The following is a 115,343-nucleotide window of genomic DNA, read 5'->3' as shown; positions in this document are numbered from 1 at the left end:
TTTCCTGAAGGATGTAACGTCCTCCTCCTTAAGTGCTGCGCGGTAGCTTTTATTCATCATCTTCATGGCATGTTCAACACCGTCAGAACCAGCCATTACACAGGGGGATAAAAGAAGAGTGGCTCCTATCACAACAGTACGCATAATTTTTCTCATAATAGCCTCCATATTGTTTACTCTCGTTTTCACAGTCAGAAGGGGTAATATTGCGCAAAAAAATAATCCCTTCCCAATCTTCTCAAAAAACAGCAGCATTCATATTATTTTTCAGGATTATTTGCCCCCGCAACCAGGACTATTATCACCTTTAAAATAAGGGTCAACATGTGTCATAACATTTAAAACATGATGATTATCTAAAACTGATTTCCTGGCCAAAACAGCAATGTCATGTCCTACTTTCACTGATAAATCACCATCAATTTCCAGATGAACATCAACAACAACAAGGTCCCCCATTTTTCTGGTCTTGAGGTCATGGATGCCTTCGACCCCAGGCGTGGACAATAATGTTGTTTTTATACTATTTTCAGTTTCAATATCCACGGCCCTGTCCATCAAGTCATGAAGCGAATCTGACATAAATGAATATCCCATTCTGGTCACAATCAGTCCCACAACCAGTGCAGCTACCGGATCAAGCAATTTAAACCCTGATAAACTACCAATAATACCAATAGCCACCACCAAAGATGAGGCGGCATCAGAGCGGGCATGCCAGGCATTGGCAACCAGCATAGTGGATTTTACTCGGGTTGCTACTGCCAGCATATAGCGAAAAAGAAGCTCTTTGATAACCAGTGCGGCTAAGGCCACCCACAGAGCAACAATATGTACCTGAGGAATATCATCTGGTTGTTGCATTTTATTTGCTGCTGACCATAACATCCCGATGCCAACAATGAATAAAATTGTCCCCAGAATTAATGATGCACCATTTTCATAACGATGATGCCCGTAGTGATGGTCATCATCGGGATTTTTTTTACTTTTATGATTAGCAATAAGCACCACAAAGTCTGAAACTAAATCAGACAGAGAATGGATACCATCCGCAATAAGCCCCTGAGATCCGGAAAATACGCCAGTAATCACTTGCCCGGATGTCAGAAAACAATTAACAAGCACACTAACCCATGTGCTTTTACGGGCCGCGAGGAAACGCTCATGAGAACTAATATCAATATCATCCGTAAGTTTGTTTACCTGCACCTGAAACTCCTAATAACAGCATCTACAGTTAATACTAAGCAGCCAATACTACCCGGCCAAGTTCAGTTTTGGTATATGAAATTTTGAGGTACTGTGGTGAAAATATAAAAATGGTGAGATTTATTCCTGTAAAGACCGCGCCATGGTGGCGATAACATTTATTTATCATAACGCCTGAACATTAATTTATTCTGAACAGAAGAGAGAAGAAAAGTTGACAGTTATCACAACTATACACTTACGCCCAGTGTGGATGGGTTCAACAAACTAAAATTGCAAACCCGATTAACTGAGGAATTGAGCGCTCTCGAAGAGGAGTTGCTTTCGGGTAGCTGTCAACCATTGCAAAATGGTAAACAACATCCTTTGGGTCCCCAACTGTGTGGCCACTGTAGTGACTGTGGTGGGTGATAGAACTGGTCACATTGATGCCAGACTTTTTCGTGCCGCATGTATGGCACACTGAATTTGATTAAGACCTGCTGAAATGAAACCGGAGTGCTTCAGCTACAGAAACTGACCAAATCGTATACCCCAAGCAAGATCTGAATACCATCCGAACAATATCTCTTTTAGGTATACCTGATAAAGACCATGACACACAGTATCAATAGGGTTAAATTTGACTCTATTGACAATAAAAACACGCACTGTATCATATGGGTATCAATTTAATACTCAAAAGAGAATGCATAATGAATGTCCGTATCTATTGCCGTGCATCTACCGAAGGCCAACATGCTGATCGTGCATTAGTTAGCCTGCGCGAATTTGCGCAAAGCAAAAACTGGCAAGTAGCCGGAGAATACATTGAGAATGCCAGCGGTGCGAAGCTGGAACGTGTGGAACTGATGCACCTACTTGCCGAAGCACGGCCTGGCGATTTGCTTCTAATTGAAGCGATTGACCGTCTCAGTCGTCTTCAACATGAAGAATGGGCTGAACTCAAAGCTACGCTGAACAGTAAAGGACTGGTTATTGTTTCGATGGATTTGCCAACAAGCTGGCAGATGGTTGAAATGTCTGGTAACGACCTTACTAGCGGCATTCTTCGGGCAGTCAATGCTATGCTGATCGATATCCTTGCGACAATGGCACGACAAGATTATGAAACCCGCCGTAAACGCCAGGCACAGGGGATCGAGAGAGCAAAACTGGCAGGTTTGTATACGGGGAAAGAAAAAGATATGGAAGCCCGTGAAACTGTTCGCGAAATGCTGGCGCAGAATGTTAAACCAGCCCACATCATGAAAGCGGCAGGTATCAGCCGCGCCACCTTTTACCGAATCAAGAAAGAGCTTTTGTGTTAAAAACGGACTTGATAACAGTATTTGCTGCCCATATGTCCTGACTTTGAAACGCTCATATTATAATTAAGGATATCCCATGGTAGGTAACTCATTCTTCAAAGGTGTTGATGAAAAAATAGGCAGACAAAAACAAGAGCAGATTGAAGAAAAAGAAACGTTAGCCCAGGAACGAGAACGCTTATCGGAAATTATTGAATCTCTCGTACCAGAAGTTGAAACGTACAAAAATGGTTTACTTGAAAGAGGAATCCACGCTGAAATTTCTACATCTGCACGGCATATAAGCTTCAATATGAAGTATAAAGACGGCGGGAAGCATGAACTTTTATTATCAGAAACTGAGCGATTTGATGGCCGCTATTCGATAACGACATTTTCTACAAACGATAATGGTCGTACTTTTAGTTCTACAAACGGTGCATCTTATAGTTCAACTACTTGGTCGAATGATGATTTCTTTAAAGCTTTAGAACGGCATATCAATGATTTCTTGTTCTATGCGAATCGTCATGGTGGTCTTTAAACAACGACCGTTGTATAACAAGCCTCGCTGAAGTGCGAGGCTTTATTTTATCCATACCGATGCTCGATTTCGATAACACCAACACATTCATCAAACCAGCAACAGTCAAATACTTTCATATATTCAGTCTAAACTGTTGTAAAATTTATCAATAGTCTGACTTTGACAAATTCATTTAATCTAATTCGTAATTTTACTTTTCAAATTAGGTTATGAATGCATCAAATCCAATTCAACCTGTGGCAGATCAAAAAAACAACCATACCTAAAATTATAATCAAAAATATTTTTAATGTATTTGGAAATTTATCTTTCCAAAAAGTTAAGGATAACTGTTCCTCAATCCATCGCTTCTCCAATTCACTGTAAAATTTATAGTGAGCATACCAATTACTACCACAAATTTGTTTAGTAATTGTGCTATTATCAAAATCTTGCATCAGAACTTCAAGTTCCTGAATATACTTAGCTGAATCTGGCTGGCTCTCTGATTTTGCATCGTAATACAGTCGTTCAATCTTTCTGAAGATGTCAGTTTGCCTTTTCCCCGCCTCTTCATATTTACTTTTATCACCATCATAGAAATTAATGTATAGGCTACCAATGCTCAGAATAATAAAAATTGCAGAAATATTCTTAGAACTCATTTCATCCATATAAAGACCAAGAACAGATACTGCGAGTGATATTATGCCAATCCAGCCAGGAAGCTTACTTACAATGTCAAATGTTGCAAAGGTTTTCTTTGCTCCGAACCCAACGTTGTATCCAGCAGAAGCAATATGATTCAGCAAGTCATTTTTTAGCATGTTTTTCACTCAATTGGAATGTCGATAGTAGCCTGGGCAATTACTATATGATTCTTAACGATATAACACCACACCTTATGACTACCTCTGAACTTTGTATGTTCAGTATGGGTAGTTTGACCTAAAATTATTTGACCTCGAATTTCATCACGTTCTTCAGCCTCTTTACCTCTATTCAATACTTTCCAGTATATGTCATAAGGTTCAGGAATCAGATCTAAACTTGCTTGATTGATCGAGAATGATAAAGTCTTATTAGGAGGTAACCAAGGTCGAGCTATATCCGAAAGGTAAGCTCTAATCGAGCGTTCCCTATACCCACTTTCTTTGACAATACAGTTGACTTCAAGTGGATATCTAATATCGACATCATCAAATTTTTCATCCGTAAATTCTTCCGTATTACGCCATGTGCGGGCAAAATATGATTCATTAACGAAATTATCTGACCCCAGCCCCAGAGAGTCTTGCATTTCCGTTGCTGCTTTAGGAAAAGTAAGTCCGAAAACTTCCCGCCAAAGTTCATGACATTTCTTTGTATAGCCATTCTCGTACGCGTCAATCGCTTGCGTGCATAGTTTGAAGGCACGTTTTGATTGTCGCTGGAAATTTTTGTAGACCTTAACCCTTTGTCCACTGCCTATTGCAGCATAGTGTTCATGAACGTCTTCTTTTTGCAAAAAATCAAAAAAGTCACGGCACATGAAACCATAACTAACCATTCCAGTTTCATCATAATCATCGGTTTGTTTAAGGAACCTCCATGCTAACGTGTCAATAAGAAGTCCTCCCATGTCTACTGTATTTCTGTTTTTCCAAGCTCGCAACATGCGACAAAGTGAATCGCCACGGGTTTAACAGACACCTCAGAGTCATTTAAGATGACTTAAAGAGAGGTGCCCATGAGCGGTAAACGTTATCCCGAAGAGTTTAAAATTGAAGCAGTCAAACAGGTTATTGATCGCGGTCATTCTGTTTCCAGCGTTGCAACACGTCTCGATATCACCACCCACAGCCTTTACGCCTGGATAAAGAAGTACGGTCCGGACTCATCCACTAACAAAGAACAGTCAGATGCTCAGGCCGAGATCCGCCGACTCCAGAAGGAGTTGAAGCGGGTTACTGACGAACGGGACATATTAAAAAAAGCCGCGGCGTACTTCGCAAAGCTGTCCGACTGAGGTACGCCTTTATTCGTGACAACTCCCTTTGCTGGCCTGTTCGTCTGCTCTGCAGGGTGCTGGATGTTCATCCCAGTGGGTTTTACGCCTGGTTTAAGCAACCGTATTCTCAGCGCCACCAGATAGATCTGAGACTGACGGGACAGATCAAACAGTTCTGGCTGGAGTCCGGTTGCGTTTATGGTTATCGCAAGATCCATCTGGACTTGCGGGATAGCGGGCAACAGTGCGGAGTGAACAGAGTCTGGCGACTGATGAATCGTGCCGGGATAAAGGCTCAGGTCGGGTACCGGAGCCCGCGGGCACACAAAGGCGAGGTCAGTATCGTATCGCCCAACAGGCTTCAGCGACAGTTCAATCCGGATGCTCCGGATGAGCGTTGGGTAACGGACATAACTTACATCAGGACCCACGAAGGCTGGCTGTATCTTGCCGTGGTTGTTGATCTGTTCTCACGCAAAATTATCGGCTGGTCAATGCAATCCCGGATGACAAAGGACATTGTCCTGAATGCGCTTCTGATGGCCATATGGCGACGTAATCCTCTAAAACAGGTGATGGTTCATTCAGATCAGGGCAGTCAGTACACAAGCCATGAGTGGCAGTCGTTCCTGAAATCACATGGTCTGGAGGGCAGCATGAGCCGTCGCGGTAACTGTCACGATAATGCGGTTGCAGAAAGCTTTTTCCAGTTGCTGAAACGCGAACGGATAAAGAAAAAGATCTACGGAACACGGGAAGAAGCCCGCAGCGATATTTTTGATTACATCGAAATGTTTTATAACAGTAAGCGTCGGCATGGTTCGAGCAATCAGATGTCACCGACAGAATATGAAAACCAGTATTATCAACGGCTCAGAAGTGTCCAGATTATCCGTGGCGATTCAAAGATTATGGAGATTACGACTTTTGTTATTTCGGAAATTCCTCATTTCGGTAATTTCCATACGAGGTTTAGTTACCCGCCACCCACCATTACCATTGTCAGCTTTCGTATCAGGGTATTTAAAATGATCTCCGTCAGCAAAGACTGGTTGCACCTCTATATGGAAAGAGTCAAAAACAATCTGCACTACTAATCGATCAACCTTGACTTCTTGCTGCGAAAAGGTTTGTTTTAAAGCATCTTTTACATCACGAAGTAAACGTCGTTGAGGATTCAAACCTACTTGATAAGCCTCCCACAACCCTGAAGGCATAATGTACAGCATATCTAAATCTGACGTTTTGCTGACCGCCGTACGACGACCTGCTGAACCAACCTTCAGTCGATTATTGAAACCGTTTTCAGTTTCCCGAAACCTTATGTTAAGCCTTCTTGTGGCATTTTTATAATGTGTTGCAATTGCCGTCATTCGTTCATTAGGTATTTTCAAATTGTCCAGGAAAATACGAAACATCTCTGCTGTTTGCATCTAATTATCCTTAACTGTCCAGAGGTTACACAATGTGCTGGTACTAACGCTAGTAATCACACCTTTTCATTACTTTCGTAAAATCAAGCACTTTTGAAGCCTGCATTTTAGAAAGCTTTAGAAGGCATACGGAGGCTAATGCTAATACAAAAAGTGTGTTTTTCATCCTTTTTCACACAATTACATAATCTCGAATAAAATACTAATTATATCAATAGACTACACATTGCATAGAGAACTAAAGAAGGTCTTGACCGAGCAAGGAAGGTAGGTAAAAGTTAGGCGGTTGCAACAGATATTCGTAAGCGACTTCTGGAAGCCAATATGAAGAGGTCTCAGCCAAGCAAAAAGTGGGATTAAGTCTTCCTACGATCAAAGGGAACTGGAACATGCATCAAGAATGACGGGCACGTTCCAACAACCCAAAAACAAGACCGCGAGCGAAGCGAGTTCCGTCAAGCGAAGCGAAGACGGATAGTTAGCGTTGATTAAAAAACATACGGAAATGTACTGTTTTTTCTATATATAAAATATAAATATTATAAACAGTACATAGTACACAGACACTCACTACGTTCGTGTCCCTCGCTTCGCTCGGAATTTTGAAGGAATGTATTATTCTATAAGCAAAGCAACTATAGTTGAACTATCATGCATCTGACCGAAGCATAAAGTTAACCAGCTACAAATTATGCCTTAAAACGCTATGAGCGAGGCTGTAAGCGATTTTCATGATATGGGTAATGCGATTGCATACCTTGGAAAGAAAAACGCGCTACGGGCTTCCTGTGCGATATTTACGAATTTAGTGCTTTACAACTCAATTTTGATGTTGAGTACATGCGTGTTCCCTTCCCTGTTTGCGCTTTACCACGTTCTTTTGCCAGGTAAGAAAGCCAGAATACCGGACCTTCGAGTGATGAAGGATGTTCACGATGAATGACGTAGTGATCGGGATAGTCTTTAGTGGCTTTAGACAAGTTTACCAGCGTTGCTTTACCACCTGTCAGTTTCATCCAGATTTCCGTAATAATACCAGCGATCCCTCTTTCTGGCGTTCCAAACCATCTTACCGAACGATGTGGAAGTGCAATCCAGCAATGGTAATGGGGTTGTGAAGCCTTTTCCTGTTCGCAAACCCAACCGTAAGCAAAATCGATGATAGGTTCTGATAAACCGTTGTTTCCAGACTCCAGGCGGTCACGTAATCGTTTGAACAGGTTGCGTATGTATTTGTTACCTGCTTCAACAGAAGTGAACTCAGGGAGGTGGAGATCAAAACGGGTCAGGAACACTCGACTGTAGAGCTTCAGGATTGCGTTCAGTTCGTTGATTGTTGAAATAAGTATGTCATGACGAACACCAGAGCCGATTCTTGTGTTAATCCGGTATGCATGACCATCATGAACAAAGGAGTTGCCATTAATTGTTTTGTAACGTCCGTGTTCATGGTAGACGGTACGAAAACTTGTTGCCGATAAAACCGACGATTCGAATAGGGTTTGTGATTGTTGCATCATTGTTAAATTAACCTTTTTGTACTCAGAAAGAGATCACACCTCCTACATAGTTACTACCTAAAACCACGGTAAAACGATGGCATTTGCGATAGCGCAAAGCCGCCTTGCATCTGACGTTGGGGATGTTTTCGAGGAGAGAAATACTACGGAACAAAGTTTACGGAAATATTTATAATAACTCATTATCATATCAGAAGGAGTGAAAGGGGGCAACGGAAATCATGCCTTGATAAAAGAGGGATGATGATTGTGTGGGGTGTTGGTAACAACGGAGAAATTCAAAGGGATTTACAATCTTGTCTTTGGCTTCCTTCCGGCATACACAGTTGAGTGGGAGCTGTAATTTTCAACATTGCAGTAACCTGATTGTTCACAGTGTACATCGGCAAATATCAATTATACCTATTACACTTCAGTGAACACCGACGGTAACCTGATTGACTTCGTGGTGTTCGGCATCCTGCATGGACTCTCTACCAAGTGGTATCTGGTCCCTGTTGTGGCGGCGATCTGGTTCGCGGTGTACTACGTCATCTTCCGTTTCGCCATCACACGCTTCAATTTGAAGACACCAGGTCGAGACGTCGAAATTGCCAGCAATATCGAAAAAGTAATGGCTGGAGCGCCGGGTAAATCCGGTTACAACGTCCCTGCCATTCTGTCGGCGCTTGGCGGTGCGGAAAACATCGTTAGCCTGGATAACTGTATTACCCGTCTGCGTTTGTCAGTGAAGGATATGTCTCTTGTGAATGTACAGGCACTGAAGGACAATCGCGCCATTGGCGTAGTGCAACTCAATCAGCATAATCTTCAGGTCGTTATTGGCCCACAGGTCCAGTCAGTGAAAGACGAGATCGCAGTTCTGATGAACACCGTACAAGCTTAAGGACAATGATATGTTTGATTTTTCAAAGGTTGTGGACAGGCATGGTACCTGGTGCACTCAGTGGGATTACGTTGCCGACCGTTTTGGTTCAGCCGACCTGCTGCCGTTCACTATCTCCGATATGGATTTTGCCACCGCACCCTGTATTCTGGAGGCGCTGACTCAGCGCCTGTCACATGGCGTGTTGGGTTACAGTCGCTGGAAAAATGATGAATTTCTTGCGGCGATTAGTCACTGGTTTCTATCGCGTCATAATACCCAAATCGATCCTCAGTCGCTGGCTTATGGCCCCTCGGTCATCTATATGGTATCGGAGCTGATCCGCCAGTGGTCTTCTGCGGGTGATGCGGTGGTGATTCATACGCCGGCGTACGACGCGTTTTACAAAGCAATTGAAGGTAATCAGCGCGTGGTGCGCGCTGTCGAACTGGAAAAACGCACTGACGGTTGGTACTGCGACATGGCCGCGCTGGAGAATGCCCTGTCTCGTCCAGAGAGCAAAATTCTTCTGCTCTGTAGCCCACAAAATCCGACGGGCAAAGTGTGGACGCGTGATGAGCTGGAAACCATGGCAGAACTGTGTCAGCGCCATGGTGTAAAAGTTATTTCCGATGAGATCCATATGGATATGGTATGGGGGGATCACCCACATATCCCCTGGAGTAATGTCGCGCGCGACAGCTGGGCGCTGCTCACTTCCGGTTCAAAAAGTTTTAATATTCCGGCACTGACCGGGGCTTACGGAATTATTGAAGACGCTCAAAGCCGTAACGATTATCTCTGCGCATTAAAAGGTCGCGATGGTCTTTCCTCACCAGCAGTGCTCGCGCTGAGCGCACATATTGCCGCCTATCATCAGGGAGCAAGCTGGCTTGATGCGCTGCGGGATTACCTTACCAGCAATTTGCATTACGTCGCCCGCGAGCTTAATGCCGCATTCCCCGAACTGAACTGGCAGGTTCCGCAATCCACCTATCTGGCATGGATTGACCTGCGTCCGCTCAACATTGATGACCACGCATTGCAGGAAGCGCTCATCCACCAGCAGAAAGTCGCCATCATGCCCGGATACACATACGGCGAAGAAGGACGCGGTTTTGTGCGCCTGAATGCCGGATGTCCACGATCCAAACTTGAAAAAGGCGTTCAGGGGTTGATTAACGGCATACGTTCTGTACGCTAATAAAGTTTGCGCAATGAAATTATTCATTGCGCAACATAGATTTTTATCCCGATTTTTTCTTATAATACGACGCACTTTACCTAAATACACGAGTGCGACCATGATTGATACTTCCCTCCCCTTGACCGACGTCCATCGCCACCTTGATGGTAACATCCGTGCCCAAACGACTCTGGATCTGGGTCGTCAGTTCAATTTAACGCTCCCGGCACAAACGTTGGAAACGCTGATCCCTCATGTGCAAGTGACATCCACTGAGCCAGATTTAGTGAGTTTTTTATCCAAGCTCGACTGGGGCGTGAAGGTACTGGCCTCGCTGGATGCCTGTCACCGCGTGGCATTTGAAAATATTGAGGATGCAGCACGTAACGGTCTGCACTATGTAGAATTACGTTTTTCACCAGGCTATATGGCGATGGCGCATCAACTCCCGGTGGCAGGTGTGGTTGAAGCCGTCATCGCAGGCGTGCGCGATGGCTGCAAGACCTTTGGCGTCGAAGCACGCTTAATTGGCATTATGAGCCGTACTTTTGGCGAAGCCGCCTGTCTGCAGGAACTGGATGCGCTGTTAGCCCACCGAGATCATATTACGGCACTGGATCTAGCCGGTGACGAACTGGGATTCCCTGGCAGTCTGTTCCTGTCCCATTTCAACCAGGCACGCGACGCCGGCTGGCATATTACCGTGCATGCGGGCGAAGCCGCGGGACCAGAAAGCATCTGGCAGGCCATTAAAGAGCTGGGCGCTGAGCGTATTGGTCACGGCGTTAAAGCCGTTGAAGATCGTGCGTTGATGGATTACCTCGCCGAGCATCGTATCGGCATCGAATCCTGCCTGACATCAAACATTCAGACCAGCACCGTTGCCTCACTAGCGAACCATCCGCTGAAAACGTTCCTTGAGCATGGCGTTATTGCCAGTTTGAATACGGACGACCCGGCTGTTCAGGGTGTGGATATTATTCACGAGTACACCATTGCCGCACCAGCTGCAGGCCTAACGCGCGAACAGATCCGCCAGGCGCAAATCAACGGTCTGGAAATGGCATTCCTGAGTAACGAAGAAAAACGAGCCTTGCGCGAGAAAGTCGCCGCAGCGTAACGGGTAAAGTGCTGAATGGCGCTAACGCTTATCCGGCCTACGTTGGTTTTCATTGTAGGCCGGATAAAATGCCTGAGCATCTCCATCCGGCATTAGTCCAATTAAGCAAGGCACAGTGTCGAACGATGTTTCGCAGATTCAATACCCAGCTCAATCAGCTCCATAATTTGGATAGCCTGTCTCGCCGGTACCGGGTTTTCACCGTTACCGTTTAGCGCATCACGAATGCCAGCATAGTACGCCGGATAGTTGCCTGGTACAGTAAGCCAGGTTTCTTCAACCTGCTCTTCGCCTTCTACTCGCGTCAAAACGCCATCGCGCATATCATAACCCCAGTCTTCCTGTGGTAGTCGCTCGCCATTTTTCAGACGCTCTTCCTGCGGGTCAAGACCATACTTCACATAGCTGCCACGCGATCCGTGCACAATATAACGGGCCGATTCTGCGGCAGCGAGCATGGTGCCATGCAGGATCACACGACGCTGCGGATACGTCAGGATGGCATGGAAGTAATCCGTCGCCTGCGCGCCTGGACGCAACTGGGCCAGGTCTACCGTCAGGCTGACGGGCAAACCAAACAGATTAATCGCCTGATCCAAAAGATGCGGTGCTAAATCGTACCAGATACCGCTTCCCGGACCGCCCTGTTCACGCCAACGGTCACGAACCTGCGGGCGGAAACGATCGAAATGGGATTCGAAATACGCCACCTCTCCCAAAACACCATCCGCCAGCAGAGCTTTCAGCGTCAGAAAATCACTGTCCCAGCGACGGTTATGGAACACAGACAGCACGCGCCCGAGGCTGCGCGCCAGCGTATCCAGCTCACGAGCTTGTGACAGTGTCACAGTAAAAGGCTTATCAACAACCACATGTTTGCCCGCTTCCAGCGCAGCTTTCGCTAATGGAAAGTGTGTGTCATTAGGCGTGGGGATCACAATCAGGTCGATATTTGGATCGTTAAAAAGATGCTTAGGCTCAGCAACAACCGCCACCGTAGGCCAGTCTGCCTTCACTTTTGCTTCATCACTACTGGAAACTGCAGCCAGTTCCAGGCCCGGCGTGCCCACAATCAGGGGGGCATGGAAGGTTTTACTGGCATAACCATAGCCAATTAGCCCAACGCGGATGTTGTCACTCATGTTATTGCCTCTCAATTCAGGACTGACCTATTTCACACCATACCTTGCAACGTCTCAATAGTTTAATAACCTTTGCGCTACAAAGGTTGTTTTTAACTTAAGTCAAACATATGCCACTTATGCTTAACTTGCAGCGAAAAAGAGGGAGAAATCGTTCCCAACCATCTTGCTGTATTAATGAGAGATTAGTAACATTTGCAGCCTGTGTTTATGGATAAATCAAAGCAAATGTCATCAGTAATGAATCGTCTTATTGAATTAACAGGTTGGATTGTTCTCGCCGTCTCCGTGATCCTGCTGGGTGTTGCCAATCATATTGACAATTACCAGCCGCCAGAGCCCGTTGCGGCAGTGCAGAAGAAATAAGCATCCGCAACCTTTTATTGCCCGGCAATTAACATTGGTAGTTGCAGGGTTTGCCGGTAAAAGATCGCTTTCTGTCAAAAAAAGCGAATTATGCCGCATCCCGCTCCGCTGCATATTGCCAGCGATCGCTAAGCGCGTTACCCTTGCCGAAGACGCGCATAGCGCCTGCTTTTTCACAGGTATGAACACTCTTCTTACATTTGCACGTAAATCCGCTTTTACCTGTGCACGTTGTTTATTTTTATATTTTCTACTCCGTTGGTATTATTTTATTAATATGGATCTGCATTTATGACTGTTCAGGATTACTTATTAAAATTCCGCAAAATCAGTTCACTCGAAAGTCTGGAAAAACTTTTCGACCATTTAAACTACACGCTCACCGACGATAGCGACATGATCAATATGTACCGTGCCGCAGACCATCGCCGTGCGGAGCTTATATCCGGAGGCCGTCTGTTTGATGTTGGTCAGGTACCTAAATCAGTCTGGCATTACGTGCAATAGAGAAGAAAGTAGCGCTCAACGTTAAAAGCTTTATAATAATCGCCCCAAAATGAATGGCATGATTGATTGCGCGCGTAAAACTGGAGAAGAGATGACTACCACACCGGCACAACGTATCGGAGGCTGGCTACTTGGGCCACTGGCCTGGCTGTTAGTCGCGTTGTTGAGCGCTTCGCTGGCGTTATTACTTTATGTCACTGCGCTGGCAACACCGCAAACCTTCAAAACGCTGGGTGAGCAAAGTACAGCAAATTTGCTGTTATGGGGCGTCTCCTTTGTTACCGCGATCGCCATGTGGTATTACACACTGTGGCTGACAATTGCGTTTTTCAAACGCAGAGCCTGTGTGCCCAAGCATTACATTCTGTGGCTGCTGATCTCCGTGTTGCTGGCGATTAAAGCGTTTGCGTTTTCACCTGTCCCAGACGCTTTTGCGGTGCGCCAACTGCTGTTCCCATTACTGGCCGCAGCACTGTTGGTGCCCTACTTCAAGCGATCGCAGCGCGTTAAATCGACGTTTGTGAACCCGTAATAACCCTACAGTTAACCTGTTGTCGCCTGTTGTAGATTGTCAGATAATAGGCGGCTTTTTTATTTCAGGCCGAAAAATGACTGATTACCTGCTGCTGTTTGTCGGAACTGTACTGGTCAATAACTTTGTACTGGTCAAGTTTCTGGGCCTCTGCCCGTTTATGGGCGTTTCCAAAAAACTGGAAACCGCAATGGGTATGGGCCTTGCCACGACGTTTGTCATGACACTGGCATCCATCTGCGCATGGCTGATTGATACCTGGATCCTAATCCCGCTCAATCTCATCTATCTGCGCACACTGGCTTTTATTCTGGTTATCGCCGTCGTCGTGCAGTTTACCGAAATGGTTGTGCGCAAAACCAGCCCTGCGCTGTACCGCCTGCTGGGGATCTTCCTACCGCTGATCACGACTAACTGCGCAGTGTTAGGTGTGGCGCTGCTGAACATCAACCTCGGCCATAACTTTTTACAGTCGGCGCTATACGGTTTTTCCGCCGCCGTCGGCTTCTCGCTGGTGATGGTACTGTTCGCCGCGATCCGCGAACGCCTCGCCGTGGCGGACGTCCCGGCGCCGTTTCGCGGGAATGCGATTGCGCTGATTACCGCTGGTTTAATGTCATTGGCCTTTATGGGCTTTAGTGGTTTGGTGAAGTTGTAATGAATGCTATCTGGATTGCCGTTGCCGCAGTGAGTGTACTGGGTCTGGCGTTCGGCGCTATTTTGGGGTACGCCTCACGACGTTTTGCCGTTGAAGATGATCCGGTCGTGGAGAAAATTGATGAAATTCTCCCGCAAAGCCAGTGTGGGCAGTGCGGCTATCCGGGCTGTCATCCTTACGCTGAAGCGATCGGCTCTCAGGGTGAAAAAATTAACCGTTGCGCCCCCGGTGGCGAAGCGGTGATGTTAAAAATTGCCGCCCTGCTGAACGTCGATCCGCAGCCTATTGATGGTGATGAACAAGACGTTACGCCGGTGCGTATGCTGGCGGTCATTGATGAAAATAACTGTATCGGGTGCACTAAGTGTATTCAGGCCTGCCCGGTCGATGCGATCGTGGGCGCGACTCGCGCCATGCACACGGTAATGAGCGATCTCTGCACTGGGTGCAACCTGTGTGTTGACCCGTGCCCGACGCAATGCATTGAATTACGCCCGGTAGCCGAGACACCCGATAGCTGGAAATGGGATTTAAACACCATCCCTGTGCGCATCATTCCCGTGGAACAACATGTTTAAGTTATTCTCTGCATTCAGAAAAAATAAAATCTGGGACTTTGATGGTGGCATTCATCCACCAGAAATGAAAACCCAGTCAAACGGAACACCGTTGCGACAGGTTCCGCTGGCACCGCGTTTCGTTATTCCGCTGAAACAACATATTGGTGCGGAGGGTGAACTGTGCGTAAACGTGGGTGACACCGTGCTGCGTGGTCAGGCATTAACCCGCGGGCGTGGCAAAATGCTTCCAGTCCATGCGCCAACATCAGGTACCGTGGTTGCCATTGCCCCGCACTCCACCGCACATCCTTCGGCACTGGCTGAGTTGAGCGTTATCATAGACGCCGATGGAGAAGACCGCTGGATTGAGCGAGACGGCTGGACCGATTACCGCTCCCGCAACCGGGAAGAGCTGATTGCACGTATTCATCAGTTCGGCGTCGCCGGGCTGGGTGGCGCAGGTTTTCCCACCGGCGTTAAACTGCAGGGCGGCGGAGATAAAATTGAAACGCTGATCATTAACGCCGCCGAATGCGAGCCGTACATTACGGCAGATGACCGCCTGATGCAGGACTGTGCGGCTCAGGTCGTCGAAGGGATCCGCATCCTGGCGCACATTCTTCAGCCACGCGAGATCCTCCTCGGCATAGAAGATAACAAGCCGCAGGCAATATCTATGCTGCGCGCAGTTCTGGCTGATTCACACGACATCAGTTTGCGCGTGATCCCCACCAAGTACCCTTCCGGCGGGGCTAAACAGTTAACACAAATCCTGACTGGCAAGCAGGTTCCCCACGGTGGACGCTCCTCAGATATCGGCGTATTGATGCAAAACGTCGGAACCGCCTATGCAATTAAACGTGCAGTAATTGACGGTGAGCCAATCACCGAGCGTGTCGTGACGCTTACCGGTGAAGCCGTCAGCCGTCCGGGCAACGTCTGGGCTCGTTTGGGCACGCCGGTTCGCCATCTGCTCAACGACGCGGGCTTCTGCCCTTCCGCCGACCAGATGGTGATTATGGGCGGACCGCTGATGGGGTTTACGCTGCCATGGCTGGATGTCCCGGTGGTGAAGATTACCAACTGTCTTCTGGCCCCCTCTGCCAGTGAAATGGGTGAAACGCCGGAAGAGAAAGGCTGCATTCGCTGTAGCGCATGCGCCGATGCCTGTCCGGCGGATCTCCTGCCACAACAGCTTTATTGGTTCAGTAAAGGGCAACAGCACGACAAAGCAACGGCCCACAATATCGCCGACTGCATTGAATGCGGTGCCTGCGCCTGGGTATGCCCAAGCAATATTCCGCTGGTGCAGTATTTCCGCCAGGAAAAAGCTGAGATTTACGCCATTAGCCAGGAAGAAAAACGAGCCGCTGAAGCGAAAGCACGGTTTGAAGCCCGACAGGCGCGCCTTGAACGTGAAAAAGCAGCGCGTCTTGAACGTCATAAGAGCGCCGCTGCTCAACCGGCGGCCAAAGACCATGATGCTATTGCCGCCGCGCTGGCTCGCGTAAAAGAAAAACAGGCTCAGGCGCTGCAGCCGGTAGTAATTCAGGCAGGTGAAAAACCTGACAATAGCGCAGTGATTGCCGCACGCGAGGCGCGTAAGGCGCAAGCTCGTGCTTCCCGTAAGGAAAATTCGCCGCAAAGTGAAGGCAGCAGCACGGGTACAGATCCGCGTAAAGCTGCCGTCGAAGCGGCAATTGCTCGCGCCAAAGCCCGCAAGCTCGAGCAGCAGGCGGTACCGGAAACAGCCGAACCGGTTGATCCACGTAAAGCCGCCGTGGAAGCGGCCATCGCCCGCGCTAAGGCCCGCAAGCTCGAGCAGCAGGTGGTACCGGAAACAGCCGAATCGGTTGATCCGCGTAAAGCCGCCGTGGAAGCGGCCATCGCCCGCGCCAAGGCCCGCAAGCTCGAGCAGCAGGAGGTACCGGAAACAGCCGAATCGGTTGATCCGCGTAAAGCCGCCGTGGAAGCGGCCATCGCCCGCGCCAAGGCCCGCAAGCTCGAACAGCAGGCGGTACCGGAAACAGCCGAGCCGGTTGATCCACGCAAAGCCGCCGTCGCGGCCGCTATCGCACGCGCTCAGGCAAAGAAAGCCGCACAGCAGCAGGTTGTTAACGAGGAATAAATGGTATTCAGAATAGCAAGCTCCCCTTATACCCATAACCAGCGCCAGACATCACGTATCATGATGTTGGTGTTACTTGCGGCATTGCCGGGAATCGCCGCACAGCTGTGGTTCTTCGGCTGGGGTACGTTGTTCCAGATAATTCTGGCCGCCATCAGCGCTATCGCAGCCGAAGCGGGCGTGCTTAAACTGCGTAAACAACCCATTGTGCCGATTTTAAAAGACAACTCTGCGTTACTCACCGGGTTGCTGCTGGCCGTGAGTATTCCCCCGCTCGCCCCCTGGTGGATGGTGGTATTGGGCACGGTATTCGCGGTTATCATTGCGAAACAGCTGTATGGCGGTCTCGGTCAGAACCCGTTTAACCCTGCCATGATTGGTTACGTCGTGCTGCTAATCTCATTTCCAGTACAGATGACCAGTTGGCTGCCGCCGCACGAAATTGCGGCTACAGTGCCTGGGTTCTTTGACGCGCTGAACGTTATCCTTAGCGGCCATACCGTCAGCGGTGGGGATATGAATACACTGCGTATGGGCATTGATGGTATCAGCCAGGCAACGCCTCTCGATACCTTTAAGACATCACTGCATGCCGGGCATACCGTTGAACAGGTGATGCAATACTCGATTTACAGCGGTGTGCTGGCAGGCGCGGGCTGGCAGTGGGTTAATCTTGCCTGGCTGGCGGGTGGTATCGTTCTGTTATGGCAGGGGGCGATTCGCTGGCATATCCCGGTTAGCTTCCTGCTGTCGCTCGCCGTTTGCGCCACTCTGGGATGGTTGTTCTCACCTGAGTCACTCGCGTCTCCTCAGTTACACCTGCTTTCCGGCGCAACCATGCTGGGTGCATTTTTTATTCTTACCGACCCCGTTACGGCCTCGACAACTAACCGCGGCCGCCTGATTTTTGGCGCACTTGCGGGGTTGTTAGTATGGTTGATTCGCAGTTTTGGCGGTTATCCTGACGGTGTAGCCTTTGCTGTATTACTGGCAAATATCACGGTTCCCCTGATTGATTATTATACCCGCCCTCGCGTGTACGGACATCGCTAAGGACTCCCAATGCTGAAAACGATTCGTAAACACGGTATTACGCTGGCACTGTTTGCTGCTGGTTCAACGGGATTAACCGCGGCAATCAATCAATTAACCAAGTCCACCATTGATGAACAGGCCGCGCTGCAGCAAAAAGCACTGTTCGATCAGGTGCTACCTGGCGATCGCTACAATAATAACTTGTCTGAGAGCTGTTATCTGGTCAATGCGCAGGCATTGGGCAAAGGTACTCACCGCGTGTATATTGCCCGCCAGGACGACCGTCCCGTTGCAGCAATTCTTGAAGCTACGGCGCCAGATGGGTATTCCGGGGCGATTCAACTGCTTGTCGGTGTCGATTTTACGGGTACCGTGTTGGGTACGCGGGTAACTGAGCATCATGAAACCCCGGGACTGGGCGATAAAATCGAACTGCGACTGTCCGACTGGATCACCCACTTTAGCGGCAAAACGATCGCTACGGGTAACGATGCCCACTGGGCTGTGAAAAAAGACGGCGGCGACTTTGACCAGTTTACTGGCGCAACCATTACGCCGCGGGCGGTAGTGAACGCAGTAAAACGCGCCGGTTTGTATGCGCAGACGCTACCCGCGCAGCTTCCTCAACTTAGCGCCTGTGGAGAATAAATCATGAGCGAAATTAAAGACGTTATTGTCCAGGGGTTATGGAAAAATAACTCCGCGCTTGTGCAGCTACTCGGGATGTGTCCGCTGTTGGCCGTTACCTCTACCGCCACTAACGCGCTGGGGCTGGGGCTCGCGACGACGCTCGTTCTGACGCTGACCAACCTGACGATTTCGGCCCTTCGTCGCTGGACTCCGCCTGAAATCCGTATTCCAATTTATGTCATGATCATCGCCTCCGTGGTGAGTGCGGTGCAGATGCTGATCAATGCCTATGCCTTTGGCCTGTATCAGTCTCTGGGCATCTTTATCCCGCTGATTGTGACCAACTGTATTGTTGTTGGCCGCGCAGAAGCCTTCGCCGCCAAAAAAGGCCCTGCATTATCCGCACTCGATGGTTTTTCCATCGGTATGGGGGCGACCGGCGCCATGTTTGTTCTGGGCTCGCTGCGTGAAATAATTGGTAACGGTACACTGTTTGATGGCGCAGACGGTTTGTTGGGTAACTGGGCCAAAGTATTGCGCGTTGAGATCTTCCATACTGATACGCCGTTTCTGCTGGCCATGCTGCCACCAGGCGCGTTTATTGGTCTGGGCTTGATGCTGGCAGTTAAGTACCTGATTGATGAGAGAATGAAGAAACGTCGTGCCGAAGCGGCTGTTGCGGACAGTCCAGCTGGTGAAACAGGGAATGTCTCATGAACAAAGCAAAACGTCTGGAAATACTGACTCGCCTTCGGGATAACAACCCGCATCCGACAACCGAGCTTAATTTTACATCGCCGTTTGAACTGCTGATTTCGGTCTTGCTATCCGCTCAAGCCACCGATGTCAGCGTCAATAAAGCGACGGCTAAACTATACCCCGTCGCCAATACGCCTGCTGCGATGCTGGAGCTCGGAGTTGAAGGTGTTAAGTCCTACATCAAGACAATCGGCTTGTTTAACAGCAAAGCGGAAAACGTAATTAAAACCTGCCGCATTCTGCTGGAACAACATAATGGTGAAGTGCCTGAAGACCGTGCTGCGTTAGAAGCTCTCCCCGGCGTTGGGCGCAAGACGGCTAATGTGGTGTTAAATACCGCCTTTGGCTGGCCCACTATTGCCGTAGATACCCACATTTTCCGGGTATGTAACCGGACACAATTCGCCCCAGGTAAAAACGTCGAGCAGGTAGAAGAAAAGCTACTGAAAGTTGTACCCAGTGAATTTAAAGTCGATTGCCACCACTGGTTAATTCTTCATGGCCGCTACACCTGTATAGCCAGAAAGCCACGTTGTGGTTCCTGTATCATCGAAGATCTCTGCGAATTCAAAGAGAAAGTCGATATCTAATGCTGCCGGGGCATCCTCTTTGCCCCATACATAACGTTTAGTTATGCACTCCCCAAAGTTTCTTTTCCCGACAATGATGCCATTCAGTGGCTCAAATCTAATGCAATATTCTTGTTAATTAACACCTGAGCAGGTTAATCGTTTTTTTAGCAAAAGAAATTTCTATCTATACGTGATCCAGATCATCCAGCTAACACAATGTTAATAAGTTTTTATTTTTTAGTTAAGGCGACAATTAGATGACCTAACTGCACAGTTTATAAACAAAACATTACACTGCCTATTTTTCAGATAATGGCCTATATCACTGGATTCAACCTTAAATAGCAGAACATATCGCCACATTGCGGTTTTAGCGGTGATTAAACAGTGTAAAAATCTGCCATTTTACAAATGAAGAAATTTAACGCTAGATAACATTTCGCAGCCCCGACGATTTCACCAGTCATGATATATGTAACAGATTATTACAAACCACTTGTCTGAATGGTCAAGATAGTGAACATTACTTGCCGTTTCCCCTCCCACTATAACAATCGGACGGATGAACTTGACTCATCACGTACCTGAACACCCCCGTTGATATGGGATGTAAAAAAAGAGGTAAAAGTGTCTACTGCAAACAATAAACCAACAGAAAGCGTAAGTTTAAACGCCTTCAAACAACCAAAAGCGTTCTATCTCATTTTCTCTATTGAGCTGTGGGAACGTTTTGGTTATTACGGCCTGCAAGGGATCATGGCCGTCTACCTGGTTAAACAACTGGGCATGTCAGAAGCGGATTCCATCACCCTTTTCTCCTCCTTTAGCGCCCTGGTATATGGCCTGGTTGCGATTGGCGGCTGGTTAGGTGATAAAGTTCTGGGTACAAAACGCGTCATTATGCTGGGTGCCGTTGTCCTGGCCATTGGTTATGCGCTGGTAGCATGGTCCGGTCACGATGCGGGTATCGTTTATATGGGCATGGCGGCTATCGCGGTCGGTAACGGCCTGTTTAAAGCAAACCCATCCTCCCTGCTCTCTACCTGCTATGCCAAAGATGACCCGCGTCTTGATGGTGCATTTACCATGTACTACATGTCCGTCAACATCGGTTCATTCTTCTCTATGCTGGCAACGCCATGGTTAGCTGCGCGTTACGGCTGGAGCACCGCGTTTGCGCTGAGCGTCGTGGGTATGCTGATTACCGTTGTTAACTTCGCATTCTGTCAGCGCTGGGTTAAACAATACGGTTCTAAACCTGACTTTGAACCAATCAACTTCCGTAACCTGCTGCTGACTATCGTTGGCGTTGTGGTTCTGATCGCGATTGCGACCTGGCTGCTGCACAACCAGCAGATCGCACGTATGGTTCTGGGTGTAATTGCCATTGGTATCGTGTTTATCTTCGGTAAAGAAGCCTTCACCATGAAAGGCGCTGCACGTCGTAAAATGATCGTCGCCTTCATTCTGATGCTGGAAGCGATTATCTTCTTCGTGCTGTACAGCCAGATGCCGACCTCACTGAACTTCTTTGCGATTCGTAACGTTGAGCACTCTATTCTTGGCATTGCTTTCGAACCTGAACAGTACCAGGCGCTGAACCCGTTCTGGATCATCATTGGTAGCCCAATCCTCGCCGCTATCTATAACAAGATGGGCGATACCCTGCCGATGCCGACCAAGTTTGCGATTGGTATGGTGCTGTGTTCCGGTGCATTCCTGATCCTGCCGCTGGGCGCGAAATTCGCTACCGATGCGGGCATCGTTTCCGTTAACTGGCTGATTATCTGCTATGGCCTGCAAAGTATCGGTGAGCTGATGATCTCCGGTCTGGGTCTGGCAATGGTGGCACAGCTGGTTCCGCAACGCCTGATGGGCTTCATCATGGGTAGCTGGTTCCTGACCACTGCCGGTGCAAACATCATCGGTGGCTACGTCGCTAACATGATGGCTGTACCAGAGAACGTGACTGACCCGCTGATGTCCCTTGAAGTCTACGGTCGTGTGTTCCTGCAGATTGGTGTTGCGACGGCTGTTATCGCTGTTCTGATGCTGCTGACGGCTCCGAAACTGAACCGTATGACTCAGGATGACGAAGCCGATGAGAAAGCCGCTAAGGCCGCGACAGCGTAATTCTCAGGGAAACTCATTTTCAGGCCGCTAACTGTTGTTAGCGGCTTTTTTTTTGCATGAGGTAGCACTACCATACGATATACCTCAGCCAAAAGGAGTTACCGATGAAACTGTTCTACAAACCGGGCGCTTGTTCTCTCGCTTCCCACATCACACTTCGTGAGAGCGGTAAAGATTTCACGCTGGATGGTGTTGATCTGATGAAGAAACGTCTGGAAAATGGCGATGATTTTTTCGCGGTAAACCCAAAAGGGCAAGTTCCAGCACTGCTGCTGGATGATGGTACGCTACTTACCGAAGGTGTCGCCATCATGCAATACCTGGCGGACAGCGTGCCAGACCGTCAGCTCCTTGCCCCTACCAGCAGCCTCTCCCGTTACAAAACCATCGAATGGCTTAACTACATTGCGACAGAACTGCATAAAGGCTTTACGCCACTGTTCCGTCCCGATACGCCGGAAGACTTCAAGCCAACCGTTCGCGCGCTGCTGGAGAAAAAAATGCAGTATGTGAACGACTCGCTAAAAGATAACCAATGGATCTGCGGCCCGCGCTTCAGCATCGCCGATGCCTACCTGTTTACCGTACTGCGTTGGGCCTATGCGGTTAAGCTGAATATGGCAGGATTAAGCCATATTGACGCGTATATGGCGCGTATGGCTGAACGCCCGGCGGTTGCCGCGGCGCTTAAAGCAGAAGGGTTAAATTAATTGTTGCTGCCGGGTGGTGCTTGCGCTTGCCCGGCCTACAGCTAAAAATATGCCCGATAAGCGTGAACGCCATCGGGCATTGATTACAACTGCGTTGCGCTGAAGTAGTGTTCAGGCTTGGCAATGCGATCCTGCGCGGCCACCACCTGCAACTCATACTCGTGCATCTCTTTAGTGGCGATCATCACTTCGTACACTGCCGCAGTCACATGCTCAAGCGCCTGCTGTAAAGACGCGCCCTGCAACAATTTCACCAGCAACAAGCCACTGGTAACATCACCCACACCAACCGGTTGACGTGCGCCAAAATCGACCAGCGGGCGACTGATATGCCACGCCTGTTCAGCGGTGACCAGCAGCATTTCGAAACGGTCGGTGCTAATACCTGCGCGTGCCAGATGCTTCACCAGTACAATTTCAGGTCCCTGAGCGATCAGTTCACGCGCCGCCACAACGGCCTCATCGACATTGTTCACCGCATGCTCGCACAGAATTTCGAGCTCAACCAAATTCGGGGCAATAATGTCACTAGCCGGAAGCGCATGACGTACATGAAATTCCGCCACACCCGGAGCTACGATACATCCCTTTTCAGGGTGTCCCATCACCGGATCGCAAAAGTATTTTGCCTGCGGGTTGGCCGCTTTTACTTTACGTACAATACCCAGAATATGCTCGCCCTGTTCAGCTGAGCCAAGATAGCCGCTCAGTACTGCGTCACAGGTCTGGAGTTTATCAATATCAGCAATGCCCTGGACAATTTCAGTCAAGTGGCTCGGCGGCATAACGCAACCGGTCCATTTGCCATACTGCGTGTGGTTTGAAAACTGGACGGTATTCAACGGCCAGACGTTTGCGCCAAGACGACGCATCGGAAATTCTGCTGCACTGTTGCCCGCATGGCCAAAAACAACGTGGGACTGGATGGCGAGGATATTCTTCATTTTACTTACCACAACCCTGAAAAAATAAAGGGGCGTAGTTTCCCACGCCCCTGCTAACACAATCTTACTTCCAGCAAATCAGACAATAGTTCTTCTTGCCACGGCGCAGTAAGGTATAGCGCCCGAACAGGATATCACTCTCCTGGAAGAAATATTCCGGATCGGACTGCTTCTCACCGTTGATGGTCACCGCGTTAGACGCAATGGTCTTACGGGCCTGACCGCGAGAAGGTTGCAGCTCGGAGTCTACCAGCGCCTGCATCAAATCGGCACCTTTGTCCATCTCGATCATCGGCACGCCATCCTGCGCCAGCTGTTCGAAATCTGCTTCACTCAAATCGCTGAGATTGCCATTGAACAAGCTTTCGGTAATGCGTTTTGCCGCGACCAGACCTTCTTCACCGTGAACCAGACGCGTAACCTGTTCGGCCAGAACATACTGGGCACGCGGCGCTTTACCGCTGTTTTTATCTTCTTCTTCCAGCGCATTGATCTCTTCAATATCCATGAAAGTGAAGAATTTCAGGAAGCGATAAACGTCCGCATCGGCGGTGTTGATCCAGAACTGGTAGAATTTGTACGGACTGGTTTTCTTCGGATCCAGCCACACTGCGCCGCCTTCCGTCTTACCGAATTTGGTGCCATCAGCTTTAGTAATCAGTGGTACGGTCAGACCAAACACCTGATTCTGGTGCAGACGACGGGTCAAATCGATACCCGAAGTAATGTTACCCCACTGGTCAGAACCACCAATCTGCAGTGCCACGCCGTGCAGCTTATTCAGGCAGGCAAAGTCATAACCCTGCAGCAGGTTGTAAGAAAACTCAGTAAAAGAGATCCCCTGATCGTCACGGTTCAGACGCTGCTTAACCGCTTCTTTGTTGATCATCTGGTTAACGGAGAAGTGTTTGCCGATATCACGCAGGAAAGTCAGTACGTTCATACCGCCAAACCAGTCGTAGTTGTTCGCAGCAATCGCCGAGTTGTCGCCACAGTCGAAATCGAGGAACGGTGCAACCTGTTTGCGGATTTTATCCACCCACTCCTGCACAGTGTCTTCGGTATTCAGTTTACGCTCGGCGGCTTTAAAGCTCGGGTCACCAATCAGACCGGTTGCGCCACCTACCAGTGCGACAGGCTTATGGCCTGCCTGCTGGAAGCGTTTCAGGCATAACAATGGAACCAGATGCCCCAAATGCAAGCTGTCAGCGGTAGGATCGAAGCCGCAATAGAGCGCGATCGGGCCTTGCGCCAGTCGCTCTGCTAACGCTTCCTCGTCCGTCACCTGGGCCACCAGCCCCCGCTCTTGCAATTGTTTAATCAAGTTACTGCTTGCCATCAAAATCTCCATGTATAAAACGACTGCACCTTTGCCGGTACACGACTTTTCGCCTGATGCGAAAGAAACATAGAATAAAGCGCCGGATTGATCAGCACCAGCGCTTAAAACAAGAAATTTGCATCTTTAGGGGGCCAAGCGATCAATTTTCCACGCGTTATCTTCGCGTTGGTATAAAAAACGATCGTGTAAGCGGTTTTCACCACCTTGCCAGAACTCCATTTGCTCAATACTCACGCGAAAGCCGCCCCAGAAACTGGGCAGCGGAACTTCTCCTTGCTGAAACTTCTGCTTCAACTCGAGAAATTTACTTTCAAGAATACCACGAGCTGAGATCCGGCTGGATTGCTTAGAGACCCAGGCGCCAATCTGGCTGTCGCGTGGGCGACTGTAGAAGTATTTCACTACTTCTAACGTGGAGAGACGCTCAGCCTTGCCGATCACCATCACCTGCCGTTCCAGCGTATGCCAGGGAAATAAAAGGCTGATGCGTGGATTTTTCTCGATCTGATGCGCCTTACGGCTGCCAAGGTTGGTATAGAACACCAGCCCTTTGTCATCATAATGTTTGAGTAACACGATACGCTGATACGGCTGGCCATTTTCATCGACGGTCGCAACGACCATCGCGGTGGGATCGGCCAGTTTGGCGTCACAGGCTTGCCCCAGCCAGCGCTCAAACAGCGCAAGGGGTTCGGCGGGAAGATCGCGGCGGCGAAGACCACCTTTCGTGTATTCACGGCGCAGATGCGCGATTTGCTGCAATTCGTCGTTATCAGACATGATGTTGGGCTACGGATTGTCAGTGGGTGACGCTATTGTGCGCCGCCCAGGTGAAAATCTCAACGCTTCGGGTTCTGTAACTGACAGTTATTTAGCACAATTCTGTCTCGTTTATAGACCGTTGCCTCGTCGCCTTTAGACCAGAAAACGTAGATCCCATCGGTATAGCGCGCACCTGATGCCGACACGCCCTGTTTGAGGTTCAATAGCTGATTATCATAAACAAAGCTTGCCGTCTGGCGGGTATTGTTCAGCTTGACGGTAAGCGGTTTTTCGTCGCAGCGGTATTCGAGCGTATCCGTTTGCATACGCTCAACAAATTGGTTGTATACGCTACACCCGCTAAGCAGTACCGGCAGACACACTAACAATAGTTTTTTCATAGCCATATCCTGAAGACTTTCCTGGTCCCGGAGGGTAATGGAACCCTCCCTAATATCCCTAGTTTACCGGCATACGGTGCTGAATAATTTCAGTTAACTCTGAGTTCGTGGGTTAGCAGGATAAATCGCCCCTAAAACGCTCGGCTCTGATGCACCAGTCACAGAAGGCAGATTTCCAGGTAATCCGGCCAGTGTCCGCCACGCCAGCCAGGCAAAGGCTAACGCTTCCATATCATCGCCGCTGATCCCGGCTTCATCAGTTAAGGTGACCTCTGTTCCCGGCAATAGTGCCGCCAGACGCATCATCAGCAGCGGATTACGGCTTCCTCCACCGCAGACCATGAGCCGTTCACAACCGCCGCTTAGCAAGACCTGCTCTGAAATGGTCACCGCGGTCAGTTCGGCAAGCGTCGCCTGCACATCCCGCGGACTAATCCCCGGGAACTGCACCAGATGACGTTCTATCCAGCCATAATTAAAATACTCACGACCAGTGCTTTTCGGCGCAGGCGCGGAGAAATAAGGGTCGTTAAGCATATTTTGCAGTAACGGTAGGATAACCATTCCCGAAATGGCCCACTGCGCATCTTTGTCGTAAGGTTGACCGCATTGCCGCCAGATCCAGGCATCCATCAGCATATTGCCCGGCCCGGTGTCGTATCCGCGAACGGGTTGTTGCGGAATAAGCAGAGACAGATTGGCAATCCCGCCGATGTTTAACACCATCCGCCGTTCCGTTGGATGCGCCAGCAGTGCCTGATGAAACGCGGGAACGAGCGGTGCACCCTGCCCGCCAAGGGCGATATCACGTCGACGAAAATCGCCGACTACGGTTATCCCTGTACGCGCAACAATCTGGTTGTTATCGCCAATTTGCAGCGTGTGTGGCGCAGCACCGTTCGGTTCATGCCACACGGTTTGCCCGTGGCAACCAATCGCAACGATATCCTGCGGTTTCAATTTTTCTTGCGCCAATAACGCATTCACTGCCTCAGCAAATAAATAACCGAGCTGTGCGTCCAACTGACCAAACTGAGAAAGTGTAAGCTGCTGCCCCTGGCAGATATCCAGAATCGCTTGTTTAACATGAATGGGGATGGGCCAGGTCAGACTCGCCTGCTGCGCAACCATCGTTTCATCTATTGTCGCCAGCACAACATCGACGCCATCAAGGCTGGTTCCAGACATTACACCGATAAAACGGCCCGATTTCATAGGTCATCCTTTTAAGCAAATTAGCCTTGACACTCAACCATAAAGTGTCGACTAATGCCATGCTTCCTTAATGATTTTTGGTGGCTAATCATTACAATGATCGTTTAATTACATCAATTACATGAATGATTCGTTTATACTCGGTTGATCCGATTTCGGTTAAGATTTTCATATTGTTCCAGTAGAACATGTGATCTTAGGCTCACAAATGCCATATAATTTAACCATGAAGGGTGCTTTATTAGCGTTTCGTGGTGACAAAGGAGATTTGTAAATGATTAAACGTGTGCTGATTGTTTCATTAATGGGCGTATCTTTAGCGGGTTGCGTTAACAATGATAGCCTTTCAGGTGACGTGTATACCGCATCCGAAGCGAAACAAGTTCAGAACGTTACCTACGGTACGATTGTTCATGTTCGTCCGGTGCAAATCCAGGGTGGCGATGACGCAAACGTGATTGGTGCTATTGGTGGTGCGGTACTCGGCGGGTTCCTCGGTAACACCGTCGGTGGCGGTACGGGTCGTTCATTAGCGACGGCTGCAGGCGCAGTTGCCGGTGGCGTAGCGGGTCAAGGCGTACAAGGTGCGATGAATAAAACCCAGGGTGTGGAACTGGAAATCCGTAAGGATGATGGTAATACCATCATGGTGGTTCAGAAACAGGGTGCGACCAAGTTTTCAGCCGGCCAGCGCGTTGTTATGGCTAACAACGGCAGCCAGGTTACCGTGTCTCCACGCTAATCTAATTCACGTGTGGTCAGACTCTGGCCACACGTCATTTTTTTGCTTCAGCCCTGTGACTGCAGCTCAATAATATTGTGTTCCAGCCTGGCGACCAGTTTAATCAGCAGATCAATTTCCTCAGCTGAAATCCCTTCCAAAATTTCTCCACGCGTCTTGTTGATAACCGCTTCCATATCAGCGATCAGCGGCTCTGCTTTTTCTGTCAGTTTAATTCTCTTTGCCCGGCGATCGCTGGCGCAAGTCTGTCGTGAAATGAGTCCCTTTTCCTCTAACTGGTCAAGCGTACGTACCAACGAAGGCTGCTCGATGCCAATCGCTTTAGCCAACTGAATCTGCGATTGATCCGGCGGCAACTGATGAATGTTGTGCAGCGTAACCCAATGCGTCTGCGTCAACTCCAGAGGTTTCAGGCGATGGTCAATCAGAGCACGCCAAATGCGCACCAACCGTGCCAGATCAGAACCTAATGGCGATTCCAATTTCATCTCCTTATAATTAGCTTGCTAAGTTATTGTGCTGATTTTAGAATAGTGTGCAGCATTTGTATTCCCAAAACAAATGTATTGCCAAATTTGCTTACCGGCTGACATTTTTTCAGACATTATGCGTTACGGAGACTCATTGTCTCTTTTTTGCTAAACCTATAGCAATGCTCTCTTCCGCCAAGGATTTTGCCCGTGAAGTTTATGTTTAATGCAACAGGATTGCCCCTACAAGATTTAATGATCGGCGCATCTGTCTACTTCCCTCCTGTTTTCAAGGCGATTGTAGCAGGATTTATTCTCTGGCTGGTTGTTCATCGCCTACTGCGCGACTGGATTTACTCTGGCGAAATCTGGCATCCCTTGTTAATGGATCTATCACTCTTTACGCTTTGCGTATGTCTGGCCTTTGTTATGCCGATAGCGTGGTGATTATGTCGCTTAAAACCGTTAAATACTTCTCCACTATTATAGTCGCTGCAATCGCAGTTTTCGCCGGATGGTGGATGTGGAATTACTATATGCAATCGCCCTGGACACGTGATGGCAAAGTGCGAGCTGAGCAGGTCAGCATTACGCCACAGGTGTCAGGTAGCATTAGCGAACTCTATATAAAAGATAACCAGTTTGTGAATAAAGGCGATGTCCTTTTTATTATCGACAAGACACCATTTCACATTGCTGAACTGAATGCGCAAGCGCAACTTGCAAAAGCGCAGTCTGACCTGGCGAAAGCCAATAACGAAGCCAACCGCCGCCGTCATTTATCGCAAAATTACATCTCAGCCGAGGATCTGGATACCGCAAATCTCAACGTGAAAGCCATGCAGGCGAGTGTTGAAGCAGCAGAGGCCAGTCTGCGTCAGGCACAGTGGCAATTGACGCAAACGGTGGTCAAAGCCCCCGTAGCGGGCTGGGTCACCAATCTTTCAACCCGTCCCGGAGACTACGCTTCAACCGGGAAACCTCTGTTTGCTCTCGTCGACAGTCACTCTTTTTATGTAATGGGGTATTTTGAAGAAACTAAGTTGCGCCACATTCGCGAAGGTGCACCTGCCCTCATCACGCTCTACAGCGGTGATATAAAGTTACAGGGTCACGTTTCCAGTATTGGTCGTGCTATCTACGATCAAAGTGTGGAAAGTGATTCCGGCCTGATTCCAGATATCAAGCCCAACGTGCCGTGGGTGCGTCTGGCGCAGCGTATCCCGGTACGCATCGAATTCGACGCCCTGCCGCGGGATGTAACGCTGGTATCAGGTACAACCTGCAGCGTATCCATCGGCCAGCGTAAATGAAACTACCCCGCCTGACACCTGGCAATTTGCCGTGGTTTAAAGCCACGGCGGCACAGTGGCGTTATGCGCTGCGTAACACCATTGCGATGTGTCTGGCGTTAACTTTTGCTTATTATCTGAATCTGGACGAACCCTATTGGGCGATGACCTCAGCGGCGGTGGTCAGTTTTCCCACCGTTGGCGGGGTTATCAGCAAAAGTCTGGGTCGCGTGGCAGGTAGCTTACTGGGTGCCACCGCCGCATTGATTATTGCCGGTCATACCCTTAATGAGCCGTGGTTATTCTTGCTGAGCATGTCGGTGTGGATCGGTTTTTGTACCTGGGCCTGTGCGCATTTCACCAATAACGTTGCCTACGCCTTTCAACTGGCGGGTTATACGGCGGCGATCATTGCGTTTCCCATGGTCAATACCGTGGAAATTACGCAGTTATGGGATATCGCGCAGGCACGCGTGTGTGAAGTCATCGTCGGTATCTTGTGTGGCGGTGTGATGATGATGATCCTGCCCAGCACCTCCGATGGCATCACGTTACTGACTGCATTGAAAAACATGCATTCACGTTTACTGGAACATGCCAGCCTACTCTGGCAACCAGAAACCACTGACGCCATTCGCACAGCCCATGAAGGTGTTATCGGTCAGATTCTTACCATGAACCTGCTGCGTATTCAGGCGTTCTGGAGCCACTACCGTTTTCGCCGACAAAATGCTTTGCTCAATTCGCTGTTGCATCAACAGTTAAGGATGACCAGCGTGATTTCCAGTCTGCGCAGGATGCTGCTGAACTGGCCTAATCCCCCGTCCAATACCCGGGAAATTATCGAGCAGTTGCTCAGCGAACTGATAAAATCCAATGCTAATAGCTACACCGTCGCACGTATTATTGCCCCACTGCGACCTGTCGATGCACGCGACTATCGACACGTCGCCTTCTGGCAACGACTGCGTTATTTTTGTCGGCTCTACCTGCGCAGCAGTCATTATCTGCATTTACTGGAAAATGGCGTTACCGCCGAGCGTATTAATATCGTCCGCACGCCGGGGCTTGCCCGTCATACCGATAATGCGGAAGCTATCTGGAGCGGGTTACGTACGTTCTGCACTTTGATGCTTATCGGCGCATGGAGCATTGGCGCACAATGGGAATCAGGCTCTGGCGCACTCACGCTCGCCGCCATCAGCAGTGTGCTGTATTCCGCCGTTGCCACGCCGTTCAAGTCGCTTTCTTTGCTGATGCGCACGCTGGTTTTGCTGTCGCTGTTTAGCTTTGTGGTTAAGTTTGGCCTGATGGTGCAAATTTCCGACCTCTGGCAATTCATTCTCTTTCTCTTCCCGCTACTCGCCACCATGCAACTGTTAAAGCTGCAAATGCCAGCGCTGGCAGGTCTTTGGGGGCAACTGATTGTATTTATGGGTTCGTTTATCGCGGTAACCAATCCGCCGGTATATGATTTTGCTGATTTCCTGAATGACAATATGGCGAAAATCACTGGTGTTGCGCTGTCATGGCTGGCCTTCGCCATTCTGCGGCCTGGATCGGATGCACGGAAAAGTCGCCGCCATATTCGCGCCCTGCGCCGGGATTTTGTCGATCAGCTCAGCCGACACCCATCACTCAGTGAAAACGAATTTGAATCGCTGACCTATCATCACGTCAGCCAGCTCAGCAGCAGTCAGGATGCGCTGGCTCGACGCTGGTTATTACGTTGGGGGGTCGTATTGCTGAACTGCTCGCACGTGGTGTGGCAACTGCGCACCTGGGAGGCGCGTTCGGATCCGCTGGCTCGCGTCAGGGACGTGTGTATCTCTCTGCTGCGCGATGTAATGAGCGAACGTGGCGTCCAGCAACGACCACTGAATGCCACGCTGAGTGAGCTACAACGCATCTGCGATACGCTTGCCCACCATCATCAACCTGCTGCACAGGAGTTATCGGCATTGATCTGGCGGCTACACTGCTCGCTTTCACAACTCGAACAGGCGCCACCGCCGGGCACTCTCAGTAGTTGATTATTTGATAACACCACAGGCGTAGCGCGCTCCGCCACCGCCAAGCGGTTTCGGTTGATCGGACATATTATCGCCGCCCACATGGATCATCAGCGCTTTGCCTTTAACCTCATCGAGCGTTTTGAGGCGCGGCGCAATGACCGGTGTTGTGGCGTTTCCGTCGTTATTCACCACCAGCAGCGGTAGGTCACCCATATGACCTGCGCCTTCCGGGCCTTCGTGTTTGCCGGTTTGCTGCGGATCATAATGGCCTCCAGCCGATTCCGCGGCTGAGGCTTTCCCTTCTTTAATCGCCGGTTGGCAGCTGCCGTTCATATGCACATGGAAGCCATGTTCTCCCGGCGGCAACGCTTTCAGATCGGGCGAAAACTCCAGCCCCTTTGCAGTTTCAGCAATAGTGACCGTACCAATCGCCTGGCCAACGCCTTGCGACGTGACCAGATTCATCGTCACTTTTTCTTCAATGGCAGCCTGCGCACCTGCACAGGCGAGTAGAGTGATGATGGCCAAACTCAAACGCTTCATAAGACCTCCGTCCAAAAGGTGTCTGATTGTTAAGTGTAAACCAGTGACACAATTTTGAACGGAGATGCACCAAAAACGCGATTAAGGTACGTCGTAACCCAGTGCCGCTTTACGAATGCGGAACCATTGCTGGCGAGACATGTTCAGCGTCTCAGACTCAATGGCGGCGCGTACGCGCTCTATTTTTCCTGAGCCAATAATCGGCAGCGGCTGAGACGGCAAACGTAAAATCCAGGCGTACACCACCTGCTCAATAGACTGCGCGTTTAACTCTTCTGCGATCGCGGCAAGTTCATTTCGTAATGGCTGGAACGCATCGTCATTAAACAAGCGACCGCCGCCGAGGCAGGACCAGGCCATTGGACGAATACGCAACTGCTGCAGTTGATCTAAAGTGCCATCCAGCAGGAGCGGCTGATGTACCGGAGAGATTTCAACCTGGTTGGTCGCCAGCGTAAACGGCAGACGCGATTGCAACAATGAGAACTGTGCCGGGGTGAAATTAGAGACACCAAAGTGACGCACTTTGCCACTGTGGTGCAATTTTTTGAAAGCGTCGGCGACGTCGTCAGCATCCATAAGCGGATCGGGGCGGTGGATCAGCAACAGATCAATATGATCGGTCGCCAGCAACTTCAGCGATTCTTCCGCACTGGCAATAATATGCGCGCTGTCGGTGATGTAATGGCCCAGCGCATTTTCCGCGCGCGCCGTCGTCGCGATCCCGCATTTGGTCACAATCTGCATTTTTTCACGCAAATGCGGAGCCAGTTTCATTGCCTCACCAAACGACGCTTCACACTGGTATCCACCGTAGATATCGGCGTGATCGACGGTGGTCACGCCCAGATCCAGATGCTCTTCAATAAAGCTGACTAGCTGGCGCGCGGACATATTCCAGTCCATCAGGCGCCAGTACCCCATCACAAAGCGAGAAAATTCCGGGCCTTGCGGCGCAATAGTAATACGCTGAACCATAGCAGCTTCCTTTTAAGTGAATGTGCCTCGAGTATACGCAATTACGCTTTTAAAAGAGTGAAGGTTGTTGCGGTTCTTCCGAAGGGTTGGCTTTGTTCGCACGTAATTTACGCATCAGGCGCTGACGACAAAGCCGTAGCACTTCCTGCTTTTGGGCATCGCTCATCTTTTGCCAGTTAAAACGCTCATCCCGACTGCGAAAACAGCCACGGCAAAATCCGCGTTCGTCAGACTGACATATTCCACGGCATGGGCTCTGGACGGGGAAAAACTCCAGCTGTTCGGCCACATCCCCTCCTTTAGTAAGATTGATATACTTATTGAAGACGTTAACTGAATTTCTCGCAAGCGCTATTGCATTAGACCGACTGGTCTATTACACTCCTTTTCATGAACAAAATCACTGAACACGATACACGCGAACATCTGCTGGCGACTGGCGAACTGCTGTGTATGCAGCGCGGCTTCACCGGCATGGGTTTAAGCGAACTACTGAAAACCGCTGAAGTACCCAAAGGTTCGTTTTATCATTACTTTCGCTCTAAAGAAGCGTTCGGTGTCGCGATGCTGGAACGCCACTATGCGGCCTATCATCGGCGACTGGCTACGCACTTTGATACGGGAGCGGGAAACTACCGCGACCGCATTCTGGCCTACTATCAGGAAACCCTGAACCAGTTTAGCCAGCACGGCATTATTAGCGGCTGTTTAACTGTAAAACTGTCTGCCGAAGTGTGCGATCTGTCAGAAGATATGCGCACAGCGATGGATAAAGGCGCGCGGCACATTATTGTGCTGTTAGCGCAGGCACTGGAGAAAGGTCAGGCCAGCCATTGTCTGTCCTTTGTTGGCGAGCCGTTACAGCAGGCGCAAGTACTGTATGCGCTGTGGCTTGGCGCCAACCTGCAGGCCAAGATTTCTCGTAGCGCTACTCCGCTGGAAAATGCGCTGGCGCACGTTAAAAACATCATCACAACGCCTGCCGTTTAACAGGCGTTTTTATTTCCTTTATTACTAGACGACCGGTCTATTCAGGAGTGCCACATGTCATCTGAAAAACTGTTTTCCCCACTGAAAGTGGGTGCCATTACGGCAGCAAACCGCGTATTCATGGCGCCACTGACGCGTCTGCGCAGTATTGAGCCTGGCGACATCCCTACTCCGCTGATGGCCGAGTATTACCGTCAACGCGCCAGCGCGGGTCTTATTATCAGCGAAGCGACGCAGATTTCCGCACAGGCGAAAGGTTATGCCGGAGCACCCGGCTTACACAGCGAAGCGCAAATTGCCGCATGGAAGAAAATCACCGCTGCCGTACACGCTGAGCAAGGTCATATTGCTGTCCAGTTGTGGCACACCGGACGCATCTCTCACGCCAGTCTGCAGCCAAATGATCAAGCTCCAGTTGCACCTTCCGCGATTAGTGCTGGAACTCGCACCTCGCTGCGCGATGAAAACGGCCTGGCAACGCGTGCCGATACCTCAATGCCACGTGCGCTGGAAACCGAAGAGATTCCGGGCATCGTTAATGACTTCCGTCAGGCGATAGCCAACGCGCGCGAAGCGGGTTTCGACATGGTTGAACTGCACTCTGCCCACGGCTACCTGCTGCACCAGTTCCTGTCGCCAACCTCTAATCAGCGTACCGATCAGTACGGCGGTAGCGTCGAAAATCGTGCGCGTCTTGTGCTGGAAGTGGTTGATGCCGGTATTAAAGAATGGGGTGCCGATCGTATTGGTATTCGCGTCTCCCCGATTGGCTCATTCCAGAACGTTGACAACGGTCCGAACGAAGAAGCCGATGCGCTGTATCTGATTGAACAATTGGGCAAGCGTGGAATCGCTTACCTGCACATGTCTGAGCCGGATTGGGCCGGTGGTGAGCCGTATTCCGATGCGTTCCGCGAAAAAGTTCGCGCGCGCTTCCACGGTCCTATCATTGGTGCTGGTGCCTACACCCCTGAAAAGGCAGAAGCGCTGATCGAGAAAGGTCTGATCGACGCCGTTGCTTTTGGTCGCGCCTATATTGCTAACCCGGATCTGGTGGCGCGTCTGCAACGCAAAGCGGAACTGAATCCGCAACGTGCCGAGAGCTTCTACGGCGGCGGCGCGGAAGGTTACACCGACTATCCTACCCTCTAACGTCACAATCTCCGTTCTGCCATTGATAGCGGCGTAACAACGCCGCTATACTAAAACAACATTTTGAATGTATTAGCCATTTTCGAAGGGGAAAAAGATGCGTTTACTCCATACCATGCTGCGCGTGGGTGACCTGCAGCGTTCCATCGAGTTTTATACCAACGTGCTGGGCATGAAGCTGCTGCGTACCAGCGAAAACCCTGAATACAAGTACTCTCTGGCTTTTGTTGGCTACGGTCCTGAAACCAGTGAAGCCGTAATCGAACTGACCTATAACTGGGGTGTCGACAAGTATGAGCTGGGTACTGCCTATGGCCATATCGCCCTGAGCGTAGACAACGCGGCTGAAGCCTGTGAACGTATTCGCCAGAATGGCGGTAACGTAACGCGTGAAGCGGGTCCGGTAAAAGGCGGCACCACAGTGATTGCGTTCGTTGAAGATCCGGACGGCTATAAAATTGAGCTGATCGAAGAGAAAGACGCCGGGCGCGGCCTGGGCGACTAACTTCCCCCTCGGGCGCAGATCGTCTGTGCCCGTAGTTTTATACTCATCATTTTGCCATAATACGCGCTGCAATTTTCCCGTATTAAGAGACCCAGATGTCCGATAACGCTCAACTTTCCGGTCTGTGTGACCGTTTTCGTGGTTTTTATCCTGTCGTCATTGATGTCGAAACCGCAGGGTTCAATGCCAAAACCGATGCGCTGCTTGAGATTGCAGCCATCACACTGAAAATGGATGAACAAGGCTGGCTGATGCCGGACACGACGTTGCATTTCCACGTAGAGCCGTTTGAAGGCGCGAATCTGCAGCCGGAGGCGCTCGCCTTTAACGGTATTGATCCGAACAATCCGCTACGCGGCGCGGTCAGCGAATATGACGCCCTGCATGCCATCTTCAAAATGGTGCGTAAAGGCATTAAAGACAGCGGCTGCAATCGGGCAATCATGGTGGCGCATAACGCTACGTTCGACCACAGTTTCATGATGGCAGCAGCAGAACGCGCCTCGCTGAAACGGAATCCGTTTCATCCATTTGTCACCTTTGATACAGCGGCATTAAGCGGTCTGTCATTGGGGCAAACGGTGTTGTCAAAAGCGTGCCTGGCGGCGGGAATGGAGTTTGACGGGAATCAGGCACACTCGGCACTGTATGACACCGAACGTACGGCCGTGCTGTTTTGCGAAATCGTTAACCGCTGGAAACGTCTCGGTGGTTGGCCTCTTCCCGTGCCTGAAGAAGCGTAACGGCGACATAAAAAAAGCGACCATTTCAGGTCGCTTTTTTACTTCTGCTGATATTACTCAGCGTCCGGCTCTTCGGTTTTGTATTTCGCAGCTGTTTCTTTAATCAGCTGCTGCAACTCACCGCGCTGGTACATTTCGATCAAAATGTCACAACCGCCAACCAACTCACCATCAACCCACAGTTGTGGGAAAGTTGGCCAGTTTGCGTATTTCGGCAGTTCGGCGCGAATATCCGGGTTCTGCAGAATATCAACGTAAGCAAAGCGTTCACCACAGGCTGACAGCGCCTGCACAGCCTGAGCGGAGAAACCGCAGCTTGGCAGTTTAGGAGAACCTTTCATGTACAGGAGAATCGGGTTTTCAGCGATCTGGCGCTGGATTTTTTCGATAGTGGTGCTCATTATCTTGCTTCCTTAAACTTCTTTTACGGCAGTAGTCTGACATTGTAACGGGTCAGACAGGCAACGGAAAATAACATTTTCATTACGCGTTATTATTTTATCCCCTGACGCTAAAAGTTGCATTCATAATCTCACTTATCCCCTTCAAACATGTGGTTTTGATTATCTGTTCACCAACTCCAACGTTAATTGATGTTTTTTTTGCGGTCGGTTACGAAACATAGTTTTAAACAAAAAAAGCTATTAACTTTCCCTCTTTCTATAGATTAGAATCGTCAAGTTTTGAAAATCACACGCAGGCACGATAGACCTGCCTTACCAGAGGACTGCTCAGTGGCGCGGATAAACCGAATCTCGATCACGCTCTGTGCTTTACTTTTTACTACACTGCCCTTTACGCCTATGGCTCATGCTTCCAAGCAAGCCAGGGCGACACCTACCAATTCTCACACCATCAAAACGGTAGATAAAAAGAAAAGCGCAACAACCAGCCAAAAAACAACAAAGACCAGCAAGAAAACGGCGACAAAAACCACCAGTAAAACCAGCACCAAAACCGCTTCCTCTTCTAAAAAACGCACTGCCACTCCGGCAAAGTCGACTAAAACTGCAAATCGTCGTGGTAAAACTGCCGTAGCACAAACCGCAGCTGTTACCTGGACTGAAAAATGCACACCGCGCAAAGGTCATAAACCACGCTGCGTGAAGGTGAAAACCACTGCACCAACTACGCTTGCTGACGCCCATAAAGTGAAAGTGCAGAAAGCGACTAAAACCGCTATGTCCACTTTGATGAACCAAATCGGTAAACCTTATCGTTGGGGCGGTTCCTCGCCAAGAACCGGGTTTGACTGCAGCGGTCTGGTTTATTACGCCTATAAAGATCTTGTGAAGTTCCGCATTCCGCGTACCGCGAACGAAATGTATCATCTGCGTGATGCCGCACCGATTGAACGTGGCGAACTGAAAAATGGCGATCTGGTCTTCTTTCGTACCCAGGGTCGCGGAACGGCCGATCACGTCGGCGTCTACGTCGGAAACGGTAAGTTTATTCAGTCACCGCGTAGCGGGCAGGAAATTCAAATCACCTCTCTGAGCGAAGATTACTGGCAGCGCCACTATGTGGGCGCTCGTCGGGTAATGACGCCAAAAACAATTCGCTAAAAACTTACCCTACAGAACACACTGTAGGGTAAGTTCTTCTTTTGCATAACCTTTCAATTTGCTACCCTATCCTTACTCACAATGAGGCTATTGTGTGTACTCAATATAAATAATAAGGAGAGAAGCAATGTCGTTTGAATTACCTGCATTACCGTATGCCAAAGATGCTCTGGCACCGCACATTTCTGCCGAAACGCTGGAATATCACTATGGCAAACACCATCAAACCTACGTGACCAATCTGAACAATCTGATTAAAGGCACGGCGTTTGAAGGCAAATCACTGGAAGAGATCGTTCGTAGCTCTGAAGGCGGTGTATTCAATAACGCAGCACAAGTATGGAACCACACGTTCTACTGGAACTGCCTGGCACCAAACGCAGGTGGCGAACCAACCGGTAAACTGGCCGATGCAATTGCCGCCTCCTTTGGCAGCTTTGCAGATTTCAAAGCGCAGTTCACCGATGCCGCTATCAAAAACTTCGGTTCTGGCTGGACCTGGCTGGTTAAAGGAACTGATGGCAAACTGGCTATCGTCTCCACCTCCAACGCAGGTACTCCGCTGACCACCGACGCGACGCCGCTGATGACCGTTGATGTATGGGAACACGCCTACTACATCGACTATCGCAATGCCCGTCCTGGCTACCTGGAACATTTCTGGGCGCTGGTGAACTGGGAATTTGTTGCGAAGAACTTCGCAGCATAAAAAAGATAACGCAGAAGGGCTTCCTTCTGCGTTTTTGCATTAATTCGCGGTCGTGAAAGCCTCTTCTGGCTGTCTTCTTGCGGAAATAAACACCAGCAGCAGCGCAAGTCCCGCCACAATCGCCCCCATCACTGGCACAAAACTGTAGCCCAGGCCGCCTGATATCACCGCCCCACCGGCCGCTGCACCCAGAGCGTTCCCCAGATTAAACGCGCCAATATTGACTGACGATGATAATCCAGGCGCTTCACTGGCAACGCGCATCACACGCATCTGCAACGGTGGAACGACCGCGAACGTCGCCGCGCCCCAGACCACCATACTGATCGCCGCCCCCAGCTCATTACGCGCAAGGAAAGGAATGGCCAGCATAATAACCATCAGCAGCAGTAAAAAGCCTTTCAACGTACCGTTGACTGAACGGTCAGCAAACTTGCCACCAAAGTAGTTACCGATCGAGAAACCAATGCCTATCAACACCAGCATCCCGGTAACAAATGCCGGAGTGGCATGAGTGATAGTATGCAGAACTGGCGAGATGTAGGTATAAAGCGTGAACATCGCCCCAGCACCCAGTACGGTAGTCAGTAATGCCGACAACACCTGTGGGCGCATAAGTACCGCCAGTTCGCTGCGAACATCCGGGCGCTCTCCGGCTCCACCCTTGGGTAAGGAGAAGAACAGGCTGACCATAGCAATGACGCCCAGACCCGCAGTGGCCATAAATGACATGCGCCAGCCGATGGTTTCACCAAGCCATGTCGCCGCCGGAACGCCGCCAATATTGGCGATGGTTAACCCCATAAACATCGTTGCTACGGCGCTGGCCTGCTTATGTTTGGGTACAACACTGGCAGCAACCACTGAACCGAGACCAAAAAAGGCGCCATGGTTAAGACTGGTCAAAATACGCGATAGCATTAGCGTGGTGTAATCCGGCGAGATAGCCGAAAGCACATTACCCAGCGTGAAAATTGCCATCAGGAATATCAAAGCATTACGTCGCGCGCGATGAGACAGCAGCAATGTCATCAGCGGTGCACCTATCATCACACCTACCGCATAGGCGCTGATCAGCATGCCGGCCGCCGGAATCGAGACATCCACACCTTTGGCTATGACGGGCAATAATCCCATTGGCGAAAATTCGGTGGTGCCTATGCCAAACGCTCCGATCGCCAGCGCCAGTAAAGGATAATTGAGTTTCATATTGCGACTCCGTAACGTCGAGCCGTGGCGCGACATAAAATAAGAGTCAAAAGCATGACATTGATCGCAAAATTAATAAAGTTAACAAAATTGCAAAAGACTTTTGCTTATTCGCAAACAATAGAAGAGATAGACGAGCGGAAAGAGTGAGGGAGAGCTAACTCCCTCGGGGAAATCAATGCAGCGCTGCGGTCAGGCCACCCGCGACGATCAAACCCAGAACAATAATGGTAGTCACTAACGAAAATTTCAGATCGGTGCTCATCAAGTTTTCTCCTTTTTATTCCCACACAAAAAGTGATATTGCGCATTTTTACACACTTGAAAGCAAAAATCTCTCACGATTTATATTGATAACTGCTTTTAACTCTTCCCCTTTTCGTTAAGATCAGACAAAATTCCACGCTTACTTGATTAGCGTACCGGCCATTGACCCCTTCCTGACGTTCCGTGTCGTTTTCCCGGCGTGCCGCAACCCTTACGTTGCGCTAAGGGTGTGTAAAGGCAAACGTTTACCTGGAGTATTCTCAGGAGCTTAGGATATGGTCTGGAGTGAGATGTAATGGCAACAATTAAAGATGTAGCGAAGCGAGCAAACGTTTCCACTACAACCGTATCACACGTAATTAACAAGACGCGCTTTGTCGCGGAAGAAACGCGTAATGCTGTCTGGGCAGCGATCAAAGAACTGCACTATTCTCCGAGCGCAGTTGCCCGCAGCCTGAAGGTGAATCACACCAAGTCTATTGGCTTGCTGGCGACCAGCAGCGAAGCGGCCTATTTCGCAGAAATTATCGAAGCCGTGGAGAAAAACTGTTTCCAGAAAGGCTATACGCTGATTCTGGGTAACGCATGGAACAGTCTCGAAAAGCAGCAGGCCTATTTGTCGATGATGGCGCAAAAGCGCGTTGATGGTCTGCTGGTGATGTGTTCTGAGTATCCGGAGTCGCTGCTTTCGATGCTCGAAGAGTATCGCCATATTCCGATGGTCGTCATGGACTGGGGCGAAGCTAAAGCCGACTTTACCGATACGGTCATTGATAACGCCTTCGAAGGCGGTTACATGGCGGGTCGGTATCTGGTAGAACGCGGTCATCGTGAAATTGGCGTGATCCCAGGTCCAATGGAACGTAACACCGGGGCCGGGCGTCTGGCGGGCTTTATGAAAGCGATGGAAGAAGCGCTGATTAAAGTGCCTGATAACTGGATTGTCCAGGGCGATTTCGAGCCTGAGTCCGGCTATCGCGCCATGCAGCAAATTCTGTCGCAGTCGCATCGTCCGACCGCTGTCTTCTGCGGTGGCGATATTATGGCGATGGGTGCGCTGTGCGCCGCTGACGAAATGGGTCTGCGCGTGCCACAGGATGTCTCACTCATCGGCTACGACAACGTGCGCAACGCCCGCTTCTTCACGCCGGCCTTAACGACTATTCACCAGCCGAAGGATTCACTAGGTGAAACGGCCTTCAACATGCTGTTAGACCGTATCGTGAATAAACGTGAAGAGTCACAGTCTATCGAGGTGCATCCACGTCTGGTTGAGCGTCGCTCCGTTGCCGACGGTCCGTTCCGCGATTACCGCCGTTAAGCCTGTTGTGCGGGAGTCTCATCTGGCTCCCGCAGCCATTCCTTGTTCAACGTTTCACTATCCCCTAAATAGTCCAGCAGCCAACTCAATGCCGGTGACGTATCGTTCTGCTGCCATGTCAGACAGCATGCAGCATCAGGAAAGGGGTTCTCCAGTTGCAGCGCAACCCACTTGCCGCTATCGATCCACGGCTTGGCAAAATGCGTCGGTACCATGCCAACACACAGCCCTGCTGATAAGCAGGTAGCGGATGATTCCCAGTCGGGCACGACGACGCGTTTTTGGTTATCCAGCAGCCAGGTAATACGCTTTGGCAGCGTACGGGAGGTATCTTCGCGTACCAGTGACGGCCAGTTGCGCAACGTATCATCACTTAGCGGTCCGGGCATTGACGCCAGTGGATGATGGCTGGCTACCACGCAGCTCCAGCTCAGCATTCCCATATCGCGGAAGGTATAGCGCCCCCCTACCGGAATCGCCTGTGTGGCGCCGATGGCCAGCTCCACGCGTCCATCGGACAGCGCGTCCCATACGCCGTTAAACACTTCCTGAAAAACTAACAACTCCACATCATCAAAGTGACGGTAAAAATCCACGATCATCTGTCGGGTACGATCCGGGCGGACAATGTTATCGACTGCGATCGCCAGCTGTCCGCGCCAGCCGTTGGCAATTTGCTGACATTGCTGGCGCGTGATCTGCATTTTTTTGATAACAGAGCGACCTTCTTTTAAAAACCATGCCCCGGCAGGCGTTAATTCCACATCCCGATGACGTCGCTCAAAAAGTGGTACCGCCAGCCACTCTTCCAGTTGGCGCACAGTGTAGCTTACCGCCGAAGGTACACGGTGTAGCTCCTGTGCGGCCGAACTAAAGCTACCGTTACGCGCAACCGCATCAACCACTTCAAGTGAATATTCCGACCACATATTCTGCCTGCAAAAATTTTGAAATCAGTAAGCAAATATTAGCGTTTCACAGCGAGAATTACACTCACTACACTCAGCGGCATTGTTCTATTGCTAAAAAAAGAGAAATAATGATGCAACCTGGGAAAGGGTTTTTAGTCTGGCTAGCGGGCCTTAGCGTGCTCGGCTTTCTGGCAACAGATATGTATCTGCCCGCCTTCGCCGCAATTCAGTCCGATCTGCAAACGCCTGCATCTGCCGTCAGCGCTAGCCTGAGCTTGTTCTTAGCCGGTTTTGCCGTCGCACAACTGCTGTGGGGACCGCTCTCTGACCACTATGGTCGCAAGCCTATTTTGCTGCTGGGTTTATCTATTTTCGCACTGGGCAGTCTGGGCATGCTGTGGGTTGAAAACGCCACAGGCCTGCTGGTACTGCGATTTGTTCAGGCCGTTGGCGTCTGTGCAGCATCGGTTATCTGGCAAGCGCTGGTTACCGACTATTATCCTTCACAAAAAGTAAACCGCATCTTTGCCACCATTATGCCGCTGGTCGGGTTATCACCTGCCCTCGCCCCGTTATTAGGTAGTTGGATCCTGGTACATTTTTCCTGGCAGGCCATTTTTGCCACCCTGTTCGCCATTACTCTGATTCTGATGCTTCCGGCGCTGCGTTTAAAGCCTACAGCTAAAGCACGCGATGACAGCCAGGATAAACTGACTTTCACCACCTTGCTGCGCTCGAAAACTTACCGTGGAAACGTGCTGATTTATGCCGCCTGTTCCGCGAGCTTTTTTGCATGGCTGACGGGTTCCCCGTTCATCCTTAGCGAAATGGGTTATAGCCCAGCGGTAATTGGTCTGAGCTATGTTCCGCAAACTATCGCCTTTTTAATCGGTGGTTACGGCTGTCGTGCTGCGCTGCAAAAATGGCAGGGTCGTCAGCTGCTGCCCTGGTTACTCATTCTGTATGCCTTCAGCGTTGTAGGCACCTGGGCGACCGGCTTTATTCATCATGTCGCATTGGCTGAAATCCTGATCCCATTCTGCGTTATGGCGATTGCGAACGGCGCAATCTACCCTATCGTTGTCGCGCAGGCATTACGCCCTTTCCCACAGGCCACTGGACGCGCTGCCGCATTGCAGAATACGCTGCAACTGGGTTTATGCTTCCTGGCAAGCCTTGTCGTTTCCTGGTTGATTGCTACCCCGCTGCTCACCACTACCAGCGTTATGCTGACCACGGTATTGCTGGCTGCTGTGGGTTACAAAATGCAATCGCAGAAAACTGACGCCCCGCAAACAGATGACCGCGCGCAAATTGCCCATGGAGAGTCTCACTAATAATTGTCGCGGGCAATTAATTAGCCCGCTAAGAATTATCGGTTGAATCGTCAAAAGTTCAGGCCTATACTGATTTCCGGATGTTAAAAAAACGATAATTTTTATGTGTTAGCGGGAACAAGAATGTTCCCGTATTCCCACGGATGGTCTTTTCGGCAAGGGTTCCTCCCTTCCTCTGTTCTACGTCGGATTATAGATTCACGGATTAATTCCGTGAGATTTCTCACAAAGCCCAAAAAAGCGTCTACGCTGTTTTAAGGTTCTGATCACCGACCAGTGATGGAGAAGCTATGAGTTCATCGTGTATAGAAGACGTCAGAGTACCGGATGATGACTGGTACCGCATCACCAATGAATTATTGAGCCGTGCAGGCATTACCATTAATGGCCCGGCACCGGCGGATATTCGCGTAAAGAACCCCGATTTTTTCAAACGTGTATTGCAGGAAGGATCGTTAGGGTTGGGTGAAAGTTATATGGATGGCTGGTGGGAATGCGACCGGCTGGACATGTTTTTTAGTAAAGTCCTACGCGCCGGTCTTGAAAACCAACTCCCCCGCCACTTCAAAGATACGTTACGAATTGCCGCTGCTCGCTTGTTCAATTTGCAGACCAAAAAGCGTGCATGGGTTGTCGGCAAAGAACATTACGATTTAGGCAACGATCTCTTTACTCGCATGCTGGACCCCTATATGCAGTATTCCTGCGCCTACTGGAAAGATGCCGACACCCTGGAATCTGCCCAGCAGGCGAAGCTAAAAATGATTGCTGAAAAGCTGCAGTTGAAGCCAGGGATGCGGGTGCTCGATATAGGCTGCGGCTGGGGCGGCTTATCCCAGTTTATGGCATCGCAATATGGCGTAAGCGTGGTGGGTGTAACCATTTCGGCAGAACAGCAGAAAATGGCGCAGTCACGGTGTGCGGGGCTTGATGTCACAATTTTGCTGCAGGATTATCGTGACCTGAATGACAAATTCGATCGTATTGTTTCCGTCGGCATGTTTGAGCATGTAGGGCCGAAAAACTACGCCACCTATTTTGACGTGGTCGATCGCAATTTAAAACCGGATGGTCTCTTTTTATTGCATAGCATCGGCTCCAAAAAGACCGACAATAACGTTGATCCGTGGATCAATAAATATATCTTCCCGAACGGCTGTTTACCATCAGTTCGCCAGATTGCCAACGCCAGCGAGCCACATTTTGTAATGGAAGACTGGCATAATTTTGGCGCGGATTACGACACGACGCTGATGGCCTGGCACGAACGTTTCATTAACTCCTGGCCTGAAATCGCCGATAACTATACCGAACGTTTCAAGCGGATGTTCAGCTATTATCTGAACGCTTGTGCCGGAGCGTTTCGAGCTCGCGATATTCAGTTATGGCAGGTGGTATTTTCTCGCGGCGTTGAACACGGCCTGCGCGTTCCCCGTTAATCGTTATCGCCCCCGTATCAACGAGGGCTTAACTCTCAGGCTTAGGCTCCCGCTTCGCCCGTTATGTTGCTGATGGCGCTTTCACGCGCCGCCAGTACACGCTCAACAGTATCAACCACCGCCTGCGTTTGGGGATCGATTTCGATATTGACCCTTGCGCCCAGCTTTTTCTTGCCAAGCGTCGTACGCTCCAGCGTTTCCGGGATCAAGTGCACACAGAAACGCGTCGGCGTCACTTCACCGACCGTCAGACTGATACCGTCAATACCAATAAATCCTTTGTACAGGATATATTTCATCAGCGACGGGTCCTGGACTTTAAACCACACCTGACGGTTATTCTCCGAGGTCAGAATTTTCGACACTTCGGCAGTGGTCATAATATGGCCCGACATTAAATGTCCGCCAATCTCATCACTGAATTTTGCCGCACGCTCAACGTTAACCAAATCACCGACCTTCAGATCGCCCAGATTGGTGATACGCAGCGTTTCTTTCATCAGGTCAAAGCTTATCTGGTTACCGTTAATTTCGGTGACCGTCAGGCAGCACCCATTGTGGGCAACCGATGCGCCGGTCTCCAGCGCATCCAGCATATATTCAGGCAACTCCACAACATGCGTACGAAAATTTGGTTTTTCATCAATGGACACCAATTTTGCGGTGCCCTGCACAATACCCGTAAACATACTTCCTACTCCTGAACTCAATTAAGACATCTCTGCACAGCACAATAGCAGGTGGAAATTCAGGTTGCCAGCAATGCGCCACCAGCGCCTGTTTTTTCACTGGAGAATTACGTATTCCTCGCTACAATAGACTGAAATTTCCCCTGCTTTTTCTCCTTGCTGCCATATAAGGCGGCTTTTTTAGTCTCTCAAATAACAACAATATAGTGGTGTACACGTGCAAAAGTATGTAAGTGAAGCGCGTCAGTTATTAGCTCTGGCAATACCGGTGATTCTTGCGCAAATCGCTCAAACCGCAATGGGATTCGTTGATACCGTCATGGCGGGCGGATACAGCGCTACTGATATGGCGGCAGTCGCCATTGGTACCTCTATCTGGTTACCTGCCATTCTGTTTGGTCATGGACTACTGCTGGCTTTGACGCCGGTCATTGCGCAACTCAATGGTTCCGGACGCCGCGACCGTATCGCCCATCAAATACGTCAGGGATTCTGGCTGGCGGGCAGCGTCTCCGTGCTGATTATGGTTGTGCTATGGAACGCAGGGTACATTATTCGCTCCATGCATAACATTGACCCGGCGCTGGCGGATAAAGCCGTTGGCTACCTGCGTGCCTTGCTGTGGGGTGCACCGGGGTATTTGTTCTTCCAGGTAGCCCGTAACCAGTGCGAAGGATTAGCCAAAACTAAACCAGCGATGGTGATGGGCTTTCTCGGCCTGCTGGTGAACATTCCGGTTAACTACGTTTTCATTTATGGACATTTAGGCATGCCGGAACTGGGTGGCGTAGGCTGCGGCGTGGCTACGGCGGCTGTTTACTGGGTGATGTTTATCGCCATGCTCTCTTACATCAAACGAGCGCGCTCAATGCGCGATATCCGTAATGAGCGTGGTTTCCAGAAACCTGACACCGCAGTAATGAAGCGTCTGGTGCAACTGGGTTTACCTATCGCGCTGGCGTTATTTTTCGAGGTAACGCTGTTTGCGGTGGTCGCTCTGCTGGTATCCCCGCTGGGGATTATCGACGTGGCCGGACACCAGATAGCACTGAACTTCAGTTCGTTAATGTTCGTCCTGCCGATGTCTCTGGCTGCTGCCGTCACCATTCGTGTCGGTTATCGTCTGGGCCAGGGCTCCACGCTGGATGCACAAACTGCAGCCAGAACGGGCCTGGGTGTCGGTGTCTGCATGGCGGTCGTAACGGCGCTTTTCACCGTGACATTCCGCGAGCATATTGCCCTGCTCTACAACAATAATCCGGAAGTCGTCACCCTGGCCGCGCAGCTCATGTTACTGGCCGCGGTGTATCAAATATCGGACTCTATCCAGGTTATTGGCAGCGGGATCCTGCGTGGTTATAAAGATACGCGTTCCATTTTCTTTATAACCTTTACAGCCTACTGGGTGCTGGGTCTGCCGAGCGGCTATATTCTGGCGCTGACCGATCTGGTGGTTGACCGAATGGGGCCAGCAGGATTCTGGATGGGCTTTATTATCGGCCTGACCTCTGCGGCGGTGCTGATGATGCTGCGGATGCGCTTTCTGCAACGCCAGCCGTCAGCGGTTATATTGCAACGAGCTGCACGATAATGCCCAAATAGCCGCCGTCTGGCGGCTTTTTTTACATCCTCAGAACGGGCTGGTGTTTTGGGCGTTCATCCACGCTTCACTAATGGGATGCCTGAAATGCAGTTCACTGGCATGCAGCATCAGTCGCGGCGCCCTTTCAGTGCCAGGCAGCAGACGCCCGCCATACAAATCACAGCCTAAAATCGGATTTCCCAACAGCTGACAGTGGATCCGCAGTTGGTGGGTTCGCCCGGTTTCAGGCATTAGTTGTACCCGCGTCAAGGGGAGCAACGCCCCCTTTTCCTGACGATGATAAAAGCGCTCGACAACCTGATAGCGCGAGCGTGCGGGTTTGCCGTTGAGAGCACAAATTGACATTAATGGAAACAGCGCCGGGTCTTTGGCAATCGCTGCATCGATAACTCCTTCGTCGTTTTCCAGATGCCCGCATAACAGCGCGCTGTACACCTTAGTGACCGTACGCTGGCTGAACTGCTGGCAAAGTGCAGCGTTGATAGCCTTGTTACGGGCGACCACCATCAGTCCAGAAGTGCCGAAATCAAGCCGATGTACCAGCGTGCAGCCAGGGTAAATCTGTACCAGCCGATGATGTACCGAATCGAGATTCTGCGGATTTTTGCCCGACAAGCTAAGTAACCCGCTGGGTTTATTGATTAGCACCAGATGCTCGTCCCGATAGAGGGTCTCTATCTCGTCATGACAAGGCGGGGCAATAAAGGTATCGAGGATCGTAGACATCAGGCGGCCAGAATGAGGTGTGGGGACGGATGATAACGAATTTTCACCGCAGTGGCGAATCGGAGCGCTGACCCAATGGCTGGCATGGTAGAGTGTGATTTATCCTGAGTGCGATGAGAGGGTTATTCTGTGCAACAAATCGATTTTTACATGGTGGATGCTTTTACCACCACGACGTTTGGCGGTAATGCCGCAGCAGTCTGTCCGCTCACGGACTGGTTGCCCGATGAAACATTATTAAAGATGGCGCAGCAGCATAACCAGTCAGAAACCGCTTTTTTTGTCGCCAATGAGAATGGTTTTGAGCTGCGTTGGTTTACCACTCAGGGTGAAATCAATCTGTGTGGGCATGCCACGCTTGCCGCCGCGCATGTCATCTTTGAACATCTGGATTACCCGGATACAAAAATCCATTTTGCTACCCGCTTTGTGGGACCGCTGACGGTCACGCGCAGCGGTGAATGGCTGACGCTCGATTTTCCAGCCTGGCAAAGCGAATCTGCCATGCCGCCCACTTTACTGCTGGAAACATTAGGCATCACCGAATACAAGGAGATGCGCGTGGCACGCGATTACATGGTGGTGTTGGAAAATCAACAGCAGGTTGAGGCTGTTCGCCCAAACATCCACGCCATGCATCCGCTGGGGAAAATGGTGTGCATCACCGCGCCGGGTGACGGGGAATACGATTTTGTCAGCCGTTTCTTCTGCCCGGGTGAAGCCGTCGCTGAAGACCCGGTCACAGGCTCGGCACATAGCATGCTGATCCCTTACTGGGCTGCAAAACTGAATAAAACACAGATGCTGGCGCGCCAGGTCTCTGAGCGCGGCGGGGATTTACGCTGTCAGTTAGCAGGAACGCGTGTTTATATCAGTGGACAGGCAATAACTTATCTGACCGGTAAAGTGCTGCTGCGCTAGCAGCCTTACCCGAAATAACCAATCCATGGAGGATTTATGTCGAACAAACTCGTGCAGATACACTTTGATTTTCATGGTCCGTTTGGGGCTGAGATGTCGAGTCAGCTCGTTGAACTGGCCGAATCAATCAACCAGGAGCCGGGGTTCATCTGGAAAATCTGGACCGAGAACGAAGCAAATCACGAAGCGGGTGGCATCTACCTGTTCCGGGACGAAGACACCGCTCAGGCCTATATCAAAAAGCATACCGCCCGTCTGAAGCATCTGGGTGTGGAAGACGTGACGTTCAAAATCTTCGATATCAATGAACCGTTAACTAAAATTAACCACGGTCACATCGGCTAGTATTTTGCCTTAGACGCCCCGCCCGGGGCGTTTCTTCACTCTCCTGCCTTCCCCTCTTCGTTCCTACCCAGGTTAGCGATTTACGTTAGCCACATTTGCAATAGTTCACAAAATCATCACCCGCGAAAATTATCTCTAGCCGAAAGTGGCATATAGGCGTATAAAATAATACAAATTGTATTATTTTATACAAAGTGAATCATTAGCTACAGGAGGTTTATTATGTCCGCGGACATTACACTGAACTCATCTGCTGGAAGCTTCCCGCCAGCAGGTCATTACTCGCACAGTACAACGGCTGGCGGTTTCGTCTTCATTTCTGGGCAATTGCCGGTAACTTTCGACGGCGAGAAAAAAGCGGATGCCTCTTTTGAAGATCAAACCCGGCTGGTGCTACAGAATATTGATGCTTGTCTGGCGGGTGCTGGAGTTTCCCGCCAGCATCTGGTGTCAGTTCGCGTCTATGTGACGGATATGAATCAGTGGCCGACGTTTAACAAAATCTATGGGGAGTGGATCGGTGATTTCCGTCCATCCCGTGCTGTAGCCGGTGTTGCGGAACTTCATTATGGTTTTGCGCTGGAAGTTGAAGCTATGGCGTTGGCCCCGCAAGCGTGACATTTAACAACATACAGGTAAACAACAATGACTGAAATGACACTGCCTGATTATAACGATGTTGCCGCTGCGGCAGCGCGCATCGCAGATTATGCTAACAAAACGCCGGTGATGACATCCCGAACGGTTAATGAAGAATTTGGCGCGGAAGTCTTCTTTAAGTGCGAAAACTTCCAGAGAATGGGCGCCTTCAAATTTCGCGGCGCTATGAATGCGCTACGCCAGTTCACACCACAACAACGTGCTGCGGGCGTCGTGACGTTTTCTTCCGGTAACCATGCGCAGGCCATTGCACTGTCGGCAAAATTATTGGGGATTCCAGCAACAATTATCATGCCGCATGATGCTCCGGTAGCTAAAGTTGCAGCAACAAAAGGCTATGGCGGAAAGGTGGTAACTTACGATCGATATACTGAAGATCGTGAAAAAATTGGTCGGGGCCTGGCAGAGAAACAGGGGTTAACGCTGATCCCCCCTTACGACCATCCGCACGTGATTGCAGGCCAGGGCACCGCCACAAAAGAGCTGATTGAAGAAGTGGGTCAGTTAGACGCCCTTTTCGTTTGTCTGGGCGGTGGCGGCCTGCTCTCAGGATCCGCTCTGGCTGCCAGACATCTGTCTCCTGACTGCATCGTCTATGGTGTAGAACCTGAGGCGGGGAACGATGGTCAACAGTCGTTTCGTAGCGGAAAAATTGTTCATATCGATACGCCCAAAACCATTGCTGACGGTGCTCAGACCCAACATCTCGGGAACTATACGTTTCAGATTATCCAGCAAAACGTGAACGATATTCTGACGGTTTCAGACGCTGAGTTAATCACCTCAATGAAATTTATCGCTGAACGCATGAAAATCGTCGTTGAGCCGACCGGGTGTCTGGGTTTTGCTGCCGCCAGAGCGCGCAAAGCTGAACTTCTCGGCAAGAAAGTCGGCATTATCATCAGCGGCGGAAACGTGGATATCAGCCGCTACAGTGAATTTCTGGCCGGATGATAAACAGGGTATCTGTCATGCAGATACCCTAATGTTACTGTCTGTACATTGCCGTCTGGAAAAACGATCCCAGGTCACTGTAAACTGCTCGCAATCATGGCAACAGGCATCACCGCAGGAGACTGGCATGCCAAAAACCGACAATAACTCGCTTCTCAGCCAAATTGATACTATCGCCAGGGGATTGAGTGAGACCTTCTCTCCGTTTTGCGAAGTGGTGGTTCATGACCTCAAAAATCCTGAACATGCCATTTTATCCATCCATAATAATCTGTCCGGACGTCAACCCGGCCAGCCAGCAACCGAGCTTGGCCTGGCGAGAATCGCATCGCCTGACTTTCCCAGCATCATTGCGAACTACAGTAATCAGTTTGCCGATGGTCGCCCGGTGAAAAGTACCTCAATTGGCATCAAGGACGAAGAAGGCAGATACGCAGCAGCTCTCTGTCTGAATGTAGATATGACGCTGTTTCGTGGTATGCAGAGTGCTCTTGCGCGTTTTACTGAAACCGAAAACTCCCCCATTAAGGAACATATCGATCCCGGCAGTAACGAAGTCATCCGCCAGCGTATTGATGACTTTGCCGCTAAACGCGCTACGACGGCCCGAGCCCTTAAACCTCAAGACCGTAAGCTGCTGATTCAACAATTACGCCAGGACGGTTTGCTTAACGTACGCAAATCTATGGATACGGTGGCACAGCATCTGGGCGTATCAAGGGCCACCGCCTACCTGTATGCCCGCCAGTCAGTTCAGGCGGGTGAATAAACGGGTTCAGTTGAACTGCACCAGCCGCAGCATAAAAAGTCTGATTTTGATTACCGACACGAAGCGCTCCCGCTATACTTTGGCCCGCTTCGTATCCGATATAGCCACCACCAGTAAACAACGCCCCGCCGCTGGGAAAAATAAACCTTTATTTTCGTAGGCATTTATTGGCACTGAGTCAATAAATGATTTATTTTTGTACATACATAGTGAGATTACGTTTTCCTCAAATAACACCATCAGCATTGATTAAACATCATAATAAAACAGACAAAATCTAACCCATTGATTTAGAGGAATAAAAATAAAGCTGAATTTATTGCATCAATAATACCTATGCAATATATATAAATAGAGTGATATCTAAATTATAATTCTTTTACATCCGGCTGATTGGTGAGGTAAGAATGCGGTTAATCGTAATGTTAGTAAGCTTTGTGCTCACCACCCAGCTCTGGGCAGGTGAACTTCCCCAGCCTTCCGGTACAGTTCTTTTAACGCTGTCCGGTAATATTGAAAATACAAATGCAGACGGGAAAGCCGTTTTTGATACCGCCAGCCTTGAGAAGCTGGGCATGGTCAGTTTCCAGACCACCTCCCCCTGGTATAATGGACGCACTACTTTTACGGGTATTCCACTACAAAAGCTCATGGATTACGTCGGCGCGAGCGGCTCGGTTGTAAAGGTCACTGCGCTCAATGACTACACCACCGTAATCCCTCTCAGTGATTTCAAAAAATACAATGCCATCCTTGCGTTAAAAATCAACGGAAAATATATGCGCATCCGTGATAAAGGTCCTTTATTCATTGTGTACCCCTATGACAGCATGCCGGAACTGAATAATCAGATTTATTATTCAAGGTCTGCATGGCAGGTCAGTAGTATGGATATTGAGTAAGCGTTCAGAGGAACATCATGAACAGAATACTGGCTGGCATCATCTTTTTTCTTTTTATATCTACCGGATATATCTCTTTCCTCGTGCATGAACGGCAACAAGAGTTACAGAAACTGACTCATTACACCGATTCCTGGTCTGCTGCTCAGCTGGTATCACAATATTACCGATTCGAGTCATTGCTGGGTCTTTACACTATCGATGATACGATGAATCTCGATGATGTACGCATGCGCCTCGACATTATGCTCAGCCAGAGTGATTTAATAAAAGAAGGTGACCTGGGGCGCTACATAGAAAGCAATATAGCCCACCGTGAGCTGGCGGTAAAACTTGAAAACACCCTTAGTTTTCTGGATGTTAATCTAGAGAAAATGAACCGTTCAGCACTCCAGGCTTATCTGAAAAAAATGCATACTCTGGATGCGCCACTGGGTCGTCTTTCATCTGGTGCGTTAAACAAAGATGTTAACTCGATCAATAACGCCAACCAAAAAATTCAAACGCTGTACTATATTTACTCAGCAACCTCGGTGCTGCTGATAATACTGAGTGCGATTCTGGGAGTGCTCATTTTCTATCAAAACAGAAATATTCTGCGGGCGCACCTGCAGGTCAAGAGTCTTGCCGAAGAACTGCAGAAATCTAAAGAAAAGCTGCAAATCCAGAATGCTAAACTGGAATATGACGTCTACCATGACTCTCTTACCGAGATGAATAATCGTCAACTATTCTGGAGCGATTTAAATAAAACAATTGAGATAGCAGAAAAAAATCACGATTCTGTGACTGTGATGTTGTTTGATTTAGATCGATTCAAAGAGGTAAATGATACGTATGGTCATGATGCCGGTGATATGTTGCTACGCCAGATATCAGACCGACTGGTTTCAATGAGCCTTACTTCGGATACGCTGTATCGCCTGGGTGGAGATGAATTTGCGTTTCTCTCAAGTGGCCTGACAGAAAGCCACGCCGTTTCGCGGGCCCAGAAAATATGTGAATTTATCAGCCAGCCCTACACTATTTATAACACGATTATCAACATAACCACCTGTGTTGGCATTGTTATCTCAGACACTGAACGTCGTTCCGACTATCTTTATAAATTTGCCGATCTGGCCCTTTATGAAGCCAAAGGTGAAGGCTCAGGTAAGATAAAAGTCTTCCGACAACGAATGTTAGAAAAGCTACAAGAAAGCAGAACGCTTGAGCATGATATGGCATTGGCAATAGTGAACAAAGAATTCGTGGTTTATTACCAGCCCATTGTTGACTCCTTCAGCCAGGAAATTTATAGCTATGAAGCCCTAATTCGTTGGCTCCATCCTCTGAAGGGCCTCCTGTCGCCGGATAGCTTTATTCCTGTTGCTGAAAAAACCGGAATGATTAATGAGATGGGGAAAGCAGTGCTTGAAATTGCCTGCAGGGAAGCGGCTTGTTGGGCGGTTCCTGCTAAAATTTCAGTAAATGTCTCTCCTGTCCAGCTAAGCAGCAAAGCCTTTGTCGGTATCGTACTGTCTATTCTGAAAGAAACTGGACTCCCAGCCGATCGTCTTGAACTGGAAGTAACAGAGTCCTCTCTCTTCACTGAGAGTACGACACCGATGAATACGCTTAATAAGCTCAGAGCCCTGGGCGTAAAAATCTCCATCGATGATTTTGGTACCGGATATTCTTCTCTTTCGCGCCTGAGCAAGCTTGCCTTCGATTAAATTAAAATAGACAAGTCTTTTGTGCATTCAATATCCACACATGAAGATGCGCTTAATATCATCAAACTGATCACGGGCATGGCGAAATCCCTCAATATGAAGGCTGTTGCTGAAGGTGTTGAAACGCAGGAACAACTAAAAAGCCTTCAGGCGCTGGGCTGCGATTTCGCCCAAGGATATCTGTTTGGTAAACCTCAACCTTGTGTCAATGAGGAAATCAGAAATGGTCAAGTTGTGCCAATAAACAACAGAAAAACGATGCCATGAAGATTTTCTATCAGGCTTCAACTGCCCGTAACGCGCTGAGTGGCAATGTCGACGCTAAACTCACCCTGACCTGAGGTTTAAAAAATGAGCACTTTTCATCAACTTACCGCCACAAGCCTGAATGGTCAGCTTATTTCAATGGCCGACTATGCAGGCAAACTGGTACTGGTGGTTAATACCGCCAGCCATTGTGGCTTTACGCCACAATATGCGGGCCTTGAAGCACTGTATAAGAAATACGACACACAGGGCCTGGTGGTGCTTGGTTTCCCCTGCAACCAGTTTGGTAAGCAGGAACCCGGTGGGGCCGACGAAATCGCGCAGACCTGCTACGTCAACTACGGCGTGAGTTTTCCAATGTTTGAGAAAGTGGAGGTTAACGGTGCCGCTACACACCCGGTATTTCGTTACCTGAAAGATGAATTACCCGGCATACTGGGTGGGAGGATCAAGTGGAACTTCACTAAATTTCTGGTCGGACGCGACGGAAAACCGCTTAAGCGTTTTGCCCCCTTCACCACTCCAGAAAAAATAGATACCGTCATCTTTGATGCACTAAAAATCTAATGGTTGCTGTCATTCAAATATCACATTAACACTGTGGATATTCATTGGTTTTTATCTTCAGTAAGTCACCGTATTAGCCAAAATAAGCGGCAATCTTCAGCTAAAGTTGGTAAATCCCCTGAACGGTTCTATAGTCTGGACTGCTTTTCATTACAAGGTTCACTAATGCGATTTAACGGACTGACTAAAGGTTTCTTCATTTTCATACTTGCCCTCGTGACCTGGGCGTTCTTCGATGTGCTGTCCCCCTACTTTTCCGCCATTTTGTGGGCCGCGATATTAACGACTATCTTTAACCCGGTAAAAAACAGACTGCGCAGCGCGCTTGGCGAACGCAACGGACTGGCATCGTTGATTACCATCGTCATTATCTGTCTGATTGTCTTTATCCCGCTGATGGTAATCCTGTCATCGCTGGCCATTGAACTGAACGTGGTGTACACCAAACTGCAACAGAATGACACGCAGTTCCCGGAGGTCGTCGCTTCTGTTCTTTCGTATCTTCCTGACTGGGCCAGAGGTTTTCTGGCAGAACACAATCTGGATGATGTCGCGCAGATCCAGAAAAAACTGTCCGATGTCGTGCTGCAGGGTGGACAGTACCTCGCCGGCAGCGCGTTCCTGATTGGTAAAGGAACATTCGGCTTTGCTATTAGCTTCGGCATCATGCTGTATCTACTGTTCTTCTTACTGAAGGACGGACCGTACCTGGTGCGCCAGATTCTGGACTCATTACCGCTTTCTGATTTTGCCAAACAGCACCTGTTTGCAAAATTCGTCGGCGTGACGCGGGCAACAGTCAAGGGCACGGCGGTCGTCGCTTTGGTTCAGGGTATTCTTGGCGGCATCGCGTTTGCGATTGTAGATATCGACGGTAGCGTTCTGTGGGGCGCGTTGATGGCGTTTCTCTCCCTCGTGCCCGCCGTCGGTTCAGCGATCGTCTGGGTACCAGCAGCAATATTTCTGTTCGCCACCCATCAGCTATGGCAAGGGCTGTTTATCGTTGGCTTCTTTGTGATTATCGTTGGGCTTGTGGACAATATCCTGCGCCCGCTGCTGGTAGGTAAAGACACCAAAATGCCTGATTACCTGATCCTGATAAGCACCCTCGGTGGAATGGAGATCTACGGTATCAACGGCTTTGTGATTGGCCCACTGATTGCCGCGCTATTCATTACCTGCTGGAACCTGTTTTCCGGGCGTGACCATGAAGGTAACGTGGAAGGAATTGACGAAGCCTTTATGGAAGAAGGAAAAAATCCTCCAGATCTGTGATGGCCGGACGATAACAAAAGGCGGTCTTCGGACCGCCTTTTTTATTTTCACGCAAAATCATACGTTTTCTATAATTTCAATCATGCGTATTCATTAATCGTCGCAGAAGGAACTAATCAGTGCGAATTGCCACAATCACCAACTGGGCCTATAGCGCGACGGTATGTCTGACCATCGCCTCCGGTATTGTCATGCTGATGGCATCCAGCGCCGATAACACCGAACGCCAGGTGGTAGAGCAGCGTTATCAATTCGATCAGTTGACCGAAGAAGTGGAGCTTGACGCCTGGTCTCTGTCCGACCTGGCGCGCGACTATGTTATTGCAAAAGATCCTGAGGTGCTCAACGCCTACCGTCAGAAAGAAGCGTCGCTGAAAGCCGTTGAGCATCGTCTGTCGAAGCTCAAAGACCTTGGTGCAACGGATGAAGAGCTGGCGCTATTGCACGAAGGGCTGCAGATTGTGGATGCTCTGCAGGATGAGCAGGCCGAGGCGCTTGCCAGCGTCGCGCGTGGAGAAGAGTCGCAGGCCATCACCCTGCTGTACGGGAAAGCCTATGAACAGGAACTGGAGCGAGCCCAGGACCGTATAGATCATTTCCGCCAGTTACTCGATAGCCGCGTACGCAACACGATTGAAGATGCAACCCAGTCATCCCGCATGCTGCGGACGGCCTCTGAAGTGATGGTCGGTCTGACGGCGCTGCTGTTTTTATTCGTTCTCGGTTTCATTTTAAAGCGTCGTGTCCTGCGCCCCGTCGTGCGTTTGAGCGATGTCGTAAACCGTCTCGCATCGCAGGATTATGCCGTTGAGACGCCCAGCTTTAACCAGATAGACGAAATAGGCGACATGGCACAGGCGATCCGGATATTCCGCGAGAACGGTCTGGCTCGTCAGAGACTGGAGAGGGAGCGAGATGTCGACTGGGCAATCCGCGATCTGCTGGCACGTATGACGCAGCGTCTGCAGGGCTGCGAGAATTTTGCCGATGTCATCAATGTGGCGGAACTGTTTGCACCGAATATTGCCCCAGGTATTGCCGGGCGGCTTTACATACTGGACCGGGAACCCTGGCAAATGCGCTGCGTTGCACAATGGCTCTCACCGCAGGGTAAAGCGGATGCGTTCCACCCGGACGAATGCTGGGCTGTGCGCCGCGGCCAGAGCCACCCTCCGGTACAAGGTGAACCAGATATCGCCTGCTACCATCTGCCGGATTCATGCCAGCAACATACCCTGTGCGTTCCGCTGATTGCCCAAGGAGAAGCCATCGGTCTGCTCTCATTCCAGAACCTTAGCGATGATTCCACCCCTTCTCGTGCGTATCTGGAGCTAATGGCAGAAGCACTCGGCCTCGCATTAGCCAACCAGCGTCTGCGTGACGCCCTGCTGGAGAAAGCGCTCTACGATCCGCTAACTGGTCTGCGTAACCGTCATCATCTGGAAGATACCTTACGTACTCAGATGAGCCAGGCCGTACGCAACAAGGAGCCGATCAGTTGCCTGATGATCGATATCGACCATTTTAAAAATATTAACGATCGCTTTGGTCACGAGGCGGGAGACAGCGTGATAAAAAGTATCGCCGCCACCATTCAGCGCGTGGTTCACGACAGCGGCATGGCCTTCCGCTATGGCGGTGAGGAGTTTCTGGTGCTGCTGGCCAATACGGATGAACAGGCCGCCAACCGCCTTGCGACGGATATTTATAACGGCGTACGCGAACTGTCGCTGCACTTTGGCGTCTCTGAAATTGGTCACGTCGATGTCTCTATTGGCGTAGCCAGCTATCCGCAGCACGCCCAGAGCGACAACCTGCTGCGTGCTGCAGACGTGGCGCTGTATCGCGCTAAAGAGCTGGGACGTTCGCGCATCGTGAGCTTTGGCATGCTGGAGGCCAGTTGAACATGGCTTTACCTCAACGCCAGGCGGTGATATGTTAATTCAATGAACACAAAACACGATATCACCGCTTTTAATTACAACCTGTGGTGGCTGCCTTCTTAAAGGCGGTCAGAATGTGTTTTTCCCATTTTTAGATAACCGCCGAAAGGCGGTTATTTGCATTTAGAGACCCCTTTCGGTTTTATGACTAAGGAGTCTTACATGAACAATAAAACCATCATCCTCACTGGCGATCGTCCCACCGGCCCGCTGCATCTTGGCCATTATGTGGGGTCATTGCGCCAGCGCGCCGCGCTGCAACATGATTATCGGCAGTTTATATTGGTGGCTGACCTGCAAGGACTAACCGATAACGGCAGCACACCGCAAAAGATCCGCGACAATATTCCCGAGGTACTTGCCGACTATCTTGCCGCAGGAATAGATCCTTCACTGACCACTATTTGTTTGCAATCGGCCCTGCCTGCCCTTGCGGAATTGACCGCGCTTTATATGAATATCGTCACCGTGGCTCGCGTAGAGCGTAATCCTACGGTTAAAAACGAAATTGCGCAGAAAGGGTTTGCCCGCTCGTTACCGGTTGGTTTTCTGGTTTATCCCATCAGTCAGGCGGCAGATATTACGGCCTTCAAAGCCGAAGTGGTTCCCGTCGGCGACGATCAGTTGCCAATGATTGAACAGACTAATGAAATCGTGCACAAGATGAATAGCCTGTTATCGGCCCCCGTCTTATCGCACTGCAAAGCGCTGCTGAGTGAAACCAGCCGCCTACCAGGGATCGACGGGAATGCCAAAATGTCAAAATCGCTTGGTAACACATTGCTCCTGTCAGCCAGCGAAGAAACCATTCATCACGCGGTCAGTGCAATGTACACCGACCCCAATCATCTGAAAGTATCCGACCCGGGGCAAATCGACGGCAATATGGTATTCACTTACCTCGACGCTTTTCATCCGGATAAAGCAAAAGTGGCGGAGATGAAAGCGCATTACCAACGGGGTGGACTGGGTGACCGGACATGCAAAAACGAGCTGGAGGTGTGCTTGCAGGAACTCATCGCCCCAATGCGCGAGCTGCGGGCAACCTATATTCAGGATAAAGGCATGCTGATGGCGATGCTCAAAAAAGGAAGCGAACAGGCGCACGAGATCACGCAGCAGACATTAAGAGAAGTGAAGCAAGGGCTGGGTTTACCGGTGTTCTGATCTCGAGTTGCAACAGGAGCGATAAATAAGGATGACTCCCGTCTGAATGCCACCGCCGGGAGTTATCAGAAACTGGCTCACGTTTTTCGACCAAACCCAGGGTAAAAATCAATCTCCCTTAACCCGCTGAAAAATCTTGTCCCGATACGCATCAAGATGATGTTTTTGCAGATAACGCTCCACCTCCGTAGCCCATTGGGTTCCCTCGCCGAGAGTAGCGCGGCTATGTGTTGACGCGTAAAGATATCGTCTGTCATAGAGGCTAATCAGCGTCTGATTTACCGCATTGACACTGTAGTTGGGATTGTTAGCCAGCTGCTTTTCCAGCGACTGAACGATGCGCAGCTGATTGACGGCATCGGCTGGATATTCCTTTTCAGTAAGCCCGCTCAGCACCAGAAACAAAGGGGGGATCTGCTTTTCAATCGCCGCCTGTAATCGATAATGCCCATCGAGGATTACATAAGATCCTAATCCGGCGATATACCAGACCAGTATCGGTGGCAACGTCCCCTCTCGGCATTTTTTACGCCACCATTTTAACCGCCCCGTATTGGGTTGAATGGCATAACGTCCAAGCAGTAAATAACCTCCCCACCACCAGTCAACCAATCTGACGTTTTCCGGCTGCGTCAGAACAGGGAAATCTTCACCGTACAGCGTCCACTGGCAGTTAATATTTTCAGTGCTTTCTGGCGCTGCGAAACGCCAGTTTTCTAACGCAACGGATTGGGGACTGGAATAGCGTGATGAACGTTGAATCGGTAACATCGGTCTTATCAACCAACGCTGCGGTGGAAGTAACGGTGCTGGCGCATTCATTAACTGACGAACAAAATACCGGCACCATTCGCCGATCCACATCAGCTCGCCTTTGGCTTTTATCCGTTCAATGTCTTCAGAGGTCACCGCAGGTAGCATCACCTGACTCCGTGGATGATCTGCATTAAAAACCAGCCAGACGCCGGAATGATCTTCAAGCATTGAAGCCCAGAATAACGGCTCTCCGGCAAGCCGCAATGCCATACGTCCAAAATGGCCACTGAGCATTTCCATCGCGGGCTCAGTTCTTTGATTTTCTTTGAAGGTCAGTTCCAACCCTTGCCACTGGTTATTACGATCAACCAGGTCTTTCCACCAATAATCTGTCATTGCCGCCTTCCCTGAGTAACGGGTTAATATCCCATGACCTTCACCATCGGTCAGCAAGTGTATGCTGCGTTCAGAATAAGATGTATTGTGCCAGAATCCAACCAATCTATTGATAAGTCGCGTCAATCCCCCCTCCAGGAAGAGGGATGATTAACGTCAGTATGAGGTACGTCTGTATTGACGATACTGCGGATGCCAACACTAAAGGCAATAGTTTTTGTTACTTCCTGAATATTGTTTAAGTTGCTGTGTAATGATTTAAGTGATTTGATGTAGCCCCCTGAAACACCGGACAGTAGCTGTATCTCCAGATAAGAGATAGGCTTGAATATATGTCTAACACTAACGCCAATTTTGAGATGACCGGGATCCTGTTAGGGCAAGAAGTCCGTAAACGTAAAACTCCTCAGGAGAAGATCGCCATTATCCAGCAGACGATGGAGCCGGGTATGAATGTCTCCCATGTCGCCCGCCTGCATGGTATCCAGCCCAGCCTGCTGTTTAAGTGGAAGAAGCAATATCAGGAAGGCAGCCTCACCGCCGTTGCGGCTGGAGAGGAAGTCGTTCCTGCTTCTGAGCTTACTGCTGCTCTGAAGCAGGTCCGGGAGCTTCAGCGCCTTCTGGGCAAGAAAACGATGGAAGTTGAGATCCTGAAAGAAGCCGTGGAGTACGGTCAGTCGCGAAAATGGATAGCGCACGCGCCCTTGTTGCCAAAGGACGGGGAATAGCCATGGTCAGCCGGACCATGGGCGTGTCGCGTGCGCAACTGTCACTGCGGATTAACCGTTCTGCCGACTGGCAGGACAGGCGCTGTAACCGGCGTAATGAAGAAGCAGACGCAGAAATACTGTCGGCTATCCTCAACATTATCAGCGATATGCCGAGTTATGGTTATCGACGCGTGTGGGGCATCCTGCGCAAGCAACGTCGCACAGAGGGACAGCCACCTGTGAATGCCAAACGGCTTTACAGGATAATGAGCGAGCATAACCTGTTGTTGTTGCATCACAAACCAGAGCGACCGAAGCGTGAACATAAGGGCAAGATAGCGGTGGCAGAAAGCGATATGCGCTGGTGTTCAGATGGCTTCGAGTTCGGCTGCGACAACGGCGAAAAACTGCGGGTAACGTTCGCGCTGGACTGCTGCGACCGTGAGGCCATAGACTGGGCAGCAAGCACGGGAGGCTATGACAGTTCGACCGTGCAGGATGTGATGCTGAGGTCGGTGGAAAAGCGCTTCGGCGACAGGTTGCCCGACACAGCGGTGCAGTGGCTGACGGATAACGGTTCAGCGTATACCGCGTATGAAACGCGGAGGTTCGCGAGAGAGCTGAATCTGGAGCCCTGCACAACAGCGGTGAGCAGCCCGCAGAGTAATGGCATGGCCGAACGGTTCGTGAAAACGATGAAAGAAGACTATATCGCGTTCATGCCAAAACCGGATGTGAGAACAGCACTGCGAAACCTTGCAGTAGCGTTCACGCATTACAATGAAAACCACCCGCACAGCGCGCTGGGATATCACTCCCCGAGGGAATACCGGCGGCAGCGGACATCGTTAACTTAAGATACAAAAGCTGTTCGGAGATGGAGGGTCAAGATCAATGATTTAAGTGATTCCAGCACGCAGGAATGCAAAACATCACGCAGTTTAACAATCAGGTGTGATTCGCCCAGTGCACAGCCTGAATAAAAAACACGCCGCAAAATCAACAAAATATAATCAACTTTCTTAATTACTCTGCAATTACACAGAAAAAAAACAATCAGTCGTAAACTCAAATACATACATATATATCAGTAAGATAAGAAATTGCAGGGACAGTTAATAGCGGGGTATAGCAGCTATTAATGTGTCCCTTTTCATGTCCCTGCCCCAAAAATGCCCCCAAATCTGCCCCCAAAATCACGCCCTCAAGTGTGGTAAAACCACTCCAAAACCATATAGGTCATTCATTCCTCACATTTACATATTCCCAAAGCTCATTTCGAGCCATCGCACATATTTCAGTCTTCAAGCTGTTGTATGCCTGTCTTTTGCACATCACATTCTCATCACCGATTTAATCATCCGTACTTATGGCCTTCAACTAATCAAATCTCACGTGAAAAACAGTGCCCCTCTTACGACTGTTTAATGCCAACAGAGGACGTTATGCTAATCAATAACAACGTAGTCGGGCTGGTGAATACGTTTAGCCAATTTCTTTTGCAATACCATGACCATCAGGGGAAACCCGGTCGCAGCTAATGCGCATACTGCCAGCAATCGGTCTAAGTTCTGTGTTGTTATGCCGTGGTCGGGTAGTAATAAGGACGACAAAAAGAATGCAAAAGTTGTTATCAGGGACATTATCGCAGTCTGTAATGAAGAAAAACTGGCACGTTGTTCATCCGCTGGATACTGGATCGTAACCGAAGATGATGAAACCAGCCGACTATACGAAGCACCAAGAAATAAAGTAATAAAGAGAACTGCGTTATGATAACCGGCTGCAGGGATCAGTAAACTTAGGACAAAAAGTAGCGTTGAGATTGTTGACAGCATTAGAGCGGAAAAACGCGATGTCAGAACACCTGTTATTTTTGTAGACAGATAACCTGCAATCCCTCCGCTTAAGAACAGCAAAGGCAGTTGGTTTTGTTGTGCTCCCAAATAATGGGTCATCAATGGGGTCAAAATGGGAATGATCAACATTGAGCTAAACTGTACCAGTGCATTACAAGATGCGAAAAGCAGGGTTTGAGCATCAATTGATAGCTTGTTCTTAGCACGTGATTGAGCTGAATCCTTGGGAATAAAATAGGCTATAAGTGGTAAAGAGAGTAGACACAGAAAGCTGATTGACCACAGAGAAATATGCCAACCATAGTGTGTACAAAAATATATTATCGCTGGCATACCAACGATACTTACCATTGAAAATGATGCAATTACTGTTGCTAACATTTTCCCGCGCATGTTAACAGGAGAATAGTTTATCAAGATACTCGTCCCCACTCCCATCGTTGTACCACCAACTAATCCTGCACAAAATCGCAGAGCCAATAGCGCGTCAAAATTTGTTGTAAATGTAGACACAAACGTTAGCGTTCCCAGCAGCAGCATGTTCTGGATTAAGAATCGCTTTTTATCAAATCGATCTACCCAATAAAAAGCAGCAACACCGGAAAGAACCGAGCCTAATGTGTACATGCCGGAGACATATCCAGAAAATGAAACCGGAACCGAAAACGCCTCTGCCATAAAGGAAAAAATAGGTGTGAACGCCATGTACTCCAATGCATTAGTAAACTGGATAAAGGCGATGATGATGGCTATCCGAATTAGGGTTTTATGATTAAAAATCTGAGTAACCTGTGGCATAACAAGCAACCAATAAGAGAAGGATGCCAAAAGGTTATCTGCTATCAATAATCAGCATAAGATGGTAAAAGTGGTATGTATTATTATCAAATATGGGATTTACTATGCGTCCGGCTCTCGACTTTATTACCCTGAAAGTGTTCATTGCCGTGGTTGAAAGGGAAAGTTTCGTTGGCGCAGCCAAAGCCCTTGAAATGCCGACATCAAACGTAAGTCGTTGTATTTCTCAGTTAGAAGAAAAGTTGAACCTACAGCTTATCGAGCGCAGCACACGCCACATGAAGCTCACCCAGGCGGGGCAGCTGCTCTACACGCGAGCAAGACCACTGCTTGAAGCCCTTGAACAAACGGAGTCTGAATTAACGCAAGGACAGGTCCAACTCAAAGGTCCATTACGTATCTGTATTCCCAATGAAATAGGCCCAGCATTGCTGGGTTCTGTTATTGCCGATTTCGCCTGTCAGCATCCAGATGTGGAGATCAGCTGTGTCACAAATTTGTCAGGCCTCGAATCTCTACGAGAGGATCTTGATTTAGCAATCATTGTGAGCCGTGGTCAGCTAGATGACAGTGACTATATCGCCCGTCACCTGGTTACGATCCCTTGCACCATTGTTGCAGCTCCCTCCGTCATTCGGCGTTATGGTGCCCCTTCTCATATCCGACAATTTGAAACATTACCCTGCATTACAACAGTAAGCGCACTGAAAGGGGCTCCCTGGCAATTCGTCAGTGCAAAAGGTAGGTTTGAGACAATTGCAGTTAAAGGACATTATCGGGTAAACAGCGGAGAAATGGCAGGGCGAGCGGCGGTAGCGGGTGTCGGTTTTGCTATTCTCTCGAAACAAGCCTGCCAACCCTATATCAACGATGGGCGACTCATCGAGATTGTGCTTAACCAGTCGGCAGCCCCATTGCACTTGTTTGCGCTTTATTCCAATCGACGCTACTTGCCCGCGAAAACAAGAGTACTTATTGATTTTATACATCAGAAGCTGAGCCATCTCCCCCTGGTAACGTAAGACCGTGAGCAGCCCCCACAAATTAACTTCCGCAGTTCGCTCGCTGCGGACCTTCAACTCAGTTAGCTTGTCCGCAGTGTGCCAGGAGCGGACGTTACACGTTGTTTCACACTAATCATAGTACTCAATTGAGATAATACATTTTTTATCTTATCCCCTGACTACGTATTATTTAGTCAGGGGAAGAGTCAAATCCATAAGATGAAATCTTCCATTTCATCATAGTTCTTAATAATGGCACGGACCTCTTTTTCATCATCGCTTAAGCAATCTAATAAATTATCCCATTCGCTTTGTTTTTTTCCAAATCCGTATACTTGCTCAATATCCCCTGACTTCCAAATATATATTCCATCACTCTTTAATTTATCATGAATTTTTTTGATTGAGGCTTTTACTTCATGATGATTGCAGATTTTTATAAAGTCTTTGCTTGAACTGCTTTTTAGTGAGTCTATAGAAATAATGGGGTTAGTAAGTTGCAAGCTTTGTGGATCAGACAAATTGGTTAAAGATGAGAGTAATTCATCGCATTCACTACTTAATACTTCATTATGAGAGGTTGTCAGTAGTATTGATAGAAAATCGCAATCGGCAAGGATTCGCGTTCTTATACCTATTGAATTGATAACATTGGCCATTTTCAAAAGACTGCCTTTGCCATCTACAGCTACAATACTTGTCTTGGTAGGGTTGAGTTCATTGTTTCTAATTTTTTTATAAAGTGCGCATAAAACATTCGTTTCTGTTTTGCCCTCGACTAATAAAACTTCTTCTGAAAATAAGAAAAATGATGAATTAGATAAGGTAAATGCAGAGTGAAGTTGTGGTGAGGATGCCTCATATAATTCTTGTATTTTTTCCGAAATGGTTTTCCGGGCTATAGTACCTTCGGAACTTTTAAAGACCTGTATAGCATTGCAGGCATGTTTTGCTGAGAGCATGCTGGCCGAGTGAGTTGAGATGATGACTTGGAATCCAAGATCGCTTAAAGCAACCAGAGATTCTCTCACAGAGTTTATGGCAGATGGATGTAAGTATAACTCTGGTTCATCAATGAAAATAAGAGTGTTTGATTTTTTTGTATCATCGCTTCTTTTCTTAATATCAGCTAAATATTGAATCAAAGCCATCTGTATTGAACGCTGTGTACCATGGCCGAATCGGCTGATGTCTTGCATTATTGAGGAACCAGCTCGTTCTTCAAATACTTTCAAGGTTCCTGATTTGAATATTTCATCCAGAGTGGGGGTAGGAAAGTGTAGTTTCACACTCACATCGGGGAAAAACTGATTTACTTTCTGACTAACGCCACTGTCTATTTTGTTCAAACCATCCAACCTAGTAGAACCATCATGAGCAAGATATTTACCGATTTCCGAGATGTTTTCAGAGAATTTTACTTCATATTCTTTTTTTATTTCGCTAACAATTGCAGCTAATATTTTCGCGATTGTTGTACCGGCTTTATTTTTGGTTGCATCTTCTACAGCATCAGACATCGCAGGAATATGAATTGGTTCAGGGAAAAGATTCGAGATAGCGCCATCGATTCCACCAGGATTTTTTTTCCATGTGGTACCATCAAAAACCTCAAGTGTTTTTTTGACTTTTAACTTATCACCATCAACAACTTCTCTGTCCTGCTTTCTTGCAAACCTCAAAGTTTTATCTATGATGAATGGTGCAATTTTTTGCTGATTTTCTTCGCTAAGTAACGTCAGCGTATCATCAGTAATCCCTTCAATGACTCCCTCTACTCGCACTGGATTTTGTGGGTCGTACATATCAGCATCGCTTAGTAGGGAGCCATCTAAGAGCCATTTTATAGCCAATATAATATTTGATTTACCTGCGTTATTATAGCCGACCAATGCTGTATATGGCCTTAGAAAAGCTTCGGTGTATTTGCAAGACCTGAAGTTAGTTATTGATACTTTATTCAATCGAACTGTCATTATATTATCCTTGTTCTAATCTCATTTGGGTCTAACCAACAGTTGTTTCATCATAGTTTCTGCTTGAACTTTATCGATAATCTAACTTCGCGACCAAGGATACAATGAGCTGAATCACAGCCCGGTTAAAACGTCTGTTTTTCGCTCATGAGGGACAGCCATACTCAGATCACCCACATTTCAGGAGATTTGAGTATGAACACATCACCGTGGAACAAAGACCGTATCATCGGCCAAAAAAGACCACTTCAGATATCTCATATCTGGGGGTTCCGAATCAGGCTTGAACTGGAAGGTAAAACGCGCGATTTGGCTCTGTTCAATATGGCCCTAGATAGTAAGCTTCGAGGCTGTGATCTGGTAAAACTCAAAGTATCTGATGTTGCATATGGTAGCTCTGTTTCAAGCAGAGCTACGGTGCTACAACAGAAAACCGGCAGCCCTGTCCAATTTGAGATAACCAAAGGGACAAGAGAGGCTGTTTCTGCATTGATAAAGCTTGGCAATTTACACAGTAAAGACTACCTGTTCCGATCTCGGGTCGGTACTAACCAACACATATCACCCCGGCAATACAACCGAATTTTTCATGGGTGGCTAGCAAAAATTGGTCTCGAAGATTCGCTTTACAGTACACATTCCATGAGAAGAACAAAACCTTACCTGATCTACAAGAAAACTAAGAATCTTCGTGTGATTCAACTCCTGTTAGGTCATAAGAAACTGGAAAGCACGGTCCGTTATCTGGGCATTGAAGTCGATGATGCGTTAGAGATTTCTGAATCGATTGAAGTCTAAGGTTGTCAGGGCTGCAACAGCAGCCCTGTGCCAAGAGCGGAATTTTCGCGCCTATCAAGAGATGGCCAACTTCAGTTTGTCAATAGAGAGGATATACTGCAAAGTATATGATGTCACCTATGGTTCGGTAGCCAAATTCACTATGCCACAACAATCGGCTCTGAACTTGCCAATGAAATCCAAGGTATCCACAACATAAGGATTACTGGGGTGACGGTGCTTTGTGCTGTTCTGTACCTAGCTCGCGAGGCTGAACCGGGAAACTGATGTAAATAATAATTAAGTTCAATGTTAAGGATTAAAATGTTTAGAATAAATTCAATCATGAACGACAGTCGAGACAAGGTAAGAGTCCATGACTTTAGTGAAGACTCACATAACAATTATTACACAATTCTCACTGGCGATAATGCAAGCGGCAAATCTAGTTTATTAAGTAAGGCTATAAATTTCTTTCTGTTTAGCAATGTAAATAACAACGATCGCAACCCCGCTGTTGAACTTGAATGTTTATCAGAGAGGAATCCTAGCAAAATCATTGCCATATGCAACTCAAAGTTTGATAGATTCACATCCAATAAAATCCTCAATGATAAATTAAATAATAAAGAAGCAACTCAAATTACAATGAGTTACATTCACCCAGAGGTAAATGACAATACCAGGAGAGGGATATCGGGTATTGTTGACCAATGCATTAAAAATTCATTGCGTCATAAAAACATAAGAGGTTTGCAAGACGCTAATAGAGTGAAAGAAGCATTTATGATGTTTGGGTTGCAATCTGATTTGCACCTTAAGTGTACTTTGAATACACAAAACATAAAGTATGTCTTGTCTATATTAAGCAGTCTGGTTAATGGTGGGGTGATACTGTCTGACGAAGGTATTACGCATACCAAGAAAATTGATTATTCAAAAAACGAAGAGTTGAAAAATAAAAACTTCAAGTTGGACAAGTCTATTGAAATTATTTTAAGAGAAAGTGAATATAAAAACCATTTGGATGGATTATACGACACGTTGCTAATGTTAGATGCAGGGAAGTTTACACAGGGAAATTTTAGTAGTATATATTTTTCTGTTGCAGAAGGAACAATTAGCACGGAATCTAAATATCTATTTGATGATCTAAATGAAGCTGAAATAATTAATATTTTATTTGTATTGGATGTGATTAATGTTTCTGATATTCAGGTTATGCATCTTAACTCAAAAAAAGAAGTCAACATAGTTTCACTGAGTTCTGGGCAGAGAACATTATTCGGCAATGCAATTGTATTAAGTGGATATGTAGAAAAAAACTGCATGATATGTATTGACGAACCAGAGAATAGTTTACATCCTGAATGGCAACTTAATTTTATGCGTTTCATCTCTCTTTTATGCCCCGACACTCTTGAAGCTCATATACTTATTGCGACGCATTCACCTCAAATTATTTCTGGTATGCAGTTTGATAATGGTTGTGTGCTGTCCCTAGAAAATAGAGATAATTTTGATTCAATAATAAGAAAAGAAAACAAATATGAAGAAGATGGGTTTTATGAACTACAGCCTTTGAAAGCCTATAGAGAGCAGTCTGCTGGAAAACAACTTACAGGTGTTTTTAAAAGCCCTGGGTATAAAAATGACTTTATCATAAAAAAATTACTCTTAATACTGTCTAAGATATCAAAAAAAATCGCTCTTACAAAAGATGATAATGAATTTATGGACGAAATCAGCATACTCATTGATAAAAAGAGAATACCGGAAGGAGACCCTGTACAACTGATATTCAAGCAGATCCTTAGCTTTGAGTATGCAAGGAACTCTGATGATTAATAGACCTATTGTATACAGCGCAACAGCTCAGGAATTTGTAGATACATTCAATGGAGACGCCTCGCATTGGGATGGTACGTGCGCAGTGCGTAAAGCCTTCCGAAAAGAAGTTAGAGATTATCATCGCGATGAACAAGAGTTCACATGTCCCTATTGTGGGAGATTAAGAGAAGAATTTCATGGTGGGCAATGGGATATTGATCATATTATCCCCAAATCTTCTTACCCACAATATCTCTACACCCCAAGAAATCTTGCTGTTACGTGCAAAGACTGTAATACGCATAAATCCAAAAAAAATCCACTACTAATTACACTCGACAGCGGAGCACCCTACCCTGAGAATACTGTGTCTTACAAAATAATACATCCGCATTTTGACTCTTACAATGAACATATTACGCTAAGAAAAGATAAAAAAGGTCGATCATATCATGAAGTAATTACAGATAAAGGCCGCGAAACTTTCCTTATGTGCAATTTGATTCGGTTCAGCGAAGTGATTTGTGGCACCTCTGAGTTTATTCCTGAGTTGGGAACTGAAATTGGTATCACTAATAGCTTTAGTGAGTCAGTTCAAGTATGGTTGGCGGATTATGACGATCTAAATCCTGTCGATGCGGAAATCGCCTTACAGGCTCTGATGCAAAAAATAAGCCTGCGTTGACACCTAGTCAATTGGAAAGATAACAGACAGTGTAGTGAAAAGTAGTAATGGGCGTGTTAAGCTAATTTTATTTAGCTATTTAGGGAGCGAAATGCTCCCGCTTATTAATATACAGTAAAGTTAGTGACGTTTTCATCTGGCAGTAAGAAAGCCGCAAACTTCCGCTCCTCGCTCACAGCGGACCTTCAACTCAGTTAGCTTGTCCGCTGTGAGCCATAAGCGGTGACTTGCTCCCCGTTGATTAATACACCGCGATATTAGTAATGTCTTCATAAGCCACATGAGGACATCCCCATGAAGAAGCGTTTTTCCGACGAACAGATCATCAGTATCCTCCGCGAGGCTGAAGCCGGGGTTTTGGCCCGGGAACTCTGCCGCAAGCATGCCATTTCAGACGCCACCTTTTACACCTGGCGCAAGAAGTTCGGCGGCATGGAAGTTCCCGAAGTGAAGCGGCTCAAGTCGCTTGAAGAGGAGAACGCCCGCCTCAAGAAACTACTTGCCGAAGCCATGCTGGATAAGGAGGCACTTCAGGTGGCTCTGGGGCGAAAGTACTGACGACAGGCCAGAAGCGGGAAGCCGTTGAGTTTATGTGTGATGCGACCGGTCTGTCGCAACGTCGTGCCTGCAGGCTTAAGATTTGTCCCTGTCGACCTGCCGCTATGAGGCTCAGCGTCCGGCAGCTGATGCGCATTTATCAGGGTGCATCACTGAACTGGCACTGGAGCGCAGGCGTTTTGGCTACCGCCGCATCTGGCAGCTGCTGCGTCGGGAGGGCCTTCACGTCAATCACAAGCGGGTATACCGTATTTACCACCTTAATGGACTGAGCGTAAAACGCAGACGACGCCGTAAAGGGCTGGCACCGAACGGTTTCCGCTTCTGCACCCGGATGCGCCGAACCTGACATGGTCGATGGATTTCGTTATGGACGCACTGGCCAACGGTCGGAGGATCAAGTGCCTGACCTGTGTGGATGATTTCACGAAGGAGTGTCTGAATGAACACTGGTTCAGCGATATTCTTCATTGCCGGAAAACGATTAATGACTGGCGGCAGGATTATAACGAGTGCCGTCCCCATTCATCGCTGGATTACCAGACACCAGCTGAATTCGCAACGGGCTGGAGAAACAGTAAATATGAAGAAAAACCAACCGACGTTACTAACTGAAGGTTGTATCTAATCCTGGGGGCAGGTCAGCGGATGTTGACAGTTATAGCTTATTTCCACAAACGGGGAGCGGATTAAAGCCGGGCATTAGCGTATGGCAGGATGGAAAAAGTTAGTAGTATCATTTCATTCAGTATGGGATTTCAACATTGCAGATACCGTCAGTCCGTCATAATCCCAAACTAGTTGCAGTTGTCAGGCAATTCCAATGTTTGAGGACAAGATATCAATCAGGGCACATGTATTAGCTGTGAGCCCTCCCTTACGCCATATCAGTTCCGTTGTTATTTGGCTGTTTTCACTTTCAAAGGGATGGATTGTGATGAGTTCCCGTGTCGGAAACGTATCGAGGATTGGTGTTGGTATCACGCCCGCCCCCATTCCTGCACTGACGCCGCCCAGAATGGCATGGTAGGAAGACATTTCTGCAAGCCTGTAAGGTCTGATCCCTGCCTCTCTGAACCAGGTTGTTAGCCGGTCGCGATAGGAGCAGCCGTCACTGAATACCAGCAACGTTGTGTGAGTCAAATCGGCAGCAGCATGTATCGGCGGGAAATTTGCTGCGGCGATAATAACCAGTTCTTCTTTGTAAACAGCCATGCGTTCCAGTCTGTCATCAGCCGGTGCGTCAGCAATGAAGGCTGCATCAAGTTCGTGACTAAGCACTGCATCGAGCAATGTGCGGCTTATCCCGGTAACCAGCTCCACCGACACTGATTGATGTTGCTGGTAGAGGCGCGCCAGCGGCTCTGGCAACCTTGTTGCAGCCATACTGTCGAGAGCGCCCAATCTGAACCGACCACCAGGGACCGGCTTCACCATCTGCTGTTCTGCTAAAGTAACCAGCTCGATAATCTTCAGTGCATTGTCATAAAGCATCTGGCCTTCATTTGTCGGAAGAAACCGACGACCAGATTTTACAAACAGTGTGGTACCAAGCTGGCTCTCCAGGTTCTGAACTCGAGTGGTGATTGCTGAGGGGACTCGGCAAAGCACATTTGCTGCTGCAGTAATGGTACCTGTTTCTACCAGTGCTATGATGGTTCGGAAGTCGGTTATATCCATAAATTCACCATAATTGAAAATTAGATTCTATTTTATTCAATTGAAATGAATCTACATGTTTTTTAATTTATTTACTCCATTTAAATAGCTACCAGCCCCAGTTAGCCTCAACCACTTGTTGTTCCTGGCAAGATTGTCACGGTTGATTAATACGGGAGCTTTTGAGGGTAAAATGAAGAAACTTGGATTAATCGGCGGTACCGGACCTGAATCAACATTGCTCTACTATCGCAAATTTGTTTATGAAGCTAACAAAAGAATTGGCGATACATTCTTTCCGTCTCTAACTATTGAAAGTATCAACGTATATGACGTCCTGTCTATGTGTGGAAGGGAAGATTATGAAGCGCTGACGAAGTACCTGGCAAAGGCTGTCGGGAATCTGGTGGCCGCAGGGGCTGAAGTCGTCGCCTTGACTGGTAACACACCACATATCGTCTTCAATGAACTCCAGTCGTGTACCACAGTTCCGCTCGTCAGCATTATAGAGTCCACTTGTGCAGAAGTTCAGACTCAGGGCCTGAAGAAAGTCGGGCTGGTAGGGACAAGATTTACAATGGAGGCTGACTTCTTCAAACGGCCTTTCACTGAAGCTGGCATTCAGGTGGTCATCCCGCATGGTGATGAGATTGATTACATCGCAGATAAAATCCACGATGAACTCGAAAGAGGCATTATAAAGCCACAGACGCGAGACAAGTTTACCGCTGTAATTGAACGGATGTGTCAGGATGAAGGCATTGAGGCCATCATCCTGGGATGCACAGAGCTTCCCCTTTTGTTCGTGGGTACAGAGTTACCTGTTAAAGCACTGGATACGGTTGATATTCACATTGAGACGTTGTTTAAAGCTCTTCAGTAGCATTTAACATGAGTGTTTCGGAAACAACAGGGAGCGACCTGCTCTCTGTTGTTTAACACACCACGATTCGAAGTGGATCAGCGAAATGAATGCGGATCAGGTAAGCATGCTGAACAGCAGGATGCCGACCCAAATGCCCCCATTATGCCCCCAGCGCACAGCCTGAATAAAAAACACGCTGCAAAATCAACAAAATATAGTCAACTTGCTTAATTACTCTGCAATCGCGTGAGATCAGGAAGAAAAATGCCATTTCCCTCTTGCCTCATTCGGTCTGTGCCGCTAATATTCGTCCCCGTTGTCACCTACAACGTTGCGTTCATAGCTCAGTTGGTTAGAGCACCACCTTGACATGGTGGGGGTCGTTGGTTCGAGTCCAATTGAACGCACCATCTTGCGTCCGTAGCTCAGTTGGTTAGAGCACCACCTTGACATGGTGGGGGTCGGTGGTTCGAGTCCACTCGGACGCACCAAATCATCTCTTCGATTTGGTGCTATTTCCCCTCAAAACTATCGTTTATCTTCAGTTTTATCATTTCCTACGTTGCTACAATAGCAATGCGTTAAATCATTCTAAATTCCATGCTCAACGCGTATCATTCATCTTCTTCGTATAATGTCTTTCGTCAGAGCCCGGATACCATGCCCTCTTCCATTCTCCTGTTCGCCGCGGGCAGTTTACGCCCAGCATTTACCCCGCTGATAAGCCAGTTCACGCGCATGAGTGGAATAGACGTCAAGATTGAATATGGTCCGGCCGGTTTACTGCGCGAGCGTATTGAAACGGGTGAACCGTGTGAGCTCTTTGCCTCCGCCAACCGGGAACATCCGCAAAACCTGCTGGTACGTAATAAAGCCGTCTCAACGCACACCTTTTGCTGGAACAAACTGAGCCTTGTCAGCAACCGAATCGGAACCTGGCTGGATTTACTCCGCGACCCAACGCTGCGACCAGGGACATCAACGCCCGGCTGCGACCCTTCCGGAGACTATACCTGGGCATTTTTCGACAATATGGATGTACTGGAACCAGGACTCGGGCGGCAACTTCGGGTGCGCGCTATCCCACTGGTTGGTGGCCGTGATACGGTAAAAATCCCGCAAGGAGAACTGGCGAGCGCCTGGATCCTGCGCCAGGGGCTGGCCGATCTGTTTATCGGTTACGCGCATTACGCACACGCGCTGCACGCGATGACCGACGTACATTACGTGGCTATTCCGGACGAGCACAATATTTGCTGCGAATACCAACTGGCGGTGCTTGATGCATCCAAAGAAGTCATGGCGCTGGTTGAATTCATACTTTCCCGCAGCGGTCAGGCGTTCCTTACCGCCGCAGGATTCTTACCGCTTAACGCCGAATAGAAAACAACGGTGCGATAAACGGCGTAGGGTGATTCTCCACGCTAAGTTTTCGCAGCGGTAAGCCATAGGCCAGAAACAGATTCTCTTCGGTCACAATGCTGTCCGTTGGCCCTGCCCGCCATTTACCTTCAGGGAGTAGCAGCAAAGTATGGGAAGCAACCTGCAACGCATGAAGCGGATCGTGGGTCGAAAAGAGAATGCTGCATCCCTGTTGATGGGCCAAATCGCTGATGAGCTGGAGCACCACCTGCTGATTGGCGAGATCCAGCGCGGAACACGGTTCATCAAGTAACAACGTTTGACACTCAGTCACCAGAGCCCGGGCAATCATCACTAACTGTTGCTGCCCGCCAGAAAGTGAGCCAAATGAGCTGGAGGCAAGATGCGCAATACTCAACTGCTCTAATGCCTGCATTGCTCTTTGTTGATCCTGCTGGCTGGGTTGCGCAAAAAGCTTCACGTGCTGTGCTCGCCCCATCAGCACCACATCGCTGACCGTATAAGGAAACGGTAGATGGCTATGCTGTGCCACAATTCCTATCCCACCGTTATTTTCAATACTCCCGCCTAAAGCAGGCAGCGTGCCGGTTAGCGTATCAAGCAGCGTACTTTTACCCAGACCGTTACGTCCAAGCACGGCCCAGATATCACCTTTCTGGCAACAGAACGTTAGCGGCTCAAATAGCGGCGCGCGATACCCATAAGAAAGCTGATTTACGCGCAGTGCGGCAGGTATCATGATTTCTCCCGACGGCTGGTACGAATGAGCAAGAAAGCAAACAACGGCGCACCGAACAATGCGGTGATGATCCCCAGCGGTATCTCCGCGTGCATCAGGGTGCGGGCAATATCATCCACGACAATCATAAAACCGCCCCCCAACCAGAAGGCACACGGCAGTAGACGACGATGATCAACGCCCACCAGCAAACGCGCCAGATGCGGAATAACCAACCCAACCCAGGCAATACTGCCGCTGACCGCCACCTGAGCGGCGACCAAAAATGCGCAGCACACCAAAACGCTGCGTCGCAGAGGAACCACCGTCACCCCCAGTGCTCTGGCATCTTTGTCATTGAGCGATAACAGGTTTATCCGCCAGCGTAGCTGGAACAAAACCGTCGCGGCGATACCGACTGGAACCGCCAATAGCAGTACTTTATGCCAGTTGGCCGTCGCGAAGCTGCCCAGCAGCCAGAACACAATATTAGGTAACGTCTCTTCGGTATCAGCCTGATATTGGATCAGGCTCACCAGCGCGGCAAAAAAGCCGCTCAAAATGATACCTGACAGGATCAACACCAGCGTATTCTCCAACCCCTGTAACGCAGCAACGGCATACACCAGGATCAATGCCGTCAGACCGAAGAAAAACGTTGACCCCATCATCAGCAAGGGCGAAAGACCGAGCAGGATGGCCAGCGTTCCGCCAAAGGCCGCCCCCGACGTCACACCGATAATATGCGGGTCGACCAGCGGATTATGAAATACTCCTTGCAACGTCGCCCCGCATAACCCCAGCGCGCCCCCCGCCAGCAGCGCCATCAGAATACGCGGTAATCTGACCGTCCAGATCACCTGGCTGGCTATTCCCTCAGCGTCGCTATAGTGCGTCAGGTGGTAAAACACCTCGCCTAACGACAGCGGATATTGTCCGAGGCATAGCGAACTGACGCCCAGCAACAGGACCACAACGATTAAGAGCGGTTGCTGGGGCAAAAAACGGTTACTTAGCTGCATCAGACTGCCAGTTCACACGATAAAAACGCTGATAGTAATCTTGCGCCTGCGCATCAACATCCACATCTTTATAGGCATCCGGATACAGTTTTTTGGCCATCCACAGTTCACCGATCGCCAACGCCTCCGGCATCGGATAGCCCCAGGCTTTGGCGTATTCAGGCATCAACCAGACACGATGATTTTTCACCGCATCAATCCCCTGCCAGTTCGAATCGTTTTGGATCTGAGTTACCACCTGCGGATAGCGATCCTGGACAAAAATCACCTGCGGGTTCCACGCTAATACCTGCTCCAGCGCAACCTGACGGGCCCCTTTCACACTGGCAGCCGCCACGTTTAATCCCCCCGCGTGCTGCATCATCAGTCCGGTGTACTTACCGGAACCGTAAGTCATCAGGTCGGGGTTAGCCATATAAATACGGACTTTTTGCGCATCCGGGATGTTTGCAACCGGCGCATTGAATTTTGCTCGTGCCGCAAAAACGTAGTCGATTAACGTTTCAGCCTGCGGTTTGCGCCCCACGACATCCGCAATCAGGCGAATACCCTGCTTTAACCCTTCGTTGTAGACCTGCTCTTCATCGGCCATAGTCGGGTTCATTTTATTCTGTTGCCCGTCGGCATCTTTGCGCAATGAGATAGCAACGACCGGAATACCGGCGTTCTGAATCTGCTGGATCATCTCCGCGGGCGCATAGTTGGCGACAAACACCACCTGTGGATGAATTGCCAGCAGGCTTTCAATGTTCACGCTGGTGAGATCGCCCGGCGTCGGCAATGTAGTAATCGTCGGCATAAAGCGCGCAAATTCAGGCCCGAGCTGTTTTTTCCAGCTCGACATCACGCCAACAATGTCCTGCTGCGCATTGAGCTGGACCAGAATATTCAACGTCTGGTGTTGCAGCACGACCACTTTGTCCACATGGTCAGGAATCGTGACCTGACGACCAAGCTGATCGGTGATCGTACGGTCGGCCTGAGCAGAAAACGCAAACAACATGCTGGCGCATACCAGCACAAAAGAGCGGAAAGTTAACATGGGATACCATCTGAATAGAGGAGTAAAAACGATATGCATTAAATTATATAACGTGATGACTGGCAACCCATTATCATCATGCAACGCACCAAACCCCACATTTAAGAGGGGTAAAAATGGCGTGCGATCCTTATCTCGCCTGTCTTTACACGCAAGTGTTACTCCTGTGGAGGTAACGCGTTTAAAATTCGCATCGCCTGCGCTGGAGTGAGCGAATAATCGAAGAACTGGCGATAAAAATCGCGCGTCACGCTGACCATATCCAGGCCGCTAAACAGCGTAGGATGCAGTTTTGATGCAGCCCATTGCAGCTGTAGCGCGCTTTCAGTGCCGTAACGATCCCAGGGGAACACGCCCGCCGGATTGCGCCAGACATTACCCTGCTTAACCGCGTCAAGTTCTTTGAACAATGCCGCATATGGCGAACTGGCGATATCACCGCAACCCGCACCGAGAATAATGACCTGCGGTTGCCAGTAGAGCACCCTTTCGGGCGACACCTCCTTCATGTTGCCGTCCACTTCATCTGCCGCATTCCGTCCCCCCGTCAGCGTAATCCAGGTATCGATCAACGTGTTCCTGCCATCGACTTTAAGCGGATTCAGCGACTGAATATGAAGTACCCGAGGGCGCTGATCTGCCGACAACTTCGCCGTTTTAGCCTGCACATCCGCGAGTACACGGTTGAGATACTGATTGTAAGCCGTCGCCCGGGCGCGAGCCTGCCCCGTCCCCAGAACCTCTGCGGTTGTAGTGACCGATTTTTCCATCGAAGCATAGTCAGTAAATGCCATTTCAAGGGCCGGGATGCCCGCCTGACTGTAACTTTGAGCATCCCCTTTTCCTTTTGCCACGAACACCACATCGACGTGCCGAGCCAACAAATCCTCAGTATTAAATGATGTTCCTCGTATCTGTAAGGCTTGCCTCAGGGAAGGGTTGATTTTGAACATCCATGGCTGGTTATCCTCATGGTTGACCGTCACAACAATGTTACGACCTGCGCCCAGCGTCATCAGCACCGAATGATGGGCAAACCAGCCATCCGCAATACGTTCAACATGTGTGGGAACGGTAACTGTGTGACCAGCATCATCCACAACCTGGCGCGTTGCCAGGGCAGGAAACGCCAGCCACACACAAAGCAGCCATGTGTGGCACGTTTTCATGAGCAACCCCTAAAAATCAACCTGAACAGAAACCTGAGCCTGACGCGGTGCACCAAGTTGAGCGCTGGCAGCCCCTGCGCCCGTGTAGCCGGTCAATGCGCCCGGAACAATATTGGTCCAATAGTGACGGTCGGTGAGATTGGTGATATCAAACCGTAAAGTGGTTGGCGTGTTCCACAGTCTGGTGGCATAACGCGTGCCGATGTCCACCGTGGTGTAACTCCCGACCCAACTGTCATTGGCATTATCGGTAGCCCGACGTCCGACGTAATGCACGTTCGTGTCGACATCCAGTCCCGGAACCCGTTCGATGGTGTAGATCGCGAGAATATTCGAGGCGAAACGCGGCAAACCAACAACTTGCTTACCATCCGCATTGCTGGCCGCGGTATTATGGAGCGTTGGATCTAGCCAGGCTCCGCCGCCTAACACGCGTAAATTATGAGTAATATGCCCATCAGCCATCAGCTCCAGCCCACGGTTTTTTTGCGTACCGTCCTGAGCAAAATCGCCGTTGTCGTTGGTATAGGCAAAGGGGCGTTTGGCTTCAAACAGCGCAGCGGTAAGCAGCAGGTCTTTTACAGGCGCATATTTTGCGCCCACTTCGATCTGACGGCTGCGGTAGGGATCTAACACCTGCCCGGCATTGCGCGCCCCGGCGGGTGCGGTATCGCCCTGCTGCAAACTGTCCGCCCAGGTGGTATACAGCGTGACGTTCTCCACCGGTTTATACATCAGGCTGGTGGAACCGCTCATGCCATTGTCTTTCTGACGGCTGCTTTCATGCCCAGCTTTGTTGTAGTTACTGACGGTAAACAGGTTCTCGCTGCCGGAAAGCAGCAAGCTCCACTGCGGGGAAAAATGCAGCGTATCGCTTAGCAAAAATGCATGCTGAGTGGTGGTCGCCGAATGATAGCGATCGTTAAAATCTGGATACGGTGGTCGTGGATAGTCGGGATGTTGATTGAGAGAAGAATGCCCCAGAGTGAAAGTGCCACCGTTTCTTGGATTATAGTTTTTCCACACAAATCCACGCATTCCGGTAGCAATGTCCTGCGTCAGCCAGCCAGTATCAACGCTACCAGTCAGGTTCGCTAAATAGCTGTTGATGATAAAGCGACTGGCCGCCGAATTGGCGGTTGTGGTGGTGTAATCTCCCTGGTTATTCGTCAGAGTATTGGTCACTGCCGTCGATTCTCGGTCTGCAACCTGGTGCAGCGCCCCCAGATCCAGCATCCAGTTGCCGTCAAAATCATGCTTAATATGCATATCGACGGTGGTTGTTTCGTCATCATGACCCGCATAAGACTGACCATACTTACTGTCTGTAGGATCAAATGCCGCGGGGAAGTGAACGCCTTTCGCCAGAGCAAAACTCCCCGGCATACCTTTTTCGTAATAATGGTAATAGCTGAAATTACTCTCCAGCACCGTTTGATCTGTCAGTTGAAAGTCCAGCCCCAAGCCAGCGTACTGACGACGGACATGGCTATCGGTGGTGTAGCTATGGCCCTCATCATTTAGCAAGTTGAGACGATATTTCACCCGGTCTCCCGCATCGATTGGGCCACTGAAATCCATCGACGTCAGCGTACCCGACCCTGTACCTTGCCCCACGGTGACGCGGTGTAACGGCGTATCGACGGGTCGTTTGGACACCAGATTAAACATCCCTGCTGGATTGGCGGGGCCATACAGCGACCCGGCGATGCCGCTCAACACTTCAATGTTCTGGGACTGTTCGGTCGAATATTCAGTCGTGGAGACGGCGTTCAGGCCATCAATCATATGGTTTTGTACCACACTCCCCTGCATGCCCCGGGTTTGCGGGCGGACGCCGTCACCCTGAACGGACGGTAGGTAGCGATAGGCGTCTTTCACATCTTTGATTTGTTGCTGATCCAGCACTTTTTTCGACAGCGTCTGCACCGACCAGGGAACGTCTATCAGCTCTCGCTCGCCGAGGCTACCTAACGTTGCTTTTTTTTCGCTCGCAGGAGGTTCATGTTCCGATAACGAGGATTGTGACGTGGCGGGCGCCGAAACGATGACGGTATCTTCAGCATGAGCCGTTACGGCGGTGGAAAGACAGGCAAAGGTCAACAACCCAGAGGCCACTGGGGTAATTTTGTTATTTAACATTCGTTAATTCAATTCGTTAGATAGAAAGACTGGAGGCTGCTAACGCAAGCACCTTCTCTTGAAGAGTACAGTTATTATATTTGTATGATGAATAGGATAGATCTAATCGATATATATGTAAATATATAACGAGATGTGATTGGTAAATTTACTGCAACAAAAAAGCCGACGGTAATGACGACCGTCGGCTTTAGGTAAAGGACAACTAACGAATTATTTGGTCGCCGCTTTGATGATCTGAAGCGCTTTGGCGAACTGATCCTGCGGAATCGTCAGCGGGTAAAGGAAACGAATAACGTTGCCATACTGACCGCAGGTCAGCAGCAGCAGTCCTTGCTCAAGGGCTTTCTTCTGCACGCGTTGTGCGGCGGAAGCGTTGGGTTCCCCTGTCGCTGGATCACAGAATTCAGCAGCAATCATAGAACCTAAACCACGCACTTCGGCCAGTTCCGGACACCCTGCTTGCGCATCTGTCAGAGCGGCGCGCAGCTGTTCGCCGAGGGCCGCCGCACGCTGGCACAGCTGTTCATCATGAATAATGTCCAGTACTGCATGGGCCGCCGCGATCGACAGCGGGTTCCCGGCGTAAGTTCCACCCAGACCACCCGGCGCAGGTGCATCCATGATTTCGGCTTTGCCCACGACGCCAGACAGTGGCATGCCGCCCGCGAGGCTTTTCGCCATGGTCATCAGGTCCGCTTTATCGGCGTAATGATCCATCGCAAACAGCTGGCCCGTACGGGCAAACCCGCTTTGTACTTCATCGGCGATCATCACGATGCCATGCTCGTCGCAAATACGGCGGATGGCGGCCACAAATTCCGGCGGTGCCACCACGAAGCCCCCTTCGCCCTGGACGGGTTCGAAGATAATCGCCGCAACCTGGGTTGGATCGATATCGGCTTTAAACAGACGCTCAATCGCTTTTAGGGAGTCCGCCGTGGAAATACCCTGCAATTCAGAAGGATACGGAGCATGGTAAACAGAGCCAGGGAACGGACCGAAACCTTTTTTATAGGGTGCCACCTTGCCGGTTAACGCCATCGTCATGTAAGTACGACCATGAAAACCACCGCCAAATGCGATAACGCCAGGACGCCCGGTATGTGCGCGTGCAATTTTCACCGCGTTTTCTACCGCTTCAGCCCCGGTGGTGAAGAATGTGGTTTTACGCTTGCCATCGATTGGCGCGACGGCGTTGATTTTCTCAGCCAAAGACACATAGCTTTCGTACGGGACAATCTGATAAGCCGTATGGGTAAAAGCCTGAAGTTGCGCTTCGACTGCCTGCACCAGGCGAGGATGGCGGTGTCCGGTGTTCAGCACGGCAATCCCGGCGGCAAAATCAATGTACTGATTGCCTTCGATATCGGTAATCGTGCTGTTTTCTGCCGACTGGGCATAAAAATCACACATCACACCCACGCCACGAGGGGTGGCATCCAGACGACGTTGTTGCAGGTTTTTATTGTTCATTCTCTACACCTTGTCCATTAATACATTTCGGTTGAATTACCCTTTAAATTTAGACGCCGTCTGGTACTTTAATCGAGAGCCAAATCGTTTTATTTTAAGGATCCAAATGCGTTCACTTGCCGGAGATGTGATCAAGCATGCATTTAGTCAGCAGACTGACGAAAAACTTCATCGCCGCCTGTATGCCGCCATTTGTAGTTGCATCCTCGAAGGTAGCCTGAAACCGGCTACCCGAATGCCTCCGTCGCGTGACCTGGCAGGAGAGCTGATGCTATCGCGCAATACCGTCCTGCGGGTTTACGAGCAGTTGCAGGCCGAAGGTTATATTTCTGCGCGTACCAGTAGCGGCACATTTGTCACTGACAGCGTGCTGGACAATCTCAACCTGCGTCCCAATAAAGAACCTGTTGCTGCGGCTCTGGAGGATCACACCCGCTTATCTGCCCGCTGCCTTGAGCTGTTAGGTAATGCCAGTGCCAGTCCCCGTCAGTGGGGCGCGTTTATTCCAGGCGTACCTGATGTAGAGCATTTCCCACACCGGGTGCTCAAAAAAATTCAGGACAGGCTGGCAAGACGATTGCGCCCGGAGTTTCTCACTTACGATGCCGCAGGCGGTGTGAATGAGCTGAAAGAAGCGCTGGCGGACTATCTGCGCACCGCTCGCGGCGTGCGGTGTTCGCCGGAGCAAATTCTGATTACCGAAGGTATTCACCAGGCGCTGGATCTGGTGACCCGAACGTTATGCAACCCGGGCGATCACGCCTGGATTGAGGAGCCGGGCTACTGGGGAATCAAAAATATTCTGCGTATCAATGCGGTAAATTTTTCGGCTATTCCTGTTGATGAACAAGGTATGGTCCCGCCGGATGCAGGCGAAACACCGCCAAAACTTATTTTTGTGACACCGTCACATCAATACCCTCTCGGTTCGGTGATGAGCCTCAGTCGCCGCCGGCAACTTATCTTTCGCGCACGTGAAACGCGAAGTTGGATAGTGGAAGATGATTACGACAGTGAGTTCCGCTTTTCCGGCCAGCCGATCCCCTCTTTGCAGGGGCTGGAAGAAGAGACACCGGTCATCTACATCGGGACATTCAGTAAAACACTCTATCCCGCACTGCGACTCGGGTATGTCGTGCTACCTAAATCGTTAGCCGCTCCGCTGAAAAAGGTTCATAACGACCTCTATCGTGGTGGACATCTGTTGATTCAGGCCGCGCTGGCGGAGTTTATTCGCGAGGGTTATTACGCAGCGCACATTCGGAAAATGCGCCAACTATACAGTCGTCGTCGCCAGATGCTGGTAGAGCTTATCAGCCGCCAGCTTGGTGAACATTATCTTGGTTCCTTCAGCAGCAACGCCGGGCTGCATATGATCTTACAGTTACCCGCAGGGAGCGATGACGCGGTCATTGCCCAACAAGCGAATGCGCAAGGGTTGTTGGTGCGCCCGTTATCACGCTATTACGTGAATGAAGAGAAACGCAGCGGCCTGTTGCTGGGGTTTGCAAGTATTGAAGAGCATGAAATGTCGGCGGCGTTTACCCGACTCGCGGATATTATCAGGGTAAACACCGTGTAAGCACTGCCGGATGGTGGTGCAAGCACCTTATCCGGCATACTGTTTAATGTGATGCTTTTTTAATCCCAGCCAGATCTTCATGGCTTACTTCGCCATTCCCTTCACCCCAGGTCTTACGCACGTAATTAATCACGTCGCGCATTTCGTTGTCACTTAACATGCCTCCGTAAGCGGGCATCTTGAAGGAGACGCTGCCACGCGTTGTCGGTGTTTCTGCGCCGTGGGCAATCACTCTGAACAGCGGCGTCGGGTCATCAACCATGACCAGCGGATTGTTGACCAAAGAAGGTGCGTTATCATCCGTACCTTTCCCTTCCAGACCGTGACAAGTTGAACAGTAACGGTTATAGGTCACTTTGCCCGCCTCTGGTGAATTCGACCAGGATGCTGTAGTCGCAGCAGCACGCACCGTTTCAGGCTTCGCGCTTTTCAGACTCAGCAGATATTGGGCGATCGCCGTGGCATCTTCGTCGGTCAGATACTGTGTACTCTGCGTGACGACTTCAGCCATCGAACCTGAAACCGCAGCATGCTTGCTCTTACCGGTCAGCAACAGCGATTTTAACGCCTGCTCAGACATTCCGCTGCCCCGCAGCGAAGGTGCATACCAGCCGTCAATCATCGCTCCGCTCAGGTACTCGGCATCTGCATGAGTATAGGCTTTTTCATTCATCGCCATGCCTCTCGGTGTATGGCAAGAACCGCAGTGCCCGGGACCTTCCACCAGATAAGCGCCCCGTTTTATCAGAGCTGTGTTGTCATCTGGTTTCGCGCTATCTACTGTCGTCGCTGGCGCGTCGGTAAACAGCCAGTTCCAGATATGCAGTGGCCAGCGGGCGGAGAGTAGCCACGGAATGGCATTCTCTTTATTGGGTTGCGCAGACGGTGTGACATCATGCATAAAATAGCGATACAGCGCCTGAACATCCTCGTCAGAAAGTTTTGCATAAGAGGGATAAGGCATGGCCGGATAGAGCGGATGACCGTCTTTGGCAATTCCCTGGCGTACCGCCTTTTCAAAATCCTCGTATGAGTAATTACCAATACCCTGTGCCTTGTCTGGGGTTATGTTGGTCGAATAAATATCCCCCACCGGAGTAGGAAACTTTTTGCCCCCCGCCATCGCCGCACCACCTTCAGCGGTATGACAGGCGACGCAGTCTGAAATTCGCGCGATGTATTCACCGTTAGATTCAGCAGCGCTTACCGAAGCGGTAAATAAACAGGCGGCGAGAATGGTTACGTTACGCATAGATCACCCCATATCCTTGAGTTCATTAACCGCACGCCATGCCTGATCGATTGCTGTGTGGGCATAAGCACTCCAGTCAGAATCTGAGTTAGCGATGGCAATGCGACCGACTGGCTGACGCGCCCGCTCGATAATTTCTGGCATTTTATCCATATCATCGAACAGTGAATTGGCGTAGTACGCATAGCCATGCGCCCAGCGGTTAACGGTAATGGCGGAGATATCGCGTTGATTATCAAAGCCTGTTGAGCCAAACATCTCCTGCAACTGGGAGCGAATCATCTCCTCATGCGCCGCAAAAGTGGTCCCCAGCAAATAGGCTCGTCCCAGGCGGAACTGCTCTCTGGCCGATAGGTTACTGCCCGGGTAGGTCGGCACATAGACCATGTGAATGACCATCGGATCGTCCGGGGAGGCCGGATGCTGATACCCACCAATACTGACCGGATAGTCGAGCTTAACCCGGCTGTAAGGTGCCGCTGGAGAATAAAATTCATGTACGCCAAGCTGTTTGAACGCCTGCCAGTTTTTTACCACCACGTTGGTGTACACCAGCGGAGCCTTGACGTTCAGTTTGAGATCCGCCTGCTGCTGTTCCGGCATCTCAGGCACCAGATACGGGATCATCATGTTATAGCCTGCCATGATGGTGTTCTTACCGCGCACACGGTGCATTTTACCGTCACGCAGGTAGGTCACCACAACGCCATCCTGCACGTTGGCCGCATTAATCACTGTGCTGTTCAGGCGCAGGCGCGTGGTGTTTTCTGGTAGATCCAGCTTTTCATAATGTAATCTGGCGAGAACAGAGTCTTCCATCGTGTTACCCGGTAGCGCATCCGGCAGCATATACCTGACTAACAGTCGGGCCAGACCGGCGTTACCGTCCGGGAAATGGTAAACATACGGCTCTTCGAGGTCGGCCAGCGACTCTCCGTCCAACGGCGGTAACCCCATCCCTTCCATGCCGGGTAAGGCGCACGCCCTGGCATCGCTGCAGGAGATGCCTTCAATGCCGATGGCAAAGAAGTCATTGGAACGCTGCTGAAAATAAAGCAGCGCCATTTTGCTCAAACCCACTTTTGTTGCTAAAAATTCACTGTAGCTGTGGGTATCCAGCCATTCCATTTTCTCATCAACCGTCATCCCCGGAAGGTAATCGCCAGGGCGCACATGCAGGTCGATCAGCGCTTTTCTGTCGTTCTCACCTAGCGGAAAATCATTGATAAAGTCTTCAATTTTACGGCCATTGAGCCTGTCCGGCGGAATATCATCAGATACCGCGCGGCCCGGATCGCCGCTGACGATTTTTGTTACGCCAAAATTCTTCTTGTCGAAAAAAACCCCGCGACTGAGCTGCCAGTCGGGGTAGAAGTTTACGTCAAAACTCTCTTTTAACCGCGTGACGCTGACGCCCACGGTTTCCATCAGTTTTTGTACTTCAGGGCTGAAATTATGCGCGGGTGACTGGAATGCTTCGCTGCCGCCATAACCGAGTAATTTCTTGCCCGAGCTGGTAAATTCATTACGTTTGGCGTGTCCGCCAAAATCGTCATGGTTATCGAGGATCAGGACCCGGCTATTTTGCCCGGCAACTTGACGCCAAAAACAACCGGCAGCTAACCCGCTAATCCCGCCCCCAACAATCACTAGATCGTATTCTTCCTCAACGGGCAGAGCGTTTAAATCAAAATGCTTCTGCTCGCGGCCTAGCGCATGCGCCATTTCAAATGATCCAGGATGATTACCCCGCAGCCCTGTCAGCGCAGGAGGATAATAATTTCCATCTATAAATGCGTTTCCCTTTCCTGTCGCCCTGACCCACTCCAGCGGGGTAAGTCCCGCCGCAATAGTCACCGCGACGCCGTTGAGAAAATCACGTCTGGTAATTGCCATTAACTTTTTTCCTTATTGCTACACACTGCCTTTAATACGACACAAATAAGAGAAATACCCCCTTCTTATTTATAAAGGGGTACAACCGACTACTTCACTGGCTTTAACTCTTCATCCAGTTTTTTAGAATCATAATAATCACCCTGCCAGGTGATTTTTCCTGCTTTAACATGAATATAGCTTACGCCTTCAAATTTGATCGGATTATTTGTCGGCGGACTCCCTGCCCATTCACCACTATTTTTGCCTGAAAATTCCCAACGAAAGGCCACGGTGTCTTCGTCGTAGACGGGTTTGCCAACCATTTTCCAGTTCAGATCTGGCACCGCCTTAATAAAAGCGCCGATAACCTCTTTTTCCGCTTTTTCTCTGCCGTTTATCGGTTCGCCCGCGGCGGCATCATAATAAACAGCATCATCCGCAAGATATTGAGCGGCTCTTGAAGCATCATGCGCATTCCACGCCGCCATATATTCTTTTACGGTATTCAGCGATGTACTTTCTGCAAGGCTATAGCCAGAGAGCATCACTAATGAAAGAACCGCAATTTTTACTGTTTTCATCGTAATCCTCTCTATTCAGAAATGTCACACATGATATGTTTCACCCGAGTGTATTCTTCGAGCGAATAGGATGAGAGATCTTTGCCATAACCCGATTTTTTGAACCCGCCGTGCGGCATTTCGGCGCACAGAGGAATGTGATTGTTAATCCACACCGTGCCAAAATCGAGGTAAATGCTGAAGCGCTGCGCGCGACCATGGTTACGGGTCCAGACGCTGGCGGCAAGACCATACTCCACATCATTCGCTTTGTGTAATACCTCTTCGTCAGTAGAAAACGACTGAATGGTCATTACCGGACCAAATACTTCATGCTGAATAGCTTCATCATTTTGATGCAATCCGGAGACAATCGTCGGCTCAAAATAGAAGCCCGGACCTGGCCCGGCACGCCCACCGGTTTCAATTTTTGCATGTGCCGGTAAACGCTCAATAAAACCTTTCACCTGCTCCAGTTGATTCCGGCTATTCAATGCGCCGTACAGCGCATTCTGATCTTCTGGCGGCCCAAATTTGATACTTTTTGTTTTCTGGATCAGTTTTTCCAGAAACTCAGCATAGATGGATTGCTCTACCAGGATCCGCGTAGCCGCTGTGCAATCCTGCCCGGCATTGAAAAAGCCTGCCGTAGTGATTGTCGCAATCGCCTTATCCATATCCGCATCGGCGAACACGACTGCAGGCGCTTTTCCACCCAATTCCAGGTGTGCTCTGGTCAGGTTTGCCGCCGCCGAAGCCGCAACCTGCAAACCCGCGCGGACCGAACCGGTAATCGAAACCAGTGAAGCCTTCGGGTTTGAAACCACCAGCGAACCAGTGCTGGCTTTGCCCAACACGACGTTAAACGCCCCTCTCGGGAACAATGGTGCTGCCAGTTCAGCTAACAGCAGCGTACTGACTGGTGTGGTGTCGCTTGGCTTTAACACGACCGTGTTGCCTGCCGCCAGCGCTGGTGCAATCTTCCACACCGCCATCATGAACGGGTAGTTCCACGGCGTAACTTGCCCAACGATACCCAGCGGTTCACGACGGATGGTCGATGTAAACCCGGCGGAATATTCTCCGGCCGCCTTCCCTTCAAGACAGCGCGCCGCGCCAGCAAAAAAACGGATGGCATCGCAGGATGCCGCAATCTCCTCTTTCTCAATAAAATGGCGAAGCTGACCGGTTTCCTGACTCTGCGCGGTTACCAGTCGCTCAACGTTGCGTTCAATCTCATCAGCTAGTAGCAATAACGCCTTTTGCCGCTGTGCTGGCGTCGATTTTCTCCAGATGCTAAACGCCGCCTCCGCTGCTGAGTAGGCTTGCTCTACCTCCGCCTCGTTAGCGTTGGGAGAAATTGCGTATGTTTCACCATCAACCGGACTCACCAGTTCGAAGCTATCTTCGCTACTGCCTGCTACATAGTGCCCATTAATAAAATGCTTCAGGGTTTTCATGTTTGTCTCCTGCCAATTAATACATAAAGAATCTTATGTAATATATATATTGTAAATTTTTTTCAAATGCGCAACATTGACACTATGATAAGCCTCGCATTTTTAACTTAATTTTCACATTTGCAAGGTGAGGCTTTTCATTGCCAGCTGACGCGTTATGCTCAGCTCATCATGAGGTTATCGGGACACACATCCGCTTGTGCAGTGACGTTGCGCCCAGGCATGTAAAATAACTCGGCCATTCTTACCTTCCTTGCCCGACGGGCATGTGTTAAAAATGGTCGTTGTTTCAGGGAATTGAGTACAGAAAAGATTATGATTACTCACGCGGTCATATTTGCGCCTATCGGGCAGGTCAGTCGTTCAGACCAGATAGTCCAGCGCCTTTCAAATGCCATTATCACGGGGTTGCTGGAGCCAAAAGAACAGCTTCCCAACGAAACTGATTTGGCAAAAATGATGGGTGTCTCACATATCACTATCAGAGAAGCGCTAAACACGCTTCGGGCTAATAATCTTATCCATACGGTTCGCGGTCGTAATGGCGGGAGCTTCGTTTGCGAAAATATCGATGGCAAAAATAGCGCCCTGCACCCGTTCAAAGCGATCAGTACGGATTATCTGTCTGATCTGGGTGAAATGCATTGCGCCATTATTAGCCATAGCGCGAGGCTGGCTTCCCGACGGATGACCGGTGCGGATATCGCCAAATTTCGCGAGTTTGTCGAGGTTCTCAGAAAGGCAAACTCACCTGAGCTGATGACCCAGGCCGATATGCGTTGCCTGCTGGCGATTGCCGCCAGTTCGCATTCAGCGCGACTGGCCAATCAGGAGCTGCAAGTTCAGGCTGAATGGGCATCACTTGTGGCGATACTTTATCGCACAGACAGTATTCATGCGGAAATTATCGCGCTTTATTCAGCGCTGGCCGATGCACTGGCTGCTCACAACGAGGCAGAGTCAGTACAGTTTGCCACACGGATCATCGACACGTTTACCTACTACCTTATTGAAAAAAAGCTGAAATATAACTCGAACTGACAATCAGTGAAGGCAGGACAGACAATGAGCTCTTCGACATCCCTAAGCGCATTAATCCGTAAAATTGATGACATAACTGTTTCTACCGTAGATTCTACCGTTGCGCTAGCGAGGAGCATCCATGAAGCGATTTCAGGGGTACAAAAGGCCTCAGCCGAGGTCGTTCTCGACCCATCAGTAAGATCCACCGTTCAACAGCACATCAAGCGCACGCTCAGTGACAACCATTACTGTTCAGGGGCGGGATTCGCCAGCCATATTGAGAGCACCGCAAACACAAAAGAGTACTGGTTGCTGGAGTGGTGGTATAAGAAAGATAATGGTTTGAGCCAGGCGCATCTGGATTTGGATCAGGCCACGCAACAACGACTGGATTTCAGAACCTTTGAGTGGTTTAAGCATTCTCCTCCGGCTGGCAAAGCCTATATCCACGGTCCCTACGTCGACTATATTTGCAATATCTCCTATACCCTAACGTCAGCCGTCCCGGTCTACTACAACGACCAGTTTCTCGGTGTTGCCGCGGTCGATTTGCTGGTCAGTCAGATAGAAGCCGAACTGCTCTCCTGCGCTCATCCTGATTATGTGATTCTGACCAATCTGGAAAACAGGATCATTTTCTCCAGTTGGCCACGTTTTCGCGTGGGTGAATTGCTGTCACCTGCAAATAGTACCGTAGTGTATCAGAGCGACTACTTTATCCTTTATCACTATCAAAACTAAGGGCCCGAAGGCCCTTAGTATTTAGTTATCCTGCCCCATATTGAGCTTACTGGCGTACGCAATGGCGTCGTTTTCCGGCGCCGCTGAACGACCAAACGGACGGGTCAGGAACATATAAATAAGTCCCGAGCCAACGACAATCGCCAGGCCGAACAGGACCGTCCAACGGTCAATGAAGTCGCTGCTGTCCGCCGGTTGCGCCAGTAACCAGATCCCACACAATCCGTAAGCTAACGCCAACACATTCACGATTACGCCCCAACCGCCAATGGTCCACTCCCCCGCCGGTTTCCAGCCTTTCAGGCGCTGACGCAGCGCGGCCAGCACAACCATCTGGAACGAGATGTAAATCCCGATAACAGCAAACGCGGTGATACGCGACAGGTTATCTGGCTGGAAATAAACCCAAACACAGATGATCACTGGCAGTAGGCAACTGACGACCATGGCATTATCCGGAACACCATTTTTAGAGATTTTGGCCATCCATTCACTTCCCGGCAGCATTCTGTCGCGGGAGAAAGAAAAGATAAGACGGCTTAACGCAGCCTGGAGAGACAAAATGCACGACAACATGGCGATAATCGCGACGACGATAAAGACAGTCGCGCCGGTTTCACCCAGAGCTTCATTAAGGATTGCCGGGATCGGATCGGACGTTTTGCCATTCACGATGCTGACCAGATTCGGTGATGCCAACAGATAACCCATAACAGAAATAATGGCGGAAATCGCGCCGAATACGATGCTTAAAATCATCGCCACTGGGATCTTTTTACTGGGATTCTGCACCTCTTCCGCAACGTTACCGCAGGCCTCAAAGCCAAAGAACATAAACAGTCCCATCAGCGCAGCAGACATAAATGCGGTGGAATAGCTGCCGTCATGAGCCAGCACACCCATCGAGTCAAAAATTACAGAGAACGGCTGCGAACGGTGGAAAATCAGCAGATAAATCCCCAGCGCGATCACGCTAACAATTTCACACCAGAAACCAATTTTCGCCACCCGGGCCAGATTTTTAGTCCCGGACATATTAACCGCCATCATCAACAGCAGCAGCAGAACGGAAGTCACCAACATCGTGGCTGGAGTCTGACCATAATGGAAGAGTGATTCAACAAACGTTGATGTATATTCCGCGATCGACGTAATGGTGACCACCAGTGCCCACAGGTAGATCCAGGCGGCGATCCACGCATATTTCTTGCCCCACAACCTTCTGGCCCAAGGGTAAAGCCCGCCGGTTATCGGATACTGGGAAGCGACCTCACCAAACACCAGCGCCACCAAAAGTTGCCCACATGCGACGATTAAAATCCACCAAACTGCAGGCGGCCCCGCCAGCGTTACGGCCAGCGCAAACAGCGAATAGACGGCGGTAAGCGGCGACAGGTAGGTAAAACCCAACGCGAAGTTTGAAATTAAACCGATCGATCTATTGAACTGTTCTTTACCATCTTTTTGAAAATTATCGTTTTTCTTATCAGGTGTCTGTTCCATATAGCTTTCTCTTTTGTGGAATAGTCGCAGGGTTGAACAATTAATGTATAAAAGATATTAAGTTATATGTATAGTGATTTTGTCGCAGATTTGTTAAAAATGATCGCGCATCACGTTAATGAAAAAGTGGGAATAAAACGGTAGAGAGAGCGAGAATTTTGCGGTATTTACAACCAACAATTCTTTAGCAATTGCGAACCGTGGGCCACTTTGGCGGATAAATACGCACAGCGGATTGCGTTCGATGCTAAGTAGCAAGAATCGCTGCTGTTAAGCAACATTTTTGCAATATAATAACGTGATGTTAAACGCTGAACCTGAGCAGGTGAATGATGGAAATTGATCTCGATAATCTGGTCTTTGATGGACTGGAAGAAGCGCAAGAGCGTAACGCTGAACGTCTGGAAGATGCAGACAAGAAAGCGCAAGAAATTATTGCTGATAATGATTGCGGTGACGCCTGCAAAATCTGATTTCCGAACCGGCGCAATGCCGGTTTTTTTTTACCTCCTGGCTATGCCCTCTCGCCTGGCTACATATCGCATTGCGTTTACCCATTGTTAACACCTTTTTCACTAATAACATTTTGTAAATAGATAAGAATTTTTTCTTATTTTGTCCTGAACCTGAGTTATGGGAGCGTAAAAAGCACAAACCAAAAAAAACGACAGGGACTTACAAAATGATGGTAACAAAAACTCACAGCGCGAAAAAAACACTGCTGGTACTCGGCATCCTGCTGGCATCAGGCATTAGCGTCTCACAGGCTCAGGCCGACCAACTGGCCGATATCAAAGCCGCAGGCGTAGTAAAAGTCGCAACATTTGACGCGAACCCGCCGTTTGGCTCCATCGATGCCAAAACGCATAAGATTGTCGGCTACGACGTCGATTTTGCCGAAGCGCTGGCCAAATCTCTTGGTGTAAAACTGGAACTGGTGGCGACCAATCCGGCAAACCGAATTCCGTTATTACAATCTGGTAAAGCCGATTTAATCGTTGCGGATATCACGATCACGCCTGAGCGGTCGCAGGTAATAGATTTCTCCGTCCCCTATTTTGTTACCGGCCAGCAGTTTCTTGTGCCAGCAAAATCTCCGGATAAGCTCGATCAATACAGCAAAGCACGCATCGGCGCGGTAAAAGGCACTACTGGTGAACAGGCACTGCATCAGCGCTTCCCGCAGTCGCGCGTACTGGCCTATGACGATATCCCGCTAGCGTTAACTGCACTGCGCAACGGCAATGTTCAGGCCATCACCCAGGACAGTACGATTCTGGCCGGTTTATTAGGCGGTGCGCCGGATAAAGCAGATTTCAAAATTCTACCGGACCTGCTGAGCAAAGAAGAGATTGGCGTGGGGGTGAAAAAAGGTGAGCCAGCGTTGTTAAAAGCCGTCAACGATGAACTTTTGAAGCTGGAATCTACCGGGCAGGCGGCCAAAATTTATGATGTCTGGTTTGGTCCTGAAACCAAAAATCCACAAGCCCGCGCCTTTAAAATAGAAGCCAAATAATATGCTCTCAGCCCTTTTTCATCGTTCCGCAGCTTCGGCTGCGGATTTTACCCATTTGCGTCAGGCGAGCGTCGAGCTACGCAATGTGGTTAAAGAGTATGGCGCTCAAACTGTACTTAACGGCGTCAACCTGGCAGTTGAGCCCGGTGAAGTGGTGACCATTCTGGGACCTTCCGGTTCTGGAAAGTCCACTCTTATACGTCTTATCAACCAGTTGGAGTCGCTCAGCGATGGCGAAATCTTCATTGATGGTAAACCAATTAGCCAGTTGCGCGGGGCGGCATTACGCCAGCTACGCAGCCGTATCGGTTTCGTATTTCAGCAATTCAATCTCTATTCGCATCTGACTGCGCTGCAAAACATCGCGCTGGCGCTGGAATATGTTCACGGCTGGAATAAGACGGAAGCGGATCGCCGGGCACTTGAGTTGCTGGAAAAGGTGGGACTGGCGGAAAAAGCCAATGCCTATGCCGCACAGTTGTCCGGTGGACAGCAGCAGCGCGTGGCCATCGCCCGCGCGCTGGCTTCATCACCGCAAATTATTCTGTTTGATGAGCCCACCTCCGCGCTGGATCCGGAGATGATCGGCGAGGTATTGCAGGTGATGAAAAATCTCGCCCACAGCGGTATCACCATGATCGTCGTGACCCACGAAATGCATTTCGCCCGCGAGATTGCCGATCGTGTGGTTTTCATCGATGGTGGCGATATTCTTGAAGTGGCCCCGCCGGAGGATTTTTTCGTCCAACCACAGCACCCGAGAACCCAGCGTTTCCTGAAAAAAGTGCTCGACCCGTTACACCAGGAGTCATCATCATAATGCATGCAATGGACTGGCAGGGAGTACTGAGCGGGCAACCCCTGCAATGGATAATTTCTGGTTTTCTTACCACGCTTTGGGTGACGCTGGCAGGTATCGTGCTCGCCACGCTCATTGCCATCTCACTGCTCAGCATGCGACTGACGGGCAATCGTCTCGCTAAAACGATGGTCGGGGTGTGGGTCTCGGTGTTTCGCAATACACCTTTACTGGTGCAACTGATGTTCTGGTATTTTGCCGCATGGAACTGGCTTCCCCGTGACGTCATTAGCTTCATCAATGCTGATCATCCATGGTCAATTCTGCCGGGTGATGTCTGGTGGTTAACGCCGGAGTTTATCTGTTCAGCATGGGGACTGAGCGTATTTACCTCAGCATTTTTGGTCGAAGAGATCGCCTCAGGTTTACAGGCAGTTTCTGCCGGACAACGCGAGGCTGCCGTGGCGCAGGGGTTTTCATCCTGGGCGATATTTCGTCACATTCTACTGCCTCAGGGACTGGCAAACGCCTGGCAACCCATTGTTGGGCAATATCTCAACCTGATGAAGCTTTCCTCGCTTGCCAGCGGTATTGGATTTGCTGAGCTCACCTACCAGGTACGGCAAATTGAGAGCTACAACGCGCACGCGCTGGAAGCCTTTGCCGTTGGCACCGCACTCTATCTGTTTACCGGCATCGTGCTGGGTATGTTGCTTACGCGTCTTGGCCCGCGGCCGGCGGCGGGTAAATCGTCAAAGGTAAGAATGCGCATCTTCAGCGTCAGGAGCATACTGCATGATCGCTAATATTTCGGTCATTACCGACAATCTTGACTATCTCCTGTGGGGACGTGTAGCTGAGGGGCAACCCGGCGGTGTACTGCTCACTTTGCTGATGGCTATCGGTGCGGCTTTGCTGGCGCTGCCTGGCGGGATCGTTCTTGCCTGCTGCGCCTGGCGATTTCCTGGCGCGGTTCGCAACGGGTTGTTTATCTGGGCGGAATTTATTCGCGGCATTCCGCTCATCTTTGTGATTTTCTGGATGTGGTATTTGCTACCCATGCTGACCGGAAGCGATCTGCCCGGTGCCGTTACCGTGACGCTGGCGCTGGCATGGTTCACCACCGCTTCGGTGATGCACTCGGTGTATGCTGGAATTAGCGCACTGCCTGGTGGGCAATATGAAGCGGCAGTCGTTCAGGGGTTTCGCCGGGATCAGGCCCTGTGGCTTATCTTGCTGCCGCAGGTGCTGCGTAACGTACTGCCGTCGTTGACGGGGATTTTCATTGGGCTACTGAAGGACACGTCACTGGCATTTATCGTTAACGTACCGGAACTCACGACGGTTGCCGGTCAGGTTAACAGCCGGGTGCAAATCTACCCGACAGCCATTTTTATCTTTACCGGACTGGTCTATTACCTGCTGTGCTTTAGCCTGGAGAAAATCACCCAGCGCCGCTTCGCACTAAAATGACCTCTCGGCTCAACATTCCACAAACTGATGGCCTTCGTTGAGCCGATATTTCACGCCCGCCCGAATGTTTTTTTCCCCTTCAACGGCAAGCGCAAAGCGCATTCTCTCGCCATCGTGATAAGCCAGCGCCGCACATCCGCCGGGACCGAGCGTTATCGAATCTACAGTACCGGTACTGGCAACAACGGTGTTCTCTCCGCTGGCAATAATGTGGATATTGTCCGCGCAGTTAGCGATTTTTGCCTCTGCGCCAAAACAGGCTACCTGGGTTAAATCACCGCTACTGGCAACCCGGTTTCGGTCGCCAAGCGAACTGATGCGTACGCGCATGCCGGTACTGGCGATACGCGTTCCGTCGCCCACACTGCTGATACGCGCCGAATTTCCCGCAATCGCTATTCGCCCACGATCGCCTGAACTGCCGATATGCGTGTTATAGCCTACACTGCCAATCCGTGCGCTGTAACCGGCACTGGCGATCTGTGCGGCATACCCGGCGCTGGCAATTTTAACGTTGTCACCCGCACTGCTAAATCGGGCATAATCTTCCGCACTCGCCAACGGACGACTGGTTTCCTCCGCTGCTTGCTCACAGGAAATATTCCCCATTGCGTCAATATCCTGCTGAGCAAAACTCGCCTCTTCCCGCCATTTCGACCAGCCGTATTCCACCAGGCTATTTGCCCAATCGGTATACCCTTCCCGCTGGAGCGCGCGATGAACATCGGCATAGCTTCCTCCTGCGGGAAACGCGCGTAGAAACCAGCGATACATGACGGGCCCAACACGCCAGGCCCGTAAGTCACTTCGTGTAATCATCATCGCTTAATGCCGGTGGTAGCCATCCACCATACACTTGAAGGTTTCGCCCGGCGTGCGGCCCGTAGTGCAAAGATAAAGATGCCCAAAAATGAAAAACAGACTGACAATTGCCAGCGCAAAGTGCGCCTGAAGCAGCCAGTAACTCACACCAGGAAACAGATCTCCGACGACCGTCGGGTAAAGCGATAACAACCCAGAAATCAGCAGTAGTGGCAGCAACCCATACATCACGCCAACGTAGGCCGCCTGCTGTAGCGGATTGAATTTAGAACGCGGCGATGCCGAGAATGGATGTGACTCGCCCTGCATAATGCCAAACAGGTAAAAACGTGTTTGTCTTTGCGCGCGAGCGATCCAGCCCTGACGTTGAATAATATAGTGATGTCCGTTGCCGCCAATCAGGTTGATCAGCACAAAACCAACCCAGCAGGCAAGTAGCAAAAAGCCGCAAACCTCATGAACGGTAAGCAGGCTTTTCATTACCGGTGCGCTGACGGCAGAGAAGTGATTGACCAGGCCACTGACCAGAAGTAGCAAAAACAGCAGCGCATTCGACCAGTGCCACAAACGAACAGCCTTCGAATATAAATAGACCTTCTCACCGTGCCCTGCCGACGTTTTATGTGCCGCCCGAAAGCGCAGCATGGCGTGAAGCGCCAGCACCAGCCACATTCCCACCAGCATTAACCCGGCAACGACTAACCACACGGGCCAGTAGTCCGGTGAAAACAGGGGAACATACTGCGCAAGCTGGGCGTGAAACTGTTCGGCATTTTGCGACGCGTTCATACATTTTCCTTTTTAATCAAATGTTGACCGAACCGACGATACAGATGGGGTTTCCCGGCGCCTGCAAGTTGATATTCGTAATACTTGTTTTCTCGCAACCAGGTCTGAATTTCCGGGCTATCTTCACGGCCAAAAATCAGCGCATGTTCCGGGCAAGCGTTAACACAGATCGGTGGAAAACCTTTCGCCAGGCGTGATTCAGCGCAAAAGTCGCATTTATCCGCCACTTTGTTATGCGGGTTGAGATAACGAACCTGATAAGGACACGCACCAATACAGTAACTGCAGCCGATACAGGAAGACGTATCTACTCGCACAATACCGTTCTCATCCCGCCAGGAGGCACCGGTCGGACACACCTCAATACAAGGCGCATCATCACAATGCTGGCAGGATTGACGGAAGTAGTGATACAGCGTTTCGTTGTCGTTGTCCGAGACTGGAATATGCGCTATCGACAAACGGCTGCCCTGGGCAGGAACATGGTTGGTTTTCCTGCAGGCCCGCGCGCAGATATTACATCCGTTACACAGTGATTCGTCGTGAATCATGACGTAACGAACGGCTTTAGGGCTCCTGGTACTCGCTAACAGATTTTGACCTGGGCCGGTGAAAAAAATCACCGTCCCCATGCCAATGACAAATTTTCGTCGGGTGAAGGACATCGGGTTATCCTCTAAACTGTGACAGTGGTCGTCCACACGTTCCATGACATCAACCTGAATAATTCATGGGTTCTGATACTGCTCAACCTCAAGCCATTCACACAGGCCGTACGCTTTGCCATAACTCATAAAACGTTCGCTAAACAGATAAGGTTCCGCATTTGACGATTCCACAGTACGTATATCTGCGTAATCGGGATGCGTTTCCATAGCCGTTAGCGCCGCTGTAATCTGCTGAGATTCAAAGCTATACGGCGGTTGCGTCAACATGGCGACCTTATAGGGGCGAGGATACGTGCGGCCGTCGAAGCGTACCGCCTCGGCAATCGCACGGCAGATGTCGTTTTCCACCACCTGCACGCACATGTCGGCGTAGTTTGCCGTCATGGTTTGCGTTGAGTAGAAATAGACATCTTCCGCGCCCTGCACACGGGTGATATCCGCGTTAATTGCGTCCTGACACAGCACATCCAGCAGCACGGATAGATCGGTTTCAGGGACGGAATAAGGTGGCTGCAGAAACACGCTGCGCCCCACCAATTGCCCCGATGCCGAATGCTGGCGGATAAAATCTGCCACAATCGACTCCGGGCTGGCAGGATCCTGAACCTGCGGCGCAGTCACCTGCTCTACCGACGGGTGAAACGCCTGCAGCCAGTGTCTCTTTTGACTATCAACCTCGTCAGGAAGCGCCTCTACGGGTGCCAGAACGTTGCTCACGTTAGTCATCTCACGTTCCTTACGCTGGCAACAGATCTTGTGCCGCCAAATCAGCTGCCACGTCTTCAAGTCCGAGTCGGTTCAGGGTTTCACGCGTTGGGCAACCCAGCTCTGGATCCCAACCCATTTCCTGATAGAACATCGTCAATGACTGACGCATATCCTCCCTGTCCATCTTATCGGTTCCTTCAGTGAAGACCGGGATCTTCGGATCTTTATCGAATACCCAGGAGCAGATGAGATCGTGCTCATTGCGCATATCCTTGGTTTGCATCAGTTTGACCGTATAAGCGCGATGCAGGGTAAAGATGCGTTCAGCGGCCAGGTCCAGACTCGCCTGCGTGGTTTCATCACCGGTGACTGCCTGGAAGAACTTCGCCTCCAGATCCAAGTCTCCGCGATAGTTACGGCTCTTGAGTGGTGAAACCGTCATCGGCCAAACCCAGTTACACAACGTAACCGCGTTATGCAGACAGACTTTCAGCAGCGTCCATTTGGCATATTTGATCTTGGCAGCATTGATCGGGGTGTAGTTTTTGGTTTCATCGTAGGCATCCTGTGAACCAAACAGCTCGCCCGCCACTTCGCGCTGCAATTTCAACGGCAAACCGGAGCCGATGAAGTTGATATGGGTGTGCGCCATGCAGTCACGGTTAAACATACAGTTGGTGATCGCCCCCACCTGCGCTGAAGCCTCGTTCGCATGGTGAACAGGAAAACCGAACGGCGACCACAGTTTATTTTTGGCATAACCCCAGTACTCTTCGCCCAAATCCCAGCGTTCAGCAATGGCATACGAGCCGTCCGCAAGGTGACTGAGTTCCCCCACGCGATGCGCCAACCGATAGTAGAAGTCTTTAATAAAATTAGGATCACCCGCTTCCAACTGATCCCAGCGGATCTCCGCATACTCTTCAGCCGGCAGTACGCGCTTAAAGACGCCTTTCGAATAGCAATAAGTAAAATCACGGTGCAACTGGCCGTAGTTACACCAGATACCGTAATCGTCAAACAGGTTCAGACCAATCAGGTTTCCCACCACGCGCCCATCGTCTTTATCGTCAAAATCTTTCGGGCCATGGGGGAAAATGGTGGTGTGTACAAAGTTCGCCACACAAGTGTTGCCGCCGGTACTCGGCACGCCAAAATCTTTCACCCGCGGAACATTGAGCTGCGACATACAACGAATAGGGCATGAATGACAGCCGCTCATTTTGACCGTGTATTTTTCTGCGGCTGGCCCCAGATCGAACACCGATTTATAGGTACGGAAACCTACCGTATTTTGATTGCCCGGCGGGATTTCCCCGGTTTCGATTGGTCCGCCTTCTGCTGCGCCCCAGAACAGCCCTTTACGCGCCGTCCAGCGCGAGTTTGGCGAAGAGTATTCTGCCCAGGCCTGCGGGGTGCTTGGCACAACGTGGTTGTTGTTAGCGCCGATGAGCTCGGTCATCATGTAGTCATTGAGCCGCTTCATCTCTTTGCGATCGGCAATATTGACGCCTTTGGTCCCTTCTACCGCAATAGCCTTCAGGTTTTTCGAGCCCATTACTGCGCCAGTACCAGCTCCGCCGCTGTGGTTGCGACTGTTGATCATGCAGGAGAGCGGCACCAGATTTTCCCCCGCCTGGCCAATCGCGGCGACGCAGGTTTCCGGGCTGGTGATGCGACAAATTTCTTCAGTTGTGGCGCGCGTCCCCTTACCCCACAGGAAATCGGCTTTTTCGATGCTAACCTTATCGTCTTTAATGTTGATCCAGACCGGCGATTCGGACTTGCCTTCAATAATAATGGCGTCGTAACCGGCGAATTTCATTTGTGCAGCAAAGAAACCGCCCATATGAGCATCCACGACTAAATTGCCTTTGGTAAAAGTCGATAAGGAGGTGATATTGACGCGGGAGCTACAGGGAGCGCCAGAACCCGTTAATGGTCCGGTGGCAAAAACCAACTTATTCCCTTCATCAAAAGGCATGGTGCCTGGCGGGACTTCGTCGTACATAATTTTATAACCAAAGCCCATCCCACCGACAAATTTTTTAAATTTACTGGAATCTTCAAGGGTGATATTACCCGTGGTGAGATTGACCCGTAAAATAGTACCTGTCCAACCATTAGCCATCATGTTTTCCTTTGCAAGAAGGTTTAATAGATATACCCGCCATTCTTCAGGCAGCTTTTTTATCCAAAACTGCGGTATTTTTGGCAATTAATGGCGCGAATCAGGTATGCCTGCTATCTATCAAACAGTAATATCTTTCCACTCGATAATTTTTAATGCCCCAGTCGGACAAGCATTGGCGCATTCCCCGCATAACACACATTTTGAGGACTTTTTCGTTTCGGTATTTACGGTCGCCATCATCCACGGGCAGGCTGTGGTACACGCGCTACAGCCAATACAGCGTTTGTGGTCCACCGCAATACAACCGTCTTCCTGCTTCCAGGTAATTGCACCTATCGGGCAGACCTTCATACACTGCGGATCTTTGCATTGCCGGCAGGTATCAGCGGTATAGTTTAAATCGCCATACAGCCCACCACCGGACCCGACACCATCATCGCCAAAGAAGAAATTGCGATGGATTTTTATCCGGGAAAAGAAGGTACCCACCGCACCATCGTTATAATTGGTACAGGAAATTTCGCAGCGGTGACAGCCCGTACAGCGAGCTCGCTGGGTCACCAAAACCCCTTTAGGCGTATTGATAAGCCCAACAGTCCCACTATCGACATCTTCCTGCTTACAACCAAAAAGGGATAACAGCGCGGGAGCAATCGTTAATCCCGCCAGTCCTTTTCCTGATATCCGCAGAAATTCTAGTCGCGTTAAACCACAATCTAAAAATGGACGATCAACCTGGTTCATTTATTTCGCATCCTCTTCGCAAATGCTGTGGTAGCAACACCTTCAGGCTAATTTAAACCAGCGCAGGTCAAGCCATATCGGGCGGTTAATGTTGCCAACAACACGTAAATTTTTGCCCTAACCTGATCGCATAAATGACGGTGGTTAAACTGAATGAATCTAATCCTTTAGGGTTAGGCGCAGAAATAATGTGGTTATTCAGCATGCATAGTCTTGATCGTCATCAATTAAAAAACGGAAGGGATATAATTAATGCGGAGTGAGATTTATTATCATTAAGATAAATTGAAATAGCACTTCATATGTATTGCAAATATTTGTGACTCCACTCTCATATATATTTTTATACATCATCCGATATACAATTAAATATATAGCGAGTTTGATAGCATTAATTGCAACGCTAAATTATAATTATTGATAGATTAACGTAATGAGAATAAGAGGACGGCGAGAGAAACTACCGCCCTCTTTTTGCGGATTATCCGGCCAATGCTTTAATTACGGTCTCAATAGCCTGTTTTTCTAACTCACTGCGCTTCACACGCTGGTTCGCAAGGGTGGTTCTCAGTACTCCCGCAATGACGATATGCTTAGGCTCTTGTCCCAGATCGCGCATTTCCAGCACTACTTTACCGACTACTCTGCACATTTCACGGTACAACTCGTCGTCTTTCGTCTGATTTCCCATTTTTGCCCGCTCGTCATTAACTCAAACCAACAGCATATATCACTCTGAGTATTTAGACAAAATTCAATGAAAATCAAAGAAATGTCATCATTCTACTGAACTCTCTGAAGTCGATTTACAAGCTCAGCAAGACTTCCCGCCTGCATTTTTTCCATCACCCGCGCCCGGTGCACTTCAACCGTACGCACGGCAATATTCATGGCATCAGCAATTTCCCGATTCATTAATCCTTTTGCTACCAGATGCGCCAGTTCCCGTTCTTTTGGCGTAAGCTGTTGATAGCAGCAGATGATCTCTTGTCGCGAGAACGCCGCTGCCGAGACCTGCAAGGCATGTTCTAATGCTGCCTGAAGCGGCACGGCTGACACCGGTTTTTGCAAAAAATCGACCGCGCCACGTTTCATTTGCTCAACCGCCATCGGCACATCGCCATGCCCGGTGAGAAAGACCACCGCCAGCGTGCTTGCTTTCTGACGCATGATTTCATGCACAGCGTGCCCATCCAGTACCGGCATACGCATATCCAGCAGCAGTACACCCACCTGGTGCAGATTTGCCTCAGCGAGGAATTTCTCACCTTGCTCCCAGCAAGACACTTCATATCCCAGACTTTCCAATAAAAACGCACAGGCCTGGGTGACGGCAATGTCGTCATCCAGCAGATGAATTATCGCCACTACGGCCTCCTTCCCGATTTGGTTTAAAATATAATGTCACTCTCGCCCCCGCTTTTCCGTCCGGGGCCTGCTGATTGTTGATCTCAATATCTCCGTTTGCGTAGCGCACCAGTCGCTGACAAATGACCAGTCCTAGTCCCATGCCTTCTTTACGCGTGGTCATAAACGGCTGAAACGCCTGATACAACTGCGTCTCGTCAATGCCTCCGGCATTATCCTGCACCTGAATACTCACACCACCATCCTTATGCAGGGCGCTAAACCAAACTGTGGTAGCCCCTGCCTGGGCGGCATTGAGTACCAGATTGGCCAGCACCTGCTCAAGAAGAACGCTTGGCAGCGTCAATGTTAACGCCTTGCTGACCTGTGTGTGCAGCGTTACCGCCGGGAATTGCTGGGGCATGCGTAGTAATTGCCAGACGTGATGGATAGCATCGTGAACGTTGATGGCTTGCCAGTCATCGGGAAGTACCGGATTGCCCTGTGCCTGGCTGACCCACTGCCGGAGATTGCGCAGCGTATCGGCCCCCCTTTGTGCCTGGGTGTCGATGTGCTCAAGCGCGGGCAGCAACGGATGCTGTTCATCCTGACCGCGCAGGCGAATCAGACAGCCTTGGGCATAATGGCGGATAGCTGACAACGGCTGATTGAGCTCATGGGCAAAACCGGAGGTCATCTCCCCCAGCACGCTCATTTGTCGGGCAGTCTCCAGCGCCTGTTCTTGTTTGTGCAACAACACGTTGTTTCGTTCCAGTTGCCTGCCACGTCGGCGAACCAACAACATCACCCAGATGTAGTTGAGCGTCAGCAACAACAGCACGATGGCCGCCGCTCCCATCGCCAGCCGATGTTGAATAAACCAGCTTTTGACATCCAGCCACAGCTGACGCTGCTGCGGATGCTGGCGAACATCGCGCAACAACGCTTCAACTTCGCGGGTCGAGGCGGGCGCTCCCCAGCGAAATGTCGCGTTTTGCGGTGCATTGAACAGCACCCGCGTGACGCGATCGGCCAGCTCGTCACTCACTGCAGGTAGTGCGGCAAATGACCAGTCAGGATAGAGCGGTGTACTGGTCAGACAGGGAATTGAGGTCGGATGGTTCAACACGGTCATAAAATCGGTTTTACGAATGAGGCCTTCTTCATCCATTTTTTCCAGCAGACACACCGGCACGATCACCGCCTGCACGGCTTTTTCACGTAATAAATAGAGTAAGGCATCGGCGGGAAATCCGGTAAACGTCAGACGTAAATCGCGTTCAGGGCGCAGACCGGCATCACTGAGCGCTTTATATCCCAGCAAATAGCCGCCAAACGCCTGAGCATCAATGGCGCCAACCGTTTTGCCGATCAGATCGTGTGGGGAGGTTATCCCGCTGTCGCGTCTGACGAGGATCGCGCTGCCGATCACGTTACTGGTGGCTTTCCCACCACGGGTGGAGCGTAGCGAAGCCAGCCAGCGCAGCGCAGAACGGCTGTTTAGCTGAACAAACTGCGCCGGATTAGTAACAACAAACTGCACCGTTCCACGATTCACCGCCTCCTGCATCTGGTGCAGATCCAGCGGTTGAATATGAAACTGTTCGCCGGGGATTTGCTGATTCAACAATGTTTCCAGCGGCTGCCAGTGATTACGTGTAGAAACCTCCCCGCGCATCGCCAAAACGCCAATGTTCCATGTCTGCGCCCTGACCGCGCCGCTTAGCATCCACAGCGACGCCAGCACTGTCAGACATCTTACTACGTTGCGTCCCACTCAATTATCCCTGTCAATTATGTTGTTTTAGATCAACAACAAGCCGGGTATGTGGTTAACCACAATAGAGTATACCCCGTCACGATTTTTACACTGTAAATCATTGAGATTCTTTATGCATCACACGCAAATCAACGGCGTGACCAATGTTTCGTTGTTGCATCGTGACGGGAGAAAATATGGACAGCAGTAAACGGCAGTTTCTCCAGCAACTGGGCGTCCTGACCGCTGGCGCATCACTGGTTCCGCTGGCTCAGGCGAAATTTCCCTTTTCGCCTGAACGCCATGAAGGCTCACTTCAGCATCGCTACGCCATGCTGGTTGACCTGCGACGCTGTATTGGCTGCCAGGCCTGTACCGTCAGTTGCGCCATTGAAAACCAGACGCCACAGGGCGAATTTCGTACCCTCGTCAACCAGTATCAAGTACAGATTGAAGGTCAGCAAAGTGTCACCAACGTCCTGCTGCCGCGACTATGCAACCATTGTGATAATCCCCCTTGCGTGCCCGTTTGCCCGGTACAGGCCACTTTCCAACGCGAAGACGGCATCGTGGTGGTCGACAACACACGCTGCGTTGGCTGCGCCTATTGCGTGCAGGCCTGCCCTTATGATGCGCGATTCATCAACCATGAAACGCAAACCGCCGATAAATGTACCTTCTGTGTTCACCGCCTCGAAGCGGGGCTGCTCCCGGCCTGTGTAGAATCCTGCGTCGGCGGCGCGCGCATCATTGGCGATATTAAAGATCCACACAGCCGCATTTCACAAATGCTGCATGAACACCATGACACCATCAAAGTCCTGAAGCCGGAAAGCGGTACGTCTCCTCACGTGTTCTATCTGGGACTGGATGAGGCGTTTGTCACCCCATTGATTGGACGTGCTCAACCCGCTCTCTGGCAGGAGGTTTAAATGAACCATTCACTAATTATCGACGAGGTTCTGGCCCATCCCCAGGACGTAAGCTGGTTACCCTGGGCCGTACAATATTTCTTTTTCATCGGCATTGCCGCCTGCGCCGCACTGTTTGCCTGCGTTCTCCACTGGCGCAAAAAAGAAACGGCAGTTCTGGAGAATCTGACGCTGTTAATCGCCCTGACCTGCGCGATTACCGCACCGCTGGCGCTGACCGCTGATCTACACCAAACCGCCCGCGTCTGGCATTTCTATGCGTATCCGACGCCCTGGTCCTGGATGCCGTGGGGCGCACTGTTCTTACCGCTGTTTACCGGTTTTTTAGGTCTGTGGTTTCTGGCGCAGCACGTTAAACGACTAACGCTAAAAAGTTACAACGTCACAAAATGGTTGGCACTTGGTAGCGCGCTGTCCGCCATCGGATTGCTGGTTTACACCGGCCGTGAAGTGTCGGTGGTGCAGGCGCGTCCCATCTGGTTCAGTTACGCCTTTCCGGTTGCGATGTTCCTCAGCGCGCTGCAAACGTTTCTTGCCCTGCTTATTGCCACGACAAATAACAAGGACGTACTGCCGCGTAAGCTAGCGTGGGGGCAAATGGTCACGTTGATCGCACTGGCTATCGTGGTGTTGATCTGGGCGAGCGGTAATACGCTTTCCGGTTCGGCTATCCGCCAATGGCTGGATGTTGCTTCTTCAGCACAACACTACGCTATCGGTTGGGTGGCGTTATGGCTTGTTTCACTTGTTCTTTGCGGGTTGGTTGTACGTTACCCCTTGTCGCTACCGCTGCGCATATTACTCGCTTTTAGCGCCATGGCGCTGTGCTGGCTAATGCGCTGGACGTTACTCATCCAGGTGCAGACCGTACCGAAATTTAACGCGCAGTTTAATCCCTACACCCTGCCCGGCGGCACCGATGGCTGGCTGGCCATTGTGGGTACCTTCGGCCTGTGGATAGCACTGATTATTATTGTTCGTGAAGCCCTGAACGCGATCGCAAGGAGAATGCAACATGGCTAATTTAACCCGTCGTCAGTGGCTTAAAGTGGGCCTTGCCGTAGGTGGCATGGTGACTTTTGGCCTGAGTTATCGGGATGTGGCAAAGCGCGCGATAGACGGTTTGCTGGATGGAACCTCGGGCAAAATTACCCGTGACCGCATCTTTGCAAACGCGCTCATCCCTGAAGCCAACGCCCGGCCGCACTGGCAGCAAAACCCGCAGCAGGTGATCTCCATGACACAGTGTTTTGGTTGCTGGACGCAGTGTGGCGTGCGGGTTCGCGTTGACACTGAGCAAGGCAAGGTGCTGCGCATTGCGGGCAACCCTTATCATCCGTTGTCGCACGAGCACCATATAGACGCCTCCGTCCCCTTTACCACGGCAATGGAACAGTTGGCCGGGGAGTCAGGTCTTGACGCACGTTCCACCGCCTGCGCCCGTGGTGCAACTTTACTCGAAGGTCTGTACAGCCCGTTACGTATTCTGGAGCCCATGAAGCGCGTCGGTAAGCGCGGTGAGGGAAAATGGCAGCGCATCAGCTTCGAACAGTTGATCAAAGAGGTGGTGGAAGGCGGAGATCTGTTTGGTGAAGGCCACGTTGATGGTCTGAGAGCCATCCACGATCCCGCTACACCGCTTGATGCGAAACATCCCGGCTTTGGCCCAAAATCCAATCAACTGCTGGTCACTAATACCAGCGATGAAGGACGTGATACCTTTCTACGTCGCTTCGCACTGAACAGTTTCGGCAGTAAAAATTTCGGTGCTCATGGCGCTTACTGCGGTCTGGCCTATCGGGCCGGTTCCGGCGCGTTAATGGGCGATCTGGATAAAAATACCCACGTGAAACCCGACTGGGATAACGTCGAATTCGCGCTGTTTATGGGCACCTCTCCGGCGCAATCCGGCAACCCGTTTAAGCGCCAGGCCCGCCAGTTGGCCAGCGCCCGTTTACGTGACGACTTCCGCTATGTTGTGGTAGCGCCCGCCCTGCCATTAACCACGGTGCTGGCTGACGATCGCGGCCACTGGCAGCCCGTACGACCGGGAAGCGACTCCGCGCTGGCGATGGGGATGATAAGCTGGATTATCGATAAACAACGCTATAACGCTGATTATCTCGCCATTCCCGGCGTGCAGGCCATGCAGCAGGCAGGAGAAAAAAGCTGGACTAACGCCACTCATCTTGTGATTACCGATGAAATTCCAACGCTTGCCGGACAACACCTGACCCTCGCCCATCTGAGCACAAACGCCGCCCAGGAGCCGGTGGTCGTCAACGAGGCCGGTGAGATTGTCGCCGCCAACAGTTGCCCGCGTGCGCAACTGTTTGTTACCCGCGAGGTGACGCTGGCTGACGGGCAGACGGTAACGGTAAAAAGCAGCTTCCAGTGTCTGCGAGAGTCCGCAGAGAAACTGTCGCTAACGCAGTACAGCCAGCAGTGTGGGGTGTCAGAAGCAGACATTGGCGCTCTGGCCGACGCATTCACCCGCCACGGACGTAAAGCGGCAGTAATTACGCACGGCGGAATGATGGCAGGCAATGGATTTTATAACGCCTGGTCGGTAATGATGCTCAATGCGCTGATTGGCAACCTCAGTCTTGAAGGTGGTGTGTTTGTTGGTGGCGGCAAATTCAATGGTGCCACCGACGGTCCGCGCTACAACATGGACAGCTTCGCCGGGAAGGTAAAACCGAAAGGGTTAAGCATCGCGCGCAGTAAAACCGCTTATGAGTCTTCCGAAGAGTACCGCAATAAGGTAGCTGCCGGACAATCCCCCTTCCCGGCTAAGGCCCCGTGGTACCCGTTTGTCGCAGGTCAGCTTACCGAACTCCTCGTCTCGGCGCTTGAAGGTTACCCTTATCCGCTGAAAGCCTGGATCTCAAACATGACCAACCCGTTTTACGGCATTGCGGGATTACGTGGCGTGGCGGAAGAAAAGCTTAAAGATCCTGCGCGTTTGCCGCTGTTTATCGCCATTGACGCCTTTATGAACGAAACCACGGCGCTGGCAGATTACATCGTGCCGGATACCCACAACTTCGAAAGCTGGGGATTTAGCGCTCCGTGGGCAGGCGTGGCCAGCAAAGCCACCACCGCGCGTTGGCCTGTCGTCAGACCTGCGACCAGCCTCACGGCTGACGGTCAACCGGCCTCGATGGAATCTTTCTGTATCGCAGTGGCAAAGCGCATTGGGCTACCTGGATTCGGCGACAATGCGATTACCGATCCGCAAGGTAATCACTATCCGTTGAATCGTGCGGAAGATTACTACCTGCGCCTCGCCGCCAATATTGCGTTTATGGGCAAAGCCCCGGTTGCAGAGGCACAGCCGGAAGACATAGCGCTAACCGGAGTACAGCGGATCATGCCTGTGATGACCCAAACGCTGAAACCCGATGAAATCAGCCGAGTTGCGTTTATCTACTCCCGCGGCGGGCGCTTTGCGCCGGACATCAGCGGGCGAGTTGATAACCGCGTCGGCAATGCCTGGGAAAAACCGCTCCAAATCTGGAATGCGAACGTCGCCGCGCACCGTCATGCAATTACCGGCGAACGCTACAGCGGCTGCCCGGCCTGGTATCCTTCACGTCTGTCTGATGGACGTGCGGTCGAGGAGTTGTTCCCGGAACAAGAGTGGCCGTTGAAACTGATTTCCTTTAAATCCAATACCATGTCCAGCGCCACGGCGGTTATCCCGCGCCTTCATCATCTGAAACCGGTTAATCTGGTGGCGCTCAATCCGCAGGATGGTCAGCGGTATGGTTTAGCGCACGGCGATATCGTGCGTATCACCACCCCTGGCGGTCAGGCGCAAGCGCAGATAAGTCTGCTGCATGGCGTCATGCCGGGTGTCATCGCCATTGAACACGGTTACGGGCATAAAGAGATGGGCGCAGCTCAGCATACGCTCGACGGCAAGCCAATGGCATTTGATGCACAGATAAAGTCAGGGATTAATCTCAATGATTTGGGCTTTGCGGATCCTACCCGGCAGGTTGCCAATACCTGGCTTGACTGGGTGTCGGGTGCGTCGGTGCGTCAGGGGTTGCCAGCGAGAATTGAGCGTATATAACTTTAGCGCCGGATGACAACGCTAACGCGATTTATCCGGCCTATGACGTTCAAAGTCATTGGCTATAGAGATAACTCCAACAGAAGTTACTCAATGACGGCAAAGTTGGGTCAAAAGAGGTTTTCTGGCACAAACTAATAAAGTAAGGAACAAATCACATGCTGTCTTCGCTTACGGTTTGGTTGCTGATAATGATTCATTAGGCGATTCAGTATCAAATGGCAGAGTTGGTGAAATAGAGTTAATTATTGATAAAAGCCGAATTTTATAATTCATTTATCCGATAAATAGATAAACCCTTGAATATTTAAAACCTAAATTTCACATGCGGAATTTAGGTTTTTTTGTGTAATTTGAGAACATAGTCACATTAATTAAATGTGAAATAGTTTGATATCATATACCCATTAGTCTGGATATTTAAAATAGGGACTTAATCTATGAACTTCTGGGATGAAGATAAGCAAGGCTTTTTATTATCTCCTGGAGATAGAACAAGTTGCGGCGGTTATATTTTGGAAAATACTTGTCTCCCTCGTATCAGAGGAATTAACATAGCATGCGAAGGAGATGAATATATATGCGGCCTTGATGGTCAACGATATAAAATTGAAGGCGGCGTACCAAATGGTTCATATATAGAGGTAGGTAGAAATTTAATTAGAAATACCTTCAAGAATACCTTTGATGATGACATCGATTATGAAGGTCGAAAAATAACACCAGCCTTAGAGAGAGTGAGGAAAATGCAGGAGGAATCAGGTTTACAAAGATGTTCATATGATTCACTTAGAGACCTCAATGAAAGATTTGAACATGATGATTTTATTGGTTCTGCAGGAGGTATAATATCAGGGCGAAAAACAATCATTTCTGGAGATAAGGACAATAAATTCTTAACTTCAAATTTCAGCACGGGTTTTCGAACACGGATTTCCAGGCATTTATTTGATACTTACGCAAGGATGGGGAAAGATTTATCAGGTTATGAAACAGAAATAATATGTCTCCTTGCAGGTTCCGCACACAGTAGAGGTTCATGCAAATGTCATTGCAGGTTTACACCACGTTTTAATTTAACATACAGATATGATGAATATCTTTTGTCCAGTTTTCAGTCAGTAAATAACACCAGTAATTCAAAACCGGAGACACCACCTGTACGGCATCAGCGCCCCTCTGAAGCAAGACAATCGGTTGAACCCGGTTTTTGTGTCGTGCCAGATCAAACATCACCTAAGAAATATGAGTGTGAGTTAATAGTCAATCCACCATCGGGAGTAAGAGAGTTATACCGCCAACTAAATCCAGAAAGAGGAAAAAAACCAGGTTCAATATTGATTGTTGCTGATCCTGAAAAAATTGATACCGATAAAATAAATCATATTAAAGTTGCCAGAGATAAAATTGATCTGGCTTTAGCACCATTAACAAATGAAGAGGCTAAACTTCTATTTGAAAACAGAACCCCGGTAGATATATTCGCATCAAATTTATACAGTGATGCACTAGGAACAAGTGGCGACATTTTGGGTTATATAAAGGACGCGGGAGGAAACTATTATGAAGAAATTAATAAAAAATTAAATCAAATTCAGGGTCTATACCAAAGAACTTATAGCGAAAATGCTGGTCGTATTTCTGGTGAGGAATTTTTTGGTCAGCGAAAGCGGTTGTTTAAAGAGCTTGATGCTATTGTGAATAGATTATCAAAAGAGCAATTAGATCTAAAACAATATGATAATATAAAACAGGCACTAGGACTATCAACAAAATCAATTATACATAAATGGGATCAAACTGGTATAAATGATATTGAAGGGTATGCAAGTTATATAGAAAAATCCGCAAAGTTATTTAAAATAATGAAAACCGTAGGTTATGTTGGTGTCGGCCTCGATTTTGCTAGTTACACTACAAATGTATACGATGCTTGCGCAAAAGGCCGTAAAAGTGAATGTAGAAAAGCCGCTATCTCTGAATATAGTAAGTTTGGTGGTAAACAAACTGCAAGTATGTTTGCCAGTGGTGCTGCTGGCACAGCTTCCAGAGCTGTTTGCATGTGGGCAATGGGTTTTGCTAGCGCAGAATTTGCAGGCGCTGGTGCTGCATTATGTTTAGCGATCGGCACTGGTGCTGGAATCTTAGCAGGTAAAGGTGCTGAAAAATATGGAGAAAAAGCAGGAGAGTATGTGGGAGAAATTATAATTAATAGTCCAGAAAAGCTTACCTACTCGCCCGAGACATTTATGGAAGAATCAGGAATCCTTATATATGAAAAGTTATTTGATAGAAAATTACGCTAATTTACAAGGTTTGATAGGAATAAGTTTTATGTTTTTAATGCTAGCAATAATCTTTATATCTTATGTTATTAATGGTTATAATTACAAGATAATTGCAAAAGCATATGAGAATAAATTTGGTTTGCTTCCTCAAACAGCACGACTGGCAAGAGGGGCGAGTTTGATTGGCACTCCTGCGGCATATTTCGCAAAAATAGATTTTATTATGGGGAGCCTTATATTCCCATATAATAGAGTAATCAATCATGATATGAGTATTGAATCTTATAATTATATTAGAAACCTTCCAGGTCATTTGACTACCGGGTTTAAAATAGAAGCAGCCCTATGGCTTGCTGAGTTAGTATTAGCGATGGCTTTTATGCTAATAGAGTTTATTGTTTAAAAACAGGGACTCCGGTGGAGTCCCTTTTTAACTTTTATTTCAATGTGCCATATGTTTGAACAACTATCCAGCCATATGGTTAACCGGATCGATTGACGTCAACGTTCCGGTCCATCCTGTATGACTATAGGTTTCTGAAATGGTTAACACACCGGACGTTGACGGCATCGATGCGTTACCGTTCATACGCCACTCGGCAAAAAGCGGATTAGTTGTTTACCGGGATCACCGCGCCTTTATATTTAGTACGGATCCAGTCCTGGATCTCTTTTGAGTGCAGGACATCAACCAGCGCCACTATATCCTTCTTCTTCTCGTCGCCACGATGCACGGTAATGATGTTGGCGTACGGGTTGTTTTCACCGCTTTCAACGGCAATAGGATCTTTCACAGGATCCAGCCCGGCGTCGATGGCGTAGTTGGCGTTAATCACCACCGCATCGCCTTCGTCGTTGTTATACATCTGCGGTAACAGCGCGGCTTCCACGTTTGGCAGGAACTTCAGCTTTTTCGGGTTTTCGACGATATCGCTAATGCGCGCGGTTACTTTATCCACGCCCGGCTTCAGCTTAATAACACCCTCTTTTTCGAAAATCGACAGAATACGGCCTTCCTCAGATACCGCATCGCGCATGATGACTTTGCCGCCTTCCGGTAGTTCTTTAAGCGATTTCACTTTTTTCGAATAGATACCAATTGGCTCAATGTGAATTGCTCCGGCGCTGACGAAGTCATACGTTTTATCGCCCGCATGATCTTTAATCACACTGTTCAGGTACGGAATATGCTGGAAGTAGTTAGCGTCAATCTCACGACCAGCCAGCGCGGTGTTCGGCAGAATGTAATCCTGGAACGGTTTAATCTCCAGATCGATCCCCTGTTTCGCCAGAATCGGTTTGGCCTGTTCAAGGATCTCCGCGTGCGGCACGTTAGATGCACCAACGGTCAGAGTGTCTGCCCAGGAGGCAAAGCTCAGAGCGCTTAAGGTTGCTGCGGCGAGTAACGTCAGTGATTTTTTCATGATAATGGTTTCCGTATTTTATTAGCGTTTATCTAACAGAGAGGTGATCACATCGCCGCAAAGCTGGATGATGAAGACAATGAGCAAAATCGTCACCGTCGCCACCAGCGTGACGTCGCTGTGGTTGCGCTGGAATCCTTCCAGATAGGCCAAATTCCCTAAACCACCGGCACCAATTACCCCTGCCATCGCGCTGTAGCTAACCAGCGCAATTAGCGTCACGGTGATCCCGGACACCAGAGCAGGAGAGGATTCCGGCAGTAAAACCCGAAAAATAAGCGTGCTCAGCCGTGCGCCCATCGAACGGGTCGCTTCAATAACGCCTTTATCCACTTCACGCAGAGCGATTTCGACCAGACGTGCATAAAACGGCGCAGCACCGACGATCAGCGCAGGCAACGCGGCATTGGCGCCGAGAATGGTGCCTACCATCGCTTTGGTAAACGGGATCAGCAGCACGATCAAAATGATGAATGGGATTGAACGAAAGATATTCACCACCAGCGAAATAGCGCTATATACCGCTCGGTTGGGGAACAATCCGCCGCGCGCGGTCAGGAACAATGCCAGACCAAGCGCGATGCCCAGAATAAAGGTCGCAGCACCCGAAAGAGCTGTCATATACAGCGTTTCATGGGTTGCCGCTAACAGTTGCTCCCACTTCAGATGGGGAAACAGTTCTTCAGCCATGTTGAATCACCTCGCCTTCAATGTCGCTCTGGCGCAGGTCGGCCAAAATATTGTTCAATTGTTCCTCAGAGGCCACCACGTGCACCCAAAGTTGACCAAACACACCGTGTGCGGTTT

At 49.6% G+C, this 115,343-nt stretch carries 108 protein-coding genes, 2 tRNA genes and 6 pseudogenes (2 of these 116 cut by a window edge); 66 read left to right on the top strand and 50 right to left on the bottom strand.

Going from position 1 to position 115,343, the window contains the following annotated elements:
• Both E6P06_RS14580 and E6P06_RS14575 read right to left on the bottom strand, forming a co-directional pair.
• A protein-coding gene (locus E6P06_RS14580; RefSeq protein ID WP_187173916.1) for a cytochrome b562 crosses the window boundary here: on the bottom strand, window positions 1–156 show its start. Its footprint begins 255 nt before the window's first position; the window shows 156 of its 411 coding nt (coding positions 1–156); it begins with the start codon at window positions 154–156; the stop codon falls past the left edge of the window.
• Window positions 157–273: 117 nt separating this feature from the next.
• A complete protein-coding gene (locus E6P06_RS14575; RefSeq protein WP_001198019.1) occupies window positions 274–1,212 on the bottom strand; it encodes a cation diffusion facilitator family transporter in 939 nt (312 codons plus the stop codon).
• A 695-nt stretch (window positions 1,213–1,907) separates the two neighbouring features.
• Here E6P06_RS14575 and E6P06_RS14570 point away from each other — a divergent pair.
• Together E6P06_RS14570 and E6P06_RS14565 are read left to right on the top strand one after the other, a co-directional pair.
• Window positions 1,908–2,522 (top strand): recombinase family protein, encoded by a 615-nt coding sequence (locus E6P06_RS14570; protein ID WP_007890845.1) that lies wholly within the window; start codon window positions 1,908–1,910, stop codon window positions 2,520–2,522.
• 76 nt (window positions 2,523–2,598) lie between these two features.
• Window positions 2,599–3,045, top strand: coding sequence for a hypothetical protein (locus E6P06_RS14565; RefSeq protein ID WP_049025767.1), 447 nt, complete (start codon window positions 2,599–2,601; stop codon window positions 3,043–3,045).
• Between the two features lie 221 nt (window positions 3,046–3,266).
• Here the strand turns inward: E6P06_RS14565 and E6P06_RS14560 are convergent, their stop codons facing one another.
• Complete coding sequence (locus tag E6P06_RS14560; protein WP_007890843.1) at window positions 3,267–3,854, bottom strand: SLATT domain-containing protein; 588 nt, start codon at window positions 3,852–3,854, stop codon at window positions 3,267–3,269.
• A gap of 5 nt (window positions 3,855–3,859) precedes the next feature.
• The gene (locus E6P06_RS14555; protein ID WP_246862904.1) at window positions 3,860–4,648 is read right to left on the bottom strand and encodes a hypothetical protein; all 789 of its coding nucleotides are present in this window, start codon (window positions 4,646–4,648) and stop codon (window positions 3,860–3,862) included.
• 108 nt (window positions 4,649–4,756) lie between these two features.
• Here E6P06_RS14555 and E6P06_RS14550 point away from each other — a divergent pair.
• A pseudogene (locus tag E6P06_RS14550) lies at window positions 4,757–5,901 on the top strand (IS3 family transposase); the annotation flags it as partial.
• A gap of 18 nt (window positions 5,902–5,919) precedes the next feature.
• Here the strand turns inward: E6P06_RS14550 and E6P06_RS14545 are convergent.
• On the bottom strand, window positions 5,920–6,390 hold the full coding sequence (locus E6P06_RS14545) for a hypothetical protein (protein WP_246862910.1): 471 nt from the start codon (window positions 6,388–6,390) through the stop codon (window positions 5,920–5,922).
• Between the two features lie 857 nt (window positions 6,391–7,247).
• Window positions 7,248–7,970: an inovirus-type Gp2 protein gene (locus E6P06_RS14540; RefSeq protein WP_049025764.1), complete on the bottom strand. Its 723-nt coding sequence runs from the start codon at window positions 7,968–7,970 to the stop codon at window positions 7,248–7,250.
• 418 nt (window positions 7,971–8,388) lie between these two features.
• On the opposite strand from E6P06_RS14540, the pseudogene E6P06_RS14535 reads away from it, so the two are divergent.
• From E6P06_RS14535 to add, 3 genes and pseudogenes are all read left to right on the top strand, one after another.
• Window positions 8,389–8,856 (top strand): annotated as a pseudogene (locus E6P06_RS14535) (glucose PTS transporter subunit EIIB); the annotation flags it as partial.
• Window positions 8,857–8,866: 10 nt separating this feature from the next.
• Window positions 8,867–10,039, top strand: coding sequence for a MalY/PatB family protein (locus tag E6P06_RS14530; RefSeq protein WP_139935375.1), 1,173 nt, complete (start codon window positions 8,867–8,869; stop codon window positions 10,037–10,039).
• Between the two features lie 100 nt (window positions 10,040–10,139).
• Window positions 10,140–11,141 (top strand): adenosine deaminase, encoded by a 1,002-nt coding sequence (add, locus tag E6P06_RS14525; protein ID WP_139935374.1) that lies wholly within the window; start codon window positions 10,140–10,142, stop codon window positions 11,139–11,141.
• Between the two features lie 101 nt (window positions 11,142–11,242).
• Here add and E6P06_RS14520 read toward each other — a convergent pair whose 3' ends face one another.
• A complete protein-coding gene (locus E6P06_RS14520; protein ID WP_003836419.1) occupies window positions 11,243–12,283 on the bottom strand; it encodes an oxidoreductase in 1,041 nt (346 codons plus the stop codon).
• 240 nt (window positions 12,284–12,523) lie between these two features.
• On the opposite strand from E6P06_RS14520, the gene blr reads away from it, so the two are divergent.
• From blr to gstA, 12 genes are all read left to right on the top strand, one after another.
• Window positions 12,524–12,649 carry a division septum protein Blr gene (gene blr / locus E6P06_RS14515; protein WP_003029134.1) on the top strand — a complete coding sequence of 42 codons (126 nt, stop codon included), beginning with the start codon at window positions 12,524–12,526 and terminating at the stop codon, window positions 12,647–12,649.
• Window positions 12,650–12,940: 291 nt separating this feature from the next.
• Window positions 12,941–13,156 (top strand): transcription modulator YdgT, encoded by a 216-nt coding sequence (ydgT, locus tag E6P06_RS14510; protein ID WP_003029138.1) that lies wholly within the window; start codon window positions 12,941–12,943, stop codon window positions 13,154–13,156.
• Window positions 13,157–13,247: 91 nt separating this feature from the next.
• A complete protein-coding gene (locus E6P06_RS14505; protein WP_003832803.1) occupies window positions 13,248–13,688 on the top strand; it encodes a DUF2569 domain-containing protein in 441 nt (146 codons plus the stop codon).
• Window positions 13,689–13,764: 76 nt separating this feature from the next.
• Complete coding sequence (rsxA, locus tag E6P06_RS14500) at window positions 13,765–14,346, top strand: electron transport complex subunit RsxA (RefSeq protein ID WP_003029144.1); 582 nt, start codon at window positions 13,765–13,767, stop codon at window positions 14,344–14,346.
• Window positions 14,346–14,924: an electron transport complex subunit RsxB gene (gene rsxB / locus E6P06_RS14495; RefSeq protein ID WP_003029148.1), complete on the top strand. Its 579-nt coding sequence runs from the start codon at window positions 14,346–14,348 to the stop codon at window positions 14,922–14,924. Before rsxA ends, rsxB begins: the two co-directional genes overlap by 1 nt.
• A complete protein-coding gene (gene rsxC / locus E6P06_RS14490; RefSeq protein WP_139935373.1) occupies window positions 14,917–17,034 on the top strand; it encodes an electron transport complex subunit RsxC in 2,118 nt (705 codons plus the stop codon). The genes rsxB and rsxC overlap by 8 nt, the downstream gene beginning before the upstream one ends.
• Window positions 17,035–18,087: an electron transport complex subunit RsxD gene (gene rsxD, locus E6P06_RS14485; RefSeq protein WP_139935372.1), complete on the top strand. Its 1,053-nt coding sequence runs from the start codon at window positions 17,035–17,037 to the stop codon at window positions 18,085–18,087.
• Window positions 18,088–18,096: 9 nt separating this feature from the next.
• Window positions 18,097–18,717, top strand: a complete 621-nt coding sequence (gene rsxG / locus E6P06_RS14480; protein WP_003029155.1) for an electron transport complex subunit RsxG — start codon at window positions 18,097–18,099, stop codon at window positions 18,715–18,717.
• A gap of 3 nt (window positions 18,718–18,720) precedes the next feature.
• A complete protein-coding gene (locus E6P06_RS14475) occupies window positions 18,721–19,416 on the top strand; it encodes an electron transport complex subunit E (protein ID WP_003029158.1) in 696 nt (231 codons plus the stop codon).
• Window positions 19,413–20,048, top strand: coding sequence for an endonuclease III (gene nth / locus E6P06_RS14470; protein WP_003029161.1), 636 nt, complete (start codon window positions 19,413–19,415; stop codon window positions 20,046–20,048). Before E6P06_RS14475 ends, nth begins: the two co-directional genes overlap by 4 nt.
• Before the next feature lie 609 nt (window positions 20,049–20,657).
• On the top strand, window positions 20,658–22,163 hold the full coding sequence (gene dtpA / locus E6P06_RS14465; RefSeq protein WP_003029162.1) for a dipeptide/tripeptide permease DtpA: 1,506 nt from the start codon (window positions 20,658–20,660) through the stop codon (window positions 22,161–22,163).
• A gap of 104 nt (window positions 22,164–22,267) precedes the next feature.
• The gene (gstA, locus tag E6P06_RS14460; protein ID WP_003029164.1) at window positions 22,268–22,873 is read left to right on the top strand and encodes a glutathione transferase GstA; all 606 of its coding nucleotides are present in this window, start codon (window positions 22,268–22,270) and stop codon (window positions 22,871–22,873) included.
• 83 nt (window positions 22,874–22,956) lie between these two features.
• Here gstA and pdxY read toward each other — a convergent pair whose 3' ends face one another.
• The 5 genes from pdxY to anmK form a co-directional block, all read right to left on the bottom strand.
• Entirely contained in the window at window positions 22,957–23,817 is an 861-nt protein-coding gene (pdxY, locus tag E6P06_RS14455; protein WP_049002797.1) for a pyridoxal kinase PdxY, read from the bottom strand.
• 64 nt (window positions 23,818–23,881) lie between these two features.
• On the bottom strand, window positions 23,882–25,156 hold the full coding sequence (tyrS, locus tag E6P06_RS14450; protein WP_003029168.1) for a tyrosine--tRNA ligase: 1,275 nt from the start codon (window positions 25,154–25,156) through the stop codon (window positions 23,882–23,884).
• 126 nt (window positions 25,157–25,282) lie between these two features.
• Window positions 25,283–25,939: a pyridoxamine 5'-phosphate oxidase gene (gene pdxH, locus E6P06_RS14445; RefSeq protein WP_139935371.1), complete on the bottom strand. Its 657-nt coding sequence runs from the start codon at window positions 25,937–25,939 to the stop codon at window positions 25,283–25,285.
• 59 nt (window positions 25,940–25,998) lie between these two features.
• Window positions 25,999–26,328: a C-type lysozyme inhibitor gene (gene mliC, locus E6P06_RS14440; protein WP_003029170.1), complete on the bottom strand. Its 330-nt coding sequence runs from the start codon at window positions 26,326–26,328 to the stop codon at window positions 25,999–26,001.
• Between the two features lie 87 nt (window positions 26,329–26,415).
• A complete protein-coding gene (gene anmK / locus E6P06_RS14435; protein ID WP_046670633.1) occupies window positions 26,416–27,537 on the bottom strand; it encodes an anhydro-N-acetylmuramic acid kinase in 1,122 nt (373 codons plus the stop codon).
• A 274-nt stretch (window positions 27,538–27,811) separates the two neighbouring features.
• Here anmK and slyB point away from each other — a divergent pair, with 274 nt between their 5' ends.
• Window positions 27,812–28,279: an outer membrane lipoprotein SlyB gene (slyB, locus tag E6P06_RS14430; RefSeq protein WP_003029175.1), complete on the top strand. Its 468-nt coding sequence runs from the start codon at window positions 27,812–27,814 to the stop codon at window positions 28,277–28,279.
• 47 nt (window positions 28,280–28,326) lie between these two features.
• Here slyB and slyA read toward each other — a convergent pair whose 3' ends face one another.
• The gene (slyA, locus tag E6P06_RS14425) at window positions 28,327–28,767 is read right to left on the bottom strand and encodes a transcriptional regulator SlyA (protein WP_019076732.1); all 441 of its coding nucleotides are present in this window, start codon (window positions 28,765–28,767) and stop codon (window positions 28,327–28,329) included.
• A gap of 192 nt (window positions 28,768–28,959) precedes the next feature.
• Here slyA and E6P06_RS14420 point away from each other — a divergent pair, with 192 nt between their 5' ends.
• The 3 genes and pseudogenes from E6P06_RS14420 to E6P06_RS14410 all read left to right on the top strand — a co-directional run bounded on the left by E6P06_RS14420 (window position 28,960) and on the right by E6P06_RS14410 (window position 32,099).
• Window positions 28,960–29,196: a DUF1656 domain-containing protein gene (locus tag E6P06_RS14420; RefSeq protein ID WP_139935370.1), complete on the top strand. Its 237-nt coding sequence runs from the start codon at window positions 28,960–28,962 to the stop codon at window positions 29,194–29,196.
• Between the two features lie 2 nt (window positions 29,197–29,198).
• Entirely contained in the window at window positions 29,199–30,062 is an 864-nt protein-coding gene (locus E6P06_RS14415) for an HlyD family secretion protein (protein WP_003836440.1), read from the top strand.
• Window positions 30,059–32,099 (top strand): annotated as a pseudogene (locus E6P06_RS14410) (FUSC family protein). The gene E6P06_RS14415 and the pseudogene E6P06_RS14410 overlap by 4 nt, the downstream one beginning before the upstream one ends.
• On the opposite strand, the gene sodC reads toward E6P06_RS14410, so the two are convergent.
• From sodC to E6P06_RS14395, 3 genes are all read right to left on the bottom strand, one after another.
• Window positions 32,075–32,599, bottom strand: a complete 525-nt coding sequence (sodC, locus tag E6P06_RS14405; protein ID WP_032935835.1) for a superoxide dismutase [Cu-Zn] SodC — start codon at window positions 32,597–32,599, stop codon at window positions 32,075–32,077. The pseudogene E6P06_RS14410 and the gene sodC overlap by 25 nt on opposite strands.
• A gap of 81 nt (window positions 32,600–32,680) precedes the next feature.
• Window positions 32,681–33,577, bottom strand: coding sequence for an aldo/keto reductase family oxidoreductase (locus E6P06_RS14400; protein WP_088902344.1), 897 nt, complete (start codon window positions 33,575–33,577; stop codon window positions 32,681–32,683).
• Between the two features lie 49 nt (window positions 33,578–33,626).
• A complete protein-coding gene (locus E6P06_RS14395) occupies window positions 33,627–33,866 on the bottom strand; it encodes a DUF1289 domain-containing protein (RefSeq protein WP_003029191.1) in 240 nt (79 codons plus the stop codon).
• A 101-nt stretch (window positions 33,867–33,967) separates the two neighbouring features.
• Here E6P06_RS14395 and E6P06_RS14390 point away from each other — a divergent pair, with 101 nt between their 5' ends.
• The 4 genes from E6P06_RS14390 (at window position 33,968) to rnt (ending at window position 36,967) form a co-directional block, all read left to right on the top strand.
• Window positions 33,968–34,567, top strand: a complete 600-nt coding sequence (locus E6P06_RS14390; protein WP_003832766.1) for a TetR/AcrR family transcriptional regulator — start codon at window positions 33,968–33,970, stop codon at window positions 34,565–34,567.
• A gap of 54 nt (window positions 34,568–34,621) precedes the next feature.
• Window positions 34,622–35,719, top strand: a complete 1,098-nt coding sequence (locus tag E6P06_RS14385; RefSeq protein ID WP_139935369.1) for an alkene reductase — start codon at window positions 34,622–34,624, stop codon at window positions 35,717–35,719.
• A 97-nt stretch (window positions 35,720–35,816) separates the two neighbouring features.
• Entirely contained in the window at window positions 35,817–36,224 is a 408-nt protein-coding gene (gloA, locus tag E6P06_RS14380; protein WP_003029198.1) for a lactoylglutathione lyase, read from the top strand.
• Between the two features lie 95 nt (window positions 36,225–36,319).
• Window positions 36,320–36,967, top strand: a complete 648-nt coding sequence (rnt, locus tag E6P06_RS14375; protein WP_003029200.1) for a ribonuclease T — start codon at window positions 36,320–36,322, stop codon at window positions 36,965–36,967.
• Window positions 36,968–37,020: 53 nt separating this feature from the next.
• Here the strand turns inward: rnt and grxD are convergent, their stop codons facing one another.
• Entirely contained in the window at window positions 37,021–37,368 is a 348-nt protein-coding gene (gene grxD, locus E6P06_RS14370; RefSeq protein ID WP_003832760.1) for a monothiol glutaredoxin 4, read from the bottom strand.
• A 333-nt stretch (window positions 37,369–37,701) separates the two neighbouring features.
• Here grxD and E6P06_RS14365 point away from each other — a divergent pair, with 333 nt between their 5' ends.
• Window positions 37,702–38,532 (top strand): C40 family peptidase, encoded by an 831-nt coding sequence (locus tag E6P06_RS14365; protein ID WP_003029203.1) that lies wholly within the window; start codon window positions 37,702–37,704, stop codon window positions 38,530–38,532.
• 127 nt (window positions 38,533–38,659) lie between these two features.
• A complete protein-coding gene (sodB, locus tag E6P06_RS14360) occupies window positions 38,660–39,241 on the top strand; it encodes a superoxide dismutase [Fe] (protein ID WP_003029205.1) in 582 nt (193 codons plus the stop codon).
• A gap of 39 nt (window positions 39,242–39,280) precedes the next feature.
• Here the strand turns inward: sodB and E6P06_RS14355 are convergent, their stop codons facing one another.
• Both E6P06_RS14355 and cydH read right to left on the bottom strand, forming a co-directional pair.
• Window positions 39,281–40,450 carry an MFS transporter gene (locus E6P06_RS14355; protein ID WP_044712340.1) on the bottom strand — a complete coding sequence of 390 codons (1,170 nt, stop codon included), beginning with the start codon at window positions 40,448–40,450 and terminating at the stop codon, window positions 39,281–39,283.
• 175 nt (window positions 40,451–40,625) lie between these two features.
• Window positions 40,626–40,715, bottom strand: coding sequence for a cytochrome bd-I accessory subunit CydH (gene cydH, locus E6P06_RS14350; protein WP_003029209.1), 90 nt, complete (start codon window positions 40,713–40,715; stop codon window positions 40,626–40,628).
• A 297-nt stretch (window positions 40,716–41,012) separates the two neighbouring features.
• Between cydH and purR the strand changes: the two genes are divergently transcribed.
• Window positions 41,013–42,038: an HTH-type transcriptional repressor PurR gene (gene purR, locus E6P06_RS14345; RefSeq protein WP_003029211.1), complete on the top strand. Its 1,026-nt coding sequence runs from the start codon at window positions 41,013–41,015 to the stop codon at window positions 42,036–42,038.
• Here purR and punR read toward each other — a convergent pair.
• Window positions 42,035–42,967 carry a DNA-binding transcriptional activator PunR gene (gene punR, locus E6P06_RS14340; RefSeq protein WP_003029215.1) on the bottom strand — a complete coding sequence of 311 codons (933 nt, stop codon included), beginning with the start codon at window positions 42,965–42,967 and terminating at the stop codon, window positions 42,035–42,037. The genes purR and punR overlap by 4 nt on opposite strands.
• A gap of 113 nt (window positions 42,968–43,080) precedes the next feature.
• Here punR and punC point away from each other — a divergent pair, with 113 nt between their 5' ends.
• Both punC and cfa read left to right on the top strand, forming a co-directional pair.
• Window positions 43,081–44,286 (top strand): purine nucleoside transporter PunC, encoded by a 1,206-nt coding sequence (gene punC, locus E6P06_RS14335; RefSeq protein ID WP_003836456.1) that lies wholly within the window; start codon window positions 43,081–43,083, stop codon window positions 44,284–44,286.
• A 290-nt stretch (window positions 44,287–44,576) separates the two neighbouring features.
• Window positions 44,577–45,725, top strand: coding sequence for a cyclopropane fatty acyl phospholipid synthase (gene cfa, locus E6P06_RS14330; RefSeq protein WP_071697753.1), 1,149 nt, complete (start codon window positions 44,577–44,579; stop codon window positions 45,723–45,725).
• A 41-nt stretch (window positions 45,726–45,766) separates the two neighbouring features.
• On the opposite strand, the gene E6P06_RS14325 is transcribed toward cfa, so the two are convergent.
• Window positions 45,767–46,414, bottom strand: coding sequence for a riboflavin synthase (locus E6P06_RS14325; protein ID WP_003832752.1), 648 nt, complete (start codon window positions 46,412–46,414; stop codon window positions 45,767–45,769).
• Window positions 46,415–46,631: 217 nt separating this feature from the next.
• Between E6P06_RS14325 and mdtK the strand changes: the two genes are divergently transcribed.
• On the top strand, window positions 46,632–48,005 hold the full coding sequence (mdtK, locus tag E6P06_RS14320; RefSeq protein WP_048216502.1) for a multidrug efflux MATE transporter MdtK: 1,374 nt from the start codon (window positions 46,632–46,634) through the stop codon (window positions 48,003–48,005).
• Between the two features lie 39 nt (window positions 48,006–48,044).
• Here mdtK and E6P06_RS14315 read toward each other — a convergent pair whose 3' ends face one another.
• Window positions 48,045–48,743, bottom strand: coding sequence for an RluA family pseudouridine synthase (locus E6P06_RS14315; RefSeq protein ID WP_139935368.1), 699 nt, complete (start codon window positions 48,741–48,743; stop codon window positions 48,045–48,047).
• Between the two features lie 129 nt (window positions 48,744–48,872).
• On the opposite strand from E6P06_RS14315, the gene E6P06_RS14310 reads away from it, so the two are divergent.
• From E6P06_RS14310 to trpS, 11 genes and pseudogenes are all read left to right on the top strand, one after another.
• Entirely contained in the window at window positions 48,873–49,664 is a 792-nt protein-coding gene (locus tag E6P06_RS14310; protein ID WP_121540029.1) for a PhzF family phenazine biosynthesis protein, read from the top strand.
• Window positions 49,665–49,700: 36 nt separating this feature from the next.
• Window positions 49,701–50,009 carry a monooxygenase gene (locus E6P06_RS14305; RefSeq protein ID WP_003836470.1) on the top strand — a complete coding sequence of 103 codons (309 nt, stop codon included), beginning with the start codon at window positions 49,701–49,703 and terminating at the stop codon, window positions 50,007–50,009.
• A gap of 222 nt (window positions 50,010–50,231) precedes the next feature.
• Window positions 50,232–50,627 carry a RidA family protein gene (locus E6P06_RS14300; protein WP_003029233.1) on the top strand — a complete coding sequence of 132 codons (396 nt, stop codon included), beginning with the start codon at window positions 50,232–50,234 and terminating at the stop codon, window positions 50,625–50,627.
• A gap of 27 nt (window positions 50,628–50,654) precedes the next feature.
• A complete protein-coding gene (locus E6P06_RS14295; RefSeq protein ID WP_139935367.1) occupies window positions 50,655–51,623 on the top strand; it encodes a threo-3-hydroxy-L-aspartate ammonia-lyase in 969 nt (322 codons plus the stop codon).
• A gap of 127 nt (window positions 51,624–51,750) precedes the next feature.
• Window positions 51,751–52,392, top strand: a complete 642-nt coding sequence (locus tag E6P06_RS14290) for a transcriptional regulator (RefSeq protein ID WP_139935366.1) — start codon at window positions 51,751–51,753, stop codon at window positions 52,390–52,392.
• Between the two features lie 407 nt (window positions 52,393–52,799).
• Complete coding sequence (locus E6P06_RS14285; protein ID WP_003029241.1) at window positions 52,800–53,294, top strand: molybdopterin-dependent oxidoreductase; 495 nt, start codon at window positions 52,800–52,802, stop codon at window positions 53,292–53,294.
• A gap of 17 nt (window positions 53,295–53,311) precedes the next feature.
• Window positions 53,312–55,276 (top strand): annotated as a pseudogene (locus tag E6P06_RS14280) (putative bifunctional diguanylate cyclase/phosphodiesterase).
• Between the two features lie 84 nt (window positions 55,277–55,360).
• The gene (locus tag E6P06_RS14275) at window positions 55,361–55,843 is read left to right on the top strand and encodes a glutathione peroxidase (RefSeq protein ID WP_139935365.1); all 483 of its coding nucleotides are present in this window, start codon (window positions 55,361–55,363) and stop codon (window positions 55,841–55,843) included.
• A gap of 165 nt (window positions 55,844–56,008) precedes the next feature.
• Entirely contained in the window at window positions 56,009–57,118 is a 1,110-nt protein-coding gene (locus E6P06_RS14270; RefSeq protein ID WP_003836479.1) for an AI-2E family transporter, read from the top strand.
• A gap of 119 nt (window positions 57,119–57,237) precedes the next feature.
• Window positions 57,238–59,022 (top strand): diguanylate cyclase, encoded by a 1,785-nt coding sequence (locus E6P06_RS14265; RefSeq protein WP_139935364.1) that lies wholly within the window; start codon window positions 57,238–57,240, stop codon window positions 59,020–59,022.
• Between the two features lie 201 nt (window positions 59,023–59,223).
• Complete coding sequence (trpS, locus tag E6P06_RS14260) at window positions 59,224–60,228, top strand: tryptophan--tRNA ligase (RefSeq protein WP_139935363.1); 1,005 nt, start codon at window positions 59,224–59,226, stop codon at window positions 60,226–60,228.
• A gap of 108 nt (window positions 60,229–60,336) precedes the next feature.
• On the opposite strand, the gene E6P06_RS14255 is transcribed toward trpS, so the two are convergent.
• A complete protein-coding gene (locus E6P06_RS14255; protein ID WP_139935362.1) occupies window positions 60,337–61,380 on the bottom strand; it encodes a hypothetical protein in 1,044 nt (347 codons plus the stop codon).
• Between the two features lie 359 nt (window positions 61,381–61,739).
• On the opposite strand from E6P06_RS14255, the gene E6P06_RS14250 reads away from it, so the two are divergent.
• Window positions 61,740–62,947, top strand: a protein-coding gene (locus E6P06_RS14250) for an IS3 family transposase (protein WP_089617520.1) whose coding sequence is annotated in 2 segments (ribosomal slippage) — window positions 61,740–62,061 and window positions 62,061–62,947 — 1,209 coding nt in all. Because the reading frame shifts where the segments join, the coding sequence is not laid out codon by codon here.
• A 591-nt stretch (window positions 62,948–63,538) separates the two neighbouring features.
• On the opposite strand, the gene E6P06_RS14240 is transcribed toward E6P06_RS14250, so the two are convergent.
• Window positions 63,539–64,747, bottom strand: coding sequence for an MFS transporter (locus E6P06_RS14240; RefSeq protein WP_139935360.1), 1,209 nt, complete (start codon window positions 64,745–64,747; stop codon window positions 63,539–63,541).
• Between the two features lie 104 nt (window positions 64,748–64,851).
• On the opposite strand from E6P06_RS14240, the gene E6P06_RS14235 reads away from it, so the two are divergent.
• A complete protein-coding gene (locus E6P06_RS14235; protein WP_106902826.1) occupies window positions 64,852–65,769 on the top strand; it encodes a LysR family transcriptional regulator in 918 nt (305 codons plus the stop codon).
• Between the two features lie 188 nt (window positions 65,770–65,957).
• On the opposite strand, the gene E6P06_RS14230 is transcribed toward E6P06_RS14235, so the two are convergent.
• The gene (locus E6P06_RS14230) at window positions 65,958–67,727 is read right to left on the bottom strand and encodes an ATP-dependent endonuclease (protein ID WP_016808123.1); all 1,770 of its coding nucleotides are present in this window, start codon (window positions 67,725–67,727) and stop codon (window positions 65,958–65,960) included.
• Between the two features lie 195 nt (window positions 67,728–67,922).
• Here E6P06_RS14230 and E6P06_RS14225 point away from each other — a divergent pair, with 195 nt between their 5' ends.
• The 4 genes and pseudogenes from E6P06_RS14225 (at window position 67,923) to E6P06_RS14210 (ending at window position 72,192) form a co-directional block, all read left to right on the top strand.
• Window positions 67,923–68,525 carry a site-specific integrase gene (locus E6P06_RS14225; RefSeq protein WP_139935359.1) on the top strand — a complete coding sequence of 201 codons (603 nt, stop codon included), beginning with the start codon at window positions 67,923–67,925 and terminating at the stop codon, window positions 68,523–68,525.
• 324 nt (window positions 68,526–68,849) lie between these two features.
• Window positions 68,850–70,352 (top strand): AAA family ATPase, encoded by a 1,503-nt coding sequence (locus tag E6P06_RS14220; RefSeq protein ID WP_227536926.1) that lies wholly within the window; start codon window positions 68,850–68,852, stop codon window positions 70,350–70,352.
• Window positions 70,345–71,019, top strand: a complete 675-nt coding sequence (locus E6P06_RS14215) for an HNH endonuclease (RefSeq protein WP_016808126.1) — start codon at window positions 70,345–70,347, stop codon at window positions 71,017–71,019. The genes E6P06_RS14220 and E6P06_RS14215 overlap by 8 nt, the downstream gene beginning before the upstream one ends.
• 294 nt (window positions 71,020–71,313) lie before the next feature.
• Window positions 71,314–72,192, top strand: a pseudogene (locus E6P06_RS14210) (IS3 family transposase).
• Between the two features lie 195 nt (window positions 72,193–72,387).
• Here the strand turns inward: E6P06_RS14210 and E6P06_RS14205 are convergent.
• Window positions 72,388–73,257 carry a LysR family transcriptional regulator gene (locus tag E6P06_RS14205; protein WP_139935358.1) on the bottom strand — a complete coding sequence of 290 codons (870 nt, stop codon included), beginning with the start codon at window positions 73,255–73,257 and terminating at the stop codon, window positions 72,388–72,390.
• Window positions 73,258–73,429: 172 nt separating this feature from the next.
• On the opposite strand from E6P06_RS14205, the gene E6P06_RS14200 reads away from it, so the two are divergent.
• The 4 genes from E6P06_RS14200 (at window position 73,430) to E6P06_RS14185 (ending at window position 75,484) form a co-directional block, all read left to right on the top strand.
• A complete protein-coding gene (locus E6P06_RS14200; RefSeq protein WP_106107326.1) occupies window positions 73,430–74,119 on the top strand; it encodes an aspartate/glutamate racemase family protein in 690 nt (229 codons plus the stop codon).
• 315 nt (window positions 74,120–74,434) lie between these two features.
• A tRNA-Val gene (locus E6P06_RS14195) sits at window positions 74,435–74,511 on the top strand.
• Between the two features lie 4 nt (window positions 74,512–74,515).
• Window positions 74,516–74,592: transfer RNA gene (locus E6P06_RS14190), tRNA-Val, on the top strand.
• 169 nt (window positions 74,593–74,761) lie between these two features.
• Window positions 74,762–75,484 (top strand): substrate-binding domain-containing protein, encoded by a 723-nt coding sequence (locus E6P06_RS14185; RefSeq protein ID WP_139935357.1) that lies wholly within the window; start codon window positions 74,762–74,764, stop codon window positions 75,482–75,484.
• On the opposite strand, the gene E6P06_RS14180 is transcribed toward E6P06_RS14185, so the two are convergent.
• The 6 genes from E6P06_RS14180 to puuE form a co-directional block, all read right to left on the bottom strand.
• Window positions 75,471–76,223 (bottom strand): ABC transporter ATP-binding protein, encoded by a 753-nt coding sequence (locus E6P06_RS14180; protein ID WP_003836510.1) that lies wholly within the window; start codon window positions 76,221–76,223, stop codon window positions 75,471–75,473. The two genes, E6P06_RS14185 and E6P06_RS14180, sit on opposite strands and share 14 nt — an antisense overlap.
• The gene (locus E6P06_RS14175) at window positions 76,220–77,224 is read right to left on the bottom strand and encodes an iron ABC transporter permease (RefSeq protein WP_139935356.1); all 1,005 of its coding nucleotides are present in this window, start codon (window positions 77,222–77,224) and stop codon (window positions 76,220–76,222) included. Before E6P06_RS14175 ends, E6P06_RS14180 begins: the two co-directional genes overlap by 4 nt.
• Window positions 77,211–78,266: an ABC transporter substrate-binding protein gene (locus E6P06_RS14170; RefSeq protein ID WP_139935355.1), complete on the bottom strand. Its 1,056-nt coding sequence runs from the start codon at window positions 78,264–78,266 to the stop codon at window positions 77,211–77,213. Before E6P06_RS14170 ends, E6P06_RS14175 begins: the two co-directional genes overlap by 14 nt.
• Window positions 78,267–78,424: 158 nt before the next feature.
• Window positions 78,425–79,435, bottom strand: coding sequence for an ABC transporter substrate-binding protein (locus E6P06_RS14165; protein ID WP_048218989.1), 1,011 nt, complete (start codon window positions 79,433–79,435; stop codon window positions 78,425–78,427).
• Between the two features lie 9 nt (window positions 79,436–79,444).
• Complete coding sequence (locus tag E6P06_RS14160) at window positions 79,445–81,577, bottom strand: TonB-dependent siderophore receptor (protein ID WP_139935354.1); 2,133 nt, start codon at window positions 81,575–81,577, stop codon at window positions 79,445–79,447.
• Between the two features lie 213 nt (window positions 81,578–81,790).
• A complete protein-coding gene (puuE, locus tag E6P06_RS14155; RefSeq protein WP_032935874.1) occupies window positions 81,791–83,053 on the bottom strand; it encodes a 4-aminobutyrate transaminase in 1,263 nt (420 codons plus the stop codon).
• Window positions 83,054–83,159: 106 nt separating this feature from the next.
• Between puuE and E6P06_RS14150 the strand changes: the two genes are divergently transcribed.
• Window positions 83,160–84,635, top strand: coding sequence for a PLP-dependent aminotransferase family protein (locus tag E6P06_RS14150; RefSeq protein WP_003843510.1), 1,476 nt, complete (start codon window positions 83,160–83,162; stop codon window positions 84,633–84,635).
• A gap of 43 nt (window positions 84,636–84,678) precedes the next feature.
• Here E6P06_RS14150 and E6P06_RS14145 read toward each other — a convergent pair whose 3' ends face one another.
• The 4 genes from E6P06_RS14145 to E6P06_RS14130 form a co-directional block, all read right to left on the bottom strand.
• Window positions 84,679–85,887: a cytochrome c gene (locus tag E6P06_RS14145; protein WP_016150165.1), complete on the bottom strand. Its 1,209-nt coding sequence runs from the start codon at window positions 85,885–85,887 to the stop codon at window positions 84,679–84,681.
• A 3-nt stretch (window positions 85,888–85,890) separates the two neighbouring features.
• Entirely contained in the window at window positions 85,891–87,783 is a 1,893-nt protein-coding gene (locus E6P06_RS14140; protein WP_003843507.1) for an FAD/NAD(P)-binding protein, read from the bottom strand.
• Between the two features lie 89 nt (window positions 87,784–87,872).
• A complete protein-coding gene (locus tag E6P06_RS14135; RefSeq protein ID WP_053069592.1) occupies window positions 87,873–88,346 on the bottom strand; it encodes an ester cyclase in 474 nt (157 codons plus the stop codon).
• Window positions 88,347–88,357: 11 nt separating this feature from the next.
• Window positions 88,358–89,785, bottom strand: a complete 1,428-nt coding sequence (locus E6P06_RS14130; protein ID WP_139935353.1) for a gamma-aminobutyraldehyde dehydrogenase — start codon at window positions 89,783–89,785, stop codon at window positions 88,358–88,360.
• A 315-nt stretch (window positions 89,786–90,100) separates the two neighbouring features.
• Between E6P06_RS14130 and E6P06_RS14125 the strand changes: the two genes are divergently transcribed.
• Together E6P06_RS14125 and E6P06_RS14120 are read left to right on the top strand one after the other, a co-directional pair.
• On the top strand, window positions 90,101–90,826 hold the full coding sequence (locus E6P06_RS14125; RefSeq protein ID WP_003029304.1) for a FadR/GntR family transcriptional regulator: 726 nt from the start codon (window positions 90,101–90,103) through the stop codon (window positions 90,824–90,826).
• Between the two features lie 24 nt (window positions 90,827–90,850).
• Window positions 90,851–91,549 carry a cache domain-containing protein gene (locus E6P06_RS14120; protein ID WP_003029308.1) on the top strand — a complete coding sequence of 233 codons (699 nt, stop codon included), beginning with the start codon at window positions 90,851–90,853 and terminating at the stop codon, window positions 91,547–91,549.
• Between the two features lie 21 nt (window positions 91,550–91,570).
• Here E6P06_RS14120 and E6P06_RS14115 read toward each other — a convergent pair whose 3' ends face one another.
• Complete coding sequence (locus E6P06_RS14115; RefSeq protein ID WP_003029313.1) at window positions 91,571–93,052, bottom strand: APC family permease; 1,482 nt, start codon at window positions 93,050–93,052, stop codon at window positions 91,571–91,573.
• Window positions 93,053–93,384: 332 nt separating this feature from the next.
• On the opposite strand from E6P06_RS14115, the gene E6P06_RS14110 reads away from it, so the two are divergent.
• The 5 genes from E6P06_RS14110 to E6P06_RS14090 all read left to right on the top strand — a co-directional run bounded on the left by E6P06_RS14110 (window position 93,385) and on the right by E6P06_RS14090 (window position 96,840).
• Window positions 93,385–93,525, top strand: a complete 141-nt coding sequence (locus E6P06_RS14110; RefSeq protein WP_003832695.1) for a hypothetical protein — start codon at window positions 93,385–93,387, stop codon at window positions 93,523–93,525.
• A gap of 209 nt (window positions 93,526–93,734) precedes the next feature.
• Complete coding sequence (locus E6P06_RS14105) at window positions 93,735–94,568, top strand: ABC transporter substrate-binding protein (RefSeq protein ID WP_139935352.1); 834 nt, start codon at window positions 93,735–93,737, stop codon at window positions 94,566–94,568.
• A gap of 1 nt (window position 94,569) precedes the next feature.
• Window positions 94,570–95,388: an amino acid ABC transporter ATP-binding protein gene (locus E6P06_RS14100; RefSeq protein ID WP_003029322.1), complete on the top strand. Its 819-nt coding sequence runs from the start codon at window positions 94,570–94,572 to the stop codon at window positions 95,386–95,388.
• The gene (locus E6P06_RS14095) at window positions 95,388–96,173 is read left to right on the top strand and encodes an amino acid ABC transporter permease (protein WP_119174181.1); all 786 of its coding nucleotides are present in this window, start codon (window positions 95,388–95,390) and stop codon (window positions 96,171–96,173) included. Before E6P06_RS14100 ends, E6P06_RS14095 begins: the two co-directional genes overlap by 1 nt.
• Window positions 96,163–96,840 carry an amino acid ABC transporter permease gene (locus tag E6P06_RS14090; RefSeq protein WP_032935888.1) on the top strand — a complete coding sequence of 226 codons (678 nt, stop codon included), beginning with the start codon at window positions 96,163–96,165 and terminating at the stop codon, window positions 96,838–96,840. The genes E6P06_RS14095 and E6P06_RS14090 overlap by 11 nt, the downstream gene beginning before the upstream one ends.
• Before the next feature lie 9 nt (window positions 96,841–96,849).
• Here the strand turns inward: E6P06_RS14090 and ydhT are convergent, their stop codons facing one another.
• The 9 genes from ydhT to ttrS all read right to left on the bottom strand — a co-directional run bounded on the left by ydhT (window position 96,850) and on the right by ttrS (window position 105,781).
• Window positions 96,850–97,614, bottom strand: coding sequence for a protein YdhT (gene ydhT, locus E6P06_RS14085; RefSeq protein WP_371419215.1), 765 nt, complete (start codon window positions 97,612–97,614; stop codon window positions 96,850–96,852).
• Between the two features lie 51 nt (window positions 97,615–97,665).
• Window positions 97,666–98,451, bottom strand: coding sequence for a thiosulfate reductase cytochrome B subunit (phsC, locus tag E6P06_RS14080; RefSeq protein WP_139935350.1), 786 nt, complete (start codon window positions 98,449–98,451; stop codon window positions 97,666–97,668).
• On the bottom strand, window positions 98,448–99,116 hold the full coding sequence (locus tag E6P06_RS14075; protein WP_139935905.1) for a 4Fe-4S dicluster domain-containing protein: 669 nt from the start codon (window positions 99,114–99,116) through the stop codon (window positions 98,448–98,450). The genes phsC and E6P06_RS14075 overlap by 4 nt, the downstream gene beginning before the upstream one ends.
• 63 nt (window positions 99,117–99,179) lie before the next feature.
• Entirely contained in the window at window positions 99,180–99,845 is a 666-nt protein-coding gene (locus tag E6P06_RS14070; protein ID WP_003836542.1) for a YdhW family putative oxidoreductase system protein, read from the bottom strand.
• A gap of 10 nt (window positions 99,846–99,855) precedes the next feature.
• Window positions 99,856–101,958, bottom strand: a complete 2,103-nt coding sequence (locus tag E6P06_RS14065) for an aldehyde ferredoxin oxidoreductase (protein WP_049012626.1) — start codon at window positions 101,956–101,958, stop codon at window positions 99,856–99,858.
• Window positions 101,959–102,078: 120 nt separating this feature from the next.
• The gene (locus E6P06_RS14060; protein ID WP_003029338.1) at window positions 102,079–102,705 is read right to left on the bottom strand and encodes a ferredoxin-like protein; all 627 of its coding nucleotides are present in this window, start codon (window positions 102,703–102,705) and stop codon (window positions 102,079–102,081) included.
• A gap of 481 nt (window positions 102,706–103,186) precedes the next feature.
• On the bottom strand, window positions 103,187–103,396 hold the full coding sequence (fumD, locus tag E6P06_RS14055; protein WP_003029345.1) for a fumarate hydratase FumD: 210 nt from the start codon (window positions 103,394–103,396) through the stop codon (window positions 103,187–103,189).
• 92 nt (window positions 103,397–103,488) lie between these two features.
• Complete coding sequence (gene ttrR, locus E6P06_RS14050; protein ID WP_003836549.1) at window positions 103,489–104,073, bottom strand: tetrathionate respiration response regulator TtrR; 585 nt, start codon at window positions 104,071–104,073, stop codon at window positions 103,489–103,491.
• Window positions 104,048–105,781 (bottom strand): tetrathionate respiration histidine kinase TtrS, encoded by a 1,734-nt coding sequence (gene ttrS / locus E6P06_RS14045; RefSeq protein WP_115454673.1) that lies wholly within the window; start codon window positions 105,779–105,781, stop codon window positions 104,048–104,050. Before ttrS ends, ttrR begins: the two co-directional genes overlap by 26 nt.
• Window positions 105,782–106,008: 227 nt before the next feature.
• Here ttrS and ttrB point away from each other — a divergent pair, with 227 nt between their 5' ends.
• The 5 genes from ttrB to E6P06_RS14020 all read left to right on the top strand — a co-directional run bounded on the left by ttrB (window position 106,009) and on the right by E6P06_RS14020 (window position 113,515).
• Window positions 106,009–106,743, top strand: a complete 735-nt coding sequence (gene ttrB / locus E6P06_RS14040; protein WP_003836551.1) for a tetrathionate reductase subunit TtrB — start codon at window positions 106,009–106,011, stop codon at window positions 106,741–106,743.
• On the top strand, window positions 106,744–107,766 hold the full coding sequence (gene ttrC, locus E6P06_RS14035; protein WP_139935349.1) for a tetrathionate reductase subunit TtrC: 1,023 nt from the start codon (window positions 106,744–106,746) through the stop codon (window positions 107,764–107,766).
• Entirely contained in the window at window positions 107,759–110,824 is a 3,066-nt protein-coding gene (ttrA, locus tag E6P06_RS14030; protein WP_136346127.1) for a tetrathionate reductase subunit TtrA, read from the top strand. The genes ttrC and ttrA overlap by 8 nt, the downstream gene beginning before the upstream one ends.
• A gap of 440 nt (window positions 110,825–111,264) precedes the next feature.
• The gene (locus E6P06_RS27985; protein WP_233622624.1) at window positions 111,265–113,130 is read left to right on the top strand and encodes a hypothetical protein; all 1,866 of its coding nucleotides are present in this window, start codon (window positions 111,265–111,267) and stop codon (window positions 113,128–113,130) included.
• Window positions 113,099–113,515: a hypothetical protein gene (locus tag E6P06_RS14020; protein WP_003836560.1), complete on the top strand. Its 417-nt coding sequence runs from the start codon at window positions 113,099–113,101 to the stop codon at window positions 113,513–113,515. Before E6P06_RS27985 ends, E6P06_RS14020 begins: the two co-directional genes overlap by 32 nt.
• A gap of 69 nt (window positions 113,516–113,584) precedes the next feature.
• Here E6P06_RS14020 and E6P06_RS27980 read toward each other — a convergent pair.
• The 4 genes and pseudogenes from E6P06_RS27980 to E6P06_RS14000 form a co-directional block, all read right to left on the bottom strand.
• Window positions 113,585–113,707 (bottom strand): annotated as a pseudogene (locus tag E6P06_RS27980) (hypothetical protein); the annotation flags it as partial.
• Window positions 113,708–113,723: 16 nt separating this feature from the next.
• Complete coding sequence (locus tag E6P06_RS14010) at window positions 113,724–114,536, bottom strand: MetQ/NlpA family ABC transporter substrate-binding protein (protein ID WP_016150148.1); 813 nt, start codon at window positions 114,534–114,536, stop codon at window positions 113,724–113,726.
• 21 nt (window positions 114,537–114,557) lie between these two features.
• Window positions 114,558–115,226: a methionine ABC transporter permease gene (locus E6P06_RS14005; protein ID WP_139935348.1), complete on the bottom strand. Its 669-nt coding sequence runs from the start codon at window positions 115,224–115,226 to the stop codon at window positions 114,558–114,560.
• Window positions 115,219–115,343, bottom strand: partial view of a methionine ABC transporter ATP-binding protein gene (locus E6P06_RS14000; protein ID WP_046670595.1) — the 3' portion only. Its footprint extends 898 nt past the window's final position; the window shows 125 of its 1,023 coding nt (coding positions 899–1,023); its start codon lies beyond the right edge, outside the window; the stop codon is at window positions 115,219–115,221. Before E6P06_RS14000 ends, E6P06_RS14005 begins: the two co-directional genes overlap by 8 nt.

The organism is Citrobacter sp. CF971, from assembly GCF_006385635.1.
GTDB classification, from domain to species: domain Bacteria; phylum Pseudomonadota; class Gammaproteobacteria; order Enterobacterales; family Enterobacteriaceae; genus Citrobacter; species Citrobacter freundii.
This window is presented reverse-complemented; position numbering and strand designations above follow the sequence as displayed.

Bases quoted from the DNA above. Each gene is read 5' to 3' on its own strand.
- E6P06_RS14105 (WP_139935352.1), top strand. From the start codon at position 93,735: ATGATGGTAACAAAAACTCACAGCGCGAAAAAAACACTGCTGGTACTC.
- E6P06_RS14300 (WP_003029233.1), top strand. From the start codon at position 50,232: ATGTCCGCGGACATTACACTGAACTCATCTGCTGGAAGCTTCCCGCCA.
- slyA (WP_019076732.1), bottom strand. From the start codon at position 28,767: ATGAAATTGGAATCGCCATTAGGTTCTGATCTGGCACGGTTGGTGCGC.
- E6P06_RS14545 (WP_246862910.1), bottom strand. From the start codon at position 6,390: ATGACGGCAATTGCAACACATTATAAAAATGCCACAAGAAGGCTTAAC.
- E6P06_RS14120 (WP_003029308.1), top strand. From the start codon at position 90,851: ATGAGCTCTTCGACATCCCTAAGCGCATTAATCCGTAAAATTGATGAC.
- E6P06_RS14295 (WP_139935367.1), top strand. From the start codon at position 50,655: ATGACTGAAATGACACTGCCTGATTATAACGATGTTGCCGCTGCGGCA.
- grxD (WP_003832760.1), bottom strand. From the start codon at position 37,368: ATGAGCACCACTATCGAAAAAATCCAGCGCCAGATCGCTGAAAACCCG.
- E6P06_RS14240 (WP_139935360.1), bottom strand. From the start codon at position 64,747: ATGCCACAGGTTACTCAGATTTTTAATCATAAAACCCTAATTCGGATA.
- E6P06_RS14270 (WP_003836479.1), top strand. From the start codon at position 56,009: ATGCGATTTAACGGACTGACTAAAGGTTTCTTCATTTTCATACTTGCC.
- E6P06_RS14230 (WP_016808123.1), bottom strand. From the start codon at position 67,727: ATGACAGTTCGATTGAATAAAGTATCAATAACTAACTTCAGGTCTTGC.
- E6P06_RS14135 (WP_053069592.1), bottom strand. From the start codon at position 88,346: ATGAAAACAGTAAAAATTGCGGTTCTTTCATTAGTGATGCTCTCTGGC.
- E6P06_RS14415 (WP_003836440.1), top strand. From the start codon at position 29,199: ATGTCGCTTAAAACCGTTAAATACTTCTCCACTATTATAGTCGCTGCA.
- E6P06_RS14275 (WP_139935365.1), top strand. From the start codon at position 55,361: ATGAGCACTTTTCATCAACTTACCGCCACAAGCCTGAATGGTCAGCTT.
- E6P06_RS14555 (WP_246862904.1), bottom strand. From the start codon at position 4,648: ATGGGAGGACTTCTTATTGACACGTTAGCATGGAGGTTCCTTAAACAA.
- rsxD (WP_139935372.1), top strand. From the start codon at position 17,035: ATGGTATTCAGAATAGCAAGCTCCCCTTATACCCATAACCAGCGCCAG.
- puuE (WP_032935874.1), bottom strand. From the start codon at position 83,053: ATGAACAATAAAAACCTGCAACAACGTCGTCTGGATGCCACCCCTCGT.
- E6P06_RS14110 (WP_003832695.1), top strand. From the start codon at position 93,385: ATGGAAATTGATCTCGATAATCTGGTCTTTGATGGACTGGAAGAAGCG.
- E6P06_RS14255 (WP_139935362.1), bottom strand. From the start codon at position 61,380: ATGACAGATTATTGGTGGAAAGACCTGGTTGATCGTAATAACCAGTGG.
- trpS (WP_139935363.1), top strand. From the start codon at position 59,224: ATGAACAATAAAACCATCATCCTCACTGGCGATCGTCCCACCGGCCCG.
- ydhT (WP_371419215.1), bottom strand. From the start codon at position 97,614: ATGTATCGCTGGTTTCTACGCGCGTTTCCCGCAGGAGGAAGCTATGCC.
- E6P06_RS14170 (WP_139935355.1), bottom strand. From the start codon at position 78,266: ATGTTAACTTTCCGCTCTTTTGTGCTGGTATGCGCCAGCATGTTGTTT.
- E6P06_RS14235 (WP_106902826.1), top strand. From the start codon at position 64,852: ATGCGTCCGGCTCTCGACTTTATTACCCTGAAAGTGTTCATTGCCGTG.
- E6P06_RS14225 (WP_139935359.1), top strand. From the start codon at position 67,923: ATGAACACATCACCGTGGAACAAAGACCGTATCATCGGCCAAAAAAGA.
- cfa (WP_071697753.1), top strand. From the start codon at position 44,577: ATGAGTTCATCGTGTATAGAAGACGTCAGAGTACCGGATGATGACTGG.
- E6P06_RS14540 (WP_049025764.1), bottom strand. From the start codon at position 7,970: ATGATGCAACAATCACAAACCCTATTCGAATCGTCGGTTTTATCGGCA.
- E6P06_RS14570 (WP_007890845.1), top strand. From the start codon at position 1,908: ATGAATGTCCGTATCTATTGCCGTGCATCTACCGAAGGCCAACATGCT.
- ttrB (WP_003836551.1), top strand. From the start codon at position 106,009: ATGGACAGCAGTAAACGGCAGTTTCTCCAGCAACTGGGCGTCCTGACC.
- E6P06_RS14505 (WP_003832803.1), top strand. From the start codon at position 13,248: ATGACTACCACACCGGCACAACGTATCGGAGGCTGGCTACTTGGGCCA.
- E6P06_RS14125 (WP_003029304.1), top strand. From the start codon at position 90,101: ATGATTACTCACGCGGTCATATTTGCGCCTATCGGGCAGGTCAGTCGT.
- anmK (WP_046670633.1), bottom strand. From the start codon at position 27,537: ATGAAATCGGGCCGTTTTATCGGTGTAATGTCTGGAACCAGCCTTGAT.
- E6P06_RS14520 (WP_003836419.1), bottom strand. From the start codon at position 12,283: ATGAGTGACAACATCCGCGTTGGGCTAATTGGCTATGGTTATGCCAGT.
- E6P06_RS14475 (WP_003029158.1), top strand. From the start codon at position 18,721: ATGAGCGAAATTAAAGACGTTATTGTCCAGGGGTTATGGAAAAATAAC.
- E6P06_RS14095 (WP_119174181.1), top strand. From the start codon at position 95,388: ATGCATGCAATGGACTGGCAGGGAGTACTGAGCGGGCAACCCCTGCAA.
- E6P06_RS14185 (WP_139935357.1), top strand. From the start codon at position 74,762: ATGCCCTCTTCCATTCTCCTGTTCGCCGCGGGCAGTTTACGCCCAGCA.
- E6P06_RS14075 (WP_139935905.1), bottom strand. From the start codon at position 99,116: ATGTCCTTCACCCGACGAAAATTTGTCATTGGCATGGGGACGGTGATT.
- E6P06_RS14215 (WP_016808126.1), top strand. From the start codon at position 70,345: ATGATTAATAGACCTATTGTATACAGCGCAACAGCTCAGGAATTTGTA.
- E6P06_RS14145 (WP_016150165.1), bottom strand. From the start codon at position 85,887: ATGCGTAACGTAACCATTCTCGCCGCCTGTTTATTTACCGCTTCGGTA.
- E6P06_RS14165 (WP_048218989.1), bottom strand. From the start codon at position 79,435: ATGAAAACGTGCCACACATGGCTGCTTTGTGTGTGGCTGGCGTTTCCT.
- sodC (WP_032935835.1), bottom strand. From the start codon at position 32,599: ATGAAGCGTTTGAGTTTGGCCATCATCACTCTACTCGCCTGTGCAGGT.
- E6P06_RS27985 (WP_233622624.1), top strand. From the start codon at position 111,265: ATGAACTTCTGGGATGAAGATAAGCAAGGCTTTTTATTATCTCCTGGA.
- E6P06_RS14565 (WP_049025767.1), top strand. From the start codon at position 2,599: ATGGTAGGTAACTCATTCTTCAAAGGTGTTGATGAAAAAATAGGCAGA.
- E6P06_RS14010 (WP_016150148.1), bottom strand. From the start codon at position 114,536: ATGAAAAAATCACTGACGTTACTCGCCGCAGCAACCTTAAGCGCTCTG.
- E6P06_RS14005 (WP_139935348.1), bottom strand. From the start codon at position 115,226: ATGGCTGAAGAACTGTTTCCCCATCTGAAGTGGGAGCAACTGTTAGCG.
- ttrA (WP_136346127.1), top strand. From the start codon at position 107,759: ATGGCTAATTTAACCCGTCGTCAGTGGCTTAAAGTGGGCCTTGCCGTA.
- blr (WP_003029134.1), top strand. From the start codon at position 12,524: ATGAATCGTCTTATTGAATTAACAGGTTGGATTGTTCTCGCCGTCTCC.
- add (WP_139935374.1), top strand. From the start codon at position 10,140: ATGATTGATACTTCCCTCCCCTTGACCGACGTCCATCGCCACCTTGAT.
- rsxA (WP_003029144.1), top strand. From the start codon at position 13,765: ATGACTGATTACCTGCTGCTGTTTGTCGGAACTGTACTGGTCAATAAC.
- ttrS (WP_115454673.1), bottom strand. From the start codon at position 105,781: ATGCTAAGCGGCGCGGTCAGGGCGCAGACATGGAACATTGGCGTTTTG.
- E6P06_RS14200 (WP_106107326.1), top strand. From the start codon at position 73,430: ATGAAGAAACTTGGATTAATCGGCGGTACCGGACCTGAATCAACATTG.
- E6P06_RS14220 (WP_227536926.1), top strand. From the start codon at position 68,850: ATGAACGACAGTCGAGACAAGGTAAGAGTCCATGACTTTAGTGAAGAC.
- purR (WP_003029211.1), top strand. From the start codon at position 41,013: ATGGCAACAATTAAAGATGTAGCGAAGCGAGCAAACGTTTCCACTACA.
- E6P06_RS14400 (WP_088902344.1), bottom strand. From the start codon at position 33,577: ATGGTTCAGCGTATTACTATTGCGCCGCAAGGCCCGGAATTTTCTCGC.
- ydgT (WP_003029138.1), top strand. From the start codon at position 12,941: ATGACTGTTCAGGATTACTTATTAAAATTCCGCAAAATCAGTTCACTC.
- E6P06_RS14355 (WP_044712340.1), bottom strand. From the start codon at position 40,450: ATGAAACTCAATTATCCTTTACTGGCGCTGGCGATCGGAGCGTTTGGC.
- rsxB (WP_003029148.1), top strand. From the start codon at position 14,346: ATGAATGCTATCTGGATTGCCGTTGCCGCAGTGAGTGTACTGGGTCTG.
- E6P06_RS14325 (WP_003832752.1), bottom strand. From the start codon at position 46,414: ATGTTTACGGGTATTGTGCAGGGCACCGCAAAATTGGTGTCCATTGAT.
- cydH (WP_003029209.1), bottom strand. From the start codon at position 40,715: ATGAGCACCGATCTGAAATTTTCGTTAGTGACTACCATTATTGTTCTG.
- mliC (WP_003029170.1), bottom strand. From the start codon at position 26,328: ATGGCTATGAAAAAACTATTGTTAGTGTGTCTGCCGGTACTGCTTAGC.
- E6P06_RS14385 (WP_139935369.1), top strand. From the start codon at position 34,622: ATGTCATCTGAAAAACTGTTTTCCCCACTGAAAGTGGGTGCCATTACG.
- E6P06_RS14285 (WP_003029241.1), top strand. From the start codon at position 52,800: ATGCGGTTAATCGTAATGTTAGTAAGCTTTGTGCTCACCACCCAGCTC.
- rsxC (WP_139935373.1), top strand. From the start codon at position 14,917: ATGTTTAAGTTATTCTCTGCATTCAGAAAAAATAAAATCTGGGACTTT.
- E6P06_RS14090 (WP_032935888.1), top strand. From the start codon at position 96,163: ATGATCGCTAATATTTCGGTCATTACCGACAATCTTGACTATCTCCTG.
- gloA (WP_003029198.1), top strand. From the start codon at position 35,817: ATGCGTTTACTCCATACCATGCTGCGCGTGGGTGACCTGCAGCGTTCC.
- E6P06_RS14140 (WP_003843507.1), bottom strand. From the start codon at position 87,783: ATGGCAATTACCAGACGTGATTTTCTCAACGGCGTCGCGGTGACTATT.
- pdxH (WP_139935371.1), bottom strand. From the start codon at position 25,939: ATGTCTGATAACGACGAATTGCAGCAAATCGCGCATCTGCGCCGTGAA.
- E6P06_RS14150 (WP_003843510.1), top strand. From the start codon at position 83,160: ATGCGTTCACTTGCCGGAGATGTGATCAAGCATGCATTTAGTCAGCAG.
- E6P06_RS14020 (WP_003836560.1), top strand. From the start codon at position 113,099: ATGAAAAGTTATTTGATAGAAAATTACGCTAATTTACAAGGTTTGATA.
- E6P06_RS14060 (WP_003029338.1), bottom strand. From the start codon at position 102,705: ATGAACCAGGTTGATCGTCCATTTTTAGATTGTGGTTTAACGCGACTA.
- phsC (WP_139935350.1), bottom strand. From the start codon at position 98,451: ATGAACGCGTCGCAAAATGCCGAACAGTTTCACGCCCAGCTTGCGCAG.
- E6P06_RS14205 (WP_139935358.1), bottom strand. From the start codon at position 73,257: ATGGATATAACCGACTTCCGAACCATCATAGCACTGGTAGAAACAGGT.
- E6P06_RS14180 (WP_003836510.1), bottom strand. From the start codon at position 76,223: ATGATACCTGCCGCACTGCGCGTAAATCAGCTTTCTTATGGGTATCGC.
- E6P06_RS14530 (WP_139935375.1), top strand. From the start codon at position 8,867: ATGTTTGATTTTTCAAAGGTTGTGGACAGGCATGGTACCTGGTGCACT.
- E6P06_RS14070 (WP_003836542.1), bottom strand. From the start codon at position 99,845: ATGACTAACGTGAGCAACGTTCTGGCACCCGTAGAGGCGCTTCCTGAC.
- E6P06_RS14305 (WP_003836470.1), top strand. From the start codon at position 49,701: ATGTCGAACAAACTCGTGCAGATACACTTTGATTTTCATGGTCCGTTT.
- E6P06_RS14160 (WP_139935354.1), bottom strand. From the start codon at position 81,577: ATGTTAAATAACAAAATTACCCCAGTGGCCTCTGGGTTGTTGACCTTT.
- gstA (WP_003029164.1), top strand. From the start codon at position 22,268: ATGAAACTGTTCTACAAACCGGGCGCTTGTTCTCTCGCTTCCCACATC.
- E6P06_RS14560 (WP_007890843.1), bottom strand. From the start codon at position 3,854: ATGCTAAAAAATGACTTGCTGAATCATATTGCTTCTGCTGGATACAAC.
- pdxY (WP_049002797.1), bottom strand. From the start codon at position 23,817: ATGAAGAATATCCTCGCCATCCAGTCCCACGTTGTTTTTGGCCATGCG.
- E6P06_RS14065 (WP_049012626.1), bottom strand. From the start codon at position 101,958: ATGGCTAATGGTTGGACAGGTACTATTTTACGGGTCAATCTCACCACG.
- E6P06_RS14290 (WP_139935366.1), top strand. From the start codon at position 51,751: ATGCCAAAAACCGACAATAACTCGCTTCTCAGCCAAATTGATACTATC.
- E6P06_RS14100 (WP_003029322.1), top strand. From the start codon at position 94,570: ATGCTCTCAGCCCTTTTTCATCGTTCCGCAGCTTCGGCTGCGGATTTT.
- nth (WP_003029161.1), top strand. From the start codon at position 19,413: ATGAACAAAGCAAAACGTCTGGAAATACTGACTCGCCTTCGGGATAAC.
- E6P06_RS14115 (WP_003029313.1), bottom strand. From the start codon at position 93,052: ATGGAACAGACACCTGATAAGAAAAACGATAATTTTCAAAAAGATGGT.
- tyrS (WP_003029168.1), bottom strand. From the start codon at position 25,156: ATGGCAAGCAGTAACTTGATTAAACAATTGCAAGAGCGGGGGCTGGTG.
- slyB (WP_003029175.1), top strand. From the start codon at position 27,812: ATGATTAAACGTGTGCTGATTGTTTCATTAATGGGCGTATCTTTAGCG.
- E6P06_RS14130 (WP_139935353.1), bottom strand. From the start codon at position 89,785: ATGAAAACCCTGAAGCATTTTATTAATGGGCACTATGTAGCAGGCAGT.
- ttrC (WP_139935349.1), top strand. From the start codon at position 106,744: ATGAACCATTCACTAATTATCGACGAGGTTCTGGCCCATCCCCAGGAC.
- E6P06_RS14390 (WP_003832766.1), top strand. From the start codon at position 33,968: ATGAACAAAATCACTGAACACGATACACGCGAACATCTGCTGGCGACT.
- punC (WP_003836456.1), top strand. From the start codon at position 43,081: ATGCAACCTGGGAAAGGGTTTTTAGTCTGGCTAGCGGGCCTTAGCGTG.
- rsxG (WP_003029155.1), top strand. From the start codon at position 18,097: ATGCTGAAAACGATTCGTAAACACGGTATTACGCTGGCACTGTTTGCT.
- sodB (WP_003029205.1), top strand. From the start codon at position 38,660: ATGTCGTTTGAATTACCTGCATTACCGTATGCCAAAGATGCTCTGGCA.
- punR (WP_003029215.1), bottom strand. From the start codon at position 42,967: ATGTGGTCGGAATATTCACTTGAAGTGGTTGATGCGGTTGCGCGTAAC.
- fumD (WP_003029345.1), bottom strand. From the start codon at position 103,396: ATGGGAAATCAGACGAAAGACGACGAGTTGTACCGTGAAATGTGCAGA.
- E6P06_RS14175 (WP_139935356.1), bottom strand. From the start codon at position 77,224: ATGCAGCTAAGTAACCGTTTTTTGCCCCAGCAACCGCTCTTAATCGTT.
- E6P06_RS14315 (WP_139935368.1), bottom strand. From the start codon at position 48,743: ATGTCTACGATCCTCGATACCTTTATTGCCCCGCCTTGTCATGACGAG.
- rnt (WP_003029200.1), top strand. From the start codon at position 36,320: ATGTCCGATAACGCTCAACTTTCCGGTCTGTGTGACCGTTTTCGTGGT.